This window comes from Pseudarthrobacter sp. MDT1-22 (assembly GCF_054511035.1).
In genome coordinates, this window is the sequence record NZ_JBTNDK010000006.1 from 1 (window position 1) to 113,833 (window position 113,833).

Consider the following 113,833-nt stretch of genomic DNA (forward strand, 5'->3'; position numbering starts at 1 on the left):
CCACCGAAACCCGTTACCCGGGCACGGACCGGATCCTACGATTCGAAATCAAAAACAAAGAAACGTCACTCAAAAACTAAATCGCTGTGTCCAGAGTCCTGAGTTCCTACGCCGAGTCTCTTGCTTCCGGGTTCGGCGGCGATCTCTACGCCGGGTATCTCGAGCGGCGGGGCTCTGTCATCAGCCGGTTCAGCCTGGACGCCATCGCACTACGCAAAGAGCATGCAGAGCACGACCCCGCTGGCGCCCACCCTCTGCCTGAGACGCCCAGCCCCGTGCCAGCCTTCCCACGGCCCGGCCGGCCCGCCCAAGAACGGTCCACGCAGACTGCTCCGCAGCTTCATTCCTGGCAGTCGCCAGTTCCCCTGATCCAGACCGAGCCTGCCAGCCATGTGAAGACTCCACCCCGTCGGGGCCGTTTGGTTCTGGGAATCGTGGCGGCCGGCGTTGCGGCGCTAATGCTAACCGGCTGGATCAACACTGCTGGGCGTTCCCCCGTCTCAAACAGTTCCGGATCAAGCAACAGCAGCGCCGTGACGTCGACCCAGCGAATTGTCACCTACGAGGTTGTCGGGGGCGCTAAGAGTGCAACAATCACGTACCAGGCGCCGACCGGTACTGCGCAGGCATCGATCAAGGTGCCGCTGGTTAACAAGAGCGGCGACATGGTCACTTTTGAAATGGACCGAGGCGATTTCGTCTACATATCGGCCCAGAACAAAGGCACTTCGGGCAACATCATCTGCCGGATCAGTGTGGACGGAAAGGTTATCTCCACCGTCACCTCGTCAGGCGCCTACGCGATCGCCAGCTGTGACGGCTCAGTCCCGTAGGAACCTTAAATGGGAGTCACTCCGTGGCTCATGGGCCGCAAAATCCAGCTTAGGGGTCACCCGGACTCTCAAGGCATATGACGGATTGAACGCAGACGATAGGCAATCCGACGCTTGTTAACGCCAACCGAAAATAGGGCCAGGAACGCCAACTGAAAATAGGGCCGCCGACCATTATGGATAGAACCACAACCCCGTGGCCCCGTTTTCAATTGGCACTGATGGCCCTGAAGTGTGAATCCCCGCGTTGAGTCGGGAAGGTGTGTCAGGCGGCGGTGCGGGTGGTGGTGACCTCCGCTCCGAGCCTTTCGATCTGCCGGACGAGGCGGGCGAGTTGATGTTCGGGTCCCTGCCGGCGCACTAGCCAGTCTGCTCCAAGCTCGGCATATCCGGTCCCGTCATGGACGATGTGCCAGTAGGCGGTGAGGATGTCATGCCGTGTTGCCCCGAGTGCCTTGAACGTCCCTCGCCTGCTGCGGACCGAGTGGAAGTGGGCGGCAAGGTAGGTCCCCTTGGTCCGCGCCGCGGCCTGGGCTGCTTCGGTTAGGGCAGTCCGCAGCGCGACCGGTCCGTGGCGCGCGCGTCCGGAGTGTGATTTGCCACCGGAGGCGTTATTGCCGGGACAGATCCCGGCCCATGACGCCAGATGCGCGGCTGAGGGGAAAACACTCATATCGATCCCGATTTCCGCGACGAGAGAGATCGCAACCTTTCGGCCGACTCCGGGAATGGTTTGGACGAGTTCGAGGACGGGTTCGTAGTCGGCTACGCGGGTAACGATTTCATCGTCGATCAGCTGAGTCTGCTGCTCAAGGAAATCGATGTGCGCGAGCATCTGCTTCACCAGGACCCCGTGGTGCGAGACCCGGAAAGTGCCCGTGAGTGCATTTCGGAGTTGAGGGATTTTGGACCGTAGCCGTCCCAGCGACAGATCGGCAAGCACTGCCGGGTCACTTTGTCCGGCGAGCATCGCCTCAAGGATCATCCGCCCGGACTTCGTCAGGATCGTCGAAGCGACGCTCGATAGTTTGATTCCGGCGTCCTGCAAAACCTTCTCCAGCCGTTGGATGGCACGCGTACGCTCCTCCACAAGAGTCCTGCGGTATCGGGTGAAATCACGCAGTTCCCGGATCGGCGGCGGCGGCACGAACGACGGCCGAACCAAGCCATGTTCGACCAGCTGCGCGATCCACGCCGAATCGGCGACGTCAGTCTTGCGCCCGGGAACATTCTTCATGTGCGCCGCATTCAGCAGCCAGACCTCCGGAACCCGGTCCTCCAACAGATAGAACACCGGCTTCCAGTACACACCGGTGGACTCCATCCCCGCCCGGGTCACCCTCTGGGCAACCAGCCAATCTCCCAAAGCAATCAGCCCGGCGGTATTCGTGGAAAACGTGCGAGTCTCGTGCTCGCGTTTCCCTCTTGTTGCAGGCCGCCTGACCGTGGCCATGACCGTGTCCCGGTGGACATCGAGCCCGACGCAATATTGAACGATCTCCTCCATCGCCGTCCTCCTCCGTATGCCGCTAGTAACGTGTTCGCCGGAGGAAGGCCGTCAGTCAAGGACTCTGAAGTTCGCGCTCTAAGGCAGCACGACCGGGTGCCCACGGCCCTCCACGCCACACTATTTTCCGGGCTCACAGGGCACCAAGGGCCATCGACGTCCAGCCCGACGAACACACAACCAGAATGCCCCTGAGCCATTACGGAAGGAAGAGGGGACCACCGCCGATTCTCATCCGCCCAGGTGCGGCCGCCGAGCGGCACCATGCTCACTATTTTCGGTTGGCGTTAACAGACGCTATCCAAGCTGCTGGCGGTGGCATCGTGTGTCGCAAAGAAGGTGCTCTCGTCCTCATCACGAGCACGCCAAGCAGGAGAACTGTAGTGCAGACGAAAGTCAGCTCCTGCGTCTGCCAAGCTCCCACCCGATGATATCCAGGGCCCGAAGGGGTGTGATCTTAGGTCCGGGGGCGATGGCGGCGATCTCCTCCCACTGGTCGTGTTGGCTGTCTAGGTCGTTTTGGACTTCCTCCCGCCACCTAAGCCTGTAGTCCCGCTTGCTTCGCTTCCTCTCCTTCGGGACGGGAGCACCAGCGTAGTCGGTGTAGCAGTATGAGATTTTGGCGTCGAACAGCGCCAGTAACTCCGGGCGCTTACGGTGCAGGACCTTGGAAAGCGTAGTGAGCTTGACGTTGTTTGCGCGCTTCTCTTCCAGGGCATCGAAGAGGTCTGCGATGGCTTCCCGAATAGTCGGCGATGTGTCGCGCAGGCTCCCTTCGAGTCGCGGGTGCTTCAGCCTCTAGTGAAGCAGCTCCATCTGTCCCTGGAGGCCGTAGTACACCTTCAAGGGTTTATTCGAGACGTTCAACAGGGCCACAGCGAGGAGGTCCTGCGCTTGAACAGAACCGCTGTCTGCTCCCGGGTACTCGTAGGCGGATACGCGGAAGCGCCTGGCCCCTCAACCAGGTATTCTGTCGCCCAGGCCTTCGCAACGTCGAATCCCACTGATGCCCCGTCAACCGTAAATGTCCCTGCCCACACCCTATGTGAGCAGGGGAACCACTTCTTGGCATCGCCGCACAAAAGATTACTGCAAGCCCTCCGCGCATATCGCCAGACGGTGCTTCCGCCCGTTTGAACACTTTCGCCAAGTCGGAACAGCTAACGGCTGAAGCGTTCCAAGGCCCTCCCGTTACGGGCTATCCAATGTACGGCGCACTTTACCCTTGTATAATGAGAGGCTCGATTTTCAGCAGCCTTCCCGGCCATACGTAGGACAGCATTACCAGCCTGCGATCCATCCGTATCGAGGACATCGACCCTGGTCTCCGAACAGTCCTCATGAACCAGCGTCCGGGGTGATCGGCTATCCGCTGGACGACCTGTATGTTGGCCAAGTTGCTAACCGCGAGGCTGACGGCGGTGTGCCGAAGGTCGTGAAAAGGCGGCCGTGGAAACGCGGAATCTTGTGCCATGTTCAAAAGTAGAACCGACCACAGCAACACGCGGGGACCGACCAAAGACCAGGCTCGCGCCGTGCTTGCGGCGGGGCGGGCTGACGACCCACGCTCCCATGCTCTGGTGTAGCTGCGGCCTTTCGGTATCTGACTAAGGGAAAGCGCTGAACGGCAGCGCAACAGACTACGGCTAACTTCTGATTTCCCGTTGTCTTTGCCCGGGCTCTGGCCCGAGGACCCCACAGCGTCGGGGCAGCGCTGCATGCTGGCGCAGACGCCGGAATGCGCCGTTTCCCGTGCGGTTGCCTGAAATAGTTATCCGTCTGCGCGGAGGCGAATGCGGTTGTCATTTCGAAGGGCAAGGCTCGAGTAGCTGCTGGCCCGAATGGCTGAGAGCCCGTCCTGATACACGGGCAGGGATGACTTCAGCCCCTTGAAGGTCAGAATTACAAACACGCGCTGTTCGTTTTTTACTTCGCCTTCAACTCTCTCCAGTAACGACATCTTAAGCGCCCAACGGTCGCCGCCTTGCTTTCCCTGAGGATACTTGGCCTTGTAGGTCTTTATCGGACTCCACTTACCCATTTCCACACGCTGGTGCTCCCAAGCATGGGGCTTCGAGCCCTTTTCAAATGGCACTATGCCGCTGAGTTGAAAGCCATTAGCGCTTGGCACCATGCGTCCGAAACTTGCGTCCACACTGCTACGGACGCATTCATCACCGAATCCAGCGTCTATGACAGGGGCGTACGCAACTGTCATCACGATCTCAGCCTGGATCTTTCCATCGTCAGTCAGTAGACACTCTGGCACGGGAAATGGATCCTTAAACCAGTCGACTCCACGCGTCAGTCGTACCTCATGGACTGTCGTAAATGTATCCGCGGAGTCTTCCAATATGGATTGCGAGTCTCCAGGAACACCAGCCCCAAAATACGCTTTGTGGTCTTTGTCTATCACAGGAGACCCCACCGCCGCGGCGTGAATGAGTAATCCCTTCACCAATTCTGGGCAGGCGGAGGAGGAAGCGCTGCTCTGCTCGATTTCATCCCATGTATTGGCCGCGATGGCGCTCACCAATGGTGTTGCGAACGATGTGCCGACCGATTCAGCCAAGGAGTCGCCCGGAATCACAGATTGTATGCCGTGCCCGCTAAGCGCGCCAAAGGTTGATCCGAAATCCCCTGACCAGTGAACTAGGTCCGGCTTTTGTTGACCGCCGAAACTGGGCCCGCGACGGGAATACGATGCGGGAGAGCCAACGGCGACAAACCCACCCAAATGCGAAAGCGATCCCACCGCTAGAGAGTTGATAGCCTCTGCTGGACTGGCGATACCGTCAGTCAGTGCTGCAGTTGGCGGCCAACTTCGCGCGGGCCCTCCTACGTAGTTCCCAGCGGCCTGGACAAAAAGGACGCCGTGTTTCGCAGATAACTCGTCCATAGCCTGTGCGAATGTGCTGTACCCCATGGGGTCAAGCTGGGTCTGTGACGCGAAGGAGCAGTTCCAGACTCGTGGGCCCTTTGACCCGTACCGCTCTACGACCTCTTCTATTCGATCCAGCAAGAGATGTTCAGTTATTGACCCGGTCGGCAGGACTTGAGCGTCGATGACGGGCGCCGAGTCCGATGGGAAACGGTTGTCGTCGTTCAAATGACGGGAGGCGGCAATCAAACCGGCGACGAATGTTCCATGCGTCGCATCCAAGTCTCCACCGAGGTCGTAGCTCTCTCTCCCCTCAACCCACGGATCAAGAACGCCGGGAGCTATCCCCGAATCGAGTACCCCAACTGCACGCCCGGCCTTCCTCGGCGAAGGAAGTGAAACGGTGGAACTCTGCCCGATCGCCCGAAATGACTGCTGGCGCACGTCGCCGTACGTACTGTATTCGGGCGCCAGCATGGCGCTCCTAATGCCCAAAACCCTCCGAAGAGACTCAATAGATGCGCCTGCATCCACCCGGAAATAGCCAGTGCGCCGGCGGGTGCTGCCGACCTCATCCAGCAAGACGAAGCCTTCGTCCTCAAAATAGTCCTGAAGAATCTGCCCTGTCGTTAGCGGCGAATTGAGGGCAAGCCAAGGAAAAAAATCCATCTTTAGTGGCTTCGAGGTAGTCGAAGCGGCCTCTAGCAGATCGCGATTCTGTTCGGCTAGCAGTTCACGGGGAAATGGATCCCACAACGAAAAGGAGTCAAACGTGGAAACGGCATATTCCTCCATGTTTGAGGTAGGATTCTCGATTTTGGCGCCCAGGGTGGAAATCGCACGCCGAGTAGCCTGAGTGACAATCTGTCCTGCTCGGGCTGTCGCCTCTATTCCCAGTCCGTTCTTCTCGAGAAATTCGGTTGGCCGATTCGATTTGGCCAACGCTTTGTCTCTGAGATTGATGACCAAAGGGATGCTGTCTAATCCAGTGAGCGGAGCGGCCGACGTTACCGTTTGCCGGATCGTGTTTAGCTCGCCACCGAGCTGATTCAGCAACGCCGTTGTTAGTTCGACGAGTGGTTCTTTGGCTTGGCCACCACCGGATTTTCGCTTTGACTCTCTGGGTTCACTCGGTAAGAGAAGTATCGGGTGCTGGACTGCCATTTTTGATTTCCCCCTTGAACGCGTTCATGACTTGTCTAGCACTCACGCCAAACAAGTCACTTAGCGAACGGATGCTAAAAACGCTAGGCGCCCATTCCCGCAAAGCCCTTATCTCACTCTGACTGCTATCAAATAGATGATAGCGGTCATGCCATTGAATCCTGGCTAGCCGTCGAAGAGCAGCAGGCAATGTAACCTCTTCCGATCCGCCTTGGATTGCCATGCGGGCTATGTCGAAGGCCGCGGTTTGTATACCCGCCCCCGAAAGCCCACTCGAAAATTGAACCAAGGTTTCCATGTCTTTTTCAGCTAGCGTGAATCGCCCTAGCTTCTTTTTCCACAACTGGAAGCGTTCACTTTCGTTGGGGAGATTGATCCTGACGGTGTTCTCGAACCTTCGCCAGACGGCTGGATCCAAAAGCGACTCGTGATTTGTTGCTGCTATCAATACCGTGGAACTCGACAGAGAGTCGATGTTCTGCAGCAGGGCGATCACCACGCGCTGCAGTTCGCCTATTTCTCTGGAATCAGCGCGGTTTTTGCCAAGGGCATCAAACTCATCCAGGAAGAGCACACAGGGGTGACGTTCGGCGAACTCAAAAACCTGTCGTATGTTGCGGCTGGTTTGGCCTAGCAAGGACGAGACGAGCGTGTCGCTTCTTGTTGTGACCAAAGGAAGATCGAGATCGCGTGCAACACGTCGAGCAATAGATGTCTTCCCAGTGCCGGGGGGGCCGTAGATCAGAAGGCGGTTGGGTGTTGCAATACCTTCGGCGAACCACTTCTCATGGGACTTGACCCCGAGCATAAAGTCCTCGATCTTGGTGGAAACATAGGGGTGCAAAACGAGGTCCTCCGTCGGACCGCCCGGTTCGAGAACGTCGACTGTGTCGAGTTGCGACTCTTCGTCGCGCGGCGTAGTACTTCTGACCCCTGCTGGCGAAAACGAAGGAGTGGGGACTTTTGCCAGAACCGTTCGAATGGCGTTTGCTTGGCGGCCATTACGGTCGTCTTCAAGCTTGGTTGCCAGGAGGTTGGCGTAGTTGATGGCCTTGTGGGGATCGTGCCGAAGGGCTGCTTCAAGGATCTTAACGACTTCGGATAGGTGTTCCAACGTTTGCCACTTTCGCCCATGGGAATCATAATGCAGCGTCAATGTATCACTTATTTCAGCTTGTGAATCATTTTTCCCACAATGCGATCCGAAATGAGGCCAACCTGTTTCGGTGCGGACCGGGGCCGCGCTGTCTGCGACGAGAATATACTTTGGCGTGCTCGGCCATCGGCTGGTGGCGCTGAACGGCGGCAGAGTGCCCTCCAGTGGTCCCTAACGCCTTTATGGCCTCGAGGTGGGCGAGTTGGATTGAGGGTCTGACGGCCGCGCGGGGGGTTCGTCACCACATCAGCGGCGGCGGTCGACCGAGTCTCTTAGTGGTCGGGGCCGGGGAGGGCTGAAGTCGGGTGACGAAAAAGTGACGACTGCTTCCTTAAACTGGGCGAAAAGCAGGGGACTGCTCGGGAACCAAGATTTGTGAAGAGCCAGCGAAAAACCCCCTAAAAAACCGTGGTTTTCTAGGGGGTTTATCCCGAGCTTCCTATCAGAACCGAACTGATGACCTTTTCATTACGAGAGAGAATGTCATCGTCAGCATCGTCATCGCCATCAGCGTGGCGCTCCTTCTCCTGGTGCTGGCACTCCTTTTCGCGGGGATGTTCGGGCAGGAAGAGGAACCTGTAGGGCCGACTGTGTAAGCGATGACTTAGCCCTTCCTCCATCGACGAGAGCGTATCTGGCACTCCACCGGTGATTCTTTCTCGGAAACCTACGTATGTTCCTTGGCGTCCAGGTCCAGCCGTACGAAAGGCAGTCATGCTTGTGAACGTCCGGGGTTTGCCCCGAAAAACCGAATACGTCCGACCAGAAGCACAGATCACGCTTGAACGTGTGCGGCCCTCCTGGGCTGATGACGAGGCCGACGGGGAAACTGCGGAGGAATAGTTCAACTCAATGGGCCTGCAAGGGTTTCCGCCATGCAGGTAACAGGTCGCGAGCGACTGGGGCCGTCACCGCGTTCGCGGCCATCTTGACCTGCTTCCCCTTATGGTCTGAGCATGATGTATGTCTTCGGGAAGGCCGGGCGTCGGGGTGTGGAAGGGTTCGGTGTTCACTGCGCTGAGAATCAGCGAGCCCGACAACGGAATCGGTGGACACGGGCTCCTACCCGTATTTGGCGGGGCCCGCATCATTCCCTCCACGTGATGTTGTCACGGATGTTAGTAATCACAGTCTTGGTCACGCCGTACTCCCGCGTCAGGCGGGCGATCGTTCCGCGCGGGCCCGGAAATTGAGCGCGGATAACTCTGGCTTTTTCCTGCGTTAGCTTAGCGTTGGCGTGATTCTCGCCCCGTGGCACAGTGCCATGCCGGAGCCTGTCCTGCCCGACGTTCTCCAGGGGTGTGGCCCAACGAAGATTCTCGGGGCGGTTGTCCAGCGGGTTCCTGTTGTAATGGGCAGCGTGCATACCCGCGGCGGGGGGTGGACCGTGCCATGCCTCGCATACGAGCGCATGAACCCCTCGGGGATTTCCCTTCCCGCAGTGCACGACCGCGTAGCCAGGAACAGTGATGTAGAGCTTGAGAATGACCCAAGTCCGCCCGCGGACCCTCCCCAGAGAACTGACCCAGTATCCGTCGAACTGGGTTGGCCGCCATTCTTCCCCGTCGATCTCATCCTCCGGATGGACAACCGCGGTTATCTCGGAGACCTTGGTCCGGCGGGCCTGCGTCCTGGCCTCCCGCTCCAGCTTGGCCAGCACGAAAGGTGAGGGGGCCGTTGTTGGTTTGGCCCTCAGTTTTCCCTCGGCGATCAATCGAACGTACTGCCAGGTGCAGTCAAACACACCGGCAATCTTTTGATAGCTGACGTCACGCTCGATGAGTAGACGCATGTCGGCTACTTCCGCATCGTTGAACCGCGCAAACGGGTTGTTAAACCCACGGGACGTGTTGTAGCGCCCCCGGGCCTTTCTGTCAGCCATGTTTTCTTCGTGCGTGCCTACCCTCAGGTGCTTAATCTCCACGCACAGGCGGGTGTCGCAGGAGTGCAGCAAGAACTGGTCAGGAGACAGCACCTTGCCGTGCTCCAAGATCCACGCAGCGCGGTGGGCGGGAATGGTCTTGCCGCTCAGCAGAAACTTTCCGTATCCCTGAGTGGATACGCCCGCAGTCCAAAGCAGGCAGCCGTTCTCCACACGGGAAGTCTTTTTGTAGAAGCGCTCCCGATCCGAGGCGGCAGACCGACTTTTCTCGGGAACCCCGCCTGAGCGGAATGTAGTCTCGGTGTTTTCCGCGTCCTTATCCGATCTAACGGAGGAAACCGTGGCTGACCCAATGGAGACGGTTGGCTCCTCCCGACCCGCTTCCATCGCCTGCTCCTGACTTTCGTTGGCGTCATGCACTTCATCGTGCATGTATCACTAGTAGAGCAGACAAGGCTGACAATGTGGGTTGACATGAGTAGATGCCCATCGCCCGCACCAGTCCGCCGAGGAGCAGACGCTCCGGTGGGCGGAACGCCGGGCAATGGTCGGTGCACGAATCCGGCAGCTTCGACTGGAGGAGGGCCTTTCCCAGGAGTCCATGGCTCTGGAATCCGGCCTAAGACGCAACATGATTATTGGTATTGAGTGGGGTCGGAAGAGCGTCGCCTACGAGCGCTTATGGGACATTGCTGCCGTTCTGGGGTGCAATGTAACGGAACTGCTCGCAACTGCTGATCAGCCGGCAGTCACCAGCCCATACCGCGGTGGGCGCAGGGCAATGCAAAGACATGACTATCCGGAGGAAGCGCCAGCGTGACGCCACGGATGTTCATTGGGGTGTCGCATCTACGGATGAAGCCCGCATGTACGAGTGCCGGGAACCAATATTGTTGCCCCACGCCTCTCGCAGCCGGTGGCTGCTGTACTGACAAGGCTAATGCTCGAACGGGTGCAGCGCCGCTCTAATGTCGACGATCGAGCTCGCGGGTCGTACCGAATGGCACTTCTGCCGACAGGCCTACTGTGAAGTCGCAGCTTACGTGCCGAACAACCAAGATGCCGTGTTGCTGGCTCACAAGCACCTCCTTTATAGCGACTTTTACCGCCCCGTCGAGCTGGGTCTCGAGTTGGGCGGCGTCGCTGATGCATATTTCGGCGACGATGCGTTGCACGGTTTCAACTAACCGGGCCCGCTTTCTTAAAGTCCCAGAGCGTCGCGGAGCTATCCGGAATGCTCCGTGACCAGCTGGACCACGCCCTCCGTGATGCCAGCCTCGATGTCGAACTCATAACTCTTATGGTCGCTGGGGCGGAACCGGATCGCCAAGTTCTGATCAGCGACGAAGCCCTGCTCCGGGTCCCAGATCACACTGGGGAAGATCATGACCCTGCTGAACATGGGGGTCTCCACCGTTTCCCCTGCCGCCAGCAGAGCTCGCGCTTCGGCGAAGTTGAGAGATCCACACTTCACGAGCAACTGATCGTCGAATCCACTCTGCCACAGTCCGCCGTCGACGGTGATTGCCATATTGTACGCGTCCCTGAGCACCCACCCGGCTGCCAGCGTATGCGGGACCTTCTTGGTCCCTGACCAAAAGGTCTGCTGGAGGTTCTGCTCGAAAAGCGGTTCCGTTGGAATGTTGTGGGAGAAAAGGAACGTGGCTGCCTCCCGGCAGTTGTTCTCCAACCGGTCCAGGGCCTGCAGGGCAGCCCGGGCTGACATCTCGGCAGCCTGATCCCGCATAGATGCCTCATGTTTGGATAGTTCCAGCCGTTGTGCCAGATCCTCTTCGAAACTCATGGCGCTCCCTGCTTCGTTGTTGAGCGACAGCGTACCAGCGGCGTCCTCAGTGCTTGTCAGACCACGCGGTACCTCCCGCTGCGTCCCTGACCGATGAGCGCGCGGGCTGGGCGTTGGCCTTCCGCCGTCCTATGCCGAGGAACGGCGTGCGTCGGTAACAATCCAGGCCTGCGCGATCGATGCTCTCAGGCAGGTGACCGCACTGGCGCTTGCTCGTGTCCTCGTCACGGTTGTCTTGGTGAATCGCGCTTTGGCCGTGGGGCCAGTCATGACGGGAGTCGAACCCCGGAGCTCGGGAGCTACCGGACCAGGCGGAGGTGATGGTCATGATCGGCACCGGGACGGCGACAACGTGGGTGGAGCCTTCGATCGAGTCGATCGGGTTGAACTGGAGCGCTTGAACAGGCGGACGACTCTATTGAAGGCCACCCGCCGCCGTTGCGTGTCGGCGAGCAAGAATACCTGGCGACATTCAGTACGGATGAGTCGCGCCAGGCTCTATGATGAACTTCGATTGTCATATTCATAGGGGGATAAGTGGCTCGTCAAAAGGTATTCACAGGTTGTCGCGACTGCGTCAAATGCATGGGCTCCGGCATAGGCATGGGGGCCAGAAACGTCGGACGTGGGTCCGTGGCGCTCATGACAGGTGGTATGTCGGAACTCGGACTCGCGTTCATGCCCAAGTGCCGGGCGTGCGGCCACCAACGCTCACTCCACCGGGCGGAATCTGCAGGTCCCGCTCCGACAGTACAACAGGCTCCGCCCAGGCAAGCGCCGCAGCAACCTGTCGGCCCTCCTCCCGGGTTCTATAAGGATCCACAGAACCCGTCGGCGTCGCGCTGGTGGGACGGTCATCAATGGACCGACATATACCAGTAGCGACAAATATCGGGTCATCTCGCTGCGGCCCTTTAGACGTTCTGCTGGTTCGCGGCATTCAGGTCTCCAGTGACCGGGGCTGGCAGGCGAGGTAGAGGCTGGACCGGATGATACCCGTGGCTTTGACGATCTCGGAGATGGACTGGTCCTCCTGATCGCGAAGGTGTTCGGCGTAGGCGAGTTTCGTTGGATCGACCAGACTGGGCCGCCCGATTTTCTTTCCTTAGCGGCAGCAACGGCTATTTCGGATAGTGAAAGGTCCTCAATGGAGACTGTCTTCTTGTCGCACAACAGTGCAGATAAGCCACTCGTCAGGCAGGTCAATGCTGAGCTAATACTGCTCGGTGCCGAGACCCATTTCGACGAACTCGGCGTACTGAACGGCGAAATCATCACAGAGTGGATCGATAAGGCTCTGGCAAGAACCGACCTCTTTGTGCTCTTCTGGTCCGCTTACGCCGAACAGTCGACTTGGGTGCGGGACGAGTGGACGGCTGCCTATACGAAATTTCGCGAAGAACCCACACAGATCCTGGTCATTAAGATCGACAACACGCCCCTCCCGACACTTCTTGAGTCGAAGAAGTGGATCGATGCCAGAACGGACACCAGCTCGATCGCGAGAGAGATCCTTGGGCTGACGAGCAACGCCAAACTCTTGAAGGCCATACAAAAAACGCTAGATTCGTGGGACATCCGGATCGAGAGCATCCCAGGGTTGGGCCCTGTTGTCGGCTGTAGCAATTGTGGTGCTGGACTTGACTCCATCAAAGTAACGACGGCGACGGACTACGCGCGGGACGACGAGTACATCGATGCAACTTGCACTCAATGCGGTCACGTCGTGGGCTGGGGGGAGCTCTAGTAGTGACCAGTTATACAAGCCTGTCATTCCGGGCAGGACCGAAGATGGGCAGATGACTTCGGACATTTCGTGCAGGCGACTTCGGAAAATGACACCAGGACACCCCACTCCAGCGAGGGTTTCAACAACCGCTCGTTCCACGACAGGGCACCAGGAGTCTCTCTCAACATGTACGTAGACAACGGCGTCCGGCCAGGCCGGCGACGAACCGGTAAGGGTTCGACTCCACGGCATCGCCCAGCATCGAGCGGACCCTGAACATCTCGGTACGGATCGCCGCCGTGGTGCCCGCATCGCCGTAGGGCTCGTAGGCCAACTCGTCCGCAGTCCAACCCTGGCCGCGGGAATCCAGCAGCGCCAGGATTTCCGCCCGTCGCAGCGTCAACGGCCCCCGAGTGCCGTCCCGGAACACGGCGGCAGGTTTGTCCCCAGAGAAGCTCCAGCAACTCAACGGCAGCAAACGGCCGGCGGACCGACTGCCGGGACGCACTCCGGACAGGTGAGGCACTCACGGAGGTCCCGCCGTCGGGCGTTCCCAGAAGAGCCTCCGCCACCCGGACCGCGCACCGCACCATCCGCAGCGTGTCCGCGCTGATGGTGTCCAGCGGTCCGGAGACGTCCAGCACGCCCAGCATCCGGCCCGTGACCGGGTCCATCCATAATGGGCGCCGCCGTGCAGGCCCACTCATGGTGCGTGCGGACCAGGTGCTCGGCGGAGAACAGCTGCACCGGCCGGCCGGTGACCAGCGCCTCGCTGATGGCGTTCGTGCCGATCCCGGCCTCGGACCAGTCCGCCCCTTCGGAGAACTCCAGCCGGTCCGCACGCCGCAGCACCTCCGGGCTGCCCACCCGCCAGAGGATCTCGCCGCGGGCGTCGGTGAGTACCAGCACGTGCCGGCCGGAACTGGAATCGTCTGGCGCGGGCTGTGCTGGTCCGGGCTGATGCCCAGGGCCATGGAGCGGCGCCACGAATCCGCCAGGTCGGTGGTGGGGCGCACACCCGTCGTCATGTGGCGTCGCCAGCGCTTCACAAGCCCAGTGTCGGGGGTGATGGATAAGCTTCCCTCACTAATCGAGAAGGAGCTGGCAGCACTTGAGCCTACAGCAGAAGTTGCGCACCATGAGTGGGAACCTACGGTCGGCTGAAGGTGGACGTGCCATGTTCGCCATAGCCGACGAGGCTCTGGCCCTGGACACGCCCATCCCCACGCCAAACGGCTGGACCACCATTGGGAAGCTCCAGGCCGGGGACAAAATCTACGGCACCACCGGGGAACCCGTGACCGTAGTCGAAGCCTTTCCCATACAGACCGATCGGAATTGCTTCCGCCTTAGGTTTAGGGGCGGGACGTCGGTCGTGGCCTCCGCCGGACAGCTGTGGCAGGCCCGGCCCACGAACTGGCCGGCATCGTACAACCGCGTCTGGACAACAGGCCAGATGTACGAGCACAGCGCGAAGCGGTGGAGCATACCAACCCCCGGGCCACAGCAGGGGCTGGCCCGCGATCTTCCTGTTCATCCCTACCTGCTCGGATACTGGCTCGGTGACGGCAGTACGGGCGGCTGCAACATTACGGTCGGCGATGAGGACCTGGAAGTTTTTAGGGCCAGCATGGTTGGCATCGGGGTCGAAGTCCACTCGGTCGGAGCAAAGAAGGGCAACTGCACCCGTATGTCGTTCTCGTCCAAGGTCGGCTTCGGCGCTGACATGGGCGGAACCGACGCGCGGGCGCTGCGCAGGCTAGCCTGCTTTCGCGACAAGCACATCCCGGAAGAGTACCTGGAGGGGTCAGTCGACCAGCGGACCGCCCTGCTGCAGGGCCTACTAGACTCGGACGGCTGGGCGAGCCGGGCCGGGGTCGGCTTTTGCGGACGTGAACGGCTAGTCAACGATGTCATCAGACTCCTGCGCTCACTGGGGGAACAGCCCACCAGGACCTTCGCCCCCCACGCGCAGTCCAGGGACGGCGGAACGTGGAGAATCCACTTCATACCCCGGCACGTCACCGAATGTTTCCGCATTCCGCGCAAGCAGGAACGGGTCAATCCGGCCAAGCGAACGACCACGGCAGTTGAATCCATCGAGCGGGTCGAGTCCGTGCCAATTCGGTGCATCCGAGTGGATGCTGAAGACTCGCTCTTCCAAGCCGGCGAGGGATGCCAGCTGACTCATGACTCAAACCATCGGAGCCCAGGCCAGCACGACCCGGAGTTATATGAGGTCATCACCAACAACCTAACCAAGGTTTAGGGCCGACTGCTGTGCATTAGAAGTCCGGCAACAAGCGCGAAGGAAAGTACAACTGTCATGAGAGCCACCGTTCAAGGATAGGTGGGGGAAATTTGTAGCGTTCAGAATGAGGCTGCCGGGGCGGTGGTCGGAAAACCGCCCAGTGTATGGCCATACAGCGTGTGCTCAGCGGTGCCTTTCCTCGCGTAGCCGGCGGCGGCGGCTCCCAGTTGCTGAAGCGAACCCGTGGATCTAACCCTGGTCACCCACGATGCCGGTTCCGGACCGCTACCAATAGCACAGCTAAATTGCCGATGCCTGTTCCGCGGCCATCTGGTGTGCCCGGAAGGAAAGATACCGCGCATCCCCTCGACCCACCAGCCGTCCCAGCACCTCGACGGCCTCGAAATCCGCGGAGCCCATATCCGTGGACAGCCAACGGACAATGAGCCCGGCGTCGCCGCTGGACCGCACGGCGGATCCGAGGGCTAGGTCCAAACGGTCCCGCAGGAGCTGCACGACCAGGGCACCCGAGCGGCTGAGCAGGGGAGCCCGGTACGCCTCCAGCGCGTCCGCCACCTGCCCCTCGTGCAGCAACCGCAGTACCCGCCCCGAATCCGAACGTCCGGCCAGGCCCGCAACGAACCGGTAGGGGTTCGACTCCACGGCATCACCCAGCATCGACCGGACCCGGAACATCTCCGTCCGGATGGCCTGCGGCGTGCCCGCATCGCCATGCAGCTCGTAGGCCAGCTCCTCGGCGCTCCAGCCCTGGGCGCGTGAATCCAGCAGCGCCAGGATTTCCGCCCGGCGCAGCGTCAGTGGCGCCCGGCTGCCGTCCCGGAACACCGCGGCAGGCCTGTCCCCGAGCAGCTCCAGTGACTCAACGGCCGCCACCGGCCGGCGGACGGGCTGGCGGGACGCACGAACGGGAGAAGAGGCACTCAAGGACGTCCCGCCGTCGGGCCTTACCAAAAGCGCTTCGGCCACCCGGACCGCGCATCGCACCATGCGAAGCGTGTCCGCGCTGATGGTGTCCAGCGGTCCGGAGACGTCGAGCACGCCCAGCAGCCGGCCCGTGGCCGGGTCCGTGATGGGCGCCGCCGTGCAGGCCCACTCATGGTGGGTGCGGACCAGGTGCTCGGCGGAAAACAGCTGCACCGGCCGGCCGGTGACCAGCGCCTCGCTGATGGCGTTGGTGCCGATCCCGGCCTCGGACCAGTCCGCCCCTTCGGAGAACTCCAGCCGGTCCGCCCGCCGCAGCACCTCGGGGCTGCCCACCCGTCAGAGGATCTCGCCGCTGGCGTCGGTGAGCACCAGCAGGTGCCGGCCGGAAGTTGAATCGTCGGCGAGCAGGTCGTTCAGGGCCGGCATGACCTGCTGCAGCCGGTGCTCCCGCCGCAGCTCCAGGACGTCGGAAACGTCGTGCAGGTGCCGCGGGCTGTGCTGGTCCGGGCTGATGCCCAGGGCCATGGAGCGGCGCCACGAGTCCGCCAGGTCGTTGGGGATCTCCGGGCGCGGGACACCGGACATGACCAGTTCGTGGGCGCGGCGCAGGGCGCGCGAATACTTCGCCGGGTCCGAAAACCTCAGGCCGTAGTCCAAAACAGTGTCCTCCTCACCGGCGGCGTCCTTGCCGGCAGTGCCCGTGTAACGCGGTTGAAACCCCCACTGCGTTGCAATAGTGATGCAGCTCACGCCGGTCCCAGCATAGCGCAGGGGATTCCGGCGGGACGGGCCGCCGGGACCACCAGACACACGGACCATACGACACAAGGGAGTGGACATGACCGAAACACCCACCGCAGCCGCGCAGGCCTGGCTGACGGAACTGGATACCGCCCTGCAGCGGCGCGACGTGGACGCCGCGCTGGAGCTTTTCGAGGACGACAGCTACTGGCGCGACTTTGTGGCGTTCACCTGGAACCTGAAAACGCTGGAAGGCAAGGCGGACATCCGGCAGATGCTCGCGGCCACGCTGGACCACGTGCAGCCTTTTGATTGGGCGCTGTCGGAGGATGCCACCGGCGCCGACGGCAGCGTGGAAGCCTGGATTACGTTCGAAACCGCCGCCGCCCGATGCTACGGCCACCTCCGGCTGCGGAACGGCAAATGCTGGACGCTGCTCACCACCATGCAGGAGCTGAAGGGCTTCGAGGAGAAAAAGGGCACCCGCCGCGAGAAGAGCGTGGCGCACGAGATCATCAAGGGGCGCCGCTCCTGGCTGGAACAGAAGGAGGAACGCGAGGCGCGGCTCGGCTACGACGAGCAGCCCTACACGGTCATCATCGGCGGCGGGCAGGGCGGCATCGGCCTCGCGGCCCGGCTGCGGCGCCTGGGCGTCCCCACCCTCGTCATTGAGAAGAACGAGAAGCCGGGCGACTCCTGGCGGAACCGCTACAAGTCCCTGCACCTGCACGACCCCGTCTGGTACGACCACATGCCCTACCTGAAGTTCCCCGACGACTGGCCGGTCTTCGCCGCCAAGGACAAGATCGGCGACTGGCTGGAGCACTACACCCGGATCATGGAGCTGAACTACTGGGGCGGCACCGAGTGCCTGGGCGCCGAGTTCGACGACGGCACCCAGGAATGGGTGGTCAGCGTCCGCCGCAACGGCGAACCTGTGACCCTCCGCCCCAAGCAGCTGGTCTTCGCCCTGGGCGTCTCGGGCTACCCGAACATCCCCGCGTTCGACGGCGCGGGGTCCTTCCTGGGGGAGCAGCGCCATTCGTCGGAGCACCCGGGCGGCAGAGACTGGAGCGGGAAGAAGGCCGTGGTGATCGGCTCGAACAACTCCGCTCACGATATTTGCGCGGACCTGTGGGAGCACGGCGCCGACGTCACCATGGTGCAGCGGTCCTCCACGCACATCGCTCGCAGCGAGTCGCTGATGGACCTGGCCTTGGGGGACCTGTACTCCGAGAAGGCCTTGGCGGCCGGGGTGACTACGGAGAAAGCCGACCTGCTGTTCGCGTCACTTCCGCTGCGGATCCTGCCTGAGGCGCAGGTGCCGGTGTACCAGGAGATGGCTGCCCGGGATGCTGATTTCTACTCCCAGCTGGAGGCTGCCGGGTTCGACCTGGACTTCGGCGTGGACGGATCCGGGCTGTTCGTGAAGTACTTGCGGCGCGGCTCCGGCTACTACATCGACGTCGGCGCCTCCCAGCTGATCATCGACGGCCGGGTGCAGCTGAAGTCCGGGGAGGTCTCCAAGATCACCGGCAACGCCGTCGTCCTGAACGACGGCACGGAGCTGGAAGCTGACCTGATTGTGTACGCCACCGGCTATGGCTCCATGAACGGCTGGCTGGCGGACCTGGTCTCTCCCGAAATCGCAGACAAGGTAGGAAAATGTTGGGGGTACGGCTCGGACACCCCGAAGGACCCGGGCCCCTGGGAAGGGGAGCTGCGCAACATGTGGAAGCCCACCAACGTGCCCAACCTCTGGATCCACGGCGGCAACCTGCACCAGAGCCGGCACTACTCCTCGTACCTCGCCCTGCAGCTGAAGGCCCGGATGGAGGGACTGGAAACGCCGGTGTACGAACTGCAGCCGACGCACCACACGCGCTGATTCTTATCCGCTTCAATTGGGAGGACCATCATGAAAGCAGCACGTTTTCACGGCAGGAAGGACATCCGGATCGAGGATGTGCCGGAGCCGGAGCTCCGCGCCGGGACCGTCAAGATCGACGTCGCCTGGTGCGGCATCTGCGGAACCGACCTGCACGAGTACCTCGAAGGCCCCATCTTCGTCCCCGCGCCGGGGCATGCCCACCCGCTCTCGGGGGAGGAGGCTCCGGTGACTCTGGGGCACGAGTTCTCCGGGACTGTGTCTGAAGTCGGCGAAGGGGTGACGGGCCTCGCGAAGGGGGACAACGTCGTCGTCGAACCTTATTTTGTCTGCGACGAATGCGATTCCTGCCAGGCAGGCAATTACCACCTGTGCCGCAAGATGGGGTTCATCGGGCTCTCCGGCGGCGGGGGAGGCCTGAGCGAGAAGATTGTGGTGGACGCCCGGTGGGTGCATCCCATCGGGGACATCCCGCTGGATGAGGCGGCCCTGATCGAGCCGCTGTCCGTGGCGCACCATGCGGTGGCACGCAGCGGCGTGAAGGCGGGCGACGTGGCGCTGGTTGGCGGGTCGGGCCCGATCGGGCTGCTCACCGCGGCCGTCCTCAAGGGCATGGGCGTGACCACGATCGTCAGCGAGCTGACGCTGGCCCGCAAAGAGAAGGCGGTTTCCAGCGGCGTGGCGGACCATGTGCTGGACCCCAGCCAGGAGGACGTTCCGGCGCGCGTGCTGGAACTCACCGGCGGTACCGGCGCGGACGTCGCCTTCGAATGCGCGGGCGTGAACGCGGTACTGGACACCATGCTCGACGCCGTCCGGCCGGCGGGTGTTGTAGTCAACGTGTCCATCTGGGGCGCGCCGGCCACGGTGGACATGCAGAAGCTGGTGCTCAAGGAGATCGACCTGCGCGGGACCATCGCGTACGTCCGGGACCATGCTGCGGCCATCAAACTGGTGCAGGAGGGCAAGGTGGACCTCAAACCGTTCATCACCGGCAGGATCGCGCTGGAGGACCTGGTGGAGCAGGGCTTCGACACCCTGATCAACCACAAGGAGACGGCGGTGAAGGTGCTGGTGCACCCGTAGGGGTGGCTGAGGTTACGCGGAGGAACTGCACCGCCACAGTTCCGGAGCGCGGCACTGCGAAGCCCCCAGCTGATCTGCCAGGGGCTTCGCGAACTTCCTCTGAGTGTTACTTGGCTGCGACGAATACCTTGTCACCTCCGGGAAGGTGTTCCCCGGGATTTAATGGTCATCAGAGTAACCACAAAGTCTGCTGATGGGCTCATTACTAACCCTTATGGAATCCGGGACCGCCCCGCTGTCGTTAGGCCCGTTCTCTGCACTGTCTACCCTGAATGGGGTTACCCCATGAAGGCCTCGTGCGGATAGCGTTTCAGCGGGCCGGGCCGGTACACGCGGCGGGGACGATCGCTGTGTACGCCAAACAACTACGCGGTGCGATGCCCTCCGTTACATGTAACAATTGATTATGAGTGTTAGGGATCGAGTTGCGCGGCACAGGATTGCCATGCGTGAGCGCGGCCTTCGGCAGATTCAGATGTGGGTGCCGGACGCCCGTACAGAAGAGTTCAAGCGTGAAGCGCGGCGGCAGTCGCTGGCTGTTGCCGCCTCCGACAGGGCCGGGGACGACCAGGATTTCATCGAAGAGATTTCGGAAGACTGGCCGGAGTGAATCGAGGCGAGTTGTGGACAGTCTCAGGCGGAACATATGCACAAAAGCCCAGGCCAGCGCTGATAATTCAGGATGACCTGTTTGAGGCGTCGGAGTCGGTCACTCTTCTGCCGCTGACGTCCCAATTGACAGGCGCGCCACTACTGAGGCTGACTGTTGAGCCGGACCAGTTCACTGGTTTGGAGCGCGAAAGCCAGATCATGGTGGACAAGCTGACCACCGTTCGGCGCGCCAATCTTGGGCAGCGATTAGGGCAAATAGACGCCAAGACAATGACTGCGGTCGAACAGTCCCTTGCCGTCTTTCTGGGCCTAGGGCGCTGAGCTGAGCCTAAGCAACGGCAATAACGGCGGGGCGGTCAGCGAAGCGGCTGCCGCTCGCCGACGCTAACGGGACCGTTGGGCGTAACGTAGTCCCGCCGTCGTCGTTCTATCCGTTCCTGTTGGCCCGGGGAAGGAATCCTGGCGCCCTTTGCCCGGTTGCACCTGGCGCAGGCGGCGAGAAAGTTCTGCAGGCTGGTGGATCCGCCCTTGGACCAGGGGTAGAAATGTTCGCCGTGCTCAGCGGGCCGGGAGCAACGGCGCCGGAATCCTGCCTCCATTTCACACAGATTGGCAGCTCGTGCCATGCCTTCGCGGCGCTGCTGGCGCGTGAAACGTCTTACCGGGTCCCGGCGTCGGACGTCTCTGCTGTGGATGATGGCGGCAACGATGAACAGGACGACAAGAAATGCGCCGGGCAGGGCGACCGCGGCCAGAACGCTGTCCACCATCCCGCGCAGGACCTCGGTTGCGGCGGAGATACCAGCCCCTGACGCTGACACCACTTTCGACTTTGGCAGGAGCGCCAGGATCACCGAGATGCTCAACCACACCAGCACGGCTGAGTATGCCAACCGCAGCGCCTGCCGGCTCCAATAAATGCGTTTCAGTTCCACCATGACGCTTCCCCCCATCCTTCTTCAGCTTCAAGGAGCGTACCGCTCAAACAACGGCGAAACCCCCAGCCGAGCGGACTTGGATGGGGGTTTCGAGGGTTTCGACGGGTCTTACTTTGCGACCAGCCCCCACGGTGGAGCCTGAGCGGCGGCGGCGGGAGGCGGCGTAGCCGTCCCACCCGTCCATGGAGACGTCGTCGATCTCCGGGCCCAGGATGTCCCAGCGCTGGGTGGAGTTCTTGAAGCCGTCCAGCAGCCACTTCTCCTGCTCGGCGCCGGTGATGGTGCGGTCCTCGGCGAGGTGCTCTTAGGCAAAATGTTCGTGCCGGACCATAATGTTCGACAATCAGTCCGCTGAGGTCTAATATCTGGAGCCTCGCCGCTATCATTTGTATGGCACACGGTAGTGCAGCTTCTATTAATGCTCGGTAATCACTTATGGCTGCTCCTGCGGTAAGAGGCATCCTTCGTACGAAAGAACAGTGCAGATGTCCACACCGCCGTATTTCCTTAAAGCCGCGACATCCGTATTCCTTGCCTCAATGGTTCTATCTCTGGCCCCTGCTGTTGCTCATGCTGATTTTGCAACTGATCCGCCATCTGCCACTGTTCCTTCTCCTTCGCCCTCTGCTCCACCCGCAGGAGAGCAAAGGTACATCGTGAAATATGGCAATGATGTGAATGCAGAAGCGGAGTCCACGTCCCTGCGGCAACAGGGGATTGAAGTTAAGGCGACTCTTTCCCATGCAATGAAAGCTTCGGTAGTTGTAGCGACACCGAAGGAAATGGAGTCCCTGAAAAGATCAGAAGACGTGGCCTCAGTTGAACTTGACACTCCCGTTTCAATCTCTGGTGCCACGTCTATTTGGGGGCTTGACCGGGTAGATCAGCGATCAGGGCGAGATGGGCAGTACAGCATCGGCAATGAAGGTGCTGGCGTGAACATCTATGTTGTTGACACTGGGCTGCATGTTTCCCATACGGAATTTTCCGGGAGGATTCCTGCAGTCTGGTGGGGAGTTCATGATGGCAATGGAATCAATGACTGTAATGGTCATGGGACGCACGTCGCTGGAACCGCCGCCGGAACAACATACGGCGTTGCCAAGAAAGCCAGCATCATCCCCATCCGGGCGCTTGAGTGTGATGGAAGCGGCTGGGCGTCAACAATCATGGCAGGGATTGACTGGTCAGTTCAGCACCACGTGGCCGGTCAGCCAGCAGTACTAAACCTCAGTATTGGCGGTTTCACTAATTCTTCATTTGACGAAGCCGTTCAAAGTGCTGTTAACGACGGGATGACGGTAGTCGCATCAGCAGGCAACGCCGGCGCTGATGCCTGTGCTACTTCTCCTGCTCGAGTTCGGTCTGCCATTACCGTTGCAGCTACGGATATTAACGACGCTCAGGCGTCATGGTCCAACTACGGCTCTTGCGTTGATATTCAAGCGCCGGGAATATCCATCAGGTCTGCTTGGAGCAACGCTGCTACCGGCTACAACACTCTGGACGGTACTTCAATGGCCGCTCCACACGTTTCCGGTGCGGCTGCAATCCTGCTTTCCCGTGACCCTTCGTTATCCCCGGCACAGGTTCACCAGTCGATGACCAACAACACGGTGACGGGTGTCATCAGTGCCAATAAGGGCGCAACCCCTAACAGGTTGCTATTTATCCCCGCGCTTAATCCACCTGCTCCCTCCTGCTCCAATCTCCAGCCTGGTGATGCATGGGCGGGGGTAGGTACGCATTGCGGGTTGCAGGGATCAGCAGCTTCTACCCCGTCTACCGCTGAGGCTCCCCCCGTAACCGCTGATGAAGCTCCCGCTCCCCTTGCTACGACCAATGCCGCCCCGGCACCTGCTGCAACTGCCCCAGCTCCAGGGCCCGCACAACCCGCTCCCGCGCAACCGGCTCCCGAACCTGCTGATGCTCCCTCCCAGCAGGCTGCAGCCGCATCGCCCCTAAATAACCCTGCCGCTGCGAATGCGGCGCAGGCAGTGGCAATTGCTGAACCTGGAGTGATCTCACCTGAGCCGGTGGTGGACGAAGCCACTCAACGACCCGAAACCACATCTTCGGAAACACCGGCAACAGTGGCAGCGAACTCCAACCCTGCCCCATTACCAAGTGGCGGTGCCACCATTGCCCCTGTAGCGGATACATTCGATGACGCTGCGGCGGATACCGTGACCGCTGCAGCGAACAACTCATTCTGGGTAATCACGATCGGACTGGTCCTTGGTGGCGTGGCTGCTGCATATGCAATCAGGAGGCTGAATCACCGACGGCGGCTGACAGTATGACCTCACCTTCTGTTTGATTTGTAACGGTCAGACACGGAACGGCTGAGGTCTCGTTTCTGCAGGAAGTTATGCACCGGTTCACTTTCTGTGTGCGGGCGGTTCAGGTTCTCATGGGGTCCCCGACAGGGGGTGAAGGTTCACTGGTGGCATTCACCAGCAACCGGAGGATCCCCATGTTCGATGCCATGTCCGCCCTTGCCCCTGACCGCCGCCGCTTCCTGGCCCTGCTGGGCGGCGGGACGCTGGCCGCCGCCGTCCGGCATGGCTGCCACAGCCCCCAGCAAGGCCTGGGCCAACCCGCGTTTTGGCGAGAATCCGTTCTCTTTGGGCGTGGCTTCGGGTGAGCCGCTTCCGGACGGCGTGGTGCTCTGGACCAGCTGGCACCTGAGCCGACTGCCCTCGACGGCCGGGGCGGCATGCCGGATCTGAGCGTGCAGGTGAACTGGCAGATCGCCCGCGACCCCGGCTTCGCCGACGTCGTGCGTGCCGGTGCGGCGGCGCTGCCTGAACTGGGTCACGCCGCTGCGGATCTCACAGAAGCCAGCCGGGCCGGACCTGCAGCTGTACCGCCGGGCTGCTTTCGGTGACCTGGCCCAGATCAACATGGTGGACACCGGCCAGTACCGCAGCGACCAGGTCTGCGGCGGCGGCCGCGCCATCGGCTGTGACGAGCGGCTGGAGCCGAGCCGGACCATGCTCGGCCAGGGGCAGGAAAACTGGCTGCTGGAAGGCATGGAAAAGTCCGCAACCAGGTGTTCACCATGCAGGTGGACGCCACCCCAGGCCCGGAGGTCGGCCTCAGCATGGACAACTGGAACGGCTACACCGCCGCGCGCCAGCGGCTCTACGACGGCGTGCGGGACCGCGGGGTGGAGAACTTCGTGATCCTTACCGGCGACTCGCACCGCAGCGCCGCCTCGGACCTGAAGATCAACTTCGACGACCAGGCCTCCCAGACGATCGGTACCGAGTTCCTGGGCACCTCCGTCACCTCCGGCGGCAACGGCGCGGACTTGGATGCCACCGGCCGGCAATGGCTGGCCGAGAACCCGCACCTGAAATTCCACAACGCCCAACGCGGTTACGTCCGCTGCGAGGTCACCCCCATTATCGAGGCAGGACGGGCTGGGATCGCCCAGGTCGAAAAGAACGCCTGAGTCCCGCCGCGCGCAACGGGTGCGGTGCTCGGTGACCTCGAGTACAGAGCCGGGCGGGGGAGGTGCGTCCGGTTTCCAGGTCTTGCTGGACCTGCCTCCCGTGACGAAGGTGCCAAGGCGGTCTCCGTCCACAAGGAGCGCGCCGTCCGGTGCCAGCACCCGGAGGCCGGTGATGCGCTCACCCCTGCTGCTGATCACGAATGAGCCGTCATCCGCGGTGACCTGCAGGTCGAGGCCTGAGAGTTCGCGCGTGCTGACGGCGCAGGGTTGGAACGGCACGCGGCTGGTACGAAGGATATCCTCGGCAAGGACCCCGAAATCGACAACCAGCGAGGTGAGACTTCCATCGGCGGCAGCACCGGCGTCGTATTTCATGCTGCCGAAGGCGGCTGAGGCTTCCGAAGCTCCAGGCGAACCGGAAGTAACCCCGCCGCCGTCGCACGCAGGGTGATCTGCATGTGCGCAGGGGTGGGCAGGCTGGCCGGCCCTGCATCCGCCCCATCGAACCGCGCGATTCGAGGATCAGAAGCGCGACGCCGTCCCGGAGTCGGAGGGATTGCGTCCGAGCGGGACTCCGCTCGTGTCCGTCGCCATGCCCGATTGTCCGGTCGCTGTCCCCTGGTATGAGGGAATGCCGGCGATGACGCCCGTGGCGGGGGTTCCGCTCTTCAAGGTTCCGAGTGTGATCGTGAGGGTCTTGCCGTCCGCGCTCAGCGAGACGGAGGACGCCCCGCGCGAGCCGGTCCCCTTGAAGGTGAGGTTTCCGCCGCTACTCGTGGTGTAGCTGGCGCCCAGGTTGACGGTGCCGAAGTTGTTCTGCGTGCAGCCCGCCGAGAGGGTCAGGGCGTCGTAGGGGGCAGAGGTGTTGCGGCTGACCAGCACGCTGACGCTGTTGCTACCGTGGGTCCACGGCCCCGTGCTGCTCGTCCAGGTGCTGCAGAACGAGCTCGGGCTCATCGGCTCGTTGAACACGACCACGACCTTGTCGTTGGTGTCCGCTTTATCGGCGGTTCCGCCGTTCTGGAGCGTGACGGACACGACCCTCGGGCCGATGCGGCTCGTCGTCGTCGTCACCGTGCTGATGTTGCCGTAGACGTCCGTGGCCTGGGCCGAGAACGTGACCATGCCCGAGTTGAGTTGGCTCAGGTTCATCGTCGAGGACCAGTTTCCCGAGCCGTTCGCCGTTGCCGTGGCCGATAGGCTGTAATTCCCCGAATCGGTGGCCGTGAGCGCCACGGCTGCCCCCGGATCGGAGGTCCCCGCGAATGGCACAGCGGTCAACGTGTCGCCCGTGATCTGGGACGGCATGCTGGTGAACTGCGGTGCCGTTGCGGTCGTCTTCTTTGTTCCGGTCTGCGCTGCGGACGCGCCGGTGTTGCCCGCCGTATCGGTCGCAGTTGCGGTGTATGTGAGCTGTCCGTCGCTCAGGCTCGTCAGGTTCAGTGCTGTCGTGGACCAATACCCGGTTCCGTCCGCGGTCGCGGTTGCGGTGAGGGTGTGAACGGCATTGGCGTCCGTGATGTTGAGCGAGACGGTCGCGCCGACCTCGGCGCTGCCGCTGACCGTCACGGTCGTGGCGGTCGCGGTGGTGACTGTGGTCGGGGCCGTCAGTGTCGGCGCGGCGGGGGGCGCGGTGTCCTTGGGAACCGTTGCCGTCGTCGCCGGGCTGACGTTGCCCGCCGTATCGGTCGCGGTTGCGGTGAGGGTGTGAACGGCATTGGCGTCCGTGATGTTGAGCGAGACGGTCGCGCCGACCTCGGCGCTGCCGCTGACCGTCACGGCCGCGACGTTGGCAAGGTTGACGACGGAGGGTGCGTCCAACGTGGGCGCGGCGGGGGGCGCGGTGTCCTTGGGGACCGTTGCCGTCGTCGCGGGGCTGACGTTGCCCGCCGTATCGGTCGCGGTGGCGGTCAGGGTCACGGTGCCGTCGCTCAGGCTCGTCAGGTTCAGTGCCGTCGTGGACCAATTCCCGGTTCCGTCCGCGGTCGCGGTTGCGGTGAGGGTGTGAACGGCGTCGGGGTCCGTGAAGTTGAGCGTGACGGTCGTGCCGGGCTCGGCGCTGCCGCTGACGGTCACGGTCGCGACGTTGGCAACGTTGACGACGGAGGGTGCGTCCAACGTGGGCGCGGTGTCCTTGGGGACTGTTGCTGTCGTCGCGGGGCTGACGTTGCCTGCCGTATCGGTCGCGGTGGCGGTCAGGGTCACGGTGCCGTCGTTGAGGCTCGAGAGGTTGAGTGTCGGAAGGGACCAGGCTCCCGTCGAGTTGGCCGTGGCCGTTCCGCTCACGGCATGGCCCGCGCCGTCGGACGCTGTGACACTCACGGTGTCTGCGGGCTCGGCGGTGCCGGAGACGGGTACGGCCGCGACGTTGGCAAGGTTGACGACGGAGGGTGCGTCCAACGTGGGCGCACCGAGGGGCGGTGCCGGGCTGACCGTGATGGTCGAGGTGGTCGAACTTGAGCCGGTGTCGTTGGTGGCGGTCAGGGTTGCGGTGTAGGTTCCGGCGGCGGTGTAGGTGTGGGCTGGGTTCTGCGCGGTCGATGTACCGCCGTCGCCGAAGGCCCAGGACCACGACGTCGGCGAGTCGGTGGAGTATCGGTGAAGGCTACGTCCAGCGGCGCGGTGCCGGATGTGGGGGTGGCCGTGAAGGAGGCAACGGGCGCCCTATCACCACGGTCGTAAAAGTGCCAGTACCGGTTCCCTTCGATTTTTGTCAGGCGTCGCGGCAGGCGTCTGGTCAGTGTATGCACGGGTCAGGAGGCCAACCAGCGTGGCGAGGGGCTTCCCTGTACTCGTTTTCTCGCAGGCGCTACCCGTCTTTCAGCCCGGACTACCCGCTCTTGGTTCAGGACCCAAGACCGGATTATCTGGCGGTCCGGCGCACAGCACCGCCCACCTCCGCGGCGAGAGAGGCGAGGGTGGAGAGCAGAAGCCGTCGCTACGGTGCGGAACGCGTACCTGCGTCTGTGTCCGACCCCGACGTTGGAACGAAGTTCCAGTCGAAAGACCCGTCGTCTCGGAGTGTCATCCGAAGGAACCCGTGGGTGTCGCTGAACCGCTTCACGATGTACGACGGACTGCTAGTGAAGGAGCGGAGATCGACACCTCCCGTGGAAACCTGGAACGCTGTCATCCCGTCACTGACGCACTGGTCAGCGTTGTTCACCGGACATGACCGTTCGTAGTTGTGCTGTGACCCTGACAGGGTCAGACGGACCCGGTGCTTCCACATCACGTCGATCCATGGCTTGTGGTCAGCGGCCCGCTCATGTTGGGTCGTGTTCGATGTGAAGTACGGTTCGTGGTATGCAACTGCCAGGTGCTTACCCGCCGCCCTAGCAGCAGCGAGGTCGTTGTCCAGCCACGTCGTCAACGCCCGAGCCTGCGTGGGGTTGTACCGCCATTGCGCCGACGACAGGAACGCGAAGTGCCAGTTCCCGAAGTCCTTCGAGTACGGTTCCCCGTTCCCGATGAACCCACGCTCCTGGTTGATCGCAGCCTTCGCCGGAGACCCCGGGCATTGGCCATTCATGAACTTGTCGAGGTCTTCGTTGCGGCCGGGTTGCCAGTCGTGGTTGGGGGCGGACACCCAGTACAACTTGGCCTTCGTGCCACCCCACAGCCGCGTCCAGTAGTTCACGTAGTCCGCGCAATACGCGGTGTCGTACTGGAAGTCCCCGAGCCCTAGGAACGCGTCAATCTCGTTGTTCTGCACGAGCCGGGTGATCGCCGCACCGTTCCGACCGGAAGGGCTATCAGGCGCATAGGCCTCGACGCCGTTCATGTCACCGACAGCAGCGATCCGAACATCAGGCGGCTCCGGAGCGCTGGTGCAACCCGCGGCGGAGACCGCCAGAAGGGCTGCGGCGGTTGCGGCCACGCTCCGGAAGGATCTGAAACGAGTGAGCACTGACTTCATCCGATAACCCTCAGATGTGTCGGTACCCGAGGTACTCGGTGACCTCGAGAACGGAGCCGGGCGGGGGAGGTGCGTCCGGTTTCCACGTCCTGCTGGAGATGCCTCCCGTGACGAAGGTGCCCAGATGGTCTCCGTCCACAAGGAGCGCGCCGTCCGGTGCCAGCACCCGGAGGCCGGTGATGTCCTCACCCCTGCTGCTGACGACGAACGACCCGTCATCCGCGGTGATCTGCAGTTCGTGACCGGCGAGTTCCGGAGTGCTGACGGGGCCGGGTTGGAACGGCACGCGGCTAGTGCGGAGGATGTTCTCTGCGAGCACCCGGAAATCGACAACGAGCGAGGTGAGGCTGCCGTCGGCGGCCAAACCCCAGTAGCACGGGTAGGTCCCGTCACCGTACCCGCTCGAGACCATGACCGCATCCACTACCTCGCCGGCGAGGCCGAACATTGTGCCCGGTGTTTCCATGAGCCGTTCAACGTGCTCTTGAAACATCGCCTCGACGCGCTGGGCTTGGCACCCCACCAGCGACCCGACGTCGAGGATGGCGACGTTTCCGGCGTCGACCCCTACCCCGTGCGCGCCGTCGGTGAATTCGGCGGGGTGCCAGCTGACCGCCGGCGCCTCGGACAGCAGCAGCCGTACTGCGACCGTCATTTCCGCCGCCGTGGCGACTTCGACGGCGTACGTCCCCGGCATGATCCGCCGCGCCAAGGGGACGAAGTGCGCGTCAACCGAACCCAAGTCCAAGACCGTGAGCACCCCGGAGGCACAAGTGAGCTTGCCGAGGTGAAGGACCTCGAGCGGCGTCGGTTCGCCGAACGGTGCGACCACCCGGCCCGCCGTAAACAATCCCGGTATGTCGAGCTCCAGCTGGGCTGGTAGGTCGGGCAGGGCGGCATCGGGTGCTGCACTCTGCAAGAGTGCCTCGGCCCGCGCCGGATCGATCAACGGTGTGCCGGGCGGGTCGAGGAAGGTCGAGAGATGGGAAATCCGCCAGCCGTCATCGCCTCGCTGCAGCTGGTACTCGTAGTAGAAGGTGGTGTTCCCCGCCGTTTGGATGACCGAGCGGACCGTCGCCGTGTCCTCGTCGACCTCGACGTCGGTGATCTGCTCGGCGGACGGGTGGTGCGCGGGACTGGAAGACAACGCACCTTCCTGGCCGGTGCGGACTCCCGGGGTGCAGTGGGTCGCGACCAGGTCCGCCAACTCGGCGGCCCAGGCTTCGAACACCCCAGGGTCGAAAGCGAACATGCCCGGCGATTTGCCTGACCGCTGCCAGCTCGTGTGGAAATCGGCTGCGAAGGCCTCGATCCTGCCGCGTACCTCGTCCTGAGTCATGCGGCACATCCTACCGCCCCACGGTGCCCCCTATTCCTAAGGGGTTCAGGTTCACGACGGACTGCAATACCTTTCTCCTATGGCCATGGGCAAGCAAGGGTGCTCTGACCCCCTACAGGAATTTCTACTCAGAAGGAGTGGGATAGGTCATGAATCAACGATCCAAAATATTCTTTGCTCTCGTCGTCCTGTTGCTTGTTGTTGGCGGGGCGGCACTTTTTGTCTTCGACAACACAAAAAGGAGCAGGGCCGCGGAGTACGATCCGCAGATCAACCCGGCCGATTTCACCACCAAAATTACCAATCAATATTTCGCCCTCCCCGTCGGCAAAAAAATGACTTACGAAACGACCGAGCAAGGACGCGTCACCGAGAGGATTGAAATCGAAATCCTGCAGGAGACCAAGACCATAGAGGGCGTTGAGACGGTCATCTACCTGGACAAGGAATACAAGAACGGGCAGCTCGTAGAGGAAACCCGGGATTACCTGGCACAGCACAAGAACGGTGACGTGTGGTACTTCGGCGAGGACGTGAACAACTATTGGTACGGGATGTTGCTGGACCATTCCGGCAGCTTTGTGCACGGAAAAGATGGCGCAAAAGCCGGCATCTGGATGAAGGCCGAGCAGCGCATCGGCGATTCCTATAGGCAGGAATTTTACGTTGGTCATGCAGAGGACATGCGGGACACCGTCGCTACCGGCGAGACCGTCTCCACGAAAACCCGCACCTACACCGGCTGCATCAAGGTTTATGACTGGACGCCGCTTGAAAAGAATTCCCGGGAGCACAAATATCACTGCCCCGAGGTCGGTGCGCTGGTCCTGACCGAGGACCTGCAGACCGGAAGACGGTCAGAACTCGTGAATGTTGTCCAGCCCTAGCCTTCCAACAGCCGCACAGCGGACCGTGCAGCCGGTGTGCGCCCCGGCCGGGGGTTTCGACGGGCTTAACCACCGACCAGTCCCGGGACTCCGTCCTGGATGGCGAAGGAGGCCTTCGTGCTGACGGGGGAGCCCGGCGTCGTGACGTGGTCCAGGACCCGGAAGTCGGCCGTCATCGTGCGGGTGTTCACGTAGCCGCGGTTGTCGTTGTAGAACTTCAGGTGCGGGTTCCAGGCCATCACGGGATCCACCGTTGAGCCGGTGCCGTTGCCGGTGGAGGTGATGGACGTGCACACCAGTTCCGAGCCCACTACGGGGGAGGCCGGATCCTTGTAGTCGACCTTGAGGTCGTTGGCCCAGTTGCGGTGGACGTCGCCGGTGAGGACCACTGCGTTGCGCACGTTCGCGTCCACCCAGCCCTGGGTGATGCGGCGGCGGGAGGCGTAGCCGTCCCACCCGTCCATGGAGACGTCGTCGATCTCCGGGGCCTTGTTGCGGTCCTTTTCGGCGAAGAATACCTGCTGGCATGTTCTCGTAGTATGCCTGGAACGCGGCGGTCCCGCTCTGCCGGAACGCTCGGTGGTGTCGTTCAGCTGGTTGGCGTCCCGGTTTTCCGGGATCCCGTCTGCCCAGTTGTTGTCCACCTTGTGGTCATCCCACACCAGCAGCCACGGCGCGATCGCGTGTGCTGCCCGCAGGTCGACGTCGGACTTCTACTGCGCGTGCCGCTGCCGCACGGGTTGCCGCCGCCGATCACGTAGCTGTCCTCCTTGTACTCATAGATGTAGTCACCCAGGTGCAGGACCAGGTCCGGAGTTTCGCGTCACCGGCGGAGGCCCTTGAGCACCCCGTGTACTGAGTGGCGTCGTCAGCTGTTGCTCTCTCTCGAACACGCCGGGTCAGCGGGGGAGCGCTTCGCTTGCTGCCGGATAGGAGTCCTGCGCTCCGTGCCCCCGGACCGAGAAGGCGGCAACGCGGACTGCCTGTGCGCAGGCACTCTGCAGGTCGCTGCCCCGCGCCAGGCACGCGGCCAGGGCACCCACGAAGGCGTCACCTGCCCCGGTGGTGTCCGCCGCTTCGACCTTGGGCGCGTCAATGTGAATGCTGAGTTCGCTGGTGGCCAAAACCGCGCCGGCAGATCCCAGTGTGACCACCACTGACCTGATCCCGCTTTCGACGAGCGCTCCCGCGAGTTCCTGGCCGTAGGCTGCATCCGTCGTGGTGAGGGAGACAGCCCTGCCTCCGGCTTCGGCGAGGATCTGTGCCGCCTCGTGTTCGTTGACAACCAAAGGATCGGACCGTCCAAGCACTGACGGCGGAAGGTCCAGCACGGGGGCAAGGTTGAGGACCTGCCGGACGCCCAGCCTGCCAAGGCTCTCGGAGGCGAACTCGATGGTTTCAGCCGGGATCTCCCCCTGGATGACCGCCACCGCGCAGGCAGCGAGGGTGTCCTCTGCAGCCGCGATGTGGCCTGGGGTGAGGCGGGCATTGGCGCCGGGGACCACAATGATGTTGTTTTCCCCGCCCGGATCGACGGCAACGATGGCCAGGCCCGTAGGCCCGGGGACGACGCTCACGTGGCTGAGGTCCACGCCTTCCTGGCGGAGCAGCCGGGTGGCGATGTCCGCGTGCGGGTCGCTGCCCACGGCGCCGATCATGACAGTTTCCGCTCCCTGGCGCGCTGCAGCGAGAGCCTGGTTGCCGCCCTTGCCGCCGGGCGCAAGTTCCCCGCCGCTGCCGAGCACTGTTTCGCCAGGGCGCGGATGGCGTTCGACACCGACTGTCAGGTCGGCGTTGATGGATCCGATTACTGCGACGCGTGAGCTCATTGCTGTCCTTTTTTGGATTGAGGGTTGCCCTGTGAGCAAGATCATGTAGTCTACTGCTAACGGTAAACCGTAAACGGTAAACAGTAAACAAATGAGGATCCAATGACGCAGCCCCTCCTCGTACAGCGAGCAAACTTCCTGGGCGACCAGGTGGTGGACGTCCTTCGCAGGCAGATCATCACCCAAGAACTGCCTGCGGGTTCCCTGCTCGTCGAGTCCAAGCTAGCCGACGTGTTCCAGGTCAGCCGCGGCCCCATCCGTGAGGCCATCCGGACGCTGACGGAGGAGGGACTTGTTGAATCCCGCGGCCGCTCGGCCGCCGTCGTCGAACTGACTGCAGGCGACATCGACGAGCTGTTCACGCTGCGGGCATCGCTGGAACGCCTTGGCCTGCAAACGGCCATCGTCGAGCGGCGCGCGGAGCTGGATGCGCTCCTGAAGAACGCGATCGAGCGCATGCGCGCCGCCGTCGCCGCCGAAGATCCGGCTGAGTTCACCCTGGCCGACATGCAGTTCCACAGCTCGTTCGGAATTGCCTCGCACCACCGCAGGCTCGCCGACGTGTGGTCGAAGTACCAGCCCACCATCGAGAACCTGCTGCTCGTGGTGAACCTCGAGCACGACCGTCTCCAGACAGCCCTGCATGCCCATGAAGTCCTCGCGGACCTTATCCGCACCGGAAAGGACGAGGCCGCACTTGAGGAGCTTGCCGACCACCTGGACAGCTCCCGGCTTCGGCTCCGCAAGGTGTACGTCGGAAGCTGACTGTTTTTCCCTGCTTTATTCATTCACAAGGAAGTGAGCTCTGCCCCATGAATCACAACACCCGTACCCGATTCCGTCGGATCGTGCCCGCCGCGGCAGCTGCCGCCATCGCCGCCGTCGCCCTTGCCGGCTGCGCCAACCGCGGCGGCGAGGCCGCCCAGAGCGGTGATTTCCCCTCGAAGTCCATCACCATGGTGGTGCCCTACCAGGCCGGCGGCGCTTCCGACCTGTCCGCCCGCACCCTGGCCGCAGAGATGGAGAAGAAGCTCGGCCAGTCGATCGTGGTGGAAAACCGTGTTGGCGGGGCCGGCTCAGTGGGCCTGACGTACCTCTCGGCGCGTCCCGCCGACGGCTACACCATCGGATACCTCCCGGTCGAGACCGTCATGCTCGGCTACCAGGGCTACGACATCGACCCGGCACGCTATGACCTGCTCGGCCAGATCGTGTCCGTCCCGGCGACCATCGCCGTCCCCGCCAACAGCCCCTACAAAACCCTGCAGGACCTGATCGACGCCGCCAAGGCTAAGCCGGGAACCATCACCGTGGCCAACTCCGGTGCGGGCTCCATCTGGCAGGCAGCGACCAAAGCACTCAACAAGACCGCAGGGGTGGAGCTCAAGCCGGTTCCGTTCGACGGCGGCGCCCCGGCCGTGAACGCGGCGATCGCCGGCCAGGTCGATGCCGTCGCAGCCGGCGTCTCCGAAACCTCTGTTGCCGCTGCCGACGGCCGCCTACGTGTCCTCGCGATCCTCAACGACAAGGCATCCGCAGCCCTGCCCGGCGTGGCTACCGCCAAGGAACTTGGCACGGACGTCTCGATCGGCGGCTGGGGAGCCGTGGGCACACCCGCCGGACTCCCCGACGACGTCCGCGATGAGCTCGCGGCCGCCGTGAAGGCCGCTGCCGAGTCCGAAAGCTTCGTCTCGGTCATTAAGAAATCCGGAAACCTTCCCGTCTACGAGGCACCTGAGGCCTTCCAGGCTTTCTATGACGCCGAGGCCAAGCGCTTTTCCACCCTCTTCGCCAAGTAGCGGAGGAAATCCACAGTGTCTAGTGACCAGACCGCAGGGACAGGGACTGCACCGGAAAGGCATGTCGGACGTGCCTACCAGTTGGTTGGTCCGCTTGCCTCCCTGGCCGTCGGAGGCCTGTTGCTGCTGCTCACGCAGTACGTCAAAGAGCCGGATATCGCCACGGGGCTGAGCCCCCGTTGGTGGCCTGGAATTCTTGGCGCGATCATCTGCCTGCTGTCCATCGGTGTGGCAGTCAAAGACCAGATATCCGACGGCAAGTCCGGGGATGAGCTGACGACGCCGACCAGGCTCGGCATGATCCGCGTCGCCGCGGTCATCGCCGCCGCCTTCGGCTACGGAGTGCTTTGGTACTTCCTGGACTTCCGGGTTGCCACGTTCGGGCTCGTTGCCGGACTGTCCTACATCATCGGAGGCCGCGGGTGGAGGGCGCTGCTTCTCTTCCCGTTCCTCGTCTCCCTCGTGCTGTACGCCCTGTTTGTCCTGCTGCTGAAAGTTCCGCTATGAACGCGCTCGCCGAAGGCCTGGGTCAGATCGCCGACCCCACCGTCCTCCTCTGTATCCTGATCGGCGCGCTCGCCGGCATGCTCGTCGGCACCTTCCCGGGGCTCACCGCCACAATGGCAGTGGCCCTGGCCAGCGCCTTCACCCTCAGCATGGATCCGATCCCGGGCCTCGCCGTCCTGCTCACCATCTACGTGGCCGCGAACTTCGGTGACCGGGTGCCGGCGATCCTGATCAACACCCCCGGCACCCCGGCGTCGATCTGCACGACATTCGACGGCTATCCGATGGCCAAGAAGGGGCTTGCCGGGGTTGCCCTGACCGTTTCCGCGTTTGCCTCGGCGATCGGCACCTTCCTCGGGCTTATCCTCCTGGTCGTCGCGGCGATACCGATTTCCCGGCTGGCGCTCGAGTTCGGACCGGCGGAGACTTTTGCACTGGTCGTCTTCGGACTGACCATGATGGTCGGCGTCTCCGGCGGCAAGATCGGCAAGGGCCTTATCGCCGGCGCTGTAGGACTGGCACTGGCTTCCGTCGGGCGCGATCCGATCACGGGAACCGAACGGTTCACATTCGGTGTCCTGGAACTCAGCGACGGGATTCCGTTCATTGCCGTGATCATCGGCCTGTTCGGGATCGCCGACATCCTGGACCAGATGCTGTCCTACCGGGCCGAAAAGCACACGCCGATCTCCAACTTTGGCCGCTGGTGGCCCAACCGCTCCGAAATGAAGCGGATGGTCAAGCCACTGGGCATCGGAACCGGCATCGGCGCCGTCGTTGGTGCAATGCCGGCAGCCGGCGGCGACATCGCCGGCATCATGAGCTGGGCCGCCGCCAAGAAGGCGTCAAAGCACCCGGAAGAGTTCGGGAAAGGATCGATCGAAGGACTCACCGCGGGCGACACAGCATCAAACGCGGGCATCGGGCCGTCGGTTGCCACAACACTGGCACTCGGAATTCCCGGCGACTCCGTCATGGCAGTGGTCCTCGGGTCCCTGATCGTCTGGGGCATCCAGCCCGGACCGGCCCTGTTCACGTCACAACCGGACCTCGTCTGGAGCATCGCCGGCATCCTCGCGGTTGCCACCGTCCTCACGCTGGGCCTCAGCCTCCTGCGCCTCCGCGGGGTCACCAAGCTCCTGGAACTGAAACCGCATTACCTGTGGACCGTCATCATTGTCTTCTGCATGGTGGGGACGTTCGCCGTCAACAACAGCGTCATTGATGTGGTGGTGATGCTCATCTTCGGCGTCGTCGGACTCTTCATGCGGCGCCACGGATTCCCCGCCGGTCCTGTCGTCCTGGGACTCATCCTCGGCAAGCTCGCCGAAGGCAACCTCCGCCGGGCACTGGAGATCGGCGGACCCGAGAACATTCTCGGCAGCCCGATCGCGGTGACCATCCTCCTGATCAGCCTCGCGGCTGTCACCCTGCCGCCCGTCATCGACCGCCTGCGCGCCCGCCGCGCAGTGCGCCGCGCGGCCTCCACCAGCTCGAACCCTACCGACCAGCCGCTTGAACAGAAAGAGACAACCATCTCATGACCCCGCCGACCTCCCCCCTCGTCATTACCGCCACCCCCACCCTCTTCTCAGCGGACGGAGCCCTCGCCGAGGCCGAAATCCGCCGGCACCTGGAATGGCTCCGCGAAAAGGGCGTGGACGCGCTGTTCCCCGCGGGCACATCCGGTGAGTTCCCGACACTCACCGACGACGAGCGCATCAAAATCCTCGACATCGCCCTCCAGGTCTTCCCGGCAGACAGGGTGTACATCCACGTCGGTGCCGCGGGAACACGCCAAGCGGTGGAACTGGCCAGACGCGCCGTGGCCCACGGTGCAACGAAAATGGCTGCCATCACGCCGTATTTCCAGCCTGCCCCCGAGGCCCAGGTGCTGGACTACTATTCCCAGCTGGTGGCGGCAACCCCCGGTGCCGACGTCTTCGCTTACCTTTTTGAAGCAAGGACATCGACCCAGTCACGTCACTCCGTGCTTGCGGAGCTCTCCAGCCGTGGCGTGGCCGGCGTAAAGCTCAGCGGTGAGACGGACGAGAGCGTGGCCGGGTTCCTGCGGGCACGGCCGGAAGAATTCACCGTCTTTTCGGGCAACGACGTCTCCTTCGCAGCCCTCATCGGGGCCGGCGGCCACGGCATCGTCTCCGGAGTGTCCTCGGCATACCCGGAACCGTTCGTCGCGCTCCGCGACGCCCTGGTTTCCGGAGATGCCGACGAGGTTCAGCTCCGCCAGGCGGACGTGGTGGCGGCCGTGGCAGCGGTGCGCGGCGGAAGCCTGACGCACCTCAAAGCCGGCATCGCAGCCCGTGGCTTCGGCGCCAGCCCCGTCCGGTCAGCCGTCGCTCCGGTGGATGAACCGGATGCGGCCCGCATCCGGGAACTCGCAGCAGTCATCGCTGAAGCCCCTGCCGGCGATCTCGCCAAGGCCGCCGTGCTCGGAGCGGTCTGAACATGCGGAAGATCATCAACGATCCGCATTCGTTCGTCGATGAGGTCATGCAAGGGATCTTCGCCGCGCATCCAGGGGAAGTGCGCCCCGCCACGACCGACAACCGTACGCTGGTCCGCGCGGACTCGCCGATGGTCGGCCGGGTGGGGATCGTGACCGGCGGCGGCTCGGGCCACCTTCCGTTCTTCCTCGGATACGTCGGCCGCGGCCTTTGTTCAGCCGTCGCCGTCGGAAACGTCTTTTCCTCACCGTCAGCGGCGCACATCCACGCGGCATCCCGCGCGGTATCCGGCGGTGCCGGGCTGCTCTACCTGTACGGCAACTACGGGGGAGACGTCTACAACTTCGACCTCGCGGCGGAACTCTGCCGCGCCGAGGGAATCCAGGTCGAAACCGTGTTGGGCGCCGACGATATCCTCTCCGCCCCCGCGGAGTCGGCAGCCACACGGCGGGGTGTCGCTGGCCTCGTCCTGGTGTACAAAGCCGCAGGTGCCATTGCCGACGAACTGGCACCACTGGCCGAAGTGGCACGGGTGGCACAGAAAGCCGCGGACGCCACCCGGACGATGGGAGTCGGACTCTCGCCCACGATCCTTCCGGCGGCGGGAGAGGCTACTTTCAGCCTGGACGACGGCGACATGGAGATCGGCGTCGGAATCCACGGCGAGCAGGGGACGCACCGCGGCCCGATCGAGAGTGCCGATGCCATCACCGACCGGTTCGTCGCCGAATTCGACAAGGAACTCAAGCTGACGCCGGGGAGGCGGGTGGCGGTACTTGTCAACGGGCTGGGAGCGACGCCGCTCGAAGAGCTTTACGTCATCTACCGCCGGCTCGCCGAAGTCCTCGGGGACAGGAGAGTTACGATCGCCCACCGCTACATCGGGGAATACGTGACCAGCCTGGAGATGGCCGGCGCCTCCGTCTCCATCATGGAACTCGACGACGAGCTTGAGCGGCTCATCGCCGCCCCCGCATCCTCGCCGTTCTTCCGGCAGGGGACGGTTGAGCCAACGGGAACAACGGCGGAACGCCCGGAGCTGGTGGACCTGGACAGGCCGGGGAACATGGCGTCGGTGCGGCGCACGGGAAGGCCCAGCCGGCTGCGGGAAGTCCTGCTCGCCGCGCTGCCCGCGATGCTCAGCCACAAGGACGAGTTGCGCGAGCTCGACGCCGTGCTCGGCGACGGTGACCTGGGCATCACAGTCGCCGCCGGGAGCGAGTCCGTTGTGGGTTCCCTACGGGCCCTGCCTGAAGACGCCGACGCAGCGAGCGTTGTTCGTTTTGCCGCTGCGGCCTTTGCGTCCGCGAATCCTTCAACGTTTGCGGCCCTCGTTGGTGCGGGCCTGCTCGGAACACTCGACGAATTCGGTACGGCAGATGACCTCGTTCCAGACGAGATAGCCAACGTGGTCCGGGCCTTCACCGATCGAATTATGGAACGCGGGGGTGCAGAGCCGGGAGACAAGACCCTCGTCGACGTGCTGCTGCCGATCACGAACGCGCTGCTGCTGGGACCGATCGCGGGTGAAAAGGTCGTCGAAGCAGCACGCTCTGCAGTGGACCGAACCACGCAGCTTCAATCGCGGCGGGGCCGGGCCGCGTGGCAGGGGGAACGCAGCGTGGGACACCGCGACCCTGGAAGTGTGGCCGTACTGCGATTCACAGAGGAGTTCGTTAGAGCACAATCAAACTTGCAGTAATTACCTAGGGGCCTCGGTGGAGCTGTCACCTACATTCGTTGACGGTCAGGCTGAGAGCTTGACTGCGGTGGGGCCTGGACGATGAGCCCCACCGCAGGGCCGAAAGGCTCAACCGCAAACAGTCGACATGCCCTACTGGAGCCCCGGGACTCCGTCCTGGATGGCGAAGGAGGCCTTCGTGCTGACGGGGGATCCCGGCGTCGTGACGTGGTCCAGGACCCGGAAGTCGGCCGTGAGGGCGTCCTTGGTGATCTTCGTGTTCACGTAGCCGCGGTTGTCGTTGTAGAACTTCAGGTGCGGGTTCCAGGCCTGGACCGGGTCGACTGTGGAGCCGGTGCCGTTGCCGGTGGAGGTGATGGACGTGCAGACCAGTTCCGAGCCGACCACGGGGGATGCGGGGTCCTTGTAGTCGACCTTGATGTCGTTGGCCCAGTTGCGGTGGACGTCGCCGGTGAGGACCACGGCGTTGCGGACGTTCGCGTCCACCCAGCCCTGGGTGATGCGGCGGCGGGAGGCGGCGTAGCCGTCCCACCCGTCCATGGAGACGTCGTCGATCTCGGGTGCGGCGTTCCTGTCCTTTTCGGCGAAGAACACTTGCTGGCCCAGGACGTCCCAGCGCTGGGTGGAGTTCTTGAAGCCGTCCAGCAGCCACTTCTCCTGCTCGGCGCCGGTGATGGTGCGGTTCTCGGCGAGGCGTTCGGTGACGTTCTTCTTCCAGCCGTCCCCGGCGAGCTGGTCGTCGCGGTACTGGCGGGTGTCCATCATGTGGAAGTTGGCCAGCTGGCCCCACTGGATGGTGCGGTAGATTTTCATGTCGAACCCGGCCGGCACGGAGGACGCGCGCAGCGGCATGTTCTCGTAGTACGCCTGGAACGCGGCGGAGCGTCGCTGCCGGAACCGCTCGGTGGTGTCGTTGAGCTGGTTGGCGTCCTTGTTCTCGGGGATCTCGTCCGCCCAGTTGTTGTCCACCTCGTGGTCATCCCACACCACCAGCCACGGTGCGATCGCGTGCGCGGCCTGCAGGTCGGCGTCGGACTTGTACTGCGCGTGGCGCTGGCGGTAGCCCTGCAGGGTGGTGGTCTCGGGGCCCTGGTGGTCGCGCGGGTTGCCGCCGCCGATCACGTAGCTGTCCTTCTTGTACTCGTAGATGTAGTCACCCAGGTGCAGCACCAGGTCCGGGTGGTCCTGGGCCAGCCGCGAGTAGGCGGTGAAGTAGCCGTGCTCGTACTGCGAGCAGCTGGCAAACGCCATGGCCAGCGCCGCCGGCGTCTCGTGCGGCGCCGGGCTGGTGAGGGTGCGGCCCACTACGCTGACGTGCCGGCCGGTGCGGAAGCGGTAGAAGTATTCGCGCCCCGGCCGGAGGCCCTTGAGTTCGACGTGCACCGAGTGCGCGGTTTCGATCCGGGCATCCTCGACGCCGCGGGCTACTACGGTGCGCATGCCGGCGTCTTCAGCCACTTCCCACGCCACCGCGACGTTGCGGGAAGGCATGCCGCCCAGGCCGTCTTCGGCGATCGGGTCCAGCGCCAGCCGGGTCCAGATCACGAAGCCGTCCGGCCACGGCTCGCCGGAGGCAATGCCCAGCAGGAACGGATCGGTGCGGAGGCCGGCGTCGTCCGCTGTTGAAACGGCGACGGCGGCACCCGGCCAGGCGACGACGAGCCCGGCCCCGAGGCCGGCGGAAAGGAGGGATCTGCGCGAAATGTTGTCCATGGCTTCGACCGTATTGCGGCCGGTTGAACAGTGTGTAAGGGCGGCGTGAATGCGTGGTTAACTGCGTGACAAGACCTGTCGATTTGGAGCAGTTTCTAGTTCCTGGAGTTCAGCGCGTCGAACTGCTCCTGCCAAAGGGCCAACTCCTCATCGACGTAGCGCCTGTGGGCAGGAGTCCATTTGGGCCAGATGTCGGGCGAGGCCGGGGCGGGTGCGGGCCGCAGTGCCCGGTCTCGAACCGGGGGTGCTGCCCGGGTCGGAGCCGGGTCCGGGATGGGGCGTTGGACCCGGCGTGGGTCCCGTCTGGCGCTGGTAACTTTCTTCTGACCGGCCCGGGGCTTCAGGCCGGTAATCCAGAGCACCAGGCTGGACAGGACCCAGAGAATGCTGGCCAGGACCAGCACGACAAGAAGGAAGGCAATCCAGAGCAGTAGTCCGATGGCTGGGAAGACCAACATGGTCTATTTTAGCGTCCGGACCCTCGATTGGATCAGGAGTATTTTGAGGCTACGGCCCCCCGAACCCTCGTTGCGGACATCGTCCAGCTACATCGTCCGTGACCATCTCTGACGTGCTCGTGGCCCTCCTGTGGCGGGGCGACGACGCGGGGCTGAACCGGGGATCCCTCAGCGCGCATCGAATCTCGTCGTCGCCTACCGATCGGGGACTCGTTTGGATGAAGTTTGTTGGGCTATCCAGCAGCTTCTGGCAGGGGCGGCTGCATAGCTGCCGCCCCTGCCCACATGTAGTAGCCGGCCGCCACCATGGCGAGCCCAAAAGGTATGGCGAGTAGGACAGCAGGTGTTTGTTCGTTGGCTGCCAGCAGAGCGACAGTGCTGACCACGAAGAAGATCCCGAGCCATCGTGGAAGAACACCTGAACGGAGAATGAAGACCCCGATCATCAGGAGGCCTGCGATGACAGCCAGCAGCCCGGGGATGACAAAATAGGGCATCCCTGGGAAGTCGCCGGCGAAGAATGCCGTCTGGATCAGCGCGCCCGTAAACAGCAGGATGAACCCAACTGCGGCCGTAATCAGGCCAGCGTTCGCAAGCTTGAGGTACTGGCCGGATCGCCGTGCAAGGAGTGTCATACCGGCAACGCCAACCAGTATGAGAAGGGACGCGGCAGAGGCTGCCAAAGGGACAAACCCGGTTGATGTACGCATGGCTCTTGTCTCGCATTCCAAGCCGATGCAGCCGATCGGTTCCAGATTGTGTAGGAATGCGGCCAAGACGCACAGCACGCCGCCGAGCATCGCTGCGGCGCCAGCCCATCTGGGGAATTGCCCTGCCCAGAATCGGTCGTCGAAATTTCCCCGGGCCATCGTCAACCGCCATCTCTCTGGAGACCGCCAGTGTGTCTTCCTATGCTGGACCGGGCCGGTGTGGCGGTCAAGAGCCGGTTGCCAGGCACAGAAGGATCCGCATGAATTCCTTGAGGCGGGTCGCCGGCGAGGTCGCCGACCCGGAACTTCTTGTCGAACTGGCTGGACCCGTGTTCTGCAGCCATAAACAGTTCCTTTGCGGACATCACCTTGTCCACCCCTGGCATACGGCCGCAGCTCCTCCCCAGAACGTGAGAGAGGGTTGCCCAAAAACGTGCGGGAAGTGAGAGAGGGTCCTGGGGTTCCTGACCGGTCGGACGGCGGGGCCGGGGGGAATTGCCCTGATCGGCAGGCTCAAGCGGCGGGCAACTATCGTTGCAGCTCCAGGCGGAATACCCAGAGAAGGACGTCCTCGCCGGGCACGTACCAGTCGCGCTTCGGAACCCTCTGGAAACCCAGGGATTCGTAAAGAGCATGTGCCCGTCCCATAAACGTCGCGCTCGTAATGCTGATCGCCCTGATTGCGGGCAGCGACTGCGCGTGTTCAATGACCCTTCGGACTACAACGCGACCAATCCCGCCGCCCTGAACCGCAGGATCAACGGCCAGCATCCGGAACTCCAGCTCCCCGTCGGCGGCGATCTCGCTGTACGGCTGGCCGGCAAACGTCAGCGTCACCGCCGCCACCACCCGACCGGCCGCCTCCGCCACCCACACCTGCGCATGCTCGGCGCGGTGCTCCACATCCTCCAGCACGCTCATGTACGGATGGTCCGCGGAGAAGTGCCCTGCCCGCAGGTAGGCATCGCGCGTGATGCGCCGGACCTCCGGAAAGTCCGACGGCGCCGCCCGCCTGAAAGCGACGCTCACCGCGCGCCGTCGGTTACTGCGGTCCGCTCAACATAGTGGCCCAGCTGTGCCAAATCCGGCTGGGAGGAGGGATGGCCCACGGCGTCCGCTCCCACAGCGTTGGCCACGGCCAAGGCATGGGTGTAATCCAGCCCCTGTCGCAGGGACAAGACCAGGGCAGCACAGAACGCGTCGCCGGCGCCCACCGTGTTCGCCACCGTCACTGAAGCTGAAGGCGCTTCGGCCACCTTCCGCCCGTGTTCGAACATCGCGGAGCCGTCCTTGCCGTACGTCACGGCCACCAGCTTCGCCTGGGCGAGGGCGGGGATCAGGGCGTACTCGCTCTCGTTGACGATGACCAGGTCGCAGCGTTCCAGCAGCTCGGCCGGCAAGTCCATCGCTGGTGCGGCGTTCAGCACAAAGTACCCGGCGGACCGCCTGGCGGCCTCCAGTACCACGGGCAGGCCCACCTCCAGCTGGCACAACACCGTCTCATCGGGGCCGAACTCCACACCCTCCAGGGAGAGGCTGGAGTTGGCGCCCGGGCAGACGACAATCTGGTTCTCGCCGTCGCGGTCCACCACAATCAGTGCCGTCCCGGTCGTGTCCGGCAGGACGGCCACGTCAGAGGTGTCGACGCCGGCGCTCGCCAGCGCGTCCAGCATCCGCTGCCCCTGGGCGTCGCTGCCCACGGCGCCGACCATGCGGGCGCTCCCGCCCAAGCGGGCTGCTGCTGCGGCCTGGTTGGCGCCCTTGCCGCCCGGCTGTTCGGAGAGCACCGCCCCGCCGATGGTTTCGCCGGCGGTGGGAAGTCTCTCGGCGGTGGCGATCAGGTCCAGGTTGATGCTGCCGACGACGGTGACGGCAGGAAGTCGATTGCTCATGGGAAGTCTCTCTCGAGGGGAAGCCGGAAGCGGCCGGTTTAGGAAATAGTGTACGGCATGGTTGTACTTGTGGGTCATACATGGTTGTATAACAACTCGAATCGCCATTCCGGACGATCCAGCTCCAACAAAGGAGTTTGATGTGAACACCCCAACCCCGGTTGCCGCCTCCCCGCCGGTCAGCGCGGAACAGCCCGCCTTCGCCGGCCGCCGCGCCGCCCTGCTGATCTCCACCCTGCTGCTGGGCGTGCTGTCCTTCCAGCTCAACGCCCGCATGGTCACCCCCGCGCTGCCGCAGATCGCCGCGAGCTTCGGCCAGAGCGCCGACAGTGCCGCGCCTGTCCAGTCCATGTTCTTCCTGGCCGGCGCCATCGCCGGGCCCGTGATCGGCCGCTGGAGCGACTTCATCGGCCGCCGCGCCGCCCTGCTCCTGGTCCTCGGCATCATGGGCGCCGGCACCATCCTCTGCATCGCCGCCCCCACGCTGCCCCTGCTCGTCACCGGCCGGTTCCTGCAGGGCGTCTCCAGCGCCGTGTTCGCGCTCGCCTACATTGTGCTCAGCGAGAATCTACAGGCGAAGGTCTTCGGCACCTCCGTGGGCATCATTGCCGCCATCAACGGCGGAGTGGGGGGCGTGGACGGCTACGTGGGCGGGCTCATGGCCGAGACCCTCGGCTTCCGCTCCATCTTCGTGGTCGTGCTGGTCCTCACCGCCATCGCCGCCGCCTGCATCATCAAGATCGTCCCAGCCGGACGGCCGCGGGGCGTGCGCGGCGCCATGGACTGGTGGGGCGCCGGATCCCTCTCCGTGTTCCTTGTGTTCATCACCTACTTCGTCTCCGGCGGATCCGCCGCCGGCTGGACAGCGCCCAGCACCCTGGCACTGCTCGCCGCCACCATCGCGTCCTTCGCCGCCTTCTGGAGCATCGAGAAACGGCGCACCAACCCTCTCATCGCAGTCCACCACCTGCGCTCCCGCCAAGTCTGGCCGGTCATCGCCACAACCGTCCTGACCCTCGCCGGCATCTTCGCCATCATCAACTTCACCGTGGTGCTCCTCAGCCAGGACGCCGGTGCCGGCTTCGGGCTGACCGCATCAGTTTCCGCGCTGCTGTTCCTCACCCCGGCCGCCCTGATCGGCGTCTTCGCCGCACCCCTCGCCGGCTGGCTCGCCGACCGGCGCGGCTGGATCAAAACCCTCCGCGCCGGCACCGGACTGAGCCTGGCGTGCGCTATCGCAGCCGCCATGTTCTCGGACAACCAGATCGCGGTGCTGATCGCCGTTGCGGCCCTGGGCATCTTCTACAACGGCTTCTTCCTCACCGCCATCAACGGGCTCTCGGTGCTGCTCTCACCCAAGGAAGCCCCGGCTGCCCTGCCCAGCATCAACGGTGCCTCCTTCGGCATCGGGGCGAGCCTCGGCGTCGTTCTCGTGGCACCCTTCGCCGCCCAGGCCACCGCCGCCGGGTACACCACCGCCCTCTGGATCTCGGCGGCCATTACGGCCGCAGCGTTCATCGTCAGCCTCTTCGTCGCCGCCCCCAAGGGCGAGACGGTCTAACTCCCCTCTACCGAAAGAGAACCACCGCCATGACCGACACCTTTCCGTTCTACCTGGATTGCGACACCGGAATCGACGACGCCCTCGCCCTGGCCTACCTGCTGGCCGCCCCCACCGCCGACGTGGTTGGCATCGGGACCGTCAGCGGCAACGTCAGTGCCGCCGTCGGCGCCCGCAACACCCTGGACCTGCTCCAGCTCGCCGGCCACGCGCACATTCCCGTGGCGCTCGGCGCCCACGATCCGCTGGCCGGGCAGTTTGGCGGCGGGGCGCCGTGGGTGCACGGGGAGAACGGGATCGGCGGGGTTTCCCTTACGACGGCGTCCGCCACGTTGGAGTCCGAGAGTGCGGCCGAGATGCTGGTCCGGCTCGCCCATGAGTATCCGGGAACGCTGCGGGTGCTCGCCATCGGCCCGCTGACCAACATCGCCGAGGCGCTGCGCCTGGACCCCGCGCTGCCCTCGCTCGTGGACGAAATCACCATCATGGGCGGGGCGGCCCTGGCCCCCGGGAACATTAGCCCGGTGGCGGAAGCCAACATCTTCAACGACCCCGAGGCCGCCGCCCTGGTGCTGGCCGCCGGCTGGGACGTGACCCTGGTGCCGCTGGACGTCACAATGGCCAACGTCCTGGAGGAAAGCCACCGGCAGGAACTGCTCGCCGCGGACCACCCGGTCCCGCAGGCCCTCGGCGACATGCTGGGCTACTACTTCCGGTTCTATGAGGGCATCTTCGGCCGGCCCTGCTCCGCCATGCATGATCCGCTGGCGGCGGCGCTCGCGGTGGGCGGCATTAAGGCGACGCTGGCCCCGGTGGTGCATGCCGCCGTCGACACCTCTGCCGGGCCGGGCCGCGGGCAGACCGTCTGCGACATGCGCGGCTCCTATAGGGACTACCCGGAGCAGCCGGGCGCGCGTTGCCGCGTGGTGCTCTCGCTAGAAGCAGATTTCGCCCCGCACCTGGTGGAGACGCTGCTGTCCTTCTCTGAAAGTATGACGGCGGCACTCGCCTCCGCGGTTCCGTCACCTGCGTGATTAGGTAGGGCGATTTGCCGCGCCGCACTATCCAGCCGGTCCGGGTTGGTGCACGATAACCCCATGAAAAAAACAGTTATCGCCGGTTTCGCAGCGCTCATGATGGGGCTCGGCGCCATCACCTTCGCAGGCCCAGGCAACGCAGCGCCCGAGTCGTCGCACGTCGCGGGGCAAATCATGGTCAAGTTCCGCGACGATGGCGCGGCCGCCGGCGTGCTGCGCCGCCATGGGCTCAGCGACGGCCCGGGGATTGGCAGCACCGGGGCCCACCTCATCAAGGTTCCGGCCGGTAAGGAACTGCAACTCATCGACGCCCTCAGCCGGAACCCGAACGTTGAGTATGCCGAGCCGGACGAGGTGGTAACGGTAGCTACCGATCAGCCCAACGTCGACTATTTCCCCCGCCAGTACGCTTTGCACAACACTGGCCAGGAATTTACCAGCACGTTGGGAGCAACTGTGGCCGGCGGTACGCTCGACGCCGACGTGGACGCCGTCGACGCGTGGGAGATTGCCACCGAAGACCGGACCAAAAGCATCAAGGTCGCCGTGCTCGATACCGGCGTCACCACCGACAATCCCGACATTTCACCAAAGGTTGGTGTTGATGCACGCGCCAACTTCAGTACTGCGGCGACCGGTGAAGACAATTACGGCCATGGTACCCATGTGGCGGGTATTATTGCCGCCACCAAAGACGCGGTGGGCGTCACGGGTGTGTGTCCGGGCTGCCGGATCCTGGACGGCAAGGTCCTCAACGACAGCGGGTCCGGTTCCACCTCCAGCATTGTCAATGGCATCGATTGGGCCCTCGACAACGGTGCCCAGGTCATCAACATGAGCCTGGGACAGCGCGTTTCCTCCCGGGCCCTGGAAGCTGCCGTCAACGACGCCTGGATCAGGGGCGCGGTGATCGTCGCCGCAGCAGGCAATGGCGGTACCCAGGCCAAGATCTATCCTGGCGCCTACCCCAACGTCATAGCCGTCGCGGCAACGGACAACGATGACGCCAAGGCCTCCTTCTCCACCTACGGCAAGTGGGTGGATGTGGCAGCGCCCGGGGTCAGCGTGTACTCCACCTTCCCGAACCACGATTTCTACCTCGGTACCCAGAACGGCCGCTCCCATGGTTATGACATCGCCAGCGGCACCTCGATGGCCTCACCCATCGTCGCCGGTGTTGCCGCCCTTGTCTGGAGCACGCCCGCCGGGACCGAAAATGCCGCAGTCCGCAAGAAAATCGAATCCACTGCGGAGCGGATTACCGGCACCGGCACCCTCTGGGCACACGGCCGCGTGAACGCCTGCAAAGCAGTCGGCGGTTGCCCATAGCCCTGAACGCGGTTGCCGTCAGGACTGGAGGGATTGCATCACGGACAGGTGCCCGGCGCGGGCGGCGATAAGGCATTTGGCCAGGTAAAAGGGCCGGTTGCCGTATCTGACGTACTGGGTGAGGACCAGCACAGGGTCCGACGGCCGGAGGTCCAGCAGCTTGGCGCGGCTGGGTCCCACCTGGCTGAGGCTGATCTGGCACTCGCCAGGCCCGAGGATCCGGCCGAAGCGGTTGTTGAGGCTGGCAAGCAGGGTGTTGCCGCCGTCGTCCTCTATTTCCAGCGGCGCGGCGGCGGCGGAACTGCTGCCCAGGCTCATGGGCAAGGCGGAGATGTTTTCCTGCAGGTGGGCGATGGCCTCGCCGTCGCGGATCAGGACGGATTCCCAGAGCCAGCAGTCGTCGCCGGGCTCGACGCCGACGCCGGGGGCGACGAATTCCGAGGCGGGCTGCCGCTCCCGGAGGACGCGTTTGATTTCGAGGTGCTGGCCGGGGCCGCCGAGGACTTCCTCGAACGGGCGGATCCGTTCGATGCCGATGCGGGGGAGGGTGTCCGAGACGAAGCGTCCGACGCCGCGCCTCGCCCGGATGAGCCCGTCTTCCTCGAGCAGCATGAGGGCTTCGCGGACCACGGTGCGGCTGACTTTCATGTCGGCGCCGAGCTCGGTTTCCGTGGGGATCATGGAGCCGGGCTTGAGGAGGTCGTTGCGGATGGCTTCGGCGATCCGGGAGTACACCGCCACGCGGAGGGGTGAGCCGGGCTGGGCCTGCACCGGCTGGGACAGGAACCGGACGGCGTCCTCGTGCACGTTATGCCTCGCTTCGTGGTCTGGGAATTCCCAGCCTACCGGTGTGACGCGCTTGTTGGACAAGGCGCGGGTGGCTTTGAACCTGCTTGCCCAGGATGTCCCAGCGCTGGGTGGGGTTTTAGAAACCCTCCGGGAGCGAATTCTTTGAGACGATTAATGATCATAATAGTGACCACAAAGTTCCCTACGGATCACATTTATAACCCTTATGGGTTCACCGGTCATAGCCCCCGGCTGGCGCTATTTTCCGCACGCAGTGCACATTTGTGCAGCAGCTCTGACGGGTTTTCTCAGTCCCGGCGCCGACGCATGCGCTACCCACCAGTAACAACGCTGGGTTTGAGGGTTTTGGCCTCGGCGGAGAGCGCACCGCTTCGTAAGGCTTTTTTGGCGCACGTCTGTGCAACCCGGCTCCGCAACGACGGGTGTGCTGCGTAGCATGGAAAAACTCGGCCGGTACCTGATCAACACTCAGAACCATCGCTACCGGCCGCCCCTGTTGGCACATGAACAAAGAGGTTTCCATGTCATTCGTTACCCGGGCCCTGTCCGTTGCCGCTGCCGCCGTCCTCGTCACTTCCTTGGCTGCGGCTCCCGCCCAGGCGATCGAGATTTCCCCGCCGGGGGCCAACGACTGGTCCTGCAAGCCAACCGCCGAGCATCCGTATCCGGTCATCCTGGTACCGGGAACGTTCGAGAGCATGGAGAAGAACTGGTCCACCCTCTCGCCGTACCTCAAGAGCGCCGGGTTCTGCGTTTTTGCCCTCAACTATGGTGAGACGAACGGCGTGTATGCCACCGCGCCGGTGGCCGAGTCCGCGCAGGAACTCTCCCCGTTCGTGGACGCGGTCCGTGCCGCCACCGGCGCCAAGAAGGTGGACCTGGTGGGCCACAGCCAGGGCGGCATGATGCCCCGCTACTACATGGGCTTCCTCGGCGGGGCCAAGTACGTCCACCAGCTCATCGGCATCGCCCCCTCCAACCACGGAACGGAAGGCGTGATCGTCCCGCCGCCGGGCTTCATCGAGGACCCGGACTACACCGCCCTGGGTTGTGCCGCCTGCGCCGACCAGCAGGCGGGATCGGCCTTCATCCAGAAGCTGAACTCCATCGGCGACACCGTTGCCGGTCCTTCCTACACGGTCATCTCCACGGTCTATGACGAAGTGGTCATTCCCTATAACAGCCAGTTCCTGAACGGTCCGGCCCGGCAGGTCACCAACATCACCATCCAGGACAAGTGCCCGGCCGATGTCTTCGAACACGACCAGACGCCGAATGACCCCGTGGTGCACCAGATCGTGGCGCACGCACTGGGCCAGGCGTCCGGCCCGGCAGACCCTGCCTACCAGCCCAGCTGCATTTAGCGGGAGGGCCAGGCGCGCGCCTGACGCTCCTGCACTCGGCGGCGATCGATCCCCGCCCCAGGACGGGCACCTCACGAGGGGCCGGGCCCCGGCGGGGGTTGGCGGGAGAGCGGCCGGCAGCCAGTATCAGGAGAACTGCGGAACCTGAAAGCACGTGCTTCCGTCGAGGGTGCAGGGGGATCTTTGATGGACTGGTGGTGGCTTTCATCGGCGGCCAACGCGATGGTTGCTATGTCTTATCTGGCAATCTCGGGTGCGATCATTGTGCCATTGGCCCGGGCCCGGCAGGTGCGCCGGAACCGGTTGGGGCCGCTACTGCGGAGATTTTCTTTACTTGCGCGATCGGGCACGGCCTGCACGCCGTACATCCGCTGCTGCCTCTGATGGGGGTGGATGCCGCCGAGGGCATAGCTGCCAGGGAAGAGATCTCCTGGCATGACGCGTTATGGGATGTGTTGACGGCAGGAATCGGTCTCTACTACTGGACGCTGCGCCGGGCATACGCGTCGATGTTGGCCGGGCCGGTGATTTTCGAAGATCTGATCGAGCGGCAGCGCCTGACGGAGCTTGAGGCCGCAGCCGCGCTGAATGCTGTACGCCAGCAGGGGGCAGCGGAGCTTGAGCGGAGCGAGAAACGCTTCCGGCTGGCCTTCGAACACGCCCCTATCGGGATCGCGCTGATCGGCCTGGACCCGGAAGCTCCCGGAAATGTGCTGCGGGCCAATTCCGCGTTCTGCATCCTGCTGGGACGGGCGCCCTCCGAGCTGGCGTCGGGTAACGTTCTGGATTTGACGGTGCCCGAAGACCGGCCCGCGGCGCAGCACCGGTTGGCGCAGATGTTGGCCGGCGAAGTCACCTCGTACGCAGATTCCCGGAGGCTCCTCCACTCCGACGGACACATTGTGTGGACATCGATGACAAGCGCGGTGGTCGCCGATGACCATGGGGCGCCCCTGTACCTGGTCGCCCAACTCGAGGACATCACGGGCCGCCGTGAAGCCGAAGAGGTCCTGTCCCGCCAAGCGATGCATGATGGCTTGGCAGGCCTGCCCAACCATCCCCGACCTCACCGAACTCGCTGCCCGGCTCACGGACCTGGAGGCTGCGGATCCGCTGCGCTAGGCCGCCATCGGCGTCGTGGATCCGCAGGATTTCGTTGATCGGGGCAAGGCTGAGCCCCGAGTCTTTACTGCGGACCTCGCCGTGGGAGCGGAGCTTGACCTTCCCCTATCGGAAAAGGGGCAAGAATGGGTCAGGACAGGACCGACGCGGAAGCGTCCCGCTTCATCCCGCCCCTTGGAGGCCACCATGACTGAAACTGCCGAAGAAGAGTATGACCTGGCTGTGATCGGGTCAGGCGGCGCGGCATTTGCTGCCGCGATACGGGCCAGCGGGCTGGGCAAGCGCGTGGCCATGGTGGAACGCGGCACGGTCGGCGGGACGTGCGTGAACACCGGCTGCGTTCCCTCCAAGGCCCTGCTTGCCGTGGCAGAGGCCCGCCACACGGCCCTGGACGCGGGACGGTTCCCGGGCCTGCCCGCCGTGGACATGCCGGTGGACATGCCGGCACTGGCGGCCGGAAAACAGGATTTGGTGGAGGGGATGCGCGCAGAGAAGTATCTGGACCTGATCGCGGACTACGGCTGGGATCTGCACCAGGGCCATGCCTCGTTTACCGGCAGCGCGGACGATCCGCTGCTGGACATCGCCCTTCCCGACGGGCAGCCGAAACGGATCCGCGCCGCCCACTACGTGGTGGCCACCGGATCCTCGCCGTGGGCACCGGCGGTGGACGGCCTCGAAGAAACGGGATACCTGACCTCAACCACGGCGATGGAACTCACCGAGGTCCCCGAGTCCCTGCTGGTGATCGGCGGAGGATTCGTGGCGCTGGAACAGGCGCAGCTGTTCGCCCGGCTCGGCTCGAAGGTGACCATGCTGGTCCGCTCCCGGCTGGCCTCCACTGAGGAACCCGAAGCCGGACAGGCCCTGGCGGAGGTTTTCGCGGATGAAGGCATCCGGGTGGTCCGGCGTGCCGTACCGGAAAAGGTAGCGCGCGACGCCGGAGGTACGGTGAGCGTCACGGCCACCGTTGCGGGGGGCACCAGGGAGTTCAAAGGCACCCATCTGCTCGTGGCCACCGGCCGGCGCCCTGTCACGGCCGGACTGAACCTGCCGGGAGTCGGCGTCGTTCTCGGGGCGAACGGCGAGATCCTGGTTGATGACACACTGGCAACCAACCATCCCCGCATCTGGGCTGCCGGGGACGTCACAGGCCACCGGGAGTTCGTCTACGTCGCCGCGGCGCACGGGGCCCTTGCCGTCGAGAACGCCTTCACCGCCGGGTCACGGAAAATCGATTACCGGCATCTTCCGCGGGTCGCCTTCACCAGCCCCGCGCTCGCCGCGGTGGGCATGACCGACCGGCAGGCCAACCAGGCCGGGATCGCGTGCGAGTGCAGGGTGCTGCCGCTGGAATACGTCCCGCGCGCCCTGGTCAACCGAGACACCCGCGGCTTCATCAAGATTGTCGCCGAGAAAGCGACCGGCAGGATCGTGGGAATCACGGCGGTGGCCAAGGAAGCAGGAGACCTGGCCGCTGCGGGCGTCTATATCCTGGAAGGCGGCCTGAGCGTGGACCACGTCGCCCACCTGTGGGCGCCGTACCTGACCATGGCAGAAGGCCTGAAAATTGCCGCGCAGACCTACACTACGGACGTCTCGCGGCTCTCCTGCTGCGCCTCGTAAACCACAAGACCGTGAAGATGAAGGAGAACTCATGAACAGCGCCCCGTCAGTCATTGTTTTTGACGTTAACGAAACGCTTTCGGACATGTCACCGATGGGGGACCGCTTTGCCGAAGTCGGCGCCCCTGCCCAGTTGGCGAAACTCTGGTTCGCTACGCTGCTTCGCGACGGTTTCGCCCTCACTGCCGCCGGCGGCAACGGCGCCTTCGCCGAGATCGGTGCAGAGGCTCTGCGCGGGCTGCTCGCCAATGCGGGCATCGGCACGGACCTGGACCGGGCGGTGGAACATGTCAGGGCAGGAATGGCCGGGCTCGGCCTGCACCCCGACGTTCCGGAAGGCGTCCGGGCACTGCGGACAGCGGGATACCGGCTGGTGACCCTGACCAACGGCTCCACCCAGGTCGCGGAAAAACTCTTCGGCCCGGCAGGGATACGGGACCAGTTTGAACGGCTGCTTTCCGTGGAGGATGCCCGGGGATGGAAGCCTGCCCGGGCCGCTTACGACTACGCCGCCGGGGTCTGCGCGGTGGCTCCCGAGCAGATGCTGCTCGTGGCCGTGCACCCCTGGGACATCCACGGCGCAGCCCAGGCCGGTCTCGGCACTGCATGGATCAACCGGACCGGCGGAAGCTACCCTGGCTATTTCACCGCACCCGATTACACCGTCGCTTCCCTGGAAGAACTCCCCGGAGAACTGAGCGCATCCGGAGCCTGAGCGGGGATTTATTGCTCAGACAGGCCCGCCTTACCCCCGAAAGCATGTGTGCGGACCGGCAGCCGCCGCAGCCGTTCGGCAGGCTCAACCGTGGGGGTTCGAGGTCATGATGCCGGAAACGCCAAGGGCCCCGGCAGCAGCGGGAAGCTGCGGCCGGGGCCATTGTCATGCGTGTGGGTTTGGGTTAGGCGTGTGCCTTGGTATGGCCCTTGGTGAGGAAGAGGGCCAGTGCGATCATGCCGACGCCGAGGAGGAGGTGCAGGCCGTTGTCGAAGCCGTTCAGGGGTACGAAGTTGCCGGCTGATTCCTGGGGGACGATCAGTCCGTAGACGAACAGGACCAGGTAGATGATGCCGCCGTAGAGGAGGAAGGATTTGGCGCCGGTGGCGGTTTTGGCCAGGGCGATTCCTGCTGCGCCGAAGAGCAGGTGGACGATGTTGTGGAGTACCGAGACCTGGAAGAGGCCCAGCAGCATGGCTTCGGATTCGTGGCCGGCGAAGTGCAGCTGGTCGAAGTTGCCGGTGATGCCCGGGACGAAGCCTAGGATGCCGACCAGCAGGAACACGGCGCCGACAAGCATCGATGCCTTCTGGACGTTGGTGCGGGCTGTTGTGCCGGTGTGGGTGTGTGTAGCCATGATGTTCTCCTGAGTGCATTTTTTGAATCAGCGGGTAGTGCTGACCTGCTGAACCAACGGGTTATACCTGCTGTTCGGGGCCGCATCGCAGTGTGGATGGCTTGTTGGGAGAACTATTTGATGTGAGGTCTCTTGCGGGGCTCAACCCGGTGGACTCCAGTAAAGGACCCCCGTCCGGAAAGTTCCGGACGGGGGTCTTTGTCGCCGGGATGGACTTGGGCCGCTCAGCAGACGGCCAGCGGGCCATCGAACAGGACCGTTGCTGACCACGCGGCCGCGGCAGTGGCATCGGTATTTACAAACGACTTCTCAACGCCCGTCACGATTCCGGGGAATCCCGGGTGTCCGGCGACGGGATTGCCTCCGGGACAGCTGAATTTATCCTGGGGGTCCGCTGAAGGCTCGAACGCCAGCGCGCTCGGGGCAAACATGACTGATGAGGCGGCTACGATGACGCCGACGGCGAGCGCTTTGGTTCTCATTTGAGCTTCCACCCTTCCGGGGTGAGGGCCGGTCCCCTTGGTCGGGAACGGGTTAAACCCCCGTCCCTAAGCAAGAGAGATTACTCCTGTCACCCGCCGCACTGCCAGCAGTCATAGCTGGCCAGTTTCAGGGCCTTGCTTTTGGACCTTGGCCGGTCCTTACTAATGGAAGGAACCGCCATCCGGAGGACATCTGCTACGGATGGCAACACCAGGTTCCTGCCGCACGGACTGGTTCCCTGTGTCGCAACGGGGAGCCGGCCAGCGGTTCCGCGCAGTGACTACGGGAGGAAAAACCGATGTTCGCTAGAGTCAGCACGTACAAGACCGGCCCCGAGACGGTCTCAGACACCCCTACGGAAGACATCGTCAGCAGGGTGCGTCAGATCCCCGGCTGCAAGGGAATCTACTACCTGAGCGGGAAAGAAATAGACAAGGCCATCTCCATCACGCTTTGGGATACCGAGGAAGCGATGACTGCCAGCCGGCAGGAAGCAAACAAGATCCGCAAGGAGAACAGCGAGGCGGAAAAAACGCAGATCGTTGCGGTGGAAGAATTCGAAGTCACCGTGAGCAGTCTCAGCGACTGATATCGAGCCGCTCCAGCGCCCAGTTCCAGCGGATCAGCTCCTGCTCCAGCCTGACCGCAATACCGTAGGCGTCGCTGCGGAGCCCGTCGTAGAGCGCCGACTCCTCGGCGGTCAACCGGGTCAACACAGCTTTCGACGGCGACGGCTCACTGCCCCAGGCATCGCGGTGGGCCAGCAGCGTGGCTTCGTCCATCAGCAGGCTCACCACGTGCGGGTGGACCGCGCGGAGCTGGTCGAGGATCCGGAACCCATGGGTGTCCAGGTCGCCCCAGTAGAGGACCTCGCAGTTCCGCAGCCACCCGGCATCCCGCAGCGATGAGAACCCATAACCGCCCCCATAGACGGCCAGCGCGTCCGGGCGCTCCGGGACGGCCAGGAAGTTGACCAGGTTCTCGGTGATCATCACTGTGCTGGTGGGCAGCTGCAGGGTGCTGAACGCCTCCGCGGTGACGGTCAGGTCCCGCGCCTGGCCAAGCAGCTGCATGCCGGGATCCAGAAGGCGGAACCGGACCAGCTCGGGCGGATGCAGGAAGCCGTGCGCCGCAGCAAAGCGCGCCGCCGGCGTCCGGGCCGGGGTCAAGCCGAGCAACGAACCGGGCGCGGCCGGGGTCTCAGCCAGGCCCCCGTCCTCCTTGGCATCTGAAACATCAACAACGTCCGCCCGCAGCTCCGATGCCAGCTCGCCAACAACAGCCCGGTGGTTCTCGATGAACTTGGTGTGCACGCCGGGCAGGCTCAGCTGCCGGACGTAGAACCCCGGCTCGGGGTGGTCCCGCAGCCAGAGCGCCACCCGGGCAGCCGTCAGCACATCAGCCCCGAGCTCCAAAAGCTTCAACGGCCGCTTCAGCGCCCACCCGCGGAACGCAGGATCCAGTGCTGACAACCCGCCGGCAAGCTCCACAAACCGGGCGGCGTCCTTCATCCTGCCTGTAAAAGCGATCTCGTCCTCCACGGACGCGAACACCGCCGCGGCGGGCAGCTGGTTGGCCCCCACCGTGGTGCGGCCCACCTCCGCGGTTTCCAGGCTGAAATGCCCGACGGCGGCAGCCAGCTCAGCCGCCCACGCGCGGGCCGCCGCATAATCGCGTAAGAGAGCCACCGCCGTCGGACGCTTCAACGGACGACGGCGGGGGTACAGTCCGCCGGGTTCCAGCACCTCTCGCAGCAGCGCCCCGCTGCCCCAGGCCTTCCTCGACTGCGCCCGCAGGTCTGCCAGCGTGGTCCAGCCGAGACCGCGTGCGTCAGCCGGCACGCCGGTCCCGCTCGTCCCGGTACTCCTGGATGGTCATGTTCCGCAGCTGCGAATCGTCGCCGTTGGTGTTGGCCACGAAACCCACATGGGACACAAAAGGCTCGATGACGTGGATCTTCTGCAGGGGCGTGACGATCAGCAGCTGCAGCTTCATCCGCTGGAACAGCTCCAGCCCGTACCGGGCGGACTCGTCTGAGCCGCGGCCGAACGCCTCATCGATGACGACAAACCGGAAGCTCCGCCCGCTCCCCGCGTTCTTGCCCGCACTCTTGCCGGACGCCAGCCCGAACTGAAAGGCCAGGGCGGCCGCGAGGATGGTGTAGGCGAGCTTCTCCTTCTGGCCGCCGGACTTGCCGCCCGAGTCCGTGAAGTGCTCAAACTCCTCGCCGGTTTCGGTCCACTTCTCCGAGGCGGAAAACGTGAACCAGTTCCGGACATCCGTGACCTTGGCGGTCCAGCGCTCGTCGAGGGTGGTGTAGCCGTCGCGGCCCCGGAACCGCTCGATCAGGCGCGCCACCTGCAGGTACTTCTGCTCCGAGTACTGGTCGTCGTCGCCGATTGTCCCCTCCGAACAGGCGCGCAGGTCCATGCCGAACTGCCGCACGTCCAGGTCGGTGCTGTTCTGGTGCTCCAGCTGGATGTGCCGGCCGGCGTTGTACTCGATCCCGGCCAGGGAGAGGTTGATTTCGCCGATCCGGTTGACGATGTCCTGGCGGCGGCTGTCCAGGAACGCGTTGAACGCCACCACCTCGTGGATGGTGTTCTGGTTCAGCGACTCCTTGAAGTGGGCCTCGAAGCGCGGGAGATCGTTGCTGACCAGCTGCTCCAGCAGTTTGCCGAAGTCGCCGGCCGACTCGAGGGCGGCGTCGATCTCCGTGGTCTCGTTCGGGTACTTGTTCCGGAACTCGGCCATCAGCCGGACAGTCTTCTCGGCGGCCCGGGCGATCTGCTTGGACAGCGCGTCGATGGTGTCGGTCAGCCCGGACCGGACCGCACTTTCCACGGTGCCGGTGTTCTTGTAGGTGAGCGGTTTGCCGGCGAGTTCCGCGGCGGCGAGCCGGGCGACGGCGGACAGCACGCCGCCGTCGTCCGTCAACGGGGTCTCGTTCAGGACGCTGCGGCAGTCCTCGATCGCCTCGACGATGTCCTTGGCCGCGCCCTCGTTGGAGCCGATCCGGCGCTGGATGTCATCGGCCCGCACCTGCAGTCGTTCCAGTTTTCCGGTGAGCTCGGCTTCCTTCGCCGTCAGCTGCCGCAGCACGTCGCTGGTGGACTCCAGCTGGGCCTTTTCTGCCTTGAGCTCCTCGATGCGGCGTACGGTGAGCTGCCAGCTGAGCTCGGCGAAGTCCGAGACCGCCCCGATGATGCCCAGCTGCTGGTTCTGCCGGCCGATGGCGCCCAGGGATTCGTTGACCCGGGACAGCTGGCCAGCCACCACGCTGAGCTGGCCCTGGACCTCGTCCTGTTCGGCGCGGAAACGGCTGATCTTGTCCAGGTTGTCCCAGCCCAGGACATAGTTCCGGCGGTCAGACAGGTCCTGCCGGTCATCCTTCTCGTGCCGGCCGCGGCCGCCCTTGAGCTGGCCGTTGGCGGTCAGGGCCTTGGAGCGGCGGCGGAAGTCCTCGAGGGTGTCGCAGCAGAAATAGTCGAAGCGGCTGCTGAGCTCATCGAGCAGGAAATTGCGGAACGGCGTCCCCTGCTTGATGGCGATCTTCGCCGCCAGCGTGCCCGCCTCGGCCGGCTTCGGCGTGTACGATTCGCCGATCTTCAGGTACACGAGCCGGCCGCGAAGGTTGTTGCCGTCCACCCAGCCGCTCACAGCCGCATAGTGCTCCGACGGCACCAGCAGCGACAGGGCAAAGCCGCGCAGGGTGCGTTCGGCGGCGCCTTCCCAGGCCGCTTCGCCGTCGCGGACGCGCAGCAGCTCGCCGGCGTACGGCAGGTCAGATTCCTGGATGCCGGTCCCGTCGCAGAGCCGACGGCGGAGCTCCACCTGGGGGCGCGGCAGCAGGTTGGGGCGCGCCTGCAGGCTGGTCAGCTCCGCGGCGATGTCGGTGGCGCGTCCGGTGAGCACCGTGCGCGTCATGGTCAGTTCGGTGCGGCTATCCTGCACGTCGTTTGCTGTGGCGGCCAGTTCCTTTTCGACGTCGGCCAGCCGGGCCCGGTTGGCGTCGAACTGGACGCGGTCGGCCGGGGCCTGAAGACCGAGGTCCGCGGCAGCTTCGGCGTACTTTTCGAAGCGCACCCGCTGGGACCGGGACTCTTCGCCCAGCCGTGCGGCCTCGGCCTCGATGGCGGCCAGCCGGCCGCCGCCGTTGCTGCGGATGTCTTCCTTGACGGCGGCCAGGTCGAGGCGGAGCTGGGTGATTTCGGTGGCCAGCTTGCCGCTGTCCTCCTGCAGCCGCAGGCCGGTGTTCTGCAGTTCCGTCTGGTGCTCGATGCTCAGCTGCAGCTTCCGGTCCGTGAACCACGGGTGCAGCTGGTCCCGCTGTTGGCGGGCGAATTCATCGTCCCGGCTCAGGGCGGTGTGCTGGGCCGCGCCCTCGGTGATGGGGGTGAGCAGGGCGATCTGGTCCTTGGCGCGGAGGACGGCGTCGTGGGCTTTTTTCAGGTCGTCGAAGTGGTGGATGAGGTTGCCGATCCGGGCTTCGACGTCGTCTTCCTCGAGCATGTTGGTGCGCACGAAGTTGGTGATGTTCTCCACCTGCTTCATGGACACCGTGCGGTGGAACAGCTCCATGGCCTGATTGCCGCTGATGCCGAACTGCCGCTTGAACGCCGCCGCGTAGGGCTCGAAGGTTTCATGGATGGACGCCCCCGCGGCCCGGAGCTGCTTCTTCAGCTTCGCGGGGTCCTGGCCGAAGTTGGCGAAGTCCCCGGCGATGGACTGCTCGCCCTCCACCAGCGAGTAGAAGCGGTTCGGCTGGCCGGCTTCCTGGGTGGCCCAGAGGGTGATGGCCAGGGTGATTGACTTGCCCAGGACGGCGTTGTGGAAGACGCCCAGAACCACGGTGAGCTTGCCGGTGCCGCGCAGCGCCACGGGCTTGGAGTATTCGCCGCCGGCGCTCCGGGTGCTCTTGTGGAAACCCCTCACGTACGACATCAGGGTGCGTTCCTTCTTCTGTGCACCCGCCGCCTTGTTGTACTCGATCCTGTTGGCCGGAAGCAGCAGGGTGGTGATCGCATCCACCACTGTCGACTTCCCGGAGCCGATGTCGCCGGTCAGCAGGCTGTTCGAACCGTCCAGCCGGAACGTCCGCACCTCCTGATGGAAGGTGCCCCAGTTGAGCAGCTCCAGACGGTGCAGCCGGAACCCCGGGGGAGTGCCGGCGTCGTCCGCTTTTTCATCGAGGCTGAACAGCATCTCCTGCTGGTCAGTGGCGCCCTTAATGGCAGTGGCCGTGTCGGTGGTCATGTGCGGTCCTCTTCCTTGGGGCCGGTGGCGGTGGCTCCGGTGAGCGAGGCGCGGTAGTCGGCCAGCCGCGCGTCGAATTCCTCCAGCCACTGGGCATCCACATAGGCCTTCAGGATCCGGGCCACCTCGTAAGTGCCCGTCTGGCCACGCAGTTTCCGCAGGAAGCCCAGCTCCACGACCTTTTTGATGTTCGTGCCGAGCTGGTCCAGGATCCGAGCCTCGTTGCTGGATTCGGGCAGGAAGACGGCCACCATGTCCGCGATGTCCTGCTCGGTCATGATCAGGCGCAGTTCGCTGCTGTTGGTGTCGAATTCGAGCATCCGGCCGCGGAGCAGCGCCAGGAGGAGGCTGACGTTGAAGGTGAGCGGGCGGCGGGGGATCAGCCGCGGCAGCGTGCCGTCCGGGTCCTCGCGGGATTTCAGGAACGCGTAGCCCTCGGACTCGTCCAGGATCAGGTCAAGGCCCAGGACGGCCACGTAGTCGCGGACATGGGAGGACAGGCCCAGCAGCGACTGCCAGATCTTCTCGTCCGTCTCGGCGTAGACCACGCCTTTGAAGAGCTTGGTGACGACGCCGGGAAGTTCCTCCGGCGTGTGTGTTTCGGCTGCGTCTGTGGTGGTCATGCCGGCCTCACGAAGATGATCTGTTCGACGGTGGCTTCCCGGATGCTGCCGTCCGGGAGCTGCCAGGACAACTGCTGTGATTCGTCCGGGTTGATGGACGCCCAGTCCGATTCGGTGGCGAGCTGGTAGTAGGCCACGATCTCCGCCAGTCCCTGCGACAGAGGGTGCGCGGCCGCTACTTCGCCGAGGGTGGCCTGCTCGGCGCCGGCCAGGACGTCGTCGATATTGGACTTCAGCTGTTCCGTGTCCACATGGAACTGGCTGAAGAGGGCGCCGGCATCCACTTCTGCATCATTTGCCGCCACCACGACGTCGTCCACCATGATCCGGCGGCTCGGCTCATACAGTGGCCGTTCGAAGGGAAGCGCGACCTCGACGGACTGAGCCGCGATCTCCATAAAGACGCCCGACGGCGGCACCTCCCGGGTGCCCAGTGCGCCGGATTCGATGCTCCGGACGAGCTGCATGATGCGCTTGTTTTCCAGGAACACCTTGTCGTCCAGGAGCCGGCGCATCTGCTGCGAGAGCTGCCGGACAGTGGCCTGGGTCTGCTCGACGGCGGGTAGCCAGTCCTGGTGCAGATTGGTCACGGTGTGCAGGTTGTCCAGTTTGGCGAGGGCGTCGATCTGTGTGGCCCGCTGCAGCAGGTCCCGCAGTTCGGTGCGCAGCTGCGGGGACATCAGGTAGTCCCAGAAGCCCTGGAATGTGCGGCCCTGGAGGGAGCCGCTGATGTCCTGCTGGTTGGCGAAGATGGAGGCAAGCAACTCGCCCTGGGTGCCGTCCCAGGTGGCGATCTGTTCGCGGACCTGCCGGTCCAACTTCCGGAAATTCTGCTCCACCTCACGGAAATCGGAGAGCAGGTCCTTGGCCAGGGTGGTCAGCTGCTGGAAGTGGTCCAGGGCTTCCGGCGCAGTCATCACGCGGATGTTGCCGTCCTTGATCCGTTGCATCTCGGCGTCGATCCCGTCCCGCTGGCGCTGGAGCTCGGCGAGCCTTACCTCCGGGTCGGTCTCGGACTGCTGGACCAGGGCCTTCAGCACGGCGAAGATGCTGGTCAGCCTGGACTGGGTGGCCACGAAGTCCCGCCCGCTCAGGCTCTCCACCCAGCGGACCACGTCCTCGGCGGCGGCCGTGAGATCGTAGCGCGGCTCGTCCTGGCCCGGGACGTAGTATTTCCGCAGCCAGGCACGTTCCGGTGCCGCCCACTCGTCCAGGTACTCACCGGCCGGCCTAGGATACTTGTCCTCGCCGAAGACTTCACGGAGACCGAACAGGACATCATCGAGGTGGTCAATGAGCTCCTGCCGGCCGATGTCCCGTTGGTTGGGTCCGGTGAAGGCCTTGATGAAGAAGCTGACGGCCAACGGGGCGTTCTGTGCGCGGAGCAGGGACCACCCTGCGTGGTTCTCACGCAGTGCGTTGATGGCGTAGAAATCCATGGCGTCCTCATGCAGGGTGCTGTTATTCCTAAGCTACACGGGGACGGTGACAGTGATCGAACTTGTCGTCCCCGGTGATCGAGCCTGTCGAGATCCGGAAGCCCGGTGATCGAGCCTGTCGAGATCCAGGGTTTCGACAAGCTCAACCGCCAGGCGCACTCAACCGCCGGGGGACAGGACGTTGATGCCCGCATCGACGGCAGCAGCCCGGAGCTCGGCGTCATACGCCACCATTACGTCGGACTGCAGCCGGATGGCTGCGGCCAGATGTATGGCGTCGGCGCTTCGGAGCTTGCCGGGCAGGGCCGCCGCGTACATAAGGTCCGAACGGGCAACATCGACCAGGTTGATGGCGCCGAGGACCGTATTGACTGGCTCGCCGGGAAGTCCGCGGCGCTGGGCCGCGCAATGAAGTTCCGTATGGAGGAGCATCGAAGCCACCAGCTGGTGGCCCTGGGCTGCCGCGGTTGAGAGGTAATGGGCGGCCGCGGATGATTCTGGCTCTTCGATCACCAGCTTGAGGACAGCCGACGTGTCCAGGTAGATGATCACCGGTCCCCGCGGAGGTCAGCCAAGATCCCAGCAGTGCCGGCTTCGGACGGGACGCGCGGCAGCGTCTGGAAATCGACCGGCCCCTTGGCGGCTGGACGTACCTGGCCCGCCAGCAGCAACCGCTCAAAGGGCGACGCCGACGGCGGAATCAAGGTTGCGGCGATCTCGCCGTTGTTCGTGACGTCGATGGTTTCGCCGTTTTTAACGCGCTCCAGGATTTTGCTGCTCTGGTTGCGCAGTTCCCGGTGTGGAATGGTCGCCATGGTTACCTCCGTAGCAAGCGTAGCAACTGCTGCGTCTGAGCGTAAGGCTCAACCACCGTGGGTTTCGACAGGCTCAACCACCGCCTGCTCCCAGTGCCGCCGGAGCAATTCAGCCAGCCGCTCGGGCTCGATCCGGTGTGGCGGATCGAAATGGTGGCGCTTGGGGAACACTTCCAGGTGGAAGTCCGGGAAGAAGACCCTGGACAGCCGGCTGGCGATATCGCCGTAGTCATGGGGATTGCTCAGGCCGCCCAAGGCGAAGTAGACGGGCTGGCGAAAGGCAGCCAAACGCGCCCTCTCCAGGTCATAGTTTTTGAAGGTCCGCAGGAACGCCCTGATACCCGCCGGCCGGTTGGCCATCCACGGCGGCGGGGGATCCGGCGGCGGCGGAAGGACGACGTCGGGCTTAACTCCCAGCCTCATGAAGGCGGACATGAACTGCTCCGGCGGGAGGGTTTCCAACTGCTCGTACTTCTTCCGGAGCTCCGTGTACGCAGGGCTCCAGTCCCAGTTCCCGGCCCAGGCAGGTTCCAGCAGCGCCAGGCTCAGCAGCCTGCCCGGGTGCTTGGCAGCGAACGCCAGCGCCGCCGCGCCGCCACCTGAATAGCCCGCCAGATGGAACGTCTCCCATCCCCGGGTATCGGCTTCGCGCAGCACGCCGTCGATCTCTGTGTCCAGGCTCCAGTCCGCCGGCGGCCCATCGTCCGCGTAGAGCGCGAGATCCTTGGCGATTGCCTGGACATCCGGCCCGAGGGCTGCGATGAGTCCGCCGAAGGCGGCCTGGGCGGGGAGTACAGCGCCCGGTAGAAGGATGGCCCGAATTGGTCCCATGGGAGAACGGTACGCCTGGGTTTCGACAGGCTCAACCACCGGATACTGGAGGCTCAACCACCCGTCTCGTTGGCCGGTGGTAAATGGTTCGGAAAATCTCCTGTAGTGTTGATCCTGTTGTTGTGTTTATGCGGTTGGTAGTTCAGGCAGTACGCGCGGTCGAAAGTCCGCGTCTTTCTGAAGTAGCGGTTTTGAACACCCCACACCGGAGGACCCGAAAGTCGGGACTTTTCCTCCACCTTCACGAAGGACAAAAATAATGGCTACTGGTACCGTCAAATGGTTTAACGCTGAAAAGGGCTTCGGCTTCATTTCCCCCGATGACTCCTCACAGGACGTTTTCGCTCACTACTCCGCGATCGCCTCTTCCGGCTTCCGCTCACTCGAAGAGAACCAGAAGGTTTCCTTCGAAACCGAGCAGGGCCCCAAGGGTCCCCAGGCCGTCAACATCCAGGCACTCTAATTCTTTAGAGATTCTGGGGCCTTAGGGTTTCATTTTCAAAGCAGGGCCGGTCATTAGACCGGCCCTGCTTTTGTTAACCCGGATGTGCTTCAAAGCGCCCGACTGGCAACTTCCGAGAAACCCCTTCAAGATAGTCAGTGGGCAAGCAGGGGGGTGATCGAGTCCATCCCGCCGCACAGAGAGGCCCGCACTTCGTGCCAATACCAAAACGTCAACTCAGTCCGCTGATCCGCAAGTTCGTCAACGGCAGCCGCCCCGCCCAGGCAGAGACCAGAGGCCTCGGCGAGCTCAATCCGGTGGAGCCCGCCGCCCGCCGGGAGGGGCTGCCCGTACTGGGCGATGACCAGGTCTATGTGATGAAATACGGGACGGTCTATCACACGGCGTGGTGTCCGGTGGTGGCCGACTGCTGGGACCACGCCCCCAGAAGACTGCTAGTGACCCTGTTGGCCGCTGTGGGGGAGCGAACCCGGTGCGCGGAATGCAACCGGCACGCGAAGGCAGCCAGGGCGTCAGCTGCGCAGGAATACCACCAGCAAGCCCGGCCCACCCCCGAACCCCCACCGCCTGACGCCGTGGTCCCGCTGAAAGTCATTGGGCTGGCCCATGGGATACTCTTCCTGGCCGCAGGGCAGGAATATCGGGAACGTTTTAAGGAAACCGCCGTGGAGCCGGCTACCCCGCTGTGGGTGGACGGGCGGCGTGACGGCATGGTGGTGCGGCTGGACTCCGCCAGCGACGAACCACTCGTGCTTGTCCAGTTGGACCCCCGCGCCACGTTCCGGAACGGTCCGTACCAGGTGCGCCTGCGTCATCCGCTGCGGCGGTCGGCCACCAAACCCTATGCGGTTGAGTCAGTTGAGTCAGTTGAGTCCGTTGAGCCTGCACCATGACGGATCCCCGCCCGCACCCTGCAGGACTGCCTCCATGCAACTTTCCGTTCCCGCCTTCGGCTGGGAAAACAGCCACCTCTACGCCATCCGCTGGGAGGACCGCGCCGGAAAGCCGCGGGAGATTGTGGGTCCCCAGGACCTCACGGAAGATCTGGACGCAGAGCCGGCTCCGGCGTCGTCCTTTCCGAACTGCTGGATGCCCAAAAACCGGGAAGCGCGCTGGAATACAAGTACGACTTTGGCGATAGCTGGACGCATCACGTGGAGGTGTTTGGTTCAGCGGACCTTCCGGCCGGGGAACTGCTGTGCGTCGACGGCCCCAACCGCGGACCCGTGGAGGACTTCGGCGGGCCCCGCGGTTACCAGCGACTGCTGCAGATCGTCGCGGACCCGGAGCATCCGGAGCATCCGGAACACGCGGATGCGCCATGCTGGCCACCGGGTTTGTCACCCGGTCCGGCCATCCCATCCCGGACGAGTGGGTCAGCGACATCAACCGCGTGGTGCGTCTGAACTTCGAGTGCCTGCACCTGACGGCGCCCAAAGTGGGGCCTCTTGACAGGGCACTGCTAACCGACGGCGGCGTGAAGTTCCTGCTGGCGGTCCAGGCTGTGGGCCGCTTGGTTTAGGTTTCTACAGGCTCAACCACCGGAGGTTGGCAGGCTCAATCCCCGGTCACTCGTCCGGGTTCGGATTGCGTACGTCCTTTTCGCCGATATCCGCAGCACCCAGCGCGGCCGCGGCCGGGCTGTGCGTGGTTTCGTGCGCGCGGACGCTGAGCTCCGGGTGGTGGAGGTCCAGGGCGGGACGCTCTGAACGGATCCGGGGCAGGGACGTGAAGTTGTGGCGCGGCGGCGGGCAGGACGTGGCCCATTCGAGCGAGGCGCCGAAGCCCCACGGGTCATCCACCTCAACGCGCTCTGAGCTGCGCCACGTGATGTAGACGTTCCAGAAGAACGGAATCATCGAGGCGCCGAGAAGGTATGACGAGATGGTGGAGAACTGGTTCATCCAGGCGAAGTTGTCCTCCACCAGGTAGTCGGCGTAGCGGCGGGGCATGCCCATGACCCCTAGCCAGTGCTGGATCAGGAAGGTTCCGTGGAATCCCAGGAACAGCATCCAGAAGTGGATCTTTCCGAGGCGCTCGTTGAGCATTTTGCCGGTGAATTTTGGCCACCAGAAGTAGAAGCCTGCGAACATCGCGAACACCACGGTGCCGAACACCACGTAGTGGAAGTGCGCCACGACAAAGTACGAATCGGAGACGTGGAAGTCCAGCGGCGGGGAGGAGAGGATGATCCCGGTCAGGCCGCCGAAGAGGAACGTGATGAGGAAACCGAGGCTCCAGAGCATGGGGGTTTCGAAGGTGAGGGATCCGCCCCACATGGTGCCGATCCAGTTGAAGAATTTCACGCCGGTAGGTACGGCGATGAGCATGGTCATGAAGGCGAAGAACGGCAGCAGTACCGAACCGGTCACGTACATGTGGTGTGCCCACACGGTCATGGACAGGGCTGCAATGGCGATGGTCGCGTAGACAAGGCCCTTGTAGCCGAAGATCGGCTTGCGGCTGAAGACCGGGAAGATCTCGGACACAATGCCGAAGAACGGCAGCGCAATGATGTACACCTCGGGGTGTCCGAAGAACCAGAACAGGTGCTGCCACAGAACCGCGCCGCCGTTCTCCGGATCATAGATGTGGGCACCGAACTTACGGTCCGCCCCCAGGGCAAACAGTGCTGCGGCGAGCGGCGGGAAGGCCATGATCACCAGGATGGCCGTGACCAGCGTGTTCCAGGTGAAGATGGGCATCCGCCACATGGTCAGGCCGGGGGCGCGCATGCAGATGATGGTGGTGATGAAGTTGACGGCGCCCAGGATGGTGCCGAATCCGGACAGTGCCAGGCCGAAGACCCACAAGTCACCGCCGACGCCGGGAGTGAATGTGGTGTTGTTCAATGGCGCGTAGGCGAACCAGCCGAACGCCGCAGCGCCCTGCGGGGTGATGAAGCCCGAGACGGCGATGGTGGAGCCGAAGAGGAAGAACCAGAAGGCCAGGGCGTTCAGTCGCGGGAAGGCGACGTCGGGGGCGCCGATCTGCAGCGGCATGATGACATTGCCGAAGCCGGCGAACAGCGGGGTGGCGAACATCAGCAGCATCATGGTGCCGTGCATCGTGAACAGCTGGTTGTACTGCTCCTTGGTCTGCAGGATCTGCATGCCAGGTTCGAAGAGCTCGGCCCGGATCAGCAGGGCCATAACTCCAGCCAGGCAGAAGAAGACGAACGACGTGATCAGGTACATGTACCCGATGACCTTGTGGTCAGTGGACGTGATCCAGCTGACCACCATGGCGCCTTTGCGCCGGGGTACTACCGCAGGAGCAGCGGTTGAGCCGGTCCCCATTCGTGAATGTCCAGTGATGGCCATCTTCCACCTCACAGATACTTCTGCATGACAGCTATGGGCCCTTTGCATGAGCCCCTAATTGCAGGCTACTCACTAACGCGGCATCCCGAAAGAGTCAGTGCAGGCCCATCGCGTTCCGGACCTCGTCCAGGATGTGGTGGACGGCGGTCTCCGCCCCCACCGCGTCTCCACGGGCCACCGCTGCAGCAACATCCTCGTGGGCCTGTAAGGCTTCGTTCCGCGGTTTGAAGGGCATCAGGCCCTGCTGGGTCCGGCTGGTGAGCACCTCGGCCACCATGCCTTCCAACGCGGTGAACATCTCATTGCCGCAGCTTTGGAGCAGCAGGCAGTGGAACTCGATGTCGACGGCCAGGAACGCCTCGAGTTCGCCGGCCTCACCCAGTCGCCGCAGCTCTGCAGCCAGGGCAACCAGCTTGGCCCGTTCCGCGGCGCTCGCCCGGCGGGCAGCACCTGCGGCTGCAATGGGCTCGACGGCGATGCGCAGCTCCGTGAGGCTGCTGTACTGAATATCGCGCCGGACAGAGCCCAGGCGCCAGCGCACCAGCTTGGGATCGAAGACATTCCACAGCCTGCGCTCCTGGACCACGATGCCCACCCGCCGGCGCGAATACACCAGGTTCATGGACTCCAGGACCTTCATGGTGTCCCGTGCAACGGTGCGGGAAATGCCGTACTCCCGCTGCAGGCCCTCAAGGGTCAGCCGGCTGCCCGGAGGCAGGCTCCCTGCCGCGATGGCGACGCCAACCGCCTCGAGAACGCGTTCATGCATGGCGGGGGAGGCCCCGCCGTCGTGCGCGTCATCCGCGTCCGGTGGTGTCGCCGTCGACATCTTTCCTGCTTTCCTCTGCGCCTGTGCGCCCTCCAATCGTACCGATAAATTCCCAAAGGTATGACTTGTGACACCAAAAGATAGTATCTATGGTTAGAAATGGTGATACCTTATCTCCCGGCGCAGTTCCGTGTGGGATGCGCAATGAGCTTTCTTCATTTAGCCAACGGCGTCTTCTTCGGAGGTAAAATATGCGGTATCCAGCCACGCACCTGGTGGTGATGGGCGTTGCCGGTTCCGGCAAGTCCACCATTGCGGCAGCTCTTTCCCAGCAGCTTGGCTGGGCCTGTGCCGAAGCGGACGAGTTCCACCCCCAGTCCAACATCGACAAGATGACCCAGGGCATTCCCCTGCAGGACGGGGACCGCTGGCCCTGGCTGCGGGAAATCCAGGGCTGGATGACCGCCCATGCCGCTGCCGGGAAGAGCACCGTGCTCACCTGCTCCGCCCTTAAGCAGAGCTACCGTGAGCTGCTCTCCGACGCGCAGGGACGGGTCCTGTTCATCCACCTCGACGGCGGGGCCGACCTGATCGGCCAGCGCATGCAGGGCCGCGAAGGCCACTTTATGCCGTCCACGCTCCTGCCCAGCCAGCTGGCCACCCTGGAACCGCTGACCGGCAACGAACTTGCCGCCGGCAGCCAACGCCTGGACATCTCCAATTCCCCGGAGGAGATCGTCACCGCCGTTCTGGCTGGCCTCGAGCTTCCCGGCCTCACGCTTCCCGCCCAGGCGGAGCTCAGCGCCTGCTGAGCCCAATTTTCCCCAATCCCCAAGTAGTTCTGTTTCAAAGGAGAATCATGGTCATCGAAGGATGGACCCAAACGCTGGGCGCAGGACCTCTGCTGCTCATCGCCGCGGCATCGATTGTTGTGCTGCTGTTCCTGATCATCAAGCTGCGGATGCACGCACTCGTCGCCCTGATCGTGATCAGCCTCGCCACCGCATTCGCCACCGGAATCCCCGCCAACCAGGTAGTTCCTGTGCTGATCAACGGGTTCGGCACAACCTTGGGCACCGTGGCCCTCCTCGTGGGCCTGGGCGCCATGCTCGGCCGCATCGTTGAGACCAGCGGCGGCGCCAAGGTGCTGGCCGACTACCTGATCGGCGTGTTCGGCGAAAAGCGTGCCCCGTTCGCCCTGGGCCTCGCCTCCCTGATCTTCGGCTTCCCCATCTTCTTCGACGCCGGCCTGGTGGTCATGCTGCCCGTCGTCTTCGCCGTGGCCCACCGCCTGGGCGGGGGAGTGCTGCGCTACGGCCTCCCGGCCGCCGGTGCGTTCTCCGTGATGCACATCTTCCTCCCGCCGCACCCCGGCCCGGTCTCCGCTGCTGCCTTCTTTGATGCCAACATCGGCCTGGTCCTGATCGCCGGCCTCATCACCGCCATCCCCACCTGGTACGTCACCGCCTACCTGTTCGGCCTCTGGACCGGCAAGAAGCTGGTCCTCCCGGTGCCGGAAATCCTGGGCCACGCCAGCGCTGAAGCCGAGTCCCACCCGCCGCGCTTCCGCACCATCATCGGCCTGCTGCTCCTGCCGCTCGTCCTGATCTTCATCAACACCGGCCTGAACACCCTTGCGTCCTCCGGCGTGCTGTCCGACTCGGTCAAGAGCGAGCAGTGGTTCCAGGTCCTGCGCACCATCGGTGAAACCCCGGTGGCCCTGCTGATCGCCGTACTGGTGGCCGTGTTTGTCCTGGGCGCCCGCCGCGGCAAGGACGCTGGCGCCATCGAGAAGCTGCTCGAATCCTCGCTGGGGCCGGTCTGCTCCGTCATCCTGATCACCGGCGCCGGCGGCATGTTCGGCGGTGTCCTCCGTGCCTCCGGCATTGGCGACGCACTGGCCGATGTCCTGGGCAACCTGGGCATCCCGCTGATCCTGGCCGGCTTCCTGATCGCCGCCATCCTGCGCATCGCCCAGGGTTCCGCCACCGTGGCCCTGACCACCACCGCTGGCCTGATCGCCCCGGCAGTGGCCACCGCCGGACTGACCGGCATGCAGATCGCCGCCCTGGTTATTGCCGTGGCAGCAGGCTCCGTGGTGGTCTCCCACGTCAACGACTCCGGCTTCTGGCTGGTGGGCCGCTTCTTCGGCATGGACGTCAAGACCACCCTGCGGACCTGGACCGTCATGGAAACCCTCATCGGCGTGATGGGCTTCGCCATCGCCGCGGTCCTCTTCCTGCTCGCTGGCGTGGCGGGTTAGCGCTCTGACTCCAGCCACGGCTGACTGAAGTACGACGGCGGGGCGTCCAGAGAAATTCTGGGCGCCCCGCCGTCGTCGTACTCCTGGTCCGCCGCTACTTGCGCGGTTTGGCCGCCTTGGGCGCTTTCGGCGGGAGCTGCGCGACGTACTCGAAGGCCTTCTCCAGCCAGGCGCTTGCCCGCGCGTCGTCGCCGTCGCCCTCGGCGTTCCAGACCTCCGGCAGTCCGGTGTAGCCGCCCATCGGCCGCTCCGCCGGGCCGAACGGGACGGTCCGCTCCGTGCTTTCGAGCACCTGCCTGTCGGCGTCGGAGAGCTTCACCCCGATGGTGGAACCGAACAGTCCGGCGAACATGTTGCCGTTGACGAAGGCGCCCAGGTTGCCGAACATCGGCTTGACGACCACCTCGGGGTTGTCCGGCACTACTGAGCGGAACCGCTCCTTGGCTTCGTCGGACGCTTTGGCCATCTCCATGGTGCTTCTCCCAGGGTTGCGGTGTGATTCTTTGTGCAGCTTATGCCCGCTCAGTCGACTGGGACAGAATTTCCGTACCGCTAGGCTTGCAGGAGTCCGCACTCACCTCCCAGGTTCCCACCTCAACCAAAGGACACCCCTTGACCCAACGCACCATCGTGATCACCGGCGCCAGCGACGGCATCGGCGCGGCAGCCGCGCGGACGCTGACGCAGGCAGGCGACCGGGTGGTCGTCGTCGGCCGTTCCGAGGAGAAGACGCAGGCCATCGCGAAGGAGCTCAATGCCGACTATTTCGTCAGCGACTTCGCCGACCTGGATCAGGTCCGCACGCTCGCCGCGCAGCTGAAGGACGACTACGAGCGGATCGACGTCCTGGCCAATAACGCCGGCGGCATCATGGGCAAGCACCAGCTCACCGTGGACGGCAACGAGTCCACCTTCCAGATCAACCACCTGGCGCCGTTCCTGCTCACCACCGAGCTGATGGACGTCCTCACCGCCAGCAACGCCAAGGTCATCAACACCGCCAGCGCGGCCAACGGCTTCGGCAAAATGGACCTCTTCGACCTCAAATCGGAGCACACCTACTCCACCAACCGCGCCTACGGCACCGCCAAACTCGCCAACATCCTCTTCACCTCCGAGCTGCACCGCCGCTTCGGCGAGCACGGAATCACGACGGCGGCGTTCCACCCGGGCGTGGTCCGCACCAACTTCGCGGCAGAGTCCACCAGCCCCATGCGGCACGCCTACAAGACGCTCCTCAACCGCTTTATGCTCACCCCGGACCAGGGCGCCGACACCCTCCTCTGGCTCAGCAACGGCACCGCCGGCACCGACTGGATCTCCGGCGCCTACTACGCCAAGCGCGCCCTGGCCAAGGCCAACGCACAGGCGTACGACGCCGAGCTGGCGCAGGGTTTGTGGGAGGCCAGCGAGGCGCTCGTCGCCCGCTAGGTTCTGGCGTGCCGGGTTCAGGATCCCAACTAGGTAGCGCTAACTGTCGTTATGGGGCCTCAAAACGACAGTTAGCGCTACCTAGTTGGGCTGGACCGGGCCTGAACCGAGTCAGCGTGCCCGCTCGACGTCGGCGGCGCTTTCTGTCTCCCCGCGTTCGCTGAGCCCGGCCACGACGCCTTCCACATCCGCCGCGGACCGGTTCTGGCTCAGCTTGGTCTTCGCCTCAATCCTGGTGATGACCAGTTCAATGCCCACAATGGCGCGCAGCTGGCCCGAGATATAGCGCTCCGGCGCGTCATCCACGCTCCACGGGTGCTCGAAGTCTGCTTCGTTGATGTTGGTCAGCCGCCTGACCTGGCCGGCGATCCAGGCCGGGTCGTCATGGATCACGAGCTGGCCGTACATGTGTGCCGTGGAGTAGTTCCACGTGGGCACAACGCGTCCGTGCTCGGCCTTGGACGCATACCAGGACGGCGAAATGTAGGCGTCCGCGCCCTGGACGATCATGAGGGATTCCCCGATGGCCGGTTCGGACCACTGGGGGTTGTTCCTGGCGACGTGCGTGTGCAGCGCGCCGTGTTCGCCCACCGAGGGGTCGTAAACAAACGGCAGCAGCGTGGCGAGCAGGCCTCCCGGCGTCATGGTGACCAGGTTCGCTGCGCCGGGCCTCGTGAGTAGTTCCTGGATGGCGTCGGGGCCGGCTTCGAAATGGGCTGGCGTGTACATGGTGCTAATCCTTTGCAGGTTCGAGGGTTCTTGTGGCGAGAGGCTCGGCAGGGTGAGGGACGGCGGGCTGCGAGGATGCCGGCTTGAGCCGGACCCGGACCGCGGCGCCCGCGCAGAGGATGACAGCCAGGCCGCCGACGATCGTGCTCCACGTCAGCGACTCGCCGAGCAGTAGGCCCGCCCAGCAGATGCTCAGCACGGGCTGGACAAGCTGGGTCTGGCTGACCTGCGCCATGGGGCCGATGGCCAGCCCGCGGTACCAGGCGAAGAAGCCGAGGAACATGCTGACCACGCCGAGGTACGCAAAGGCCAGCCACTGGACCGGTGTGCCCGACGGCGGCTGCTGCGCCACGGACACCGCCACCATGATCACCATCAGCGGCGACGCCAGCACGAGCGCCCACGACACCGTCTGCCAGGCGCCGAGCTCGCGGGCCAGCAGGCCGCCCTCCGCGTAGCCGATGGCCGCGGCCACCACCGCGCCCAGGAGCAGCAGGTCCGCCGAGTGCAGCTGCCCGAATCCGCCGGACTGCATGGAGGCGAAGGCGATGGCCGCCAGCGCTCCCACGCCGGTGATGGGCCAGAACGCCAGGCGTGGACGCTCGCGCCCCCGAAGAACTGCAGCTACTGCCGTCGCGGCGGGCAACAGGGCGATCACTACGGCGCCGTGGCTGGCCGGTGTGGTGGTGAGTGCAAAGGAGGTCAGCAGGGGAAACCCGACGACGATGCCGCCGGCCACCACCGCGAGGCGGACCCACTGCGTGCCGCGGGGTAGCCGCTGCCGGGTGACGGCGAGCGCGAAGGCGGCGAGGATGGCGGCTACCACCGCACGGCCCGACCCGATAAACAGCGGGGACAGGGACTCGACGGCCACCTTCGTGAAAGGAACCGTGAAGGAGAAGGCCGCTACTCCCGCGAGACCCCACCAGAGGCCGATGGGCTGGCGGGACGGTATCACTGGCCGAATAAGTGTAGTAGCGCTACTATTGTCTCTCATGAACAACGATAGCAGTTCCCGGATTGTGGCGCACCTGAAGAAATGGATTTCTTCGGCCGCGCCCGGTGCGAAGCTGCCCTCCACGCGCTCGTTGGTGGCCGAGTACCAGGCCAGTCCCGTCACGGTGCAGAAGGCGCTGCAGACGCTCACGGCACAGGGACTGATCGAGAGCCGGCCCGGCGTCGGGACCTTTGTGCGCGCCGTCCGGAGCGCCCGTCCCTCCGACTACGGCTGGCAGACGGCGGCCCTCCGTTCCCCGCTGGCGCCCCCGCCCCCGGCGTCCAGCACCATGCGCAACGTGGCCAACGATGCCATCTCCTTCCACTCCGGCTACCCGGACCGCGAACTCCTGCCCGAGCGGCTGGTGCGGGCCGCTATTGCCCGGGCAGCCCGCGGTGACGCTGCCTTGTTCCGTCCGCCCGCGGCCGGAATGCCCGAACTGCAGTCGTGGTTCGCGCACGAACTCGGTGCCTCCACACCGGCCGGGACCACCCCGCCGAACCCGAGCGACGTCGTCGTACTCCCGGGAAGCCAAAGCGGGCTGAGCTCCATCTTCAGCGCGCTCGCCGGCCGCGGACAGCCGCTGCTCATGGAATCGCCGTCCTATTGGGGCGCCATCCTGGCCGCAGCGCAGGCCGGCGTGCGCGTTGTCCCGGTGCCCAGCGGACCGGACGGACCGGACCCGGCGGAGCTGGCCCGCGCCTTTGACGAGTCCGGGGCGCGGCTGTTCTACGCGCAGCCCAACTACGCCAACCCCACGGGCGCGCAGTGGTCTGCCGAACGGCGTGAACAGGTCCTGGACGTGGTCCGCGCGAAGGGGGCGTTCCTTGTGGAGGACGACTGGGCGCACGATTTCGGCATCACCTCCAACCCCGTGCCCGTCGCCTCCCGCGACGACTCCGGCCACGTGGTCTACCTGCGCTCGCTGACCAAGAGCGTGTCACCGTCGATCCGCGTCGCCGCGGTCATCGCCCGCGGCCCGGCGCGGGAGCGCATCCTGGCGGACCGGGCGGCCGAATCGATGTACGTCAGCGGGCTGCTCCAGGCGGCAGCGCTCGACGTCGTGACGCAGCCCGGGTGGCAGACGCACCTTCGCAGCCTCCGCCACCAGCTCGAATCACGCCGGGACCTGCTGGTCACCAGCCTGCGCCAGCACGCCCCGCAGGCGCATATCGAGCAGGTGCCCAAGGGCGGCCTGAACCTGTGGGCGCGGCTGCCCGACGGGACCGACCTCGAACGGCTGACCCGCGATTGTGAAACCGCCGGGGTGATCATCGCCGGGGGAAACGAATGGTTCCCGGCCGAACCGGCAGGCCCGTTCATCCGGCTTAACTACTCGGGGACAAATCCGGGCGCCTTTCCCGAGGGCGCCCGGATTATCGGCCAGGCACTGGAACGCAACGGGGCCTAGGCCTCAGCTGGCCAGTTTGGCGCAGACATCAACCGCCGATCCCTTGGTACTCACCAACGTGAATATTCCTGTAACAAGGTCGACGTTGAAGACGATCCTTCCGACATACTGAGTGGTGGACGGTCCGGCTGGCACGTCACCTGGGAACATGACGAGCCCTTGATGACCCGTGGCCGTGTAGGTCAGGGTATCGTCCGGGTTGACCTTGATTGACGTCACTGATCCATCGGTCCGGAACGTGACTGACTTGCCCGCAACCGGATTCCCTAGGTCCGTTCCATAGTTGGTGTAGGTGAGGAGGACGCCCTTGCCTGCCGTGAGGATTCGAACGATGTTGCCGTCCTTGTCGAAGAATTCCTTGGTGTGAAGTTTGCCTCCCGTCCCACTCACCCCGAGGTTGAAGTCGGCACATCCGACTCCGACCGGGAGGATTAACGGTTCGTCGGCCAAGGCCGGCTGCGCGGGTGCCACAAGGGCTGCTGCTGCAAAGGCCGACAACGCCAGTCCGCGAGTAATGCTGTTTGTTTTCATGGGATTTCCTTTCGAACGTATATCGGGTGGGTGAATCAAGCGTGGCTCCCGGGCCTTAACCGGTCCTTAATCGCGGACGGGACTCCCCGAGGACTCTGGACCCTCTGCCCGCCGCAGGAGCATGATGGGGTTGATGTGGCTCCTCGGGGCCATCTCGTGTCAGGGCGGGCATATGGGCTCGCTGGTCGATGAGCTCCGCGGTACCGGGCCGACCAGGTCCGGGCCAGCGGCCGGTCGGTGAGGGGTGCTTGGCGATGGGCGCACTGTGGATCAGGACCCTGGGCCCTCTGGAAGTTGTTGCCGACGGGGCGCCGGTCATTGTGGGCAGCGGGAAGCTGCGGATCGTCCTGGAATGCCTGGCCCTGCGGGCAAACTCGGTGGTCTCCACTGACTTCCTGACTGAAGCCGTCTGGGACGGCCGCCCGCCCGCGCAGCCGGGCCCGCAGCTGCAGGTGTACGTGGCCAACCTGCGGCGCCTGCTCCAACCGGACCGGTCCAAGGGGATTGCTTCCCAGCGCCTGGCAAGCCGGCCGGGCGGTTACCTGCTGACAGTCACCGAGGACGAGCTCGACCTCCTGCAGTTCCGTGAACACGTCACCGCCGGTGAACTGGCCGTGCAGGCAGGAGATTTGGCCGGAGGCACCGAATATCTGCGCCAGGCTGTAGAGCTCTTCAAAGGGGCCGCCTTCCCGGACCTTGCCGACGTCGAGCTTCTGCGCCCGGACCTGGACGCACTGGAGGAAGCCCAGCTGGACGCGCACCAGGACCTCATCGACGTCGAGCTCGCTTTGGGCCGACACGGCACTTTGGTGGGGGAACTGCAGCGGCTCGTGTCCCGGCATCCATACCGGGAACGCCTGTGGGCCTCACTTGCGCTCGCCTTGTACCGCTCTGACCGGCAGGCCGATGCTTTGGCGGCATGCCGTAAAGCGCGGAGCATCTTCGTCGAGGAACTGGGTATTGATCCCGGTGCACGCCTGCAGGAACTGGAAGGCCAGGTCCTTCGGCAGGAAGCCTTGCTTGCGGCCCCCGCCGCTGACGGACACCGCAGGATCAGGCAACGGCTGGACAACCTCCCGGCCGAACTCACCCCGCTGGTCGGGCGGGAGGCAGAAATAAGAGAGCTGTGCTCAATGTATGCCGCGGAGGGGTGCAGGCTGGTTACCGTAACGGGCGCCGGCGGGACCGGCAAGACCAGGTTGGCCTTGGCAGCAGCGGCCCAGCTCGGTGAGCGAATGGCCGACGGCGTGGGCTGGGTCAATCTCGCCCCGCTCACCCAGACTCAACAAGTGCCGGCCGCCATAGTTGCTGCGCTCGGCTTGCAGGACCGGGCCGGAGAAGACCCGCTGAAGGTCGCGGCTCGCTTCTTACACTCGCGCCGGCTGTTGTTGGTCCTGGACAATTTCGAACATCTGGAGGAGGCGTGGCCGGTGGTGCTTGGCATGCTCACCGCCGCCCCCGACCTGCGGATTATGACCACCAGCCGACGAAGACTGGGACTGCGCGCCGAATACGAATATGAGCTCGCACCGTTGGCCCTGCCCCCGATTGACCAGCCCCTCCCGCCGACACTGCTACGGGAGGTGCCGGCCGTGAAGCTGCTCCTGGCCCGTGGCCGGGCAGTCCGTCCGCATTTCGATCTTAACCACGGCAACGCGGCTGTTCTCACCCGTCTGTGCCACCGCCTGGACGGCCTTCCGCTGGCAATCGAACTGGCAGCCGCCCAGTTGCGGGATCACAGTGAGGCTGAGCTCCTGGACGACTTGGAGGTCAGCCTTGCCGCGCTGCCGGCAGCCTTCCGCGACCTTCCGGACCGCCAGCGGACCGTCACGGCCACGATCGAGTGGAGCCACCAACTGTTGCGTAAGGCTGAGCGGCGGCTGTTCGATCAGCTCGGCGTCTTCGCTGCTGATCCGACTATGGCGGCAGTCAATAGCATCTGTGGTCAGCCTCCGGGCACGGAAACGATGCCTGAAGACTTGCTCATCTCCCTAGCCCGCCATAGCCTGCTGCATCGCTATACCGATCCCGCGGGACAAAGCCGCGTGTCGATGCTGCATTCGATTCGCGAGTTTGCCCGTGACCGGCTCCGGGTGCTCAACGATGGGTCGGCCGTTCGGCGCCGGCATGCCGAGTACTACCTCGGCCTCGCTGAGTCTGTCGGCCCACAGCTGTGGGGGCGCGAGCAAGTGGACGCCTTCCGGCTGCTGAATGCTGATACACCGGATTTACGCGCCGCACTGTTGTGGGCAACGGGGCCGGATGGCTCCACGGACCTGGCGCTTCGAATGGTCGGGCAACTCTGGCATTACTGGGAGCTCACCGAGGACGTGGCCGAGCAATGCGAGATCGCTCTCAAGCTGGTCGCGGGCACACCCGACGCTCCACCTTCGCTCCAAGCCCCTGCACTCAGTGGAGCAGCGACTCTGTGTTGGCTCCTCGGTCGCAACGACGCGGCGGCCGACCTTCACCACCGCGCGCTTGAGGCATTCCAGAGCGCTGGCAACGACGAAGGCGCCGCCTGGACCACGATGTGCCTGGCAGTGCAGGCGATGGAGATCAACGACACTATCACCGCCCACCGACTCGCTGCAGAAGCATTGGCCATACCTCATGCCAGCCCCCGGACTCGCGCTGCCGCATTCGTTGTTCTGGAGCGGTTAGCCTTCTACGCCGGTGACCACGCGCGAGCCCTTGACCTGAGCCGCGAGAGCGTCAGGCTTGTACGACCGCTCGGCGATCGATGGGCCCTCGGGGTAGTTTTGACTAACCTGGCCGAAAACGCAGAGCGGGCCGGCGACTACGACGCCGCGGAACGGCTGCTCCTCGAGGCGGTCGACGCTGGATTCGAGTTGGGTGCACAGGGCAACCTTGTGGGTTTCCTCGAGTCATTGGCCGGCGTCTACGTGGCCGGGCATGGCGTCGAGCTTGCCATTCGCGTGCTGGCGGCCGCCGACTCCTACCGTACCGACCGGGGCATTCCGCTCTACCCCGCAGAACAGCACCGCATCGAATCGATCATCACCAGGGCGCGCTCCGAGGCCGGTGCGATCCGTTTCGGCCTGGCCTGGACGGCCGGGCAGGCTCTGACCCTCACCCAGATCGTCAAGGACGTGCTCCGCACTAGGCAGGAGGGTAAGCAGCAGGAATTCGTTGCCGACCAGCACATTTATTCATCTTCTGACCAATCTGCAGAAAGTGCCCTGAGCGCGGCGCCGTGGTGACCGCCGCTTTGCCCGTTATTCGCCCAGCAGTCCGTAGGTGCTGACGACGTTGCCCTTCGTGGTCCGGTACTGGCCCTTGAGGCCGAGCCGCGTCACGGGGCCGCCGTCCTGGAACAGCTTCCGGCCGCTGCCGGCCACCACGGGGTGTGTGATCAGGGTCAGCTCATCCAGCAGCCCGGTGAACAGCAATTGGCGCACCACGGAAATGCTGCCGGTGACGGCGATCTCGCCGCCGTCGCGCTCCTTCAGGCCCGCCACGAAGGTGGGAGTTCTGCCACTCGAGCGGCTCCGTCAGCGTCCGGGAGGCCACAAACTTCTCCACCGGGTTGATGAAGCCGGCGAAGTCCTCGTCCACCGACGCTGTGGGCCAGTACCCAGCCCATTCCTGGTAGCTCACCCGGCCAAGCACCACGGTGTCCACGCTTTCCATCATGCGGGTCAGGGCCTTGCCGAGGTCGTCGTCGAAGCTGTCGAATTGTCAGAGGAACGGGTCCGAGACCACGCCGTCAACGGAGTGGAACAGGCCGGACGTAACTTTGCGCATGAGGACCTCCAAGATCAGGGCGGGTGTCATCCACGGTATTGGCAATGCCCGCAGCTCGGAAGCCCCCGCCGGTGGTTGAGCCGGGCGAAACCTGGATCTCGACGGGCTCGATCACCGCTCTCGAGCGGGCCGCAGTTAGGTTCGTCACCACCGCCTGCGTGTTGCGCGAATCCGCGGGCCTGCAGCCGCATACTGGTGTTCATGCGGCCTCTCACCGCACCCCGGCCAGGCAGGAGGAAAATGCATGGAAACCCTGAAGAAAATCGTACGCAACCAGTACTTCCCCGCGGCCGCGGTGTTGACGGCAGTATTGCTTTTCTGGATCATCGCCATGTTCGGCGGGCTCTCCCTGTTGAACAACAACCAACCTCCCATGGCCACCCTGACGTGGATGCTGTTCGTCTATGCCGCGGCTGTCCTGACGCCGCTGGCAGGCATCCTTGCCGGTGTGGACCTGGTCCGCCGCTGGCGCCGCAACCGGATGTATGCGTTGATTGAGCTGGAGCAGGACGGGACCGCCCAGTACGAAGCCGCGCAGGATGAACGGGTGCAGGACGAGGAAGCTGAGGCCCCGGTGCAGCCCGCCGAGCCCGAAGCCCGAAGGCAGTCCGCCCCGAAACAGCCCGCACAGCACCGCCCGGTAACCCAGCAGCAGCCCGCCAAGCGCCATCCGGTGCAGCAGCAGCCTGCTCAGCAGCAGACCGCGAAGAAGCAGCCGGGTCAGACCAAGCAGCGCAAAAAAGCCGCGTAGCCACCGGCCAATACAGGCCAAGGCTAAACGCTACAGCGCCAGCTCCACCCGGTTCCGGCCGGCCGCCTTCGCGGTGTAGAGGGCGGCGTCGGCTTCACCCAGGAGGGTGTCGGCGTCTGCCCGGTGCTCGGCCGTGAACGCGGAAATCCCGGCGCTCAGCGTCAGCTGCCCCAGCGGATCCCCGGAGTGGACAATTTCCAGCTCGCGCACGGTATCCAGCGCCCGCTCCATAAAGGCCTTTGCGCTCAGCTGTGACTGGTTCGGCAGGACCAGCAGGAACTCCTCGCCGCCGTACCGGTACACGCCGTCGGTTTTCCGCGCCGCACTCACCAGCGCCCCCGCCACGGCACGCAGCGCGAGATCGCCTGCCTGGTGCCCGTAGATGTCGTTGTAGCTCTTGAAGTTGTCCACGTCGCACATGGCCACGCAATACCCCTCCGTGTACCGCTGGCTGCGCGCATGCAGCTGCTCGAGGTCCTCGGAGAGCTTGAGCCGGTTGTGGAGGCCGGTCAGTGGATCGGTCCGCGCCTGCTGCGAGAGCACCTTCCGGTAATGGGCCAGATCAGCGTGCAGCGTGGTCACGCGGAGCGCCACCAGCAGCCGGGCATGCAGGACAAACGGATCCAGCGGCTTGGTGACGTAGTCGTCCGCCCCGGCTGCGAGCCCGGCGAGCACATCGTCCCGGGATCCTTGCGACGTCAGCAGCACGATGTACGTGTACAGGTCCGCCTCGCGCGCCCGGATGGCCCGGCACAGCGCCAGCCCGTCCATCCCGGGCATCATCCAGTCCGTGACCACCACATCGGGCTGGTGTTCCAGGTACAGGGCCCACGCCTCGTCACCGTCGGCCGCCGTCAGGCAGTCATGCCCGGAGCGTTTGACGGCGGCGCGGGCCACCAGGAGCGAGCCCGGATCGTCATCTGCCACCAGGACTTTCACTGTGCCACCTCCAGCGCTAGATCGAGTTCAAAGTCCACACGCACCAGCTCAGCTTCCAGCCGGCTGACCAGCTGCCGGCCGCCGTCGAGCTTTCCGCTGCGTCCCATGTCCTCCAGCTCGCCGCTCAGACTTGCGACGGCGGTAGCTCCGATGTTGGCCGCCGCACCCTTCAGGGCGTGCGCGGCCTGCGCCAGAGCCGGCCCGCCGCCGTTGGTCACCGCTTCGCGCAGTGCCGCGAGCCGCGCGGGAACGTCCTTCCGGAACGCCTCCGTCGTTGCGGGCAGCAGGCCCAGGCCGTCCTCGGGGCCGAGGTCGCGCAGCATGGCCAGCCGGTCCGCATCCAGCGCCGGCGGACGTCCACCGGTGACGGCCAGCAGCTGGGGAGCCTCCTCCCGCTGAGGAGCCGTCGGCTCCGGCGGCGCAGAACGCTCCGTGGCCTGCTCGGGGACCCAGCGGGCCAGGGCGGCTTCAAGCTCGGCGGCATCCACCGGTTTGGAGAGGTAATCGTCCATGCCGGCGGCGAGGCAGCGTTCCCGGTCCCCGTCCAGGGCGCCGGCGGTCATGGCGATGATGGGAAGGTGGCTGGCCCCGCCGTCGCGCCGACGGATGATGCGCGTGGCCTCGAACCCGTCCATCACCGGCATGTGGCAGTCCATCAGGACGGCGGCGTACCGCGTGCTGGCGGTGGCGGCCACGGCTTCGGCGCCGTCGGCAACCACGTCCACCGCGTAGCCGAACTTGGTCACCGTGGCGCGGGCCACCAGCTGGTTCACCTCGTTGTCCTCCACCACCAGGATGCGGCCCCGCAATGCGCCCCGAAGGGAGGACTCAGGCGACGACGCATCGGACGACTCCGGGGAGGACTCGGGCGACGAACCGGACGACTCAGCCGACGGCTCAGCGTCGGAAGGCCGGCCGGACCCAGAAGCCGCCGGGGCATGGTGTTCACTCGTGGACATCAGCCGGATCAGGCGGTTGTAGAACTCGGAGCTGCGGACCGGTTTCATGAGCCATTCGCGGACTCCCGCGTCGGCGATCTCGGCGGCGTTGACCTGCATGGTGGACGTGAGCATGATCAGCTCGATGTCCGCCAGAGCGGCGTCGGCCTTGAGTTCGCGGGCCAGCTCCAGGCCATCGGTATCCGGCATGCAGAGGTCCAGTACGGCCAGGTGGAAGGGCACTCCGGCCGTTGCGGCTTCGTGGGCGCGGGCCAGCGCGGCGCGGGCATCCGGCACGGCCTCCGGCTGCAGCTTCCAGCCGCGCAGCTGGGATTCCAGCACCAGACGGTTGGTGGCGTTGTCGTCCACCACCAGGACGCGCAGCCCGGTAAGGAAACCGGCGGCCGGCACGGGATCCGTGGACGGCGGTGCCACAGGCACGGGGATGCGGAACCAGAACGTGCTGCCCTCCTCCGGGACGCTTTCGAGCCCGATCTCACCGTCCATGGCCTCAGTGAGCCGGCTGCAGATGGCCAGGCCCAGCCCGGTGCCGCCGTAGCGCCGGGTGGTGGAAGCATCAGCCTGCGAGAAGGATTCGAACAGCCGCGCGTGGTGCGAAGGGTCGATCCCGATTCCCGTATCGCGGACCTCGAAGCAGACCATGGCGGTGGCCCCGGGTTTCGCGTCAGGCGTCTCCGTCGTCACCCGGATGGACACCTCACCGGCCGCCGTGAACTTCACGGCGTTGGAGGCGAGGTTGAGCAGGATCTGGCGGATCCGGCCGGAATCACCCTGCAGCCTGGCCGGAACGTCCGGTTCGCAGTAGGCGATCAGCTCCAGGTTTTTGGCCTGCGCGGGCTCGGTCAGCAGGCCCGCCACTTCCTCCACGAGGACGCGGGGATCGAAGGCGCGGATATCCAGGTCAACCTTGCCGGCTTCCAGTTTGGAGAAGTCCAGGATGTCGTTAATGAGGGACAGCAGCGCCTCGCCGGCGCCTTTGACGCCCTGGGCGTACTGCTTCTGCGTCTGGTCCAGAGGCGTCGTCTCAAGCAGCAGTGCGGTGAGCCCCACTACGCCGTTCATGGGGGTGCGGATTTCATGGCTCATGGTGGCCAGGAACTCGGACTTGAGCCGGCTGGATTCCAGCGCCGCTTCCCTGGCCGCCTTCAGCTCCAGTTCGGCGGCCCGGCGCAGCGTGATGTCCCTGGCGATAACGGCGATCCCGCGGACTGTCGCTCCTTCACGGATGGGGGAAATGGTCAAGGACACGGGGATGATGGCGCCGTCCTTGCGCAGGTGCTCCGTTTCGAAGCTCATGGCCTCGCCGCCGTCGCGGAGCTGCTCGAAAACCTCGTCGCCGCCGTCCGTACTGCCCGGCGGCAGGAGGAAACGCGCGTCCCGGCCGATCGCTTCCGCGGCCGTGTAGCCGTACTGGTGCTGCGCTCCCGGGTTCCAGCTGGTGATGATGCCGTCGGGCGTGGTGCTCAGGATGGCGTCCGTGGAGGAGTTCACGATCGCGCCCAAGCCCTCCAGCTCAGCCGTCCTGGCCGCCACTTCCTGCTCCAGCCCGGTGGTCAGGGTCAGGTTCTCGATGACGATCAGCACCTGGCGGACCAGGACGAGAGCCATGGTGACTCTTGCCACCACCAAGAGGAAAGTACTCATTTCCTGCACATGCGGGGCCGCGAGCACCACCACAGCCACCAGGATGGGTGCGTAGGGGAGCAGCTCCAGGGCCAGCGCAAACGCCCTGCGGTCCGGCCGCGGGTTTTCCGCATAGGGGACCAGCGGTGCCAGCGCAATCAGGAGGAAGGCGATAATCCAGCCCAAGGCGAGCGGTGAACCGGTGACTCCCGTGACGCCGTCGGACGTCAACCGCACGTAGCTGCTGTCCGTGACAGTGAGGACCAGCAGGCCGCCGCCGAAGCACAGCCAAGGCAGCCGTTCGCCGGGCTGCCGGCGCATCCCCAGGACCAGCACCAGCGACGTGATGATCACGTCCACCACAGGGTAGGCCATGGTGGTGAGCCGGGTCAGGAGGTTGCCCTCGGCGCTGAGGGCCGGGCCCAGCGTCACGTACCAGCTGATCGCCAGGACCGAGCCTGCGATGACCGCTGCGTCCAGCACTGGCCGGAGCAGTCCCACGCGGGTGGTGCCGCCTGGGCGCTTAAAGCTGAAAAGCGCGACGGCGGCCGGCACCGAATGCGCGAGGAACAGGGCATCGGCCAGGGAGGGGAACGGGTACACGTGGTTGTTGGCGAGCCCGAAGTAGGTCCAGACCGCCTGGCCGGCGGCCCAGACATAGGCGGCCACCGACATCAGGGTCCATGCGCGCGCGTTCACCCCACCGCGGCGAGCGGCCCGGGCGCAGCTGCGACCTGCCAGCGCGGCGGCCACGAGGATGGCGAAGTCGCCCGCCACCATCGCCGCCGGAGTGCCGCTGTTGGCAGCAAGAAACAGTCCGAGCACGCCCAGCACCACGGCAGAAAACACTATGAGCCAACCCCAGATGGCCATTCTCTTGCCGATGGCGGGACGTTGATTCAGAAGACCGGTCTGAGACACGCGGATCCTTCCCCATAGGTGCGCCCGTCACCCACAAAAAACCGAGACCTGGGCCCGCCCGAGACCTGGGCGGAGACGCATCCTTATGCTATCCCTCACAACTCAAGAAGGACCGTACTTCGCGTCCACATGAACTACCCGCCGGCCCGCGCGCTGCAACAGGCTTGCAGCCACCCCGGAGCGGTATCCGGTGGCGCAGTGCACCCACACCGTGCCCGCCGGAATCTCGGCCATCCGCGTCAGCAGCTCATGCAGCGGGATGTTCACCGCCCCGGCGACGTGGCCGGCGTCGTACTCTTCCGTCCGGCGGACATCGAGCACCACGTCCCCGGCGCTTCGCCCGTGCAGCAGATCTTCCCAGCCCACACGCGGATAGTGCACGACGGCGGTGCCAGGCGCGAGTGCCGACGGCTCCGCTCCGAGGGCGGCGTCGGGGGAGTCGATGCCGATGCGGCAGAGGTCCCGGATGGCCTTTTCGACGTCGTCCTCTGCACCGACCAAGGTGAGCTGCTGGTTCCACGGCAGGACCCAGCCCAGGTAGGCGGTGAAACTGGAGCCGCGGCCGTACTCGAAGCTCACCGAGCCCTGGAGGTGGCTGCTGGCGAACGCCACCCGGTGGCGCAGGTCAACCACCCATTCGCCGTCCGCGAGCCGGCGCGAGAGCTCTGTTGCGTCCAGTGATTCGGGCAAGGTGAGGTCCGCCGGGCCTGGCCCCTGCCGGTTCGCCGGGGCCATGTGCGCGTAGTAGGACGGGTAGGCGGTCAGGTTGTTGATGAGCTCCTGCACAAAGTGGTCCTCATCGGCGTCGGTGAACGCGTGGTTGGTTTCCTGCTGCTCGGCGATGGTGGACCATCGGGCGCTCGACGCCGGCCCCGACGAGCAGAACGAGCCGAACCCGTGCGTGGGGTACAGGGCAGCGTCCGGATTGGCCCCGGCGGCCAGGCGGCGGACCGAGGAGTACTGGTCGTGGGTGAGCTGTTCGGTGTCCTCGTCGCTGACCAAATCAGTCCGGCCCACTGACCCGTAGAGCAAGCTTCCGCCCGAGAACACGGCCTGCTCCTCGCCGTCGCTGACAACGTAGCTGAGGTGGTGGTGGGTGTGGCCGGGCGTGGCCACCGCCTTCACGGTGAGCCGGCCCACATGGACCGTGCCGCCGTCGGCTATTGGCGTGCGTTCAAACGCGACGTCGTCGTTTGCGCTCACCAGGTACAGGGCACCGTGCGCACGGGCGAGGATGAGGCCGCCACTGAGGTAGTCGTTGTGCAGGTGGGTTTCGGCAACATGCGTGATCCGGACGTTGGCTGCCGCCGCCGCAGCCTCCACCCGGTCCGTGTCCCGCTGCGGATCGATGACCAGCGCCACCTCGCCGTCGTGGACCAGGTAGCTGCGGTCCCCGAGCGGGCGGGTTTCGATGACAACGACGTCCATAGATCCATTGTCCTCGCCTTGCCGGACGCGTGCCCGGATTCCCATTTGGCAAAGATGCTTAGCCTGGGCCGGAGCGGCTCGCCAACGCATAGAGCGCATGTCCGGCGTTCTTCAGCGCGTGCTCGAAGCGGTCGGCCGGTTCCGGGTGCGAGAACAGGTAGCCCTGCAGCGAATCGCATTCGAGTGCGATGAGGTAATTCGCCTGCTCGTCGGTTTCGATGCCTCCTGCTGTGACGGTCAGTCCCAGGCTGTGCGCCATATTGATCATGGAGCTCAGGATGGGCAGGCGTTCCGTGCCGGTGCGAACCATGGAGACAAACGTCTTGTCGATTTTGACGATGTCCACCGGCAGCTCCTGCAGCCGTCCCAGCGAGGAGTAGCCCGTACCGAAATCGTCCAGCGCCACCCGGGCACCGGCCTCCCGCAACCGGCTGAGCTGTTCGATCACGTTGCAGTCGGCGTCGAAGAACACGCTCTCGGTTACCTCGAAAACCAGCTGGTAAATGCCCACGCCGCACGATTCCGAAAGGTCCAGGACTTTCTCGGCAAAGTCGAGTTCCTGCAGCTGGACCCCCGAGACGTTCATGGACAGCGCCTGGATCCCCCCATGCCCTACCACCCCCACGGACATCATAAAGTGCACGTGCGGATCGTGGAGCGAAAATGCGTGACTTTCGCGCGGCCGCCGGAATTGGAGGTCCGGGAATTGGCGCTTCTGCTGGTGCGCGGTGCCCGAATCCGGCTAAGAGTTACGCACTTCTGTCAGGCCCGCGTCGGCAATGTGATGGGAGCCGCCCCCGCAGGCCTACCCAGCCCGCGGACCACCCAGCCTTCCGCCTGCCAGGCAGCGGCGTCGAGCACGTTCCTGGCGTCCAGGATCATCCGCCGCCGCACCAAAGCGCCCGCAGCGGCAGGGCTCAGGCGCAGGTACTCGTCCCACTCAGTGAGGAGGAGCACCAGCTCCGCACCCTCCAAGGCCCGTGTTGCCGGGGTCTCGAACCGCAGTTGCGGATACCGCAGCCAGGCGTGGTTCACGGCCTTGGGATCGGTCACTGTCACGTGTGCGCCGGCGGCTGCCAGCCGGGCCGCGACGTCCAGGGCGGGGGAGTCGCGGATGTCATCGGTCTCGGGCTTGAAGGAGGCTCCGAGGATGGTGATCGCGCGTCCGGCGAGCCCGCCCCCGCACAGTTCCGCGGCAAGCGACACAGTCCGGGTCCGCTGGCGGACGTTGATGGCATCCACCACACCCATCCAGTCGTTCACCGGATCCACGCCCAGAGAGGCGGCCTGGCTGCGAAGGCTGCGGATGTCCTTGGGCAGGCACCCGCCGCCGAAGCCCAGCCCGGCATGCATGTAGCGGTTGCCGATTCTCGGGTCCATGCCCATGGCCTCGCTGAGTTCGGCCACGTCCGCGCCGGACGCGTCGCACAGTTCGGAAATGGCGTTGATGAAGCTGACCTTAGTGGCCAGGAACGCGTTGGCGGCCGACTTGATCAGTTCAGCCGTGGCAAAGTTGCACACCAGGCGCGGAATCCCGGCGTTCAGCAGCGGCTCATAAACGGCATCCAGCGCGGCCGTCACGGCACGCGGCGCCCCGGTCTTGGGGTTGAAGGCCGCGGCGCGTCCGCCCGCCACACCGTAGACCAGCCGGTCCGGGACCAGCGAGTCCTTCACCGCTGTGCCCTGCCGCAGGAACTCCGGGTTCCACCCCACCTGCACGTCCGGCCGCCCCGCGAGGACGCCCTGGAGCATGTCCACCGTGCCCACGGGCACGGTTGATTTACCGACGACGACGGCGCCCCTCGCCAGGTGCGGGAGCAGCGCCTCGGTGGCGGAAACGAGGAAGGTGAGGTCGGCGCCGTCGGACGTCTTGGACTGCGGCGTCCCGACGCACAGGAAGTGGACCTGGGCGCCGGCGGCAGCGGCGACGTCGGTGGAGAACGTGAGGCGGCCGGTGCTGCGTCCGTCGCGGAGCAGTTCGTCCAGGCCGGGTTCGAAGAAGGGGGCCTGGCCACGGCCCAGCTGGTCCACTTTGGTGGCGTCCACGTCGATGCCCACCACGGTGTGGCCCATGGACGCGAGCGTGGCGGCGTGCACGGCGCCGAGGTAGCCGCAGCCGATCACCGATATTTTCACAGGGACGCTCCACTTTTGGTTTGGGCAGGCTCAACCACCGGGCGGCGGCTCTTGGTTTCGACGGTTTCAGCCAACGGTTCTCCGGCGATTACTGATTGGTACTGACGCACCAGCTCGGCGCTGAGCACCGGCCACGTCCGCGGCTGTACCGAGGCGTGCGCTGTCCTGGCGAACGCGCGGCGCTTGGCGTCGTCGCCCATCAGGTCCATCACCCGGGCCCGGAAACCGGCCAGGTCGCCGGGCTGGTACAGCCAGCCCGTACGGGAGTTTTCCACCAGGTCCAGAGGCCCGCCGCGGCCCGTGGCCACCACCGGCACCCCCGATGCCATGGCCTCCTGGATGGTCTGGCAGAACGTCTCGAACTCGCCGGGATGGACAAAAAGGTCGAAGGACGCCACCGCCTTCGCCAGCTCCTCACCGCCGAGGAACCCGGTGAACACCGCGTCCGGCAGGGCTTCCTGCAGGGCGGACTTTTGGGGTCCGTCGCCCACAATCACCAGCTTGGTGTTCGGGACGTTGGCGAGCGCGGCGAGGTCCTCCACCTGTTTTTCGATGGCCAGCCGGCCGACGTAGCCGATGATCCGCTCACCGCCGGGGGCAACCCTTGCCCGCCACCCGGCGTCGCGCTTTTCCGGCGAAAACCGCGCGGTATCCACACCGCGCCGCCACATGCCCACCCGCGGAATCCCGCGGCCGCGCAACTGGTTCAGCGCGAAGGTGGACGGCACCAGGGTGCGGGTGGCCAGCAGGTGGATGTTCTCCACCCGGTTCCATGCCCAGTTCTCCAGGAATGGCACACCATAGCGGGCGGCGTAGCTGGGAACCTCGGTCTGGTAGATGGCTATGGTGGGGATCCCCAACTGATGCGCGGCCTGCACTGCCCGCCACCCGAGGATAAACGGCGATGCGAGGTGGACAACGTCGGGTGCGTAGTCGGCAAGGATTCGCTTGACCCGGTACACACCGCCCATCGCCACTCGAACGTTGGTGTAGCCGGCCAGCGGAACCGCGGGAACCCGGTGCACCGTCGCGCCGTGAACCACCTCGGCCGGTCCCACGAACTCGGAGACAGCATAGGTGGAAGGGGCGATGACCAGGACGTCGTGGCCCTGGTCCTCCAGGTGTTCAAGCACCCTCAGGATGGAGTGGGTCACTCCGTTCATCAGCGGCAGGAATGACTCGGCAACAATTGCGATCCTCACCCCTCCACGGTGGGCGCGTCGCCTGTCGGGGCGGGGTCACCTGGGTTGAGTAGAGGGAAAGGTTGGGTTAACAGATCAGCGCTTGGGGTCAGCCGCCTTCGCCGTGCCGCAGCACGTCCGGGAGTTCGTCCACATAGACCGTTTGCGGCGGCTCGAAGTAGATGACCAGCACTTCGTCGCCCACCGCGAAGATGCTCGTCTTGTTGAATGGGTGGGCGTGGAACGCGTTGGTGCCGCCCAGGTAGGGCAGCATGACCTCGCCGAGGGTTCCGGGCCCAATGCGCCCGGTCACGCGGCCGATCTTGCCGGTAAGGCTCCGGTCAACGTTTCTATGCATCGGGGCCTTTCGCGGGGCGCTTGCCTTCCCGGCTGTTCTTCAGTGCCGAGGACAAGGCAGGAAGGTAGTCACCCACTGAGCCAGGATGCCGCCCAGCATCTTGTTGACGCCCTCGCCGCCGTTCAGCACGGTCATCTGGCCCACGTGGGAGAAAGGCTCGGCCGCTGCGGCGATGATGGCCGGCATGTTTTCGGCCAGCTGCTGCGAAATGACGGCGTCCTGGTTGGTCCCGAGTGCTTCGGCCCGCGCCTTGATGCCGTCTGCCTCGGCCAGCGCCTTGGCCTTGATGGCGGAGGCCGCGGCGTCACCGCGGGCCCTGGTGGCAGCGGCTTCGGCCTCGCCGGTACCTTCGTGGCTCCGGCCGCGGCCGCCGCGGCAGTGGCGTTCGCCTGGGCCTGCAGCTCCGTCCGGCGGGCGTTGGCCTGGGCCTCAAGTTCCGTGCGGCGGGCCAGCGCTTCGGCGGCGCTGATGTCCGCCGCTTTCTGGCCCTCCGCGTCTGTGCGCTTGGCATACGCCCTGGCGTCGGCGGGCTTCCGGACCGTGGTCTGGAGCTTCTGCTCCTCCCGGTCCGCCTCAAGCTTGGCCACTTCCGTTTCCTGAACGACGACGTGCTGCCGCGCGGTCGCATCCGCCAGCGGTCCCGCCTGGGCGGCCTCGGCTTTGGCCCGCTCGGCGTTCGCCTGCGCCACCGACTGCCGGATGGCCGAAACGCTCTGCGCGTCCGCGATCATTGCAGCCGCCTCGGCCTCCTTCTCGGCCGCCTCACGGTTCCGCGTGGCCTCCGCGATCCGGGCCTCCATTTTGACCTGGGCGATGTGGGGCTTGGCGATGTTCTGGATGTACCCCGTGGGGTCCTGCAGGTCCTTGATCTGCAGCGAATCCACCACCAGCCCCAGCTTCTCCATTTCCACTCCGCTGGCGCTGCGGACCTGGGACCCCATCTTGTCCCGTTCGCGGATGATCTCTTCAACGGTCATGCTTCCGATGATGGACCGCAGGTGGCCCTCAAAGACGTTGTAGACCTGGCTTTCCATTTTGGGCTGCTGGCCCAGGAAACGCCTGGCCGCATTTGCGATAAACGGCGGGGCGTCACCGATTTTGTAAATTACCACGCCTTCCACAATCACCTGGATGCCCTGCCAGGTCACGCAGGAAACCTTAAGCTCCGTTTCATTCAGCGTCAGGGAAAGCGTGCGGACGGTCTGCAGGCCCGGAAATACCAGGGCGCCCTTTCCGGTGACAATCTTGAAGTCCATCCCGGCCCGGGTTTCCAGGGTTCCGCGGGTCAGGCCGGAGATGATCAGGGCCTCATTGGGCTCCGCCACTTTCCACATCAGTTTGATGGCCCCCCAGACAAAGCCGACCACCAGCATTGCCCCGATAATCGCGGCAAGAAGCGGGAAGAATGCTGACAGATCCGGCATGACGAGGTCCTTTCGCGCGTGCGGAACAGGCCTCCCAGGAAAGCCCCAATAATGGCAGCTGCTCAGTCCCTGCCGGTATTGCGTGTCTCCAATTCCGGCCAGCCGGCCAGCTGTTGTAGACAGTCTGGTTGGCGCCCGCCCAAGAGTCCAGGGCACGGGCTGTTGCGTGGGGGTTTCAACAGGCTGGATCTCGACCGGCCAGGTTCCTATTTGCCGAGGATCTCGCGGGCAACGCGCTGGGCCTCAATCTCCTCAGGGGCAACGGTGGTTCCGCGGAGGTACCCGGCGGTGGCCATGATTTGACGCAGCTCGGCCTGCGTGCGCGGCGTGCTGACTCCGTGGTGGGCCATGCCATGGCAATTGGCACAGAGCGGAACCAGATCCGTGAGCGGATCCAGCTGGTAGCCGCCGCCGAGTTGGGCCGCCGGCACCACATGGTGGACGTCGATGAAGTCCTTGCCGAGCTCCCCGTACGCCAGTTCGAAGGAGAACCCGCAAGCCGCGCAGCTGTTGCCGCGGTGCGCGATACACGCCCGCCGGGCCTCGGGGTCACGCTCGTAGCGGTTGGCGGCGACGCGCACGACGGCGGTCTCGGGGTATGTGCCGGGCACAGGTTGGGTTGGGTCGGGTCCTTGTGCCGGTCCGTGAGTGGCCCAGAGCGCAAGGACCGCGGCTTCGTCGCCGGACTCCAGCGCCATGCCCCCGGTTTCGGCGCTGTCCCAGACGACGCCGGGCACCGCTGCGTCGAGGACCGCCGCAGGCACGTGGTCGCCCAGCGGCAGGAGCGCATCGAACGCCACCTGCGCGGTGAACTCAGGCTGGCCCGACGACGTGGCCGCTTGATCCGGGTGCCCGGGCTGCCCCGACAGGACAACGCCATGGCCGATCAGGCCGGGGCCGTGCGCTCCCAGCAGGAGCAGCCACACGCCGGTGCCGGGGGCAACGCTCCGGCCCACGCTCCAAGGCTCCAGGTGCAGCCCTGTCACGGCGACGTGTTCAGTAACAGCCGCGTAGTTCCAGCGGTTCCAGCCGGCCGGGTCCCAGCCCAGGATGATGGCGCTCATGGGGCCATTGTTGCAGGCTCCATGGCCCGTGCCGCCTTTGGCGCGAACGGACACTTGGGGGCCCTGACTTCCAAGCGCGAACTTGCAGGTAATACCGTCAAAACCGAGTTTTGAGGGTATTACCTGCCGGTTCGCGCCACGGCGGGCAACAAGTGACCGTTCGCGCTGGACCCATTGCGGGGCACTAAGTTGCCACGCGATCAGAACGTGGCCACGCGCCGCCGTCGGCCGCTAAGAAGCCCACAAAGAAGCCGGTGCAGCTGTTCGCGGAACGCGGCAACTGCACCGGCGAGTAGGACGAAAATTCAGAACTTATTGATCATTTCTCATTCGCGGCTCCTGTATCCCGGCCTGTCATTTCCGGGCTATTTCCTCTCGCCGGACATGTTCCTGGAGAACAGCCAGCCAGCAGCTACCATCGCTACGCCCAGCACCAGGTGGGTCCAGTTGTCAGCCATGTTGAACGACAGGAAGTTGGCCGCCGAGTCAACGCCGACACTGAGCCCGAAAATGCTGAGGATGATGTACAGCGCGCCTGCTCCGATGAGGAAGTTCCGTGCGCCGTGTTCGGTCCGGGACATCGCCCAGCCCGTTGCGCCAATGGCCAGCTGCACAATATTGAGCAGCATGGACACCTGGAACAGCCCAAGGAACATTGCATGGGAATCAGGTCCCAGGAACATCAATTCGCTGTACTGGGTGGTGACGCCGGGGATAAAGCCCAGGGCACCCACCACCAACAACAGGATACCTACTCCCATGCCCGCATTCTGGACGTCTGCGCGCCCAAAATGAACGTGTGCATGTGGGGATGCGGTAGTCATTTTTTCTGCCTCCAACCACTGATTGCGGACATTCCAATCTTACGGCGGACCCGCGGAAAAAGCGCCGAATCAGCCCCGGATGGGGACATCTGCCCAGCGACATGAGCGACCCGGACGAGGCGCCCCGACACTCTGAACGCCCGACGACGGCGCCATCACCGGCGGCGGCCGTCCCGCCGTCGTCGTCCGGTTCTTCGCCTGCCACGGGCCCCGCCGGCCGGTGATGGGGCAGTCGGTGAACAAGGACAGGCAGTGCGACATCGTGTGCTCGCGGGAGCCGGGCCGGATGGCCTGCGCCCACCTCCGGACCGGTCACGGGTTCACGATCAGCGCGGCGGACTACGAACTCTGGTGAGGCGCGTCTCGCATGGAGAATGAGCCTGTCGAAGCCCGGTCCGAAGCCCCGGCCGTGACACCATGGGACACGATGAAACTGCGCGCTGATCAGACCGGAGACCGAGGCCTTCCCATGCCCTTGTGGCTGCAGGGAGGCCTCGAAACGGCGCAGGCTGCCATCATCTCCGCGCTCCTGGCGGTGGTTCCCATTGTGGCCGTGTGGGCCACCGCGGGCTTCCAGAACACCGCCTTTGATGCCCTGGCCCGACTCGCCGGCCAAGGCTGGCTGCTGATTCACGGGGTGCCGCTGCAGCTCGCCGTGGTCTCCGGCGAGGCTGGTGCGGCCGGCAGTCCAGGCTCCGGCCTGCTGACCCTGGTGCCCCTCGGCCTGACCCTGATCCCGTTTTTGCTCGCCTGGCGTGCGGGGCGGCGCCTGGCCCGGGCCTCCTATACGGACCAGCTGTGGCAGGCGCTGCTCGGGTCATGGGTGGTCTACTCGGCGTTCGGCGCTGCCACCGGCTTTGTGTGCCGCACGGCCGACGTCGTCATTAACATCTGGTTGGCAATGCTCATCCCGCTCATCCCGTTCGCCCTCGGCATGGTGATCGGTGCCCGCCGCGAGGCAGGCTCATGGAGCCGGCTGATCGGCGTCGACGCAGTCGACTGGATCTATCGCACCAGCCAGCATTCCCGCTGGGCCGGCTCCTATCTGGGCTCCGCCGCGAAGGCGGGCTGTGTGGCCCTTCTAGCGGCGTTTGGGCTCGCCGGTGTGCTCCTGGCCGTGGACCTTTTTATCCACTGGAACCTGGTGATTGCTGTCTATGAAGCGCTCGACGCCGGCGCGGTAGGGGGTGCCGCCCTCACCATCGCGCAGCTTGGGTATCTGCCCAACCTTGTGGTTTTTGCGCTGGCCTGGGTCTCGGGCTCGGGCTTCGCCCTGGGCGTGGGCTCGCAGGTGGGGCCGCTTGGCACAGCCACCGGGCCGCTGCCGTCCATCCCGGTCTTCGCCGCTATCCCTTCGGGTCCGCTGGACTACGGGTTCATGGCGCTGGTGCTGCCCGTTCTGGCGGGGATCCTGGCCGGCTGGTGGTTCCTGCGCGAAGGCGAAAACCACTTCGACGAGTGGCTCTCCATCAAGATTGACGCGCGCTGGTTCACGGCCACGGTGTCCACCCTTGCCCTCGGCGCGCTGGTGGGCGTTGTGTCCGGGCTGCTGGCCGCGGGCCTGGCCTGGCTGGCCCGCGGCTCCGCCGGGCTGGGCCGCCTCACGGCCATCGGACCCGACCCCTTGTGGATGGGACTCTGGATTGCCGCAGAGGTGGGCATCGGCGTAGTGATCGGTTACGCAGCCGGACCGTGGCTGGAACGCCAGCAGCACATGGATGAGGAAGCGGAACTGGCCCGCTGACTTTCGTGGCTGTTGCTGGCGTGGCTGTTGCTGGCGTGGCTGCTACCGGAGACCCGGCAGCGAGCTTTCCAACTGGACCCGGCAATTGGAGAGCGCCTGGTCAGTGAGGGCCTCGCGTGAGCAAGTCTGGAAGTCCTGGACCTGGCGGAAAAACAGCGCCGTGGCCAGGATGACCAGCAGCATGATCAGGGAGACCACCAGCCCCGAGATGGTGCCGAACAGGACCAGCTTGGACTCCTTGAGCCGAGCCGACCGGACCAGCAGAAGGATACCCAGCACAAAGCTCGCGGCGGTCAGGATGCCGGTGAGCCAGAGGTAGCTGACGTCGAGCTGGTAGACGAAGAAGGCGCCCAGCACGGTGACAATGAAGATCCGGAACAGGTTGCGGGTTTTGGTGAGCGAGTCCTTGGCGGCGTCGCTGAGCGGCTGTTTGGTCCGTTGCTGGCCAGCCGGTTCCGGGGTGTTGTTCATGTTTTCCAGCCTACGCGAGCGTGCCCATAAGCTAGACCCATGCGCATCGTAGTCCTCGTTTCCGGCACCGGGTCCAATCTCCAGTCAGTCATCGACGCCGTCAAGGCAGGGGAGCTGGACGTGGAAATCGCGGCGGTGGGTGCCGACCGGGAGGGGACCTACGGCGTCGAACGATCCTCGGAAGCCGGGCTGGAGACGTTTGTGGTCAACTTCAACTCCTTCCCCACCCGCGACGAATGGGATGCCGCGCTGACCGCCCGCGTGGCGTCCTACGCCCCGGACGTGGTGGTCTCCTCCGGCTTTATGCGCATTGTCAGCGCCGACTTCATCGCTGCCTTCCACGGCAAGTACCTCAACACCCACCCGGCCCTGCTGCCCGCCTTCCCCGGCGCTCACGGCGTCCGCGATGCCATGGCCTACGGCGTGAAGGTCACCGGCTGCACGGTGCACTGGGCCGACGCCGGTGTGGACACCGGGCCCATCATCGCCCAGGAAGCCGTCACGATTGAACCGGGCGACACCGAGGAATCCCTGCACGAACGCATCAAGGTGGTGGAGCGCCGCGTCCTCGTCAACACCCTGGCAGCCCTCGCCGCCGCTTCCTAATCCCCACCCAACCCCAACCCTCCCCACCCAACCCTCCCCCAACTAAGTAGCGCTATCTGTCGTTTTGACCGCCCAAAACGACAGATAGCGCTACTTAGTTTGGCAGGTGGGCAGGAACCTGTGGATAACTTCAGCGGCGTTTTCGCGGGGCTGCCAACATGGGCACATGAAAGTCCCCCGTTCTCTGCCGGAGCCGCTGGCTGTGCTGCCGTTCACCTTGAAAGAAGCGGCCGACGCGGGGATCACCGAACGGCAGTTACGTCACCAAGGTCTGGGGCGGCCCACCCGTGGAGTCCGGGTGCCAAGGGCAGACGACGTGGCCGTGTACGGCCTGGCGCCCAACATTCGGCCGTATACCCAGGTCACGGAGTTCGCGGCAGCTTCGCACGCCTCTGCGTTCTTGCTGTGGCAGTTCCCCGGGTTCCTGCCGGGGAGCGATGATCCACTGATTCATATCTCGCGCCCGGACACGGTAGCCATCATGCGCCGACCAGGGGTGAAAGGCCACAGGGGTCAGTTCTTTGCCGACGAAATTGTCACCCTCAACGGCCTGTTGATCACGTCCCGGGCGCGGACGTGGCTGGATTGCGCCCGGAAGATGAGCATTGACGAGCTAATTGTGGTTGCCGATCACATGCTGAGGATTCCCAGGCCTGATTTCGAGGGCAGATCCGAGCCTTATGCCACGCCGGCGGACCTGGCGGAAATGCTCGACCGGCACAAAGGAACGCCCGGCATTCAAAAGGCGCGCCTTGCCCTTGAGCAGGCCCGGATCGGGTCCGACTCTGCCCCGGAAACCAAACTTAGGCTGGCCCTGGAGAACCGCGGGCTGCCAGAACCGCGACTGAACGTTCCCGTGTTACTGGGCGCCGGCGTCGTACGTCAACCGGATCTCGCCTACCCGGAACAAAAAGTTGCAGTGGAGTACGACGGCGAAGGCCATTCCGAGACGGCGCAGATCGTCCGTGACATTGCCCGCGAAGAGGACTTTGCCAGGGCGGGGTGGTTGCTGGTCCGGATCTCGAAACGGCACATGGAGAACGAAGCCCGGGCCGCCGTCGCCAAAGTCCGCTCAGCGCTGATGAACCGCGGCTGGTCGCCCAACTAAGTAGCGCTAACTGTCGTTCTGAGCGCTCAAAACGACAGTTAGCGCTACTTAGTTGGGTGGGGCGACGCCGGGGGCTACTCGAGGCGGCGCTGCTTGGTTTCGGGGGAGAAGAACGCCATCCACAGGACGGCCACCAGCACCAGCCCGCCGGCCAGGGCGAAGGACGTGGCCAGGCCGAGCTCGGGCCAGAAGTAGTTCGCAAATATCAGGGGCCCAAAACCAGCCCCCAGCCGCGAAAATGTTGACGCCCAGCCGAAACCCGTGCCGCGGAGCTCGGTGGGGTACAGCTCAGACACATAGGCGTAGAGCACCGGAATCGCTATCTGCACCACAAATCCGAACACCAGCAGCCAGAACACCGCCGCCGTGGGGATGTCGACCACAATCGCCACGATCACCAGGGTCAGCGCGGACAACGGGCCGGTGATGGCCAGGATCCATTTGCGGCCCACACGCTCCACCAGCAGCGCGGCCACAACCACACCCAAGAGCCCAACCGCGGCCATGGACGCCGTGGTCACAAACGCCTTGTACTCGGCGAAACCAGCGCCGATCAGGATCCGCGGCATCCACGTCAGGGACAGGTAGTAGACCAGCAGGATGCTGAAGAACAGGGCCCAGGCCGTGGCCGTGATCTTCCAGTTGAACTGCCACACCAGCCGCAGCTGGTGCCACGCGCTGCCGGCGGAGAGTCGCGGAACTTCCTGCGCGTCGGGCAGGCTGTAGGCGCGGGGTTCGGCGCCGGTTGCCGCCACGAGGTCGTCGATGACCTTGGCAGCTTCCTCGCGGCGCCCCTTGCGGATGAGGAACAGCGGCGACTCCGGAACGCTGCGCCGGACCCAGAACACCAGGAGCGCAGGCAGCACCATCACCAGCATGGTCAGCCGCCAGTCGCCGAACACCGCCACGAGGCCGGCGGACACAAAACCGGCAAGGGCCGCGCCCACCGGCCACCAGCCGTCCATCGCGGTGAGGACCTTCCCGCGCTGCTTGCGTGGTGTGAACTCACCCACCAGCGCGTAGTCCACGGGAATGCAGCCGCCCAGACCGAAGCCGGCCATAAAGCGGAACGCGCAGAACCAGATGAAGTCGGGGGAGAAGGCGCCCAGGACCGTGAAGAGCGAGAAGATCAGCAGCGTGGCCGTAAACGCCTTCTTCCGCCCGATCGTGTCCGCGATGGTTCCCCACACAAACGCGCCCAGGGCCATGCCGATCAGGTTGGACGTACCCACCCAGGCCACCTCGCCGGGAGCCAGGGCCCAGTGCGTCGAGAGCAGCGGGATGAGGATGCCATTAAGCGTCACGTCCCAGGCATCGAACATAAAGCCGAGGCCGCCGATCACGAAGATCCTGCCCTGGACTTTCCAACGCCAGGGCAGTTCCTGTACCACTTGTTCGCCGCTGGGCACAGTGGTGTAAGTATTCATCGCAGCCTCCTGTGAAAACTCTAACCGTGCCCACTGACGTTCACACTGCCGCCGGCAAGCGGGGCAAACCGCACAACACGATAAACTGGGCCCATCCCCACCAACCGCGGCACTGTTCCGCGAGATCAGACGGAGACTTTTTGTGAGCGTCACGCAGCCTGACCGTGTATCCATCGACCGTGTTCCCATCCGCCGGGCGCTGATCTCGGTCTACGACAAGACCGGTCTGGAGGATCTCGCCAAGGGCCTGCACGCAGCCGGCGTGAAGATCGTCTCCACCGGTTCCACGGCCAAGAAGATCGCCGCGGCCGGTATCCCGGTGCAGGAAGTCGAAGAAGTCACAGGGTCTCCGGAAATGCTGGACGGCCGCGTCAAGACGCTGCACCCGCGCGTCCACGGCGGCATCCTGGCGGACCGCCGCGTCCCCGCGCACATGGAAACCCTCGCCGGCATGGAAATTGAAACCTTCGACCTGGTGGTGGTGAACCTCTACCCGTTCGTTGAGACCGTGAAGTCCGGCGCCGCGCAGGACGATGTCGTTGAACAGATCGACATCGGCGGCCCCGCCATGGTCCGTTCGGCAGCGAAGAACCACGCCGCCGTCGCCATTGTTGTGGACCCCACGTACTACGGCTCCGTGGTCACCGCCGCCGCTGAGGGCGGCTTTGACCTGAAGACCCGACGGCGGCTGGCCGCCAAGGCGTTCGCCCACACCGCGTCCTATGACAACGCCGTGGCCACCTGGACTGCCAGCCAGTTCCTGGATGAAGACGGCGACGGCGTCATCGACTGGCCTGCCTACGCCGGCCTCTCGCTGGAGCGCTCCGAGGTTCTCCGCTACGGCGAAAACCCGCACCAGCAGGCCGCGCTCTACGTGGACAAGGCCGCCCCGGCCGGAATCGCGCAGGCGGACCAGCTGCACGGCAAGGCCATGAGCTACAACAACTTTGTCGACGCCGACGCCGCCCTCCGTGCCGCGTTCGACTTCGCCGAGCCCGCCGTCGCCATCATCAAGCACGCCAACCCGTGCGGTGTCGCCGTTGGTTCCGCTGATGCTGCAGACCCGATCGCCGACGCCCACGCCAAGGCCCACGCCTGCGACCCCGTCTCCGCTTTCGGCGGCGTCATCGCTGCCAACCGCACGGTCACCGCCGCCATGGCGCAGACCGTTGCCGGCATCTTCACCGAGGTTGTCATTGCCCCGGACTTCGAGCCGGAAGCCGTGGAGATCCTCGCCAAGAAGAAGAACATCCGCCTGCTGGCCCTGCCCGAAGGCTACGACCGCTACCCGGCAGAAATGCGCCAGGTTTCCGGCGGTGTCCTCGTACAGATGAGCGACAAGGTGGACGCCGACGGCGACAACCCCGCCAACTGGACCCTCGCCGCCGGCGAAGCCGCTGACGAAAAGACGCTCGCGGACCTCGCCTTCGCCTGGACTGCCTGCCGTGCCGCCAAATCCAATGCCATCCTGATCGCCGATCACGGCGCAGCCGTGGGCATCGGCATGGGCCAGGTCAACCGGCTGGACTCCTGCCGCCTGGCCGTCGAGCGTGCCAACACGCTGGGCGTTTCGGTGGAGTCCGACGTCGAAGGTGCTGGCGGCGCGGCTGGTCCGTCGACGACGGAGGCGAGCGTTGCACCCGAGCGTGCCCGCGGCGCCGTCGCAGCCTCCGACGCGTTCTTCCCGTTCGCTGACGGCCTGCAGATCCTGATCGACGCCGGCGTCCGCGCCGTGGTCCAGCCGGGCGGTTCCGTCCGGGATGAGGAAGTGGTCGCCGCGGCCAGCGCGGCCGGCATCACCATGTACTTCACGGGTGCCCGCCACTTCTTCCACTAAGCGGCTAAACGTCGACGGCGCCTGTCCCCGCTGAGGGGACAGGCGCCGTCGGGCCTTAACGGGCAGCTAGGAAGGACGTGGTGCCGGGTCCGCGCCCCGCTGCATGAGGCGCGGACCCCCTTCCGGAAGCCGAAGCTCCCGGGGCTTGGCATCGGCCATTCGCGGTTTGGTCCAGTACTCGAGGATCTCCCCGTGGGTCTGGTCCGATTCGCTGTGGCTGACGGATCTGCTCCCGGATTCCGCGTCAGGTGAGGATTTCCTAAGCTCGTGCGGCACGGACATAGGTCTCCTGGATGGCCGCGCCCCAGTACGGGCCGTACATCACGGGTTTCTGGCTATAGCCGTAACTGTTGACGGAGTTCTGGAAGCCGTCGGGGCCGCTGCCGATGAACCACGGGCCACCGGAAGAGCCACCGTTCATGTCGCATGGGATGCCCTGGGTATTGAACTGCGGGTTGTTGGTGTCTTTGGTGGCCGTGCCAGTGCAGCTCCAGAGCCGTTCGCCGCTGAAGGGCTTGGCGGCAGGGTAGCCGTAGGAGGTGTACTGAAGGCCGCGGTCTTCATTGAATGCCACGCCGGAGCCCCCGACGACGTCGGTCAGGAACGCGCGGCCAAGCTGATTCATGACCGCAAAGCCGGTGTCGTAGCTGATGTCCCCGGAGCCCTCCCACTGGGCCGTGGTGTAAAGCGCCTTGGCTGTCCAGGTACCGTAAGGCCTGGCGCCATTCTCGTAGGCCGGTACAAAGACGAAGTTAGTGGCATGCGAGTTGGGGCCATCACTGACGCAGTGCCCGGCGGTGGCCACGGTGCTCTTGTTCGTCGCCGCAACGGCGTTTCCGGAACAGACGTAGTTCGCGCCGCCAAGGGTGAAGAACACCTTGCCGATGTGGGCTACCGGGTTCGCAGGCTGAGCGAGTGAGGGCTTTCCCGTGGTGCCCGCCACCTTGGTTTTGGGTCCCTTCAGCACACTGGCCGCACTGGATGATTTACCGCGTTCCAGCGCCTTGCCGGCCAGGACATCACCGGGAATCGCGGCGCGCATGCGGTCTGACGTCCAGTAGTCCGCCGCCCCAGTGCTGTCTACGATTGCGCTGGCCACCGAAGGAGCTGCTTTATCGCTCGACGACGAGGCAGCATGGGCACTTCCGGCGCCAACCAGCGCCAGGACGGCAGCCGCCGAAAGGCTCAGGAGGGTGGCAGCCAAGGACCTGGTACGCGTCATTATCGTCCTGTCTAAACGTGTGAAGGCGTGCCCGGGAGAGCCAGCCGCGTGACCCATGTAACCTATCGAGACATGACAAATTTGTAAATAGTAGTGACGCCAAAAGTATGGTCCGCAAACGTGTCCTGGATTCGCTGGAACTAGTGTGCCGCTCTGGTCAAAACCGTTGCCGAAGGGTATTTTTCTCCTATACAGTGGCACGTCCGATCTGGGCTCCGGACTCTATGCGAATTGGGGCCCCATCGTGATTGCTTTCTGGAAGTCCGCCAAGAAGTCGGCCGTGCATGGCCGGCATTTTGCAGCCGAAGGGAGCGCCCAGGGCGCTTCGCCGGAAATTGAGGCCTACGCCGCAGCCGTGCAATTGCGCGACGTCGACCCTATCCATTCGTTTACGGCGACGGAGGAGCTGCGCCGTCAGGACACCAAATACGTGCAGCTCTGGCCCAGTGATATTCCCCACAAGCGGCGCTGACCGGATCCTTACCTGCGCCGGTGGCTCCCGGAGGTAAAGCGCTACGGCGGCTGGCCGCCCCGGGTGCGCACCGCCGTCGGGCGTTATTGCATGCCCCAATCCGCTGTAATGCGGGACCGTCCGGCCGCCCCGGTACGGTTCAAAGCCGTGTCCTCAGGTAAGTTAGGGGGTGGTGAAATAGAACAAAATTTCCAAAAAATCAGCCGACCTCCAGGGAGACGCCCGCGCATGTCCAAGATTATCTATACCCACACCGACGAAGCGCCGATGCTGGCTACGTATTCGTTCTTGCCGATCATCGAAGCATTTGCTTCGACCGCAGGTGTGGAGGTGGAGACCCGTGACATTTCGCTCGCAGGCCGCATCATCTCCGTGTTCGGTGACTACCTCACCCCGGAACAGCAGATCGGCGACGCCCTTGCTGAACTGGGTGAGCTGGCAAAGACGCCGGAAGCCAACATCATCAAACTGCCCAACATCAGCGCTTCCATCCCGCAGCTGAAGGCCGCCGTCGCCGAGCTTCAGGGCCAGGGCTACAACCTGCCGGATTACCCGGACAACCCCTCCTCGGACGAGGAAACGGCCGTCCGCTCCCGCTACGACAAGATCAAGGGCTCCGCTGTGAACCCGGTCCTGCGCGAGGGAAACTCGGACCGCCGTGCACCGCTGTCCGTCAAGAACTACGCCCGCCAGAACCCGCACTCCATGGGTGCCTGGTCCGCGGATTCGAAGACCAACGTTGCATACATGACGGCTGACGACTTCCGCGCGAACGAGAAGTCCGTGGTCATCGAGTCCGACGGCACCATCGCCATCCAGCTAGTCCGCGAAGACGGCTCGGTCAAGGTCCTGAAGAAGGCCTTCCCCGTGCTGGCCGGCGAAGTCATCGACGGCACTGTTATGCGCGCCGCAGCACTGGACGAGTTCCTGGCAGCCCAGGTAGTCCGCGCCAAGGAAGAGGGCGTCCTGTTCTCAGCGCACCTGAAGGCCACCATGATGAAGGTCTCGGACCCCATCATCTTCGGCCACGTGGTGAAGGCCTACTTCTCCGAACTGTTCGAGACCTACGGCAAGCAGCTCAAGGCCGCCGGCCTGAGCCCCAACAACGGCCTGGCCGCCATCCTGAGCGGCCTCGAGGAGCTGCCGGAGGACGTCCGTGAAGGCGTGAAGGCACTGATCCAGAAGGGCCTCGACGACGGCCCGGCACTGGCCATGGTGGACTCGGACAAGGGCATCACCAGCCTCAATGTGCCCTCCGACATCATCGTGGACGCATCCATGCCCGCCATGATCCGTTCCTCCGGCCACATGTGGGGCCCGGACGGCAAGGAAGCCGACACTCTGGCGGTCCTTCCGGACAGCTCCTACGCCGGCATCTACCAGGTTGTTTTGGACGACTGCCGCGCCCATGGCGCCTTCGACCCCACCACCATGGGCACAGTCCCGAACGTAGGCCTCATGGCCCAGGCCGCCGAGGAATACGGCAGCCACGACAAGACGTTCGAGATCCAGGAAGCCGGCACGGTACAGATCGTTGACGGTTCCGGCGCCGTGCTGATCGAACACGAAGTTGCTCCCGGTGACATCTGGCGCGCCTGCCAGGCCAAGGACGCCCCCATCCGCGACTGGGTCAAGCTCGCCGTCACCCGCGCCCGCGCTTCCAAGACGCCCGCCGTCTTCTGGCTGGACGAGACCCGCGCCCACGACCGCAACCTCATCGCCAAGGTGCGCGAGTACCTCAAGGACCACGACACCGAGGGCCTCCAGATCGAAATCATGTCCCCGGAGAAGGCAACGGCCTTCACCCTGGAACGCATCCGCAAGGGCGAGGACACCATCTCCGTCTCCGGCAACGTGCTCCGCGACTACCTCACGGACCTGTTCCCCATCCTGGAACTGGGCACCAGTGCCAAGATGCTTTCTGTGGTTCCGCTGATGAACGGCGGCGGACTCTTCGAGACCGGCGCCGGCGGATCTGCCCCCAAACACGTCCAGCAGCTGCTTAACGAAAACCACCTGCGCTGGGACAGCCTGGGCGAATTCCTCGCTCTGGCCGTCAGCTTCGAGCACCTGGCCACCACCACGAACAACGCCCGCGCGCAGGTCCTGGCAGACACCCTGGACAAGGCGACGGGAACTTTCCTGCTGGAAAACAAGTCCCCGAGCCGTCGCGCGGGCGAACTGGACAACCGTGGCAGCCACTACTTCCTCGCCCGCTACTGGGCTGAGGAACTGGCCAAGCAGACCGAGGATGCGGAGCTGGCGGCATCGTTCGCGGCTGTGGCCAAGGAGCTTTCCGCCAACGAGGACACTATCGTGGGCGAGCTGGCCGCGGTGCAGGGCTCAGCGGTGGACGTCGGCGGTTACTACCGTCCGGACGAGGCCAAGGCCTCGGCCGTGATGCGTCCGTCCGCCACGCTGAACAAGGTCATTGCGACGCTGAACTAAGCGGAAACGAACGTTAGGAGGCGGCGCCCCGGGAAACCGGGACGCCGCCTTTCTCGTATGGCCGACGGGAGCGGATGAAGCACGGGTGAGTTAATACACAACGGGCCGTCCGTCTGCCCGTCAGTCGTCGTCCTTGCCTTTGCCTCTATTTCCCTTGTCGTCTGTGGGCGCGGGAGCTACCGGCGCGGTGGCTGCTTTTTGGGCCGCATCGGCGTCCGCCTGCCTTTGCGCTGCGGCCGCGTCCTCCGCAGCCTTCGCTGCTGCGGCGTCGGCTACGGCCTTGGCCGCCGTCAGGTCTGCCCGGACGGCAGTGGCGGCCGTCGTGATGCTGCGCCGGCGTTCCTCGGAAACCTGCCCGGTCCGCGCAGCGGACGCGAGGTCGGCCTCGAGGCTATCCAAAGCTGCCAATCCGCCAGCGGGGTCATTATTCGCTGAGGCCTGGGTGACGCCGAGGACTCGTTCCTGAAGTTGGCGGGCGGCATCACGTTGAAGGCTGGCCTCAGCCGGACCGCACGCTGCCAGTGAACCGGCGAGCAGAAATGCTGCTGCAGCTGTCAGGCATTTGGCAGTGGCCGAACGCCCGCGGTGCTTCGGTGCAGGGCTCATGGTTCCACGCTCTCCTGAAGTTCCTTGAGGTGGTCGCCCAAGGTGCCGGTGACGGCGGGGTAAGGAACGACGTCGGGCGTTGGCTGAGGTGCCAGGCCCAAGGTCAGCGCCGCCGCGGCTGCTCCAGCGGCGAGCATGCCCAGTGCGGTGACCGTCCAGAACCGCCTTCCGGCGTGGCGGAGACGAGACAAGTCCGGGACCCAGCCCCGCGCGTCAGGACCGCGGGTGATGTCCAACTGGCCCTTGCTGGACCGGACTACAGGCAGATCTGATTCCGCGGTGATGGCGATGGACGGCGGCCTGAACGGCATGGCCGGGAGTACACGGGTTGTCTCCGCCGCGAGCTCGCCCGGTGCGGACACGGGTGACACCAGGGCCTGACGCAGAGCGGATTCAACATCGGACGCCACGGGACGTTCCAGCGGTTCGATGGCAGTCATTGAACGGATCAGATCAGCCCACTCCGCCGGAAGGTCAGCGGGGATCTCGGGTGCCCGGTGCAACCTGGCCACTGCGGATTCCACGGCGCTGCCCGGGAACTCAACGGTTTGCTTGACGCATTCCAGCAGTACCAGACCCAGCGAGTAGATATCCGTGGCGGGCGACAGGGGAGAACCCATGGCCTGCTCCGGACTGAGATATGCGGCCGTCCCCACCATGGTTCCCGTGGCGGTCAGCCGGGCTGAATCCGCCATCCTGGCGATGCCAAAATCCGTGAGTTTTGGTCGTAAAGGTTCGCCCGGACGGATCTTCACGAGCAAGATGTTCCCGGGCTTGATGTCGCGGTGGATGATGCCCAGGCTGTGCACGTAGGCCAGCGCGTCAGCTACGCCTGCCCCGATGACTGCAAGCTCGTCCAAGGGAACTGCACTGTGCCTGATCCGGCTGCGGAGGTCCTGGCCCTCCGCGAGCTCCATGGTCAGGAACGGCCGAGGTTCGTCCAGGACACGGGTATCGATGCCTGCATCGAACAGCGTGACCAGGCTGGGATGGTTGAGCGTTGCCAGCAGTTGGATTTCGGCTTCCTGGCGCCTGAGCTCATTGGCATCCGGTGCCTGTGGGGCGAAGAGCTTCAGAGCGACATCCCTGCCGAGGTTTTCGTCCCGGGCGCGGTAGACGGATGACATGCCGCCGCGGCCGATTACGTCCGCCAGCCGATAGCGTTCGCCGAGCACTTCATTCTTAATGGAGCTAGGCGAATCCGCCACCATGACCAGTTCCTCCCGGTGCGCTGCGGCACTATTCCTGCTCAATAATACCGGCTGGCAGGGCATCCCTTAAGCCGTCTGCCGGCACGCCGGCGGCCCGGCTAAGAAGTGATTGGGACTTTCTCAGCCGGACCTCCGGTCACAAGGACAAGTGCTGGTAGTTGAGCTCTCTGGTTGCCACCTCCTATCCGAACAGTTGGCTAGGCCCCGAACGGCGGAGCCGGTGCGTTGACGGTCTTAGCCGTCGCAGTCCGCTGAGTGCGGAGGCCGCTAGGCCTTCCGACGCCGCTTGAGCATCAGCAGTCCGGCAAGCAGCAGGATGACGACTAGAGGGATCAGTGAAGCATCCATGCCCGTCTTGGCTAGGGCGGCCGTGCCGCCTTGGCCTGAGGTGTTGCCCATGGTGTTTGCTGCGGAAGATACCGAACCGGTGGTGGTGCCGGCGGGAACAACAGTGATACCGGTCGTGCCACCTCCCGTGGTGCCGGTCGTTCCGGTTCCCGGATCGGTGGTGCCGGTGGTTCCGGTTCCTGGGTCCGTTGTGTCCGTGTCACCCGTCGTGCCGGTTCCTGGGTCCGTTGTGTCCGTACCGGGCATTTCCGTACCGGGGGTTTCAGTACCTGGGGTTCCACAGCCATCGCCGCCGCCGAAGATGACGCATGCATCAATAACAACATTCGAGCCGTCAAGAACGCCGGACGTGCCCAGGCCGAGGTTTATGTCGGCTGCTGCGGCAACGTCGGCGGTGGTTCCGCTCCCGTCGGTGCCGCCGAGACCGAGGTTGACGTCGACCACAGCGGCGACGTCAGCAGTGTCCGACTGCGTTGAGCCACCCAGCAGGCCCAACGACGTCGAATCTGCGGACGTCGCCGCTGAGACCAGTGCGGAGGCCGTGAGGTCCGGTCCGCTGGTTGTGTCCGCGGCGCTGGCCGCGGTGGCGCCGAAGGCTAGTAGCCCGCCGGGCAAAGAGGGTGCTAAGCAGCCCCCTACGAAGGTTGCAATTCATGGTGATGTCTCCTGAAGAGTTGATTTGGGGCGCTGTTCAGCGCCTTGAGGCCGTGTTCTGCCCATGAAGGGCAGGGGGCTCAACTAGTCAGGAGAGGAACCGGGGTCGAATGACACCGGCGAAGGGACATGCTGAGGTGATCCGCTGACCGGGAAGGAGCCCGGGAGCGGCAGGTCAAAACCGAACTCATTCAGCCAGGCAGCAGAGCCTGAGGGGCCGGATGGCGAGGCGCCACCCCCTGCCCCCGATGCAGGTCCTGCCGGGGCTGGAGCCGGAGGCATGGACGGGTCGACTGTCCACGTAATTCCGGGCGCAGCCGGGAGCGTTCGTGCGCTGGTCTTAGCCAGCGCGGACGACGTGCCAGTGGCGGCCCGAAAGTGGTCTGCAGTGTTGGTGGAGCGGCCCGGCGCATCATCGGCGCTGTGCTCAGCACCTGCAGTTGGTCCCGCGGCGGCATCCGTGCTGGTGGAGGCCTCACCGGCGACGGCAATCCCGTCAACGATCAGGTCGGGCAGCGTGACCGGCACGGCCGCCACGGTTGCATCCACCAGATCGACCAGGGGCTGCAGCGCGGGTTCAAGAACGGGGACCGCTTCGGCGAGTGGCGGAGCGACGGTCTCGATCAGGTCATCGGCAGCCGTATCGACCACTCCGGCAACCGGGACGGCCACGGAAGTGACGGTGCCAGCCGGAACCACGCTGTTCACTACGGGTAATGGGGCTATCAGGTGGTCCGCTGTGCCCGCCACGCTTCCCACAACGGGCTGCAGGAGTCCGTTGGGAGAAGGAGCCGGGGACGCGGCCGATGAAGAGAGGCCGCCCAGAAGGGATCCTGAATCTCTCGAGGAGTCAGCTGTTGCGGCTGAAGCGGAAAGTGTCAGCCAAGTGGCAGTCACTGCACCTGCGAGGAGAAGCGGCCGGAGCGCACGCCATGGCGAACGGAATTTAGCCATGCGTACCACCCCCAGCATCGTTGAGACCTACGATTTCATCAGCGTAAGACTCTCGCGTGCAGGAAGTCTAGGGAAAACTGAAAATAAATCCAGCAAGCTTACTAATTTGTCACTCAGTCATCGATAACCGAAAGATGATTGTCAAGCCTGTTACAAAAAAATCATAGGCCATAACGATCAGTGGGCATCGTTCGGGTAGCTGACGCCCAGCTGCCCGCGCACTCCGTCAAAGAGCCGCATGGTTTTGATGGAATCCTCCAGCGGCATGACCGGGCTCTCGGTCAGGCCCTGTTGGATGCAGCGGGTCACCTCGCGCAGTTCGTAGGTATAGCCGATGCCGACGACGTCGAACGCCTCCGTGCGCAGGCCCTCCCGTCCGACGCCGATCACCAACTCCCGCGGATTGTTGATGGAACCGACACTCTGGAGGTAGCCCAGGCTGCCGGCCACGGTGGCAGTCCGCGGACCGTACGCCAGGAGCGAGGACGTCAGCTGGGCCTGGGCACCATGGTTGTAGCCGAGCGTCAGCGCATTCTGGGCGTCCACGCCGTCGTCATTAATGAAGCCGGTGGCACTGACGGTCTGCGGGAACCCCAGCGTTCCCACTGCCCACAGCAGGGGGTAGACCGAGATGTCCAGGAGGGCACCGCCACCGTGCTGCCTGGCCCACAGCCTGGACGTAGGGGAATACGGTGCGGGAAAACCCAGGTCAGCGGTCACCCAGTGCACGTCCCCGAGCTCCCCGGACGCGGCAATCTCGAACGCCCGCTGCATGCCCGGGAGGAAGCGGGACCACACTGCCTCCATGAGGAAGAGCTTCCGTTCCCGGGCAAGCGCGACGAGTTCGCTCGCTTCCCTGCCGTTGATGGTGAACGCCTTTTCGCACAGGACGTGCTTGCCCGCATTAAGCGCAGCGAGCACAATCTGGTGGTGCTGGGCGTGCGGTGTTGCGACGTAGACAACGTCCACCGAGTCATCGGCGAGCAGCCGCTGGTAGCCGGGCACGCCGTCGTCGTCCCCGTAGGCCTTGGCGAAACCGTAGTCCGCCGCGAAACTCTCCGCAGTGCCCGGTGAGCGGGAACTGACGGCATAGAGCTCGGCGTCTGGGAGCAGTGCCAGGTCCTGCGACACTGACCGCGCGATCCCGCCGGTGGCTATGACGCCCCACCGCAGGCGTCTTCCGGTGGCAGACCGGGGATCCGGGTCGGACTGGGTGGACAGCCACGGTGTGGCAATGGGCGCGCTCATGGTGCCCATCCTCTCATTCAGACCAGTGCGGGCGTCAGACCAAGGCGCGCGCCGGTTCTTCCGTCAGTCTGCCCTGCTGGAGCCTGAAGCGGCGGTCCGTCTTGTTGGCCAACGCCTTGTCGTGGGTGACCACAAGGATGGTGGTGTTGTGGTCACGCCTGAGCGAGCTGAGCAGTTCGATGATGTGGTCACCGGTCTGCTCGTCCAGGTTGCCGGTGGGCTCGTCAGCGAGGATCAGCTTGGGTTCGTTGGCCAGCGCCCGGGCAATCGCCACGCGCTGCTGCTCGCCGCCGGACAGCCGGTTGATGCGGCGCACCTGCTTCTCCGGGTCCAGCTGCACCTGCTCCAGAAGGTCCGTTGCCCGCTGCCGACGCTCGGTCCTGCGCACGCCCGCGAACTCCATGGGCAGCATGACGTTGTCCATCGCCGAAAGATTCGGGATCAGGTTGAACTGCTGGAAAACGAACCCGATATCCCGGCGCCGGTACTCGGTCAGCTTGCCGTCCGGCATCCCGGCCAGGCTCACGCCGTTGACGACGACGTCTCCGCTGGTCGGTTTGTCCAACGCACCCAGGAGGGACAACAGTGTGCTCTTGCCGCTGCCGCTCTTGCCGACAATGGACGCCAGCGTGCCCTGCTCCAGAACAAAACTGACGTCGTTGACCGGCTTGATGGTGCGGTCACCGGAGTTGAAAGTGCGGACCAGGTTCTTGACTTCAATCATGGCTATTCTCCTCGCAGGACTTCGATGGGACGGATGCGTGCCGTGAGCAGTGCAGGGACCAGCGCGCCGATGATGGCCACGCCGAACACCGCTGCGATGCCGGCGGCGATGACGCCGGGGGAGGCGCTGGCGGTGACCGATGTCAGCAGCTGGGAAGCGCCACCAAGGGGGTTCCCGGAGGGAAGGCCAGCGCCGCCGGGGAAGCCAGCACCGCCGCCCGGCATTCCGGCGCCGCCTGCAGCGCCGGCCATGGCGGCCCCGCGACCGGTGGTGGTGGCCGCCGTCGTGGTGGTGTTGGTGCTGATCAGCGCGGAAGCGATGCCGCCGCTGGCAAAGGAGGCGACGGCGGCGCCCACCGCGCTGCCCATGGCCACGAGGACCAGTGCCTCCAGCACGAACTGCAGGCCGATGGTGCGGTTGGGTGCTCCGATCGCCTTCAGAACACCGATTTCCCGGCGGCGTTCGCGGACCAGCATGACCATGATCAGCAGGATGATCAGTCCGGCGGTGCCCAGGGCAGCTACGAAGGCGATGAAGGAGATGTTCTTGACGCTGCCGAGCGAGCTGACCGCCGACTCCAGGTTCTGGCCCTGCGTGACGTCGGCTTTGTCGGTGCCGAGGGCGGACTCAAGCGCGGCCTTGGCGGCCTCGAGGTTTTCCATGCCGTCCACCGTGACAATCATCGAGGACAGCTCGCCCGGCAGTTCCGCGACGGTCTGGGCCGTGGGGAGGGTCAGGTAAAGGGCGTTGTTGCCGAACGTAGTGCCGGAGTCGAAGAGGCCGGCCACAGTGAACGTCTGCTCGTTGATGGTGAACGTGGAGCCGATGGTCAGGTTGTTCTTCTCGGCCAGAGTGGTTCCCAGGAGGGCGTTGGCGGATTCAGCCGTGTAGTCGCCGAGCCCGGTGCCTTCGGTGATGGTCAGGCTCTTGCCGATGGTGTCCACTTCGCCGCCGATTCCGGTTGCAGTGATCGGGAGGGAGCGTACCGGCTGCGCGGTGGTGGTTCCGGTGGTGCCGTTTGCGGGCTGGTTCCGTCCACCGAGGGTGCCAGCGTCGATGGCTGCGGTAAGGCTGGTGGTCAACGTGGTGGCGTTCTGTCCGGCGGGACCGCCCTGGCCGCCGCCGGGGCCAGCTTGGGTGCCGGCCGCCGTCTGCGCTGCCGCTTCGGCGGCTTCCGCAGCCGGAGTGAGCTGGTGCCGACGACGGAGGTTACGTTGGGGACGGCAGCTGCGGTGGCTGCCTGCTCGACGGTCAGCGGTTCGCCGCCGCCTTCGAAGCCCTGGCCGCCGGCCGGGTTGACGGTCAGGACGGTCCTGACGGACGCGTTCAGCTCCTGGACTTTGGCTCCGACGGCCTGGTTGGCCACCAGCATGGCCAGTGCAAGTCCGATCGCGACGGCCAGGACTGCCACCACCGCGGCTGTTCGGACCTTGTTTCTGAAGGCATTGCCAACACTCCGGGCAAGGACGCTCACTATACTCCTAGGATCTGGGGCCGGCGGAAGGCCGGCATCTGCTCCTACCCTCGCTTCGGGGCCTGTGCAGGAAGGCGGCCGAAGCTGTGTTTGGGCTGTGAAAGGCGGCGGGCAGTGAGAGAGCGTTAGTGAAAAGCGTGCATTAAGTGAGAGAGCGTTGGAATGCGGAATGCCCCGGCTCCCTGTGGGGGAGCCGGGGCATTCTATGTAAACCGGTGGTGACCGGCGGACCGCGTTACTTAGACCGCGTTACTTAGACCGCGTTACTTGGTCAGCGGGCCCAGTACCGGATCGTCCACGTAGGCCGTCTTCACGTTGGCGGCGGTCACGATGACCGGCGGCAGCAGGAAAGCGGGTACGGTCTTCACCGTGTTGTTGTAGGACTTGTCGTCGTTGATCTCAGGCGTCTTGCCTGCCTGGAGATCCTTGACCATCACGATTGCGTGCTCAACGAGCTTGCGGGTGTCCTTGTTGATGGTGGAGTACTGCTCGCCGGCAAGGATGGACTTGACGGATTCAACTTCCGAGTCCTGGCCGGTGATGATGGGCAGCGGCTTACCGGCGGCCTTGACAGAAGTCAGGACAGCGCGGGCCAAGGTGTCGTTCGGTGAGAGGACACCGTCCAGGGCAGCGGTCCCGTAGGAGCCGGTCAGCAGGGTGTCGGCGCGGCGCTGGGCGTTCTCTGCCTTCCAGCCCTGGGTGACTGCCTGTTCGAAGGTGGTCTGGCCGGAGACAACTTTGAGCGTTCCGTCGTCGATCTTGGGCTTCAGGATGCTCATGGCCCCGTCGAAGAAGACCTTCGCGTTGGCATCATCCGGCGACCCGGCGAAGAGCTCGACGTTGTAGGGGCCGGTCGGCTTCTTGGCCTTCATGCCGTCCAGCAGCGCCTGGCCCTGCAGCACGCCCACCTTGAAGTTGTCGTAGGCCACGTAGTAGTCCACGTTCTCCGTGTTGAGCAGGAGCCGGTCATAAGCAATGATCGTCGCGCCGGAGTCCTTCGCCTGCTTCAGCTGTGTACCCAGCTGGGCACCGTCGATGGCACCGACAATGATGACCTTGGCGCCCTTGGTGATCATGGCGCTGATCTGGTTCTGCTGCTCGGAGACGCCGCCGTTGGCGAACTGCACGTCCGGCTTGAAGCCGGCGCCGGAGAGCCCATCGTTGAACAGCTTCTCCGCCAGCACCCAGTTTTCGCTGGTCTTCTGGGGAAGCGCGACGCCGATGGAGGAGTTCTGCTCGAAGCCGCCGGCTCCGGTGGTGCTGGTGGTGCCGGGTTCGGCCCGTCCGCAGGCCGTCATCGCCAGTGCTGCGATTGCAGCTATCGCTGCTGCCTTTCCTGCTTTACCAATCATTCGCATTTCTTGGTCCACTTTCTCTTTGAGGGTATTGGTTCCGGAACCTGCATCGCTCAGGCTTCCCTGGCGATCGTTTCCTTGGTGGAGGTGGTTTCGTCGGGCTGCAGGGGTGTGCCGGGCCCGCCGGTTGGGCGGTTGAAGTTGTTCATCATCAGTCCGATGATGGACCGCTTGCCCTGAGACTTGTTGTAGACGTCGAACGCCACTGCGATCAGCAGGACCAGGCCCTTAATGATTTGGGTGAGGTCGGCGCCGACGCCGAGGAGCTGCAAGCCGTTGTTCAGGACTGCCATGACCAGGCCACCGATGATGGAACCGATCACGGTGCCCACGCCGCCCGTCACGGCCGCGCCGCCGATGAAGACTGCGGCGATGGCATCCAGTTCCCAGCCGACGCCGTCGAACGGGCCCGAAGCGGTGGAGCGCCCCACGAAGATCATGCCCGCGAGGCCAGCCAGGATGGACATGTTCATCATGACCAGGAAGTTGACCTTCTTGGACTGGACGCCGGAGAGTTCGGCTGCATGCCGGTTGCCGCCCACGGCGTAAATGTGGCGACCCACCACGGTCTTGGAAGAGACGAAGCCGTAAATCAGGACCAGGACGGCGAGGATCAGGCCGGGGATGGGGAAGGACGTGCCCGGACGGCCGGTGGCGAAGAGGTACGTGGCGTACAGGATGGCCGCGCAGACCAGGACAAGCTTCAGGACGACCACCCAGGTCTCTGCCACTTCGGCGCCCAGCACCTTCGCGGTCCGGCGGCGGCGGATTTCGCTGAAGATCACAAAGGCGACTGCAGCGAGGCCGATCAGCAGGGTGAGGTTGTTGTAGCCGGTGCTGGGCCCAACCTCAGGAAGGTAGCCGGAACCCAGGTACTGGAAGTCAT

General features: G+C 64.7%; 100 protein-coding genes and 7 pseudogenes (1 of these 107 cut by a window edge). 44 read left to right on the plus strand and 63 right to left on the minus strand.

Going from position 1 to position 113,833, the window contains the following annotated elements; all coding sequences use genetic code 11:
• Window positions 1-434 precede the first annotated feature (434 nt).
• Complete coding sequence (locus tag ACX80M_RS06490; RefSeq protein ID WP_459309273.1) at window positions 435-833, plus strand: MmpS family transport accessory protein; 399 nt, start codon at window positions 435-437, stop codon at window positions 831-833.
• A gap of 265 nt (window positions 834-1,098) precedes the next feature.
• Here ACX80M_RS06490 and ACX80M_RS06495 read toward each other — a convergent pair whose 3' ends face one another.
• The 5 genes from ACX80M_RS06495 to ACX80M_RS06515 all read right to left on the minus strand — a co-directional run bounded on the left by ACX80M_RS06495 (window position 1,099) and on the right by ACX80M_RS06515 (window position 9,855).
• Entirely contained in the window at window positions 1,099-2,340 is a 1,242-nt protein-coding gene (locus tag ACX80M_RS06495; protein ID WP_459309274.1) for an IS110 family RNA-guided transposase, read from the minus strand.
• 396 nt (window positions 2,341-2,736) lie between these two features.
• Window positions 2,737-3,135, minus strand: a complete 399-nt coding sequence (locus tag ACX80M_RS06500; RefSeq protein ID WP_459309327.1) for a DUF6308 family protein — start codon at window positions 3,133-3,135, stop codon at window positions 2,737-2,739.
• A 976-nt stretch (window positions 3,136-4,111) separates the two neighbouring features.
• Entirely contained in the window at window positions 4,112-6,385 is a 2,274-nt protein-coding gene (locus ACX80M_RS06505) for a S8 family peptidase (RefSeq protein ID WP_459309275.1), read from the minus strand.
• The gene (locus tag ACX80M_RS06510) at window positions 6,348-7,499 is read right to left on the minus strand and encodes an AAA family ATPase (protein ID WP_459309276.1); all 1,152 of its coding nucleotides are present in this window, start codon (window positions 7,497-7,499) and stop codon (window positions 6,348-6,350) included. The genes ACX80M_RS06505 and ACX80M_RS06510 overlap by 38 nt, the downstream gene beginning before the upstream one ends.
• A 1,129-nt stretch (window positions 7,500-8,628) precedes the next feature.
• On the minus strand, window positions 8,629-9,855 hold the full coding sequence (locus tag ACX80M_RS06515; RefSeq protein WP_459309277.1) for an HNH endonuclease signature motif containing protein: 1,227 nt from the start codon (window positions 9,853-9,855) through the stop codon (window positions 8,629-8,631).
• 112 nt (window positions 9,856-9,967) lie between these two features.
• On the opposite strand from ACX80M_RS06515, the gene ACX80M_RS06520 reads away from it, so the two are divergent.
• Entirely contained in the window at window positions 9,968-10,243 is a 276-nt protein-coding gene (locus tag ACX80M_RS06520; RefSeq protein ID WP_459309278.1) for a helix-turn-helix domain-containing protein, read from the plus strand.
• Window positions 10,244-10,391: 148 nt separating this feature from the next.
• The gene (locus tag ACX80M_RS06525; RefSeq protein WP_459309279.1) at window positions 10,392-10,610 is read left to right on the plus strand and encodes a hypothetical protein; all 219 of its coding nucleotides are present in this window, start codon (window positions 10,392-10,394) and stop codon (window positions 10,608-10,610) included.
• Between the two features lie 38 nt (window positions 10,611-10,648).
• On the opposite strand, the gene ACX80M_RS06530 is transcribed toward ACX80M_RS06525, so the two are convergent.
• Complete coding sequence (locus ACX80M_RS06530; RefSeq protein WP_459309280.1) at window positions 10,649-11,227, minus strand: hypothetical protein; 579 nt, start codon at window positions 11,225-11,227, stop codon at window positions 10,649-10,651.
• A 678-nt stretch (window positions 11,228-11,905) separates the two neighbouring features.
• On the opposite strand from ACX80M_RS06530, the gene ACX80M_RS06535 reads away from it, so the two are divergent.
• Complete coding sequence (locus ACX80M_RS06535; RefSeq protein ID WP_459309328.1) at window positions 11,906-12,109, plus strand: DUF2510 domain-containing protein; 204 nt, start codon at window positions 11,906-11,908, stop codon at window positions 12,107-12,109.
• 265 nt (window positions 12,110-12,374) lie between these two features.
• Window positions 12,375-12,974: a toll/interleukin-1 receptor domain-containing protein gene (locus ACX80M_RS06540; protein ID WP_459309281.1), complete on the plus strand. Its 600-nt coding sequence runs from the start codon at window positions 12,375-12,377 to the stop codon at window positions 12,972-12,974.
• Window positions 12,975-13,137: 163 nt separating this feature from the next.
• On the opposite strand, the gene ACX80M_RS06545 is transcribed toward ACX80M_RS06540, so the two are convergent.
• A complete protein-coding gene (locus ACX80M_RS06545) occupies window positions 13,138-13,386 on the minus strand; it encodes a hypothetical protein (RefSeq protein WP_459309282.1) in 249 nt (82 codons plus the stop codon).
• Between the two features lie 170 nt (window positions 13,387-13,556).
• Between ACX80M_RS06545 and ACX80M_RS06550 the strand changes: the two genes are divergently transcribed.
• Window positions 13,557-14,120, plus strand: coding sequence for a hypothetical protein (locus ACX80M_RS06550; RefSeq protein ID WP_459309283.1), 564 nt, complete (start codon window positions 13,557-13,559; stop codon window positions 14,118-14,120).
• A gap of 13 nt (window positions 14,121-14,133) precedes the next feature.
• Entirely contained in the window at window positions 14,134-15,225 is a 1,092-nt protein-coding gene (locus ACX80M_RS06555; RefSeq protein WP_459309284.1) for a Hint domain-containing protein, read from the plus strand.
• 282 nt (window positions 15,226-15,507) lie between these two features.
• Here ACX80M_RS06555 and ACX80M_RS06560 read toward each other — a convergent pair whose 3' ends face one another.
• Both ACX80M_RS06560 and ACX80M_RS06565 read right to left on the minus strand, forming a co-directional pair.
• Window positions 15,508-16,485, minus strand: a complete 978-nt coding sequence (locus tag ACX80M_RS06560; RefSeq protein WP_459309285.1) for a GAF domain-containing protein — start codon at window positions 16,483-16,485, stop codon at window positions 15,508-15,510.
• Between the two features lie 3 nt (window positions 16,486-16,488).
• Window positions 16,489-16,902, minus strand: a complete 414-nt coding sequence (locus ACX80M_RS06565) for a hypothetical protein (RefSeq protein WP_459309286.1) — start codon at window positions 16,900-16,902, stop codon at window positions 16,489-16,491.
• Window positions 16,903-16,990: 88 nt separating this feature from the next.
• On the opposite strand from ACX80M_RS06565, the gene ACX80M_RS06570 reads away from it, so the two are divergent.
• The 4 genes from ACX80M_RS06570 (at window position 16,991) to ACX80M_RS06585 (ending at window position 20,800) form a co-directional block, all read left to right on the plus strand.
• Window positions 16,991-18,781, plus strand: coding sequence for an NAD(P)-binding domain-containing protein (locus tag ACX80M_RS06570; RefSeq protein ID WP_459309287.1), 1,791 nt, complete (start codon window positions 16,991-16,993; stop codon window positions 18,779-18,781).
• A 30-nt stretch (window positions 18,782-18,811) separates the two neighbouring features.
• Window positions 18,812-19,867, plus strand: coding sequence for a 2,3-butanediol dehydrogenase (locus tag ACX80M_RS06575; RefSeq protein WP_252607733.1), 1,056 nt, complete (start codon window positions 18,812-18,814; stop codon window positions 19,865-19,867).
• 406 nt (window positions 19,868-20,273) lie between these two features.
• Window positions 20,274-20,477, plus strand: a complete 204-nt coding sequence (locus tag ACX80M_RS06580; protein ID WP_256470652.1) for an antitoxin MazE family protein — start codon at window positions 20,274-20,276, stop codon at window positions 20,475-20,477.
• Window positions 20,474-20,800: a type II toxin-antitoxin system PemK/MazF family toxin gene (locus ACX80M_RS06585; protein WP_252607735.1), complete on the plus strand. Its 327-nt coding sequence runs from the start codon at window positions 20,474-20,476 to the stop codon at window positions 20,798-20,800. The genes ACX80M_RS06580 and ACX80M_RS06585 overlap by 4 nt, the downstream gene beginning before the upstream one ends.
• Before the next feature lie 35 nt (window positions 20,801-20,835).
• On the opposite strand, the gene ACX80M_RS06590 is transcribed toward ACX80M_RS06585, so the two are convergent.
• Both ACX80M_RS06590 and ACX80M_RS06595 read right to left on the minus strand, forming a co-directional pair.
• A complete protein-coding gene (locus ACX80M_RS06590) occupies window positions 20,836-21,417 on the minus strand; it encodes an HNH endonuclease (RefSeq protein WP_252607736.1) in 582 nt (193 codons plus the stop codon).
• Between the two features lie 121 nt (window positions 21,418-21,538).
• A pseudogene (locus ACX80M_RS06595) lies at window positions 21,539-21,721 on the minus strand (alkaline phosphatase D family protein); the annotation flags it as partial.
• Between the two features lie 352 nt (window positions 21,722-22,073).
• On the opposite strand from ACX80M_RS06595, the gene ACX80M_RS06600 reads away from it, so the two are divergent.
• Window positions 22,074-23,720, plus strand: a complete 1,647-nt coding sequence (locus ACX80M_RS06600) for a S8 family peptidase (RefSeq protein WP_459309288.1) — start codon at window positions 22,074-22,076, stop codon at window positions 23,718-23,720.
• 137 nt (window positions 23,721-23,857) lie between these two features.
• Here ACX80M_RS06600 and ACX80M_RS06605 read toward each other — a convergent pair whose 3' ends face one another.
• Entirely contained in the window at window positions 23,858-24,238 is a 381-nt protein-coding gene (locus ACX80M_RS06605) for a hypothetical protein (RefSeq protein WP_252601366.1), read from the minus strand.
• Here ACX80M_RS06605 and ACX80M_RS06610 point away from each other — a divergent pair.
• Window positions 24,210-24,877 (plus strand): annotated as a pseudogene (locus ACX80M_RS06610) (alkaline phosphatase D family protein). The gene ACX80M_RS06605 and the pseudogene ACX80M_RS06610 sit on opposite strands and share 29 nt — an antisense overlap.
• A 522-nt stretch (window positions 24,878-25,399) precedes the next feature.
• On the opposite strand, the gene ACX80M_RS06615 reads toward ACX80M_RS06610, so the two are convergent.
• The 4 genes and pseudogenes from ACX80M_RS06615 to ACX80M_RS06630 form a co-directional block, all read right to left on the minus strand.
• Window positions 25,400-27,277, minus strand: a complete 1,878-nt coding sequence (locus tag ACX80M_RS06615) for an Ig-like domain-containing protein (RefSeq protein WP_459309289.1) — start codon at window positions 27,275-27,277, stop codon at window positions 25,400-25,402.
• Between the two features lie 90 nt (window positions 27,278-27,367).
• Window positions 27,368-27,508: pseudogene (locus ACX80M_RS06620) on the minus strand (PKD domain-containing protein); the annotation flags it as partial.
• Window positions 27,509-27,815: 307 nt separating this feature from the next.
• Window positions 27,816-28,757 carry a metallophosphoesterase family protein gene (locus ACX80M_RS06625; RefSeq protein WP_252607739.1) on the minus strand — a complete coding sequence of 314 codons (942 nt, stop codon included), beginning with the start codon at window positions 28,755-28,757 and terminating at the stop codon, window positions 27,816-27,818.
• Between the two features lie 49 nt (window positions 28,758-28,806).
• Complete coding sequence (locus ACX80M_RS06630; RefSeq protein WP_252607740.1) at window positions 28,807-30,135, minus strand: DUF4241 domain-containing protein; 1,329 nt, start codon at window positions 30,133-30,135, stop codon at window positions 28,807-28,809.
• Window positions 30,136-30,284: 149 nt separating this feature from the next.
• Here ACX80M_RS06630 and ACX80M_RS06635 point away from each other — a divergent pair, with 149 nt between their 5' ends.
• Window positions 30,285-31,022 (plus strand): hypothetical protein, encoded by a 738-nt coding sequence (locus tag ACX80M_RS06635; protein WP_252601326.1) that lies wholly within the window; start codon window positions 30,285-30,287, stop codon window positions 31,020-31,022.
• A 65-nt stretch (window positions 31,023-31,087) separates the two neighbouring features.
• On the opposite strand, the pseudogene ACX80M_RS06640 reads toward ACX80M_RS06635, so the two are convergent.
• Window positions 31,088-31,836 (minus strand): annotated as a pseudogene (locus tag ACX80M_RS06640) (alkaline phosphatase D family protein); the annotation flags it as partial.
• Between the two features lie 85 nt (window positions 31,837-31,921).
• A complete protein-coding gene (locus tag ACX80M_RS06645) occupies window positions 31,922-32,851 on the minus strand; it encodes a ribokinase (RefSeq protein WP_252607741.1) in 930 nt (309 codons plus the stop codon).
• A gap of 102 nt (window positions 32,852-32,953) precedes the next feature.
• Between ACX80M_RS06645 and ACX80M_RS06650 the strand changes: the two genes are divergently transcribed.
• From ACX80M_RS06650 to ACX80M_RS06675, 6 genes are read left to right on the plus strand one after another with little or no spacing between them, the layout of a single operon-like run.
• Window positions 32,954-33,616, plus strand: a complete 663-nt coding sequence (locus ACX80M_RS06650) for a GntR family transcriptional regulator (protein WP_252607742.1) — start codon at window positions 32,954-32,956, stop codon at window positions 33,614-33,616.
• A gap of 47 nt (window positions 33,617-33,663) precedes the next feature.
• Window positions 33,664-34,650 carry a tripartite tricarboxylate transporter substrate binding protein gene (locus ACX80M_RS06655; RefSeq protein WP_252607743.1) on the plus strand — a complete coding sequence of 329 codons (987 nt, stop codon included), beginning with the start codon at window positions 33,664-33,666 and terminating at the stop codon, window positions 34,648-34,650.
• Between the two features lie 15 nt (window positions 34,651-34,665).
• Window positions 34,666-35,157, plus strand: a complete 492-nt coding sequence (locus ACX80M_RS06660; protein WP_252607744.1) for a tripartite tricarboxylate transporter TctB family protein — start codon at window positions 34,666-34,668, stop codon at window positions 35,155-35,157.
• Window positions 35,154-36,701, plus strand: a complete 1,548-nt coding sequence (locus ACX80M_RS06665) for a tripartite tricarboxylate transporter permease (RefSeq protein WP_252607745.1) — start codon at window positions 35,154-35,156, stop codon at window positions 36,699-36,701. The genes ACX80M_RS06660 and ACX80M_RS06665 overlap by 4 nt, the downstream gene beginning before the upstream one ends.
• Window positions 36,698-37,621, plus strand: coding sequence for a dihydrodipicolinate synthase family protein (locus ACX80M_RS06670; protein WP_252607746.1), 924 nt, complete (start codon window positions 36,698-36,700; stop codon window positions 37,619-37,621). The genes ACX80M_RS06665 and ACX80M_RS06670 overlap by 4 nt, the downstream gene beginning before the upstream one ends.
• Window positions 37,622-37,623: 2 nt before the next feature.
• Window positions 37,624-39,324: a dihydroxyacetone kinase family protein gene (locus ACX80M_RS06675; RefSeq protein WP_459309290.1), complete on the plus strand. Its 1,701-nt coding sequence runs from the start codon at window positions 37,624-37,626 to the stop codon at window positions 39,322-39,324.
• Between the two features lie 132 nt (window positions 39,325-39,456).
• Here ACX80M_RS06675 and ACX80M_RS06680 read toward each other — a convergent pair whose 3' ends face one another.
• From ACX80M_RS06680 to ACX80M_RS06700, 5 genes are all read right to left on the minus strand, one after another.
• Window positions 39,457-41,037, minus strand: coding sequence for an alkaline phosphatase D family protein (locus tag ACX80M_RS06680; RefSeq protein WP_459309291.1), 1,581 nt, complete (start codon window positions 41,035-41,037; stop codon window positions 39,457-39,459).
• Between the two features lie 95 nt (window positions 41,038-41,132).
• The gene (locus ACX80M_RS06685) at window positions 41,133-41,495 is read right to left on the minus strand and encodes a hypothetical protein (protein ID WP_252601320.1); all 363 of its coding nucleotides are present in this window, start codon (window positions 41,493-41,495) and stop codon (window positions 41,133-41,135) included.
• Window positions 41,496-41,728: 233 nt separating this feature from the next.
• The gene (locus tag ACX80M_RS06690) at window positions 41,729-42,130 is read right to left on the minus strand and encodes a hypothetical protein (protein WP_252601318.1); all 402 of its coding nucleotides are present in this window, start codon (window positions 42,128-42,130) and stop codon (window positions 41,729-41,731) included.
• A gap of 603 nt (window positions 42,131-42,733) precedes the next feature.
• The gene (locus ACX80M_RS06695; protein WP_252601292.1) at window positions 42,734-43,234 is read right to left on the minus strand and encodes a GNAT family N-acetyltransferase; all 501 of its coding nucleotides are present in this window, start codon (window positions 43,232-43,234) and stop codon (window positions 42,734-42,736) included.
• Window positions 43,231-44,097 (minus strand): ribokinase, encoded by an 867-nt coding sequence (locus ACX80M_RS06700; protein WP_252601290.1) that lies wholly within the window; start codon window positions 44,095-44,097, stop codon window positions 43,231-43,233. Before ACX80M_RS06700 ends, ACX80M_RS06695 begins: the two co-directional genes overlap by 4 nt.
• A 142-nt stretch (window positions 44,098-44,239) precedes the next feature.
• On the opposite strand from ACX80M_RS06700, the gene ACX80M_RS06705 reads away from it, so the two are divergent.
• The 3 genes from ACX80M_RS06705 (at window position 44,240) to ACX80M_RS06715 (ending at window position 48,024) form a co-directional block, all read left to right on the plus strand.
• A complete protein-coding gene (locus ACX80M_RS06705) occupies window positions 44,240-45,658 on the plus strand; it encodes an MFS transporter (protein ID WP_252607754.1) in 1,419 nt (472 codons plus the stop codon).
• A gap of 29 nt (window positions 45,659-45,687) precedes the next feature.
• Window positions 45,688-46,692, plus strand: a complete 1,005-nt coding sequence (locus ACX80M_RS06710) for a nucleoside hydrolase (RefSeq protein WP_252601286.1) — start codon at window positions 45,688-45,690, stop codon at window positions 46,690-46,692.
• 63 nt (window positions 46,693-46,755) lie between these two features.
• On the plus strand, window positions 46,756-48,024 hold the full coding sequence (locus ACX80M_RS06715) for a S8 family serine peptidase (protein WP_252601283.1): 1,269 nt from the start codon (window positions 46,756-46,758) through the stop codon (window positions 48,022-48,024).
• An 18-nt stretch (window positions 48,025-48,042) separates the two neighbouring features.
• Here ACX80M_RS06715 and ACX80M_RS06720 read toward each other — a convergent pair whose 3' ends face one another.
• Window positions 48,043-48,831, minus strand: a complete 789-nt coding sequence (locus ACX80M_RS06720; RefSeq protein ID WP_459309329.1) for a GntR family transcriptional regulator — start codon at window positions 48,829-48,831, stop codon at window positions 48,043-48,045.
• Window positions 48,832-49,355: 524 nt separating this feature from the next.
• On the opposite strand from ACX80M_RS06720, the gene ACX80M_RS06725 reads away from it, so the two are divergent.
• From ACX80M_RS06725 to ACX80M_RS06740, 4 genes are all read left to right on the plus strand, one after another.
• Complete coding sequence (locus ACX80M_RS06725; RefSeq protein ID WP_459309292.1) at window positions 49,356-50,198, plus strand: esterase/lipase family protein; 843 nt, start codon at window positions 49,356-49,358, stop codon at window positions 50,196-50,198.
• Window positions 50,199-50,395: 197 nt separating this feature from the next.
• On the plus strand, window positions 50,396-51,358 hold the full coding sequence (locus ACX80M_RS06730) for a PAS domain S-box protein (RefSeq protein ID WP_459309293.1): 963 nt from the start codon (window positions 50,396-50,398) through the stop codon (window positions 51,356-51,358).
• Window positions 51,359-51,506: 148 nt separating this feature from the next.
• On the plus strand, window positions 51,507-52,946 hold the full coding sequence (gene merA / locus ACX80M_RS06735) for a mercury(II) reductase (protein WP_459309294.1): 1,440 nt from the start codon (window positions 51,507-51,509) through the stop codon (window positions 52,944-52,946).
• A gap of 31 nt (window positions 52,947-52,977) precedes the next feature.
• Window positions 52,978-53,661 carry a haloacid dehalogenase type II gene (locus tag ACX80M_RS06740; RefSeq protein WP_252601272.1) on the plus strand — a complete coding sequence of 228 codons (684 nt, stop codon included), beginning with the start codon at window positions 52,978-52,980 and terminating at the stop codon, window positions 53,659-53,661.
• 184 nt (window positions 53,662-53,845) lie between these two features.
• Here the strand turns inward: ACX80M_RS06740 and ACX80M_RS06745 are convergent, their stop codons facing one another.
• Window positions 53,846-54,298 (minus strand): DUF4383 domain-containing protein, encoded by a 453-nt coding sequence (locus tag ACX80M_RS06745; RefSeq protein ID WP_459309295.1) that lies wholly within the window; start codon window positions 54,296-54,298, stop codon window positions 53,846-53,848.
• Between the two features lie 224 nt (window positions 54,299-54,522).
• Window positions 54,523-54,780, minus strand: a complete 258-nt coding sequence (locus ACX80M_RS06750; protein ID WP_252607758.1) for a hypothetical protein — start codon at window positions 54,778-54,780, stop codon at window positions 54,523-54,525.
• A gap of 299 nt (window positions 54,781-55,079) precedes the next feature.
• On the opposite strand from ACX80M_RS06750, the gene ACX80M_RS06755 reads away from it, so the two are divergent.
• On the plus strand, window positions 55,080-55,370 hold the full coding sequence (locus ACX80M_RS06755) for a hypothetical protein (protein ID WP_252601264.1): 291 nt from the start codon (window positions 55,080-55,082) through the stop codon (window positions 55,368-55,370).
• On the opposite strand, the gene ACX80M_RS06760 is transcribed toward ACX80M_RS06755, so the two are convergent.
• The 7 genes from ACX80M_RS06760 to ACX80M_RS06790 form a co-directional block, all read right to left on the minus strand.
• Window positions 55,360-56,622 (minus strand): Wadjet anti-phage system protein JetD domain-containing protein, encoded by a 1,263-nt coding sequence (locus ACX80M_RS06760; RefSeq protein WP_252607760.1) that lies wholly within the window; start codon window positions 56,620-56,622, stop codon window positions 55,360-55,362. The genes ACX80M_RS06755 and ACX80M_RS06760 overlap by 11 nt on opposite strands.
• Window positions 56,612-60,037: an ATP-binding protein gene (locus ACX80M_RS06765; RefSeq protein WP_459309296.1), complete on the minus strand. Its 3,426-nt coding sequence runs from the start codon at window positions 60,035-60,037 to the stop codon at window positions 56,612-56,614. Before ACX80M_RS06765 ends, ACX80M_RS06760 begins: the two co-directional genes overlap by 11 nt.
• The gene (locus tag ACX80M_RS06770; protein WP_252601257.1) at window positions 60,034-60,660 is read right to left on the minus strand and encodes a DUF4194 domain-containing protein; all 627 of its coding nucleotides are present in this window, start codon (window positions 60,658-60,660) and stop codon (window positions 60,034-60,036) included. Before ACX80M_RS06770 ends, ACX80M_RS06765 begins: the two co-directional genes overlap by 4 nt.
• Window positions 60,657-62,099, minus strand: coding sequence for a DUF3375 domain-containing protein (locus tag ACX80M_RS06775; protein WP_252601253.1), 1,443 nt, complete (start codon window positions 62,097-62,099; stop codon window positions 60,657-60,659). Before ACX80M_RS06775 ends, ACX80M_RS06770 begins: the two co-directional genes overlap by 4 nt.
• A gap of 159 nt (window positions 62,100-62,258) precedes the next feature.
• On the minus strand, window positions 62,259-62,651 hold the full coding sequence (locus ACX80M_RS06780; protein WP_459309297.1) for a type II toxin-antitoxin system VapC family toxin: 393 nt from the start codon (window positions 62,649-62,651) through the stop codon (window positions 62,259-62,261).
• Window positions 62,648-62,914, minus strand: coding sequence for a type II toxin-antitoxin system Phd/YefM family antitoxin (locus tag ACX80M_RS06785; protein ID WP_459309298.1), 267 nt, complete (start codon window positions 62,912-62,914; stop codon window positions 62,648-62,650). Before ACX80M_RS06785 ends, ACX80M_RS06780 begins: the two co-directional genes overlap by 4 nt.
• Window positions 62,915-62,962: 48 nt before the next feature.
• The gene (locus ACX80M_RS06790; RefSeq protein ID WP_459309299.1) at window positions 62,963-63,745 is read right to left on the minus strand and encodes an alpha/beta fold hydrolase; all 783 of its coding nucleotides are present in this window, start codon (window positions 63,743-63,745) and stop codon (window positions 62,963-62,965) included.
• A 259-nt stretch (window positions 63,746-64,004) separates the two neighbouring features.
• On the opposite strand from ACX80M_RS06790, the gene ACX80M_RS06795 reads away from it, so the two are divergent.
• The 4 genes from ACX80M_RS06795 (at window position 64,005) to ACX80M_RS06810 (ending at window position 65,730) form a co-directional block, all read left to right on the plus strand.
• Entirely contained in the window at window positions 64,005-64,208 is a 204-nt protein-coding gene (locus ACX80M_RS06795; protein WP_024365339.1) for a cold-shock protein, read from the plus strand.
• Between the two features lie 194 nt (window positions 64,209-64,402).
• Entirely contained in the window at window positions 64,403-65,101 is a 699-nt protein-coding gene (locus tag ACX80M_RS06800) for a hypothetical protein (protein WP_459309300.1), read from the plus strand.
• A 219-nt stretch (window positions 65,102-65,320) separates the two neighbouring features.
• The gene (locus ACX80M_RS06805; RefSeq protein ID WP_459309330.1) at window positions 65,321-65,614 is read left to right on the plus strand and encodes an IS1096 element passenger TnpR family protein; all 294 of its coding nucleotides are present in this window, start codon (window positions 65,321-65,323) and stop codon (window positions 65,612-65,614) included.
• Window positions 65,530-65,730 (plus strand): hypothetical protein, encoded by a 201-nt coding sequence (locus tag ACX80M_RS06810; RefSeq protein ID WP_252613121.1) that lies wholly within the window; start codon window positions 65,530-65,532, stop codon window positions 65,728-65,730. The genes ACX80M_RS06805 and ACX80M_RS06810 overlap by 85 nt, the downstream gene beginning before the upstream one ends.
• 46 nt (window positions 65,731-65,776) lie before the next feature.
• On the opposite strand, the gene ctaD is transcribed toward ACX80M_RS06810, so the two are convergent.
• Entirely contained in the window at window positions 65,777-67,531 is a 1,755-nt protein-coding gene (gene ctaD / locus ACX80M_RS06815; RefSeq protein WP_374209871.1) for an aa3-type cytochrome oxidase subunit I, read from the minus strand.
• A 94-nt stretch (window positions 67,532-67,625) separates the two neighbouring features.
• Window positions 67,626-68,360 (minus strand): FadR/GntR family transcriptional regulator, encoded by a 735-nt coding sequence (locus tag ACX80M_RS06820; RefSeq protein ID WP_252601242.1) that lies wholly within the window; start codon window positions 68,358-68,360, stop codon window positions 67,626-67,628.
• 191 nt (window positions 68,361-68,551) lie between these two features.
• On the opposite strand from ACX80M_RS06820, the gene ACX80M_RS06825 reads away from it, so the two are divergent.
• Window positions 68,552-69,112 (plus strand): gluconokinase, encoded by a 561-nt coding sequence (locus tag ACX80M_RS06825; protein WP_459309301.1) that lies wholly within the window; start codon window positions 68,552-68,554, stop codon window positions 69,110-69,112.
• Window positions 69,113-69,159: 47 nt separating this feature from the next.
• A complete protein-coding gene (locus ACX80M_RS06830; protein WP_252601239.1) occupies window positions 69,160-70,563 on the plus strand; it encodes a GntP family permease in 1,404 nt (467 codons plus the stop codon).
• Window positions 70,564-70,657: 94 nt separating this feature from the next.
• Here ACX80M_RS06830 and ACX80M_RS06835 read toward each other — a convergent pair whose 3' ends face one another.
• Window positions 70,658-71,035, minus strand: a complete 378-nt coding sequence (locus ACX80M_RS06835) for a TfoX/Sxy family protein (RefSeq protein WP_252601236.1) — start codon at window positions 71,033-71,035, stop codon at window positions 70,658-70,660.
• Between the two features lie 140 nt (window positions 71,036-71,175).
• Here ACX80M_RS06835 and ACX80M_RS06840 point away from each other — a divergent pair, with 140 nt between their 5' ends.
• A complete protein-coding gene (locus ACX80M_RS06840; RefSeq protein ID WP_252607769.1) occupies window positions 71,176-71,994 on the plus strand; it encodes an SDR family NAD(P)-dependent oxidoreductase in 819 nt (272 codons plus the stop codon).
• A gap of 111 nt (window positions 71,995-72,105) precedes the next feature.
• Here ACX80M_RS06840 and ACX80M_RS06845 read toward each other — a convergent pair whose 3' ends face one another.
• Together ACX80M_RS06845 and ACX80M_RS06850 are read right to left on the minus strand one after the other, a co-directional pair.
• Window positions 72,106-72,723, minus strand: coding sequence for an FMN-binding negative transcriptional regulator (locus ACX80M_RS06845; protein ID WP_459309302.1), 618 nt, complete (start codon window positions 72,721-72,723; stop codon window positions 72,106-72,108).
• Between the two features lie 4 nt (window positions 72,724-72,727).
• The gene (locus ACX80M_RS06850; RefSeq protein ID WP_459309303.1) at window positions 72,728-73,720 is read right to left on the minus strand and encodes a DMT family transporter; all 993 of its coding nucleotides are present in this window, start codon (window positions 73,718-73,720) and stop codon (window positions 72,728-72,730) included.
• On the opposite strand from ACX80M_RS06850, the gene ACX80M_RS06855 reads away from it, so the two are divergent.
• Window positions 73,719-75,131: an aminotransferase-like domain-containing protein gene (locus tag ACX80M_RS06855; protein ID WP_459309304.1), complete on the plus strand. Its 1,413-nt coding sequence runs from the start codon at window positions 73,719-73,721 to the stop codon at window positions 75,129-75,131. The genes ACX80M_RS06850 and ACX80M_RS06855 overlap by 2 nt on opposite strands.
• Before the next feature lie 3 nt (window positions 75,132-75,134).
• On the opposite strand, the gene ACX80M_RS06860 is transcribed toward ACX80M_RS06855, so the two are convergent.
• On the minus strand, window positions 75,135-75,662 hold the full coding sequence (locus ACX80M_RS06860; RefSeq protein WP_252601221.1) for a hypothetical protein: 528 nt from the start codon (window positions 75,660-75,662) through the stop codon (window positions 75,135-75,137).
• A gap of 254 nt (window positions 75,663-75,916) precedes the next feature.
• Here ACX80M_RS06860 and ACX80M_RS06865 point away from each other — a divergent pair, with 254 nt between their 5' ends.
• Window positions 75,917-78,886: an AfsR/SARP family transcriptional regulator gene (locus ACX80M_RS06865; RefSeq protein ID WP_459309305.1), complete on the plus strand. Its 2,970-nt coding sequence runs from the start codon at window positions 75,917-75,919 to the stop codon at window positions 78,884-78,886.
• Window positions 78,887-78,901: 15 nt separating this feature from the next.
• Here ACX80M_RS06865 and ACX80M_RS06870 read toward each other — a convergent pair.
• A pseudogene (locus ACX80M_RS06870) lies at window positions 78,902-79,430 on the minus strand (dihydrofolate reductase family protein).
• A 244-nt stretch (window positions 79,431-79,674) separates the two neighbouring features.
• Here ACX80M_RS06870 and ACX80M_RS06875 point away from each other — a divergent pair.
• Window positions 79,675-80,181: a hypothetical protein gene (locus ACX80M_RS06875; protein WP_252613104.1), complete on the plus strand. Its 507-nt coding sequence runs from the start codon at window positions 79,675-79,677 to the stop codon at window positions 80,179-80,181.
• 30 nt (window positions 80,182-80,211) lie between these two features.
• Here the strand turns inward: ACX80M_RS06875 and ACX80M_RS06880 are convergent, their stop codons facing one another.
• The 11 genes and pseudogenes from ACX80M_RS06880 to ACX80M_RS06930 form a co-directional block, all read right to left on the minus strand.
• Entirely contained in the window at window positions 80,212-81,120 is a 909-nt protein-coding gene (locus tag ACX80M_RS06880; protein ID WP_252613101.1) for a GGDEF domain-containing protein, read from the minus strand.
• Window positions 81,117-84,623, minus strand: coding sequence for a response regulator (locus ACX80M_RS06885; RefSeq protein ID WP_252613098.1), 3,507 nt, complete (start codon window positions 84,621-84,623; stop codon window positions 81,117-81,119). Before ACX80M_RS06885 ends, ACX80M_RS06880 begins: the two co-directional genes overlap by 4 nt.
• A gap of 102 nt (window positions 84,624-84,725) precedes the next feature.
• The gene (locus ACX80M_RS06890) at window positions 84,726-86,051 is read right to left on the minus strand and encodes an MBL fold metallo-hydrolase (RefSeq protein WP_459309306.1); all 1,326 of its coding nucleotides are present in this window, start codon (window positions 86,049-86,051) and stop codon (window positions 84,726-84,728) included.
• 58 nt (window positions 86,052-86,109) lie between these two features.
• Entirely contained in the window at window positions 86,110-86,685 is a 576-nt protein-coding gene (locus tag ACX80M_RS06895) for an EAL domain-containing protein (protein WP_459309331.1), read from the minus strand.
• Window positions 86,686-86,813: 128 nt separating this feature from the next.
• Window positions 86,814-88,187, minus strand: coding sequence for a UDP-glucose dehydrogenase family protein (locus ACX80M_RS06900; RefSeq protein ID WP_252601203.1), 1,374 nt, complete (start codon window positions 88,185-88,187; stop codon window positions 86,814-86,816).
• On the minus strand, window positions 88,184-89,389 hold the full coding sequence (locus ACX80M_RS06905; RefSeq protein ID WP_252601201.1) for a glycosyltransferase family 4 protein: 1,206 nt from the start codon (window positions 89,387-89,389) through the stop codon (window positions 88,184-88,186). Before ACX80M_RS06905 ends, ACX80M_RS06900 begins: the two co-directional genes overlap by 4 nt.
• Window positions 89,390-89,477: 88 nt before the next feature.
• On the minus strand, window positions 89,478-89,726 hold the full coding sequence (locus ACX80M_RS06910; RefSeq protein WP_459309307.1) for a hypothetical protein: 249 nt from the start codon (window positions 89,724-89,726) through the stop codon (window positions 89,478-89,480).
• Between the two features lie 39 nt (window positions 89,727-89,765).
• Window positions 89,766-90,014, minus strand: coding sequence for a flotillin domain-containing protein (locus ACX80M_RS06915; RefSeq protein WP_252607894.1), 249 nt, complete (start codon window positions 90,012-90,014; stop codon window positions 89,766-89,768).
• 542 nt (window positions 90,015-90,556) lie between these two features.
• Window positions 90,557-91,150, minus strand: a pseudogene (locus ACX80M_RS06920) (SPFH domain-containing protein); the annotation flags it as partial.
• A 206-nt stretch (window positions 91,151-91,356) separates the two neighbouring features.
• Window positions 91,357-92,214, minus strand: a complete 858-nt coding sequence (locus ACX80M_RS06925; RefSeq protein WP_252601192.1) for an HNH endonuclease — start codon at window positions 92,212-92,214, stop codon at window positions 91,357-91,359.
• 365 nt (window positions 92,215-92,579) lie between these two features.
• Entirely contained in the window at window positions 92,580-93,038 is a 459-nt protein-coding gene (locus ACX80M_RS06930) for a DUF4383 domain-containing protein (protein WP_141139800.1), read from the minus strand.
• 427 nt (window positions 93,039-93,465) lie between these two features.
• On the opposite strand from ACX80M_RS06930, the gene ACX80M_RS06935 reads away from it, so the two are divergent.
• Window positions 93,466-94,782: a cell division protein PerM gene (locus ACX80M_RS06935; protein WP_459309332.1), complete on the plus strand. Its 1,317-nt coding sequence runs from the start codon at window positions 93,466-93,468 to the stop codon at window positions 94,780-94,782.
• Between the two features lie 42 nt (window positions 94,783-94,824).
• Here ACX80M_RS06935 and ACX80M_RS06940 read toward each other — a convergent pair whose 3' ends face one another.
• On the minus strand, window positions 94,825-95,253 hold the full coding sequence (locus ACX80M_RS06940; protein WP_252601190.1) for a hypothetical protein: 429 nt from the start codon (window positions 95,251-95,253) through the stop codon (window positions 94,825-94,827).
• A 39-nt stretch (window positions 95,254-95,292) separates the two neighbouring features.
• Between ACX80M_RS06940 and purN the strand changes: the two genes are divergently transcribed.
• Together purN and ACX80M_RS06950 are read left to right on the plus strand one after the other, a co-directional pair.
• Window positions 95,293-95,859 carry a phosphoribosylglycinamide formyltransferase gene (gene purN / locus ACX80M_RS06945; RefSeq protein WP_252601187.1) on the plus strand — a complete coding sequence of 189 codons (567 nt, stop codon included), beginning with the start codon at window positions 95,293-95,295 and terminating at the stop codon, window positions 95,857-95,859.
• 166 nt (window positions 95,860-96,025) lie between these two features.
• On the plus strand, window positions 96,026-96,967 hold the full coding sequence (locus ACX80M_RS06950) for a DUF559 domain-containing protein (RefSeq protein ID WP_459309308.1): 942 nt from the start codon (window positions 96,026-96,028) through the stop codon (window positions 96,965-96,967).
• 74 nt (window positions 96,968-97,041) lie between these two features.
• Here the strand turns inward: ACX80M_RS06950 and ACX80M_RS06955 are convergent, their stop codons facing one another.
• On the minus strand, window positions 97,042-98,394 hold the full coding sequence (locus tag ACX80M_RS06955) for an MFS transporter (RefSeq protein WP_252601184.1): 1,353 nt from the start codon (window positions 98,392-98,394) through the stop codon (window positions 97,042-97,044).
• A gap of 142 nt (window positions 98,395-98,536) precedes the next feature.
• Here ACX80M_RS06955 and purH point away from each other — a divergent pair, with 142 nt between their 5' ends.
• The gene (gene purH / locus ACX80M_RS06960; RefSeq protein WP_252601181.1) at window positions 98,537-100,231 is read left to right on the plus strand and encodes a bifunctional phosphoribosylaminoimidazolecarboxamide formyltransferase/IMP cyclohydrolase; all 1,695 of its coding nucleotides are present in this window, start codon (window positions 98,537-98,539) and stop codon (window positions 100,229-100,231) included.
• A gap of 259 nt (window positions 100,232-100,490) precedes the next feature.
• Here the strand turns inward: purH and ACX80M_RS06965 are convergent, their stop codons facing one another.
• The gene (locus tag ACX80M_RS06965) at window positions 100,491-101,453 is read right to left on the minus strand and encodes a trypsin-like serine peptidase (protein ID WP_252601178.1); all 963 of its coding nucleotides are present in this window, start codon (window positions 101,451-101,453) and stop codon (window positions 100,491-100,493) included.
• Window positions 101,454-101,598: 145 nt separating this feature from the next.
• On the opposite strand from ACX80M_RS06965, the gene ACX80M_RS06970 reads away from it, so the two are divergent.
• Complete coding sequence (locus ACX80M_RS06970; RefSeq protein ID WP_252601175.1) at window positions 101,599-101,925, plus strand: hypothetical protein; 327 nt, start codon at window positions 101,599-101,601, stop codon at window positions 101,923-101,925.
• A 228-nt stretch (window positions 101,926-102,153) separates the two neighbouring features.
• Window positions 102,154-104,373 carry an NADP-dependent isocitrate dehydrogenase gene (locus ACX80M_RS06975; RefSeq protein WP_252601172.1) on the plus strand — a complete coding sequence of 740 codons (2,220 nt, stop codon included), beginning with the start codon at window positions 102,154-102,156 and terminating at the stop codon, window positions 104,371-104,373.
• A gap of 120 nt (window positions 104,374-104,493) precedes the next feature.
• Here ACX80M_RS06975 and ACX80M_RS06980 read toward each other — a convergent pair whose 3' ends face one another.
• The 9 genes and pseudogenes from ACX80M_RS06980 to mmsB all read right to left on the minus strand — a co-directional run.
• Entirely contained in the window at window positions 104,494-104,979 is a 486-nt protein-coding gene (locus tag ACX80M_RS06980; protein ID WP_252601170.1) for a hypothetical protein, read from the minus strand.
• A complete protein-coding gene (locus ACX80M_RS06985; RefSeq protein ID WP_459309333.1) occupies window positions 104,976-106,190 on the minus strand; it encodes a serine/threonine-protein kinase in 1,215 nt (404 codons plus the stop codon). Before ACX80M_RS06985 ends, ACX80M_RS06980 begins: the two co-directional genes overlap by 4 nt.
• Window positions 106,191-106,457: 267 nt before the next feature.
• The gene (locus ACX80M_RS06990) at window positions 106,458-107,153 is read right to left on the minus strand and encodes an LPXTG cell wall anchor domain-containing protein (protein ID WP_252607783.1); all 696 of its coding nucleotides are present in this window, start codon (window positions 107,151-107,153) and stop codon (window positions 106,458-106,460) included.
• Between the two features lie 123 nt (window positions 107,154-107,276).
• Window positions 107,277-107,900 (minus strand): hypothetical protein, encoded by a 624-nt coding sequence (locus ACX80M_RS06995; RefSeq protein ID WP_252601165.1) that lies wholly within the window; start codon window positions 107,898-107,900, stop codon window positions 107,277-107,279.
• Between the two features lie 423 nt (window positions 107,901-108,323).
• On the minus strand, window positions 108,324-109,394 hold the full coding sequence (locus ACX80M_RS07000; protein WP_459309309.1) for a Gfo/Idh/MocA family protein: 1,071 nt from the start codon (window positions 109,392-109,394) through the stop codon (window positions 108,324-108,326).
• A 34-nt stretch (window positions 109,395-109,428) separates the two neighbouring features.
• Complete coding sequence (locus ACX80M_RS07005; RefSeq protein WP_252601159.1) at window positions 109,429-110,118, minus strand: ABC transporter ATP-binding protein; 690 nt, start codon at window positions 110,116-110,118, stop codon at window positions 109,429-109,431.
• A gap of 2 nt (window positions 110,119-110,120) precedes the next feature.
• Window positions 110,121-111,592 (minus strand): annotated as a pseudogene (locus ACX80M_RS07010) (ABC transporter permease).
• A gap of 263 nt (window positions 111,593-111,855) precedes the next feature.
• Entirely contained in the window at window positions 111,856-112,950 is a 1,095-nt protein-coding gene (locus ACX80M_RS07015; RefSeq protein WP_252603689.1) for a substrate-binding domain-containing protein, read from the minus strand.
• 50 nt (window positions 112,951-113,000) lie between these two features.
• Window positions 113,001-113,833, minus strand: partial view of a multiple monosaccharide ABC transporter permease gene (gene mmsB / locus ACX80M_RS07020; protein ID WP_252607787.1) — the 3' portion only. 451 nt of this gene lie beyond the right edge of the window; the window shows 833 of its 1,284 coding nt (coding positions 452-1,284); its start codon lies off the right edge, out of view — the gene reads right to left on this strand; its stop codon occupies window positions 113,001-113,003.

What these genes read in the sequence shown, in the direction of transcription:
- ACX80M_RS06495 (WP_459309274.1), bottom strand. Translation starts at nt 2,340, where the DNA reads ATGGAGGAGATCGTTCAATATTGCGTCGGGCTCGATGTCCACCGGGAC.
- ACX80M_RS06505 (WP_459309275.1), bottom strand. Translation starts at nt 6,385, where the DNA reads ATGGCAGTCCAGCACCCGATACTTCTCTTACCGAGTGAACCCAGAGAG.
- ACX80M_RS06515 (WP_459309277.1), bottom strand. Translation starts at nt 9,855, where the DNA reads ATGCACGATGAAGTGCATGACGCCAACGAAAGTCAGGAGCAGGCGATG.
- ACX80M_RS06520 (WP_459309278.1), top strand. Translation starts at nt 9,968, where the DNA reads ATGGTCGGTGCACGAATCCGGCAGCTTCGACTGGAGGAGGGCCTTTCC.
- ACX80M_RS06525 (WP_459309279.1), top strand. Translation starts at nt 10,392, where the DNA reads ATGTCGACGATCGAGCTCGCGGGTCGTACCGAATGGCACTTCTGCCGA.
- ACX80M_RS06530 (WP_459309280.1), bottom strand. Translation starts at nt 11,227, where the DNA reads ATGAGTTTCGAAGAGGATCTGGCACAACGGCTGGAACTATCCAAACAT.
- ACX80M_RS06535 (WP_459309328.1), top strand. Translation starts at nt 11,906, where the DNA reads ATGCCCAAGTGCCGGGCGTGCGGCCACCAACGCTCACTCCACCGGGCG.
- ACX80M_RS06540 (WP_459309281.1), top strand. Translation starts at nt 12,375, where the DNA reads ATGGAGACTGTCTTCTTGTCGCACAACAGTGCAGATAAGCCACTCGTC.
- ACX80M_RS06555 (WP_459309284.1), top strand. Translation starts at nt 14,134, where the DNA reads ATGTTCGCCATAGCCGACGAGGCTCTGGCCCTGGACACGCCCATCCCC.
- ACX80M_RS06570 (WP_459309287.1), top strand. Translation starts at nt 16,991, where the DNA reads ATGACCGAAACACCCACCGCAGCCGCGCAGGCCTGGCTGACGGAACTG.
- ACX80M_RS06575 (WP_252607733.1), top strand. Translation starts at nt 18,812, where the DNA reads ATGAAAGCAGCACGTTTTCACGGCAGGAAGGACATCCGGATCGAGGAT.
- ACX80M_RS06580 (WP_256470652.1), top strand. Translation starts at nt 20,274, where the DNA reads ATGAGTGTTAGGGATCGAGTTGCGCGGCACAGGATTGCCATGCGTGAG.
- ACX80M_RS06590 (WP_252607736.1), bottom strand. Translation starts at nt 21,417, where the DNA reads ATGGTGGAACTGAAACGCATTTATTGGAGCCGGCAGGCGCTGCGGTTG.
- ACX80M_RS06630 (WP_252607740.1), bottom strand. Translation starts at nt 30,135, where the DNA reads ATGACTCAGGACGAGGTACGCGGCAGGATCGAGGCCTTCGCAGCCGAT.
- ACX80M_RS06635 (WP_252601326.1), top strand. Translation starts at nt 30,285, where the DNA reads ATGAATCAACGATCCAAAATATTCTTTGCTCTCGTCGTCCTGTTGCTT.
- ACX80M_RS06645 (WP_252607741.1), bottom strand. Translation starts at nt 32,851, where the DNA reads ATGAGCTCACGCGTCGCAGTAATCGGATCCATCAACGCCGACCTGACA.
- ACX80M_RS06650 (WP_252607742.1), top strand. Translation starts at nt 32,954, where the DNA reads ATGACGCAGCCCCTCCTCGTACAGCGAGCAAACTTCCTGGGCGACCAG.
- ACX80M_RS06655 (WP_252607743.1), top strand. Translation starts at nt 33,664, where the DNA reads ATGAATCACAACACCCGTACCCGATTCCGTCGGATCGTGCCCGCCGCG.
- ACX80M_RS06665 (WP_252607745.1), top strand. Translation starts at nt 35,154, where the DNA reads ATGAACGCGCTCGCCGAAGGCCTGGGTCAGATCGCCGACCCCACCGTC.
- ACX80M_RS06670 (WP_252607746.1), top strand. Translation starts at nt 36,698, where the DNA reads ATGACCCCGCCGACCTCCCCCCTCGTCATTACCGCCACCCCCACCCTC.
- ACX80M_RS06675 (WP_459309290.1), top strand. Translation starts at nt 37,624, where the DNA reads ATGCGGAAGATCATCAACGATCCGCATTCGTTCGTCGATGAGGTCATG.
- ACX80M_RS06680 (WP_459309291.1), bottom strand. Translation starts at nt 41,037, where the DNA reads ATGGACAACATTTCGCGCAGATCCCTCCTTTCCGCCGGCCTCGGGGCC.
- ACX80M_RS06685 (WP_252601320.1), bottom strand. Translation starts at nt 41,495, where the DNA reads ATGTTGGTCTTCCCAGCCATCGGACTACTGCTCTGGATTGCCTTCCTT.
- ACX80M_RS06690 (WP_252601318.1), bottom strand. Translation starts at nt 42,130, where the DNA reads ATGACACTCCTTGCACGGCGATCCGGCCAGTACCTCAAGCTTGCGAAC.
- ACX80M_RS06700 (WP_252601290.1), bottom strand. Translation starts at nt 44,097, where the DNA reads ATGAGCAATCGACTTCCTGCCGTCACCGTCGTCGGCAGCATCAACCTG.
- ACX80M_RS06710 (WP_252601286.1), top strand. Translation starts at nt 45,688, where the DNA reads ATGACCGACACCTTTCCGTTCTACCTGGATTGCGACACCGGAATCGAC.
- ACX80M_RS06715 (WP_252601283.1), top strand. Translation starts at nt 46,756, where the DNA reads ATGAAAAAAACAGTTATCGCCGGTTTCGCAGCGCTCATGATGGGGCTC.
- ACX80M_RS06725 (WP_459309292.1), top strand. Translation starts at nt 49,356, where the DNA reads ATGTCATTCGTTACCCGGGCCCTGTCCGTTGCCGCTGCCGCCGTCCTC.
- merA (WP_459309294.1), top strand. Translation starts at nt 51,507, where the DNA reads ATGACTGAAACTGCCGAAGAAGAGTATGACCTGGCTGTGATCGGGTCA.
- ACX80M_RS06740 (WP_252601272.1), top strand. Translation starts at nt 52,978, where the DNA reads ATGAACAGCGCCCCGTCAGTCATTGTTTTTGACGTTAACGAAACGCTT.
- ACX80M_RS06745 (WP_459309295.1), bottom strand. Translation starts at nt 54,298, where the DNA reads ATGGCTACACACACCCACACCGGCACAACAGCCCGCACCAACGTCCAG.
- ACX80M_RS06750 (WP_252607758.1), bottom strand. Translation starts at nt 54,780, where the DNA reads ATGAGAACCAAAGCGCTCGCCGTCGGCGTCATCGTAGCCGCCTCATCA.
- ACX80M_RS06755 (WP_252601264.1), top strand. Translation starts at nt 55,080, where the DNA reads ATGTTCGCTAGAGTCAGCACGTACAAGACCGGCCCCGAGACGGTCTCA.
- ACX80M_RS06765 (WP_459309296.1), bottom strand. Translation starts at nt 60,037, where the DNA reads ATGACCACCGACACGGCCACTGCCATTAAGGGCGCCACTGACCAGCAG.
- ACX80M_RS06770 (WP_252601257.1), bottom strand. Translation starts at nt 60,660, where the DNA reads ATGACCACCACAGACGCAGCCGAAACACACACGCCGGAGGAACTTCCC.
- ACX80M_RS06775 (WP_252601253.1), bottom strand. Translation starts at nt 62,099, where the DNA reads ATGGATTTCTACGCCATCAACGCACTGCGTGAGAACCACGCAGGGTGG.
- ACX80M_RS06785 (WP_459309298.1), bottom strand. Translation starts at nt 62,914, where the DNA reads ATGGCGACCATTCCACACCGGGAACTGCGCAACCAGAGCAGCAAAATC.
- ACX80M_RS06790 (WP_459309299.1), bottom strand. Translation starts at nt 63,745, where the DNA reads ATGGGACCAATTCGGGCCATCCTTCTACCGGGCGCTGTACTCCCCGCC.
- ACX80M_RS06795 (WP_024365339.1), top strand. Translation starts at nt 64,005, where the DNA reads ATGGCTACTGGTACCGTCAAATGGTTTAACGCTGAAAAGGGCTTCGGC.
- ACX80M_RS06810 (WP_252613121.1), top strand. Translation starts at nt 65,530, where the DNA reads ATGCTGGCCACCGGGTTTGTCACCCGGTCCGGCCATCCCATCCCGGAC.
- ctaD (WP_374209871.1), bottom strand. Translation starts at nt 67,531, where the DNA reads ATGGCCATCACTGGACATTCACGAATGGGGACCGGCTCAACCGCTGCT.
- ACX80M_RS06820 (WP_252601242.1), bottom strand. Translation starts at nt 68,360, where the DNA reads ATGTCGACGGCGACACCACCGGACGCGGATGACGCGCACGACGGCGGG.
- ACX80M_RS06825 (WP_459309301.1), top strand. Translation starts at nt 68,552, where the DNA reads ATGCGGTATCCAGCCACGCACCTGGTGGTGATGGGCGTTGCCGGTTCC.
- ACX80M_RS06830 (WP_252601239.1), top strand. Translation starts at nt 69,160, where the DNA reads ATGGTCATCGAAGGATGGACCCAAACGCTGGGCGCAGGACCTCTGCTG.
- ACX80M_RS06835 (WP_252601236.1), bottom strand. Translation starts at nt 71,035, where the DNA reads ATGGAGATGGCCAAAGCGTCCGACGAAGCCAAGGAGCGGTTCCGCTCA.
- ACX80M_RS06845 (WP_459309302.1), bottom strand. Translation starts at nt 72,723, where the DNA reads ATGTACACGCCAGCCCATTTCGAAGCCGGCCCCGACGCCATCCAGGAA.
- ACX80M_RS06855 (WP_459309304.1), top strand. Translation starts at nt 73,719, where the DNA reads ATGAACAACGATAGCAGTTCCCGGATTGTGGCGCACCTGAAGAAATGG.
- ACX80M_RS06850 (WP_459309303.1), bottom strand. Translation starts at nt 73,720, where the DNA reads ATGAGAGACAATAGTAGCGCTACTACACTTATTCGGCCAGTGATACCG.
- ACX80M_RS06860 (WP_252601221.1), bottom strand. Translation starts at nt 75,662, where the DNA reads ATGAAAACAAACAGCATTACTCGCGGACTGGCGTTGTCGGCCTTTGCA.
- ACX80M_RS06865 (WP_459309305.1), top strand. Translation starts at nt 75,917, where the DNA reads ATGGGCGCACTGTGGATCAGGACCCTGGGCCCTCTGGAAGTTGTTGCC.
- ACX80M_RS06875 (WP_252613104.1), top strand. Translation starts at nt 79,675, where the DNA reads ATGGAAACCCTGAAGAAAATCGTACGCAACCAGTACTTCCCCGCGGCC.
- ACX80M_RS06890 (WP_459309306.1), bottom strand. Translation starts at nt 86,051, where the DNA reads ATGGACGTCGTTGTCATCGAAACCCGCCCGCTCGGGGACCGCAGCTAC.
- ACX80M_RS06895 (WP_459309331.1), bottom strand. Translation starts at nt 86,685, where the DNA reads ATGATGTCCGTGGGGGTGGTAGGGCATGGGGGGATCCAGGCGCTGTCC.
- ACX80M_RS06910 (WP_459309307.1), bottom strand. Translation starts at nt 89,726, where the DNA reads ATGCATAGAAACGTTGACCGGAGCCTTACCGGCAAGATCGGCCGCGTG.
- ACX80M_RS06925 (WP_252601192.1), bottom strand. Translation starts at nt 92,214, where the DNA reads ATGAGCGCCATCATCCTGGGCTGGGACCCGGCCGGCTGGAACCGCTGG.
- ACX80M_RS06930 (WP_141139800.1), bottom strand. Translation starts at nt 93,038, where the DNA reads ATGACTACCGCATCCCCACATGCACACGTTCATTTTGGGCGCGCAGAC.
- ACX80M_RS06935 (WP_459309332.1), top strand. Translation starts at nt 93,466, where the DNA reads ATGAAACTGCGCGCTGATCAGACCGGAGACCGAGGCCTTCCCATGCCC.
- ACX80M_RS06940 (WP_252601190.1), bottom strand. Translation starts at nt 95,253, where the DNA reads ATGAACAACACCCCGGAACCGGCTGGCCAGCAACGGACCAAACAGCCG.
- purN (WP_252601187.1), top strand. Translation starts at nt 95,293, where the DNA reads ATGCGCATCGTAGTCCTCGTTTCCGGCACCGGGTCCAATCTCCAGTCA.
- ACX80M_RS06950 (WP_459309308.1), top strand. Translation starts at nt 96,026, where the DNA reads ATGAAAGTCCCCCGTTCTCTGCCGGAGCCGCTGGCTGTGCTGCCGTTC.
- ACX80M_RS06955 (WP_252601184.1), bottom strand. Translation starts at nt 98,394, where the DNA reads ATGAATACTTACACCACTGTGCCCAGCGGCGAACAAGTGGTACAGGAA.
- ACX80M_RS06965 (WP_252601178.1), bottom strand. Translation starts at nt 101,453, where the DNA reads ATGACGCGTACCAGGTCCTTGGCTGCCACCCTCCTGAGCCTTTCGGCG.
- ACX80M_RS06975 (WP_252601172.1), top strand. Translation starts at nt 102,154, where the DNA reads ATGTCCAAGATTATCTATACCCACACCGACGAAGCGCCGATGCTGGCT.
- ACX80M_RS06980 (WP_252601170.1), bottom strand. Translation starts at nt 104,979, where the DNA reads ATGAGCCCTGCACCGAAGCACCGCGGGCGTTCGGCCACTGCCAAATGC.
- ACX80M_RS06985 (WP_459309333.1), bottom strand. Translation starts at nt 106,190, where the DNA reads ATGGTGGCGGATTCGCCTAGCTCCATTAAGAATGAAGTGCTCGGCGAA.
- ACX80M_RS07000 (WP_459309309.1), bottom strand. Translation starts at nt 109,394, where the DNA reads ATGAGCGCGCCCATTGCCACACCGTGGCTGTCCACCCAGTCCGACCCG.
- ACX80M_RS07005 (WP_252601159.1), bottom strand. Translation starts at nt 110,118, where the DNA reads ATGATTGAAGTCAAGAACCTGGTCCGCACTTTCAACTCCGGTGACCGC.
- ACX80M_RS07015 (WP_252603689.1), bottom strand. Translation starts at nt 112,950, where the DNA reads ATGCGAATGATTGGTAAAGCAGGAAAGGCAGCAGCGATAGCTGCAATC.